At 56.3% G+C, this 109,388-nt stretch carries 145 protein-coding genes and 1 pseudogene (1 of these 146 only partly in view); 45 read left to right on the forward strand and 101 right to left on the reverse strand.

Annotated features, from left to right (window positions below):
* Nucleotides 1–376: 376 nt before the first annotated feature.
* The 5 genes from ACEWFR_RS13145 to ACEWFR_RS13165 all read left to right on the forward strand — a co-directional run bounded on the left by ACEWFR_RS13145 (nt 377) and on the right by ACEWFR_RS13165 (nt 4,077).
* The gene (locus ACEWFR_RS13145) at nt 377–1,138 is read left to right on the forward strand and encodes an HD domain-containing protein (RefSeq protein WP_374061470.1); all 762 of its coding nucleotides are present in this window, start codon (nt 377–379) and stop codon (nt 1,136–1,138) included.
* Nucleotides 1,135–1,917: a hypothetical protein gene (locus tag ACEWFR_RS13150; RefSeq protein WP_374061471.1), complete on the forward strand. Its 783-nt coding sequence runs from the start codon at nt 1,135–1,137 to the stop codon at nt 1,915–1,917. Before ACEWFR_RS13145 ends, ACEWFR_RS13150 begins: the two co-directional genes overlap by 4 nt.
* 204 nt (nt 1,918–2,121) lie before the next feature.
* The gene (locus tag ACEWFR_RS13155) at nt 2,122–2,895 is read left to right on the forward strand and encodes a hypothetical protein (RefSeq protein WP_374061472.1); all 774 of its coding nucleotides are present in this window, start codon (nt 2,122–2,124) and stop codon (nt 2,893–2,895) included.
* Nucleotides 2,896–3,045: 150 nt separating this feature from the next.
* Nucleotides 3,046–3,429: a hypothetical protein gene (locus tag ACEWFR_RS13160; protein WP_374061473.1), complete on the forward strand. Its 384-nt coding sequence runs from the start codon at nt 3,046–3,048 to the stop codon at nt 3,427–3,429.
* A gap of 9 nt (nt 3,430–3,438) precedes the next feature.
* Entirely contained in the window at nt 3,439–4,077 is a 639-nt protein-coding gene (locus ACEWFR_RS13165; RefSeq protein WP_374061474.1) for a hypothetical protein, read from the forward strand.
* Nucleotides 4,078–4,160: 83 nt separating this feature from the next.
* Here the strand turns inward: ACEWFR_RS13165 and ACEWFR_RS13170 are convergent, their stop codons facing one another.
* Nucleotides 4,161–4,952: a hypothetical protein gene (locus ACEWFR_RS13170; RefSeq protein WP_374061475.1), complete on the reverse strand. Its 792-nt coding sequence runs from the start codon at nt 4,950–4,952 to the stop codon at nt 4,161–4,163.
* Between the two features lie 74 nt (nt 4,953–5,026).
* Nucleotides 5,027–5,308, reverse strand: coding sequence for a hypothetical protein (locus ACEWFR_RS13175; RefSeq protein ID WP_374061476.1), 282 nt, complete (start codon nt 5,306–5,308; stop codon nt 5,027–5,029).
* Between the two features lie 88 nt (nt 5,309–5,396).
* Here ACEWFR_RS13175 and ACEWFR_RS13180 point away from each other — a divergent pair, with 88 nt between their 5' ends.
* On the forward strand, nt 5,397–6,083 hold the full coding sequence (locus ACEWFR_RS13180) for a rhomboid family intramembrane serine protease (protein WP_374061477.1): 687 nt from the start codon (nt 5,397–5,399) through the stop codon (nt 6,081–6,083).
* Here ACEWFR_RS13180 and ACEWFR_RS13185 read toward each other — a convergent pair.
* The 8 genes from ACEWFR_RS13185 to ACEWFR_RS13220 all read right to left on the reverse strand — a co-directional run bounded on the left by ACEWFR_RS13185 (nt 6,050) and on the right by ACEWFR_RS13220 (nt 13,383).
* Nucleotides 6,050–6,361, reverse strand: coding sequence for a hypothetical protein (locus tag ACEWFR_RS13185; protein ID WP_374061478.1), 312 nt, complete (start codon nt 6,359–6,361; stop codon nt 6,050–6,052). The genes ACEWFR_RS13180 and ACEWFR_RS13185 overlap by 34 nt on opposite strands.
* Nucleotides 6,362–6,469: 108 nt before the next feature.
* Nucleotides 6,470–8,383, reverse strand: coding sequence for a hypothetical protein (locus ACEWFR_RS13190; RefSeq protein ID WP_374061479.1), 1,914 nt, complete (start codon nt 8,381–8,383; stop codon nt 6,470–6,472).
* A complete protein-coding gene (locus ACEWFR_RS13195) occupies nt 8,370–9,800 on the reverse strand; it encodes a hypothetical protein (RefSeq protein WP_374061480.1) in 1,431 nt (476 codons plus the stop codon). Before ACEWFR_RS13195 ends, ACEWFR_RS13190 begins: the two co-directional genes overlap by 14 nt.
* 392 nt (nt 9,801–10,192) lie before the next feature.
* On the reverse strand, nt 10,193–10,540 hold the full coding sequence (locus ACEWFR_RS13200; RefSeq protein WP_374061481.1) for a hypothetical protein: 348 nt from the start codon (nt 10,538–10,540) through the stop codon (nt 10,193–10,195).
* 101 nt (nt 10,541–10,641) lie between these two features.
* Entirely contained in the window at nt 10,642–11,898 is a 1,257-nt protein-coding gene (locus ACEWFR_RS13205) for an RNA-guided endonuclease InsQ/TnpB family protein (RefSeq protein ID WP_374061482.1), read from the reverse strand.
* 278 nt (nt 11,899–12,176) lie between these two features.
* Nucleotides 12,177–12,857 carry a hypothetical protein gene (locus ACEWFR_RS13210; protein WP_374061483.1) on the reverse strand — a complete coding sequence of 227 codons (681 nt, stop codon included), beginning with the start codon at nt 12,855–12,857 and terminating at the stop codon, nt 12,177–12,179.
* Nucleotides 12,841–13,143 carry a hypothetical protein gene (locus ACEWFR_RS13215; protein WP_374061484.1) on the reverse strand — a complete coding sequence of 101 codons (303 nt, stop codon included), beginning with the start codon at nt 13,141–13,143 and terminating at the stop codon, nt 12,841–12,843. Before ACEWFR_RS13215 ends, ACEWFR_RS13210 begins: the two co-directional genes overlap by 17 nt.
* 3 nt (nt 13,144–13,146) lie before the next feature.
* Nucleotides 13,147–13,383 (reverse strand): hypothetical protein, encoded by a 237-nt coding sequence (locus tag ACEWFR_RS13220; RefSeq protein WP_374061485.1) that lies wholly within the window; start codon nt 13,381–13,383, stop codon nt 13,147–13,149.
* Between the two features lie 493 nt (nt 13,384–13,876).
* Between ACEWFR_RS13220 and ACEWFR_RS13225 the strand changes: the two genes are divergently transcribed.
* The 5 genes from ACEWFR_RS13225 to ACEWFR_RS13245 all read left to right on the forward strand — a co-directional run bounded on the left by ACEWFR_RS13225 (nt 13,877) and on the right by ACEWFR_RS13245 (nt 22,073).
* Nucleotides 13,877–14,470 carry a hypothetical protein gene (locus tag ACEWFR_RS13225; protein ID WP_374061486.1) on the forward strand — a complete coding sequence of 198 codons (594 nt, stop codon included), beginning with the start codon at nt 13,877–13,879 and terminating at the stop codon, nt 14,468–14,470.
* A 577-nt stretch (nt 14,471–15,047) separates the two neighbouring features.
* Nucleotides 15,048–16,157, forward strand: coding sequence for a hypothetical protein (locus tag ACEWFR_RS13230; RefSeq protein WP_374061487.1), 1,110 nt, complete (start codon nt 15,048–15,050; stop codon nt 16,155–16,157).
* Complete coding sequence (locus tag ACEWFR_RS13235) at nt 16,157–18,124, forward strand: hypothetical protein (RefSeq protein ID WP_374061488.1); 1,968 nt, start codon at nt 16,157–16,159, stop codon at nt 18,122–18,124. The genes ACEWFR_RS13230 and ACEWFR_RS13235 overlap by 1 nt, the downstream gene beginning before the upstream one ends.
* 69 nt (nt 18,125–18,193) lie before the next feature.
* Complete coding sequence (locus ACEWFR_RS13240; protein WP_374061489.1) at nt 18,194–20,719, forward strand: AAA family ATPase; 2,526 nt, start codon at nt 18,194–18,196, stop codon at nt 20,717–20,719.
* Nucleotides 20,712–22,073 carry a hypothetical protein gene (locus ACEWFR_RS13245; RefSeq protein ID WP_374061618.1) on the forward strand — a complete coding sequence of 454 codons (1,362 nt, stop codon included), beginning with the start codon at nt 20,712–20,714 and terminating at the stop codon, nt 22,071–22,073. Before ACEWFR_RS13240 ends, ACEWFR_RS13245 begins: the two co-directional genes overlap by 8 nt.
* 20 nt (nt 22,074–22,093) lie before the next feature.
* On the opposite strand, the gene ACEWFR_RS13250 is transcribed toward ACEWFR_RS13245, so the two are convergent.
* The 22 genes from ACEWFR_RS13250 to ACEWFR_RS13355 form a co-directional block, all read right to left on the reverse strand.
* Complete coding sequence (locus ACEWFR_RS13250) at nt 22,094–22,948, reverse strand: DNA adenine methylase (protein ID WP_374061490.1); 855 nt, start codon at nt 22,946–22,948, stop codon at nt 22,094–22,096.
* 55 nt (nt 22,949–23,003) lie between these two features.
* Complete coding sequence (locus ACEWFR_RS13255) at nt 23,004–23,402, reverse strand: hypothetical protein (RefSeq protein ID WP_374061491.1); 399 nt, start codon at nt 23,400–23,402, stop codon at nt 23,004–23,006.
* Nucleotides 23,403–23,479: 77 nt separating this feature from the next.
* Complete coding sequence (locus tag ACEWFR_RS13260) at nt 23,480–26,116, reverse strand: DUF1156 domain-containing protein (RefSeq protein WP_374061492.1); 2,637 nt, start codon at nt 26,114–26,116, stop codon at nt 23,480–23,482.
* Nucleotides 26,117–26,128: 12 nt separating this feature from the next.
* Entirely contained in the window at nt 26,129–27,019 is an 891-nt protein-coding gene (locus ACEWFR_RS13265; protein WP_374061493.1) for an alkaline phosphatase, read from the reverse strand.
* Nucleotides 27,003–29,507: a DUF499 domain-containing protein gene (locus ACEWFR_RS13270; protein WP_374061494.1), complete on the reverse strand. Its 2,505-nt coding sequence runs from the start codon at nt 29,505–29,507 to the stop codon at nt 27,003–27,005. The genes ACEWFR_RS13265 and ACEWFR_RS13270 overlap by 17 nt, the downstream gene beginning before the upstream one ends.
* 95 nt (nt 29,508–29,602) lie before the next feature.
* Complete coding sequence (locus ACEWFR_RS13275) at nt 29,603–30,523, reverse strand: DUF6884 domain-containing protein (RefSeq protein ID WP_374061495.1); 921 nt, start codon at nt 30,521–30,523, stop codon at nt 29,603–29,605.
* A 164-nt stretch (nt 30,524–30,687) separates the two neighbouring features.
* Nucleotides 30,688–30,900, reverse strand: a complete 213-nt coding sequence (locus ACEWFR_RS13280) for a hypothetical protein (protein ID WP_374061496.1) — start codon at nt 30,898–30,900, stop codon at nt 30,688–30,690.
* On the reverse strand, nt 30,901–31,071 hold the full coding sequence (locus ACEWFR_RS13285) for a hypothetical protein (protein ID WP_374061497.1): 171 nt from the start codon (nt 31,069–31,071) through the stop codon (nt 30,901–30,903). It lies immediately after the preceding gene.
* Entirely contained in the window at nt 31,064–31,267 is a 204-nt protein-coding gene (locus ACEWFR_RS13290; RefSeq protein ID WP_374061498.1) for a hypothetical protein, read from the reverse strand. Before ACEWFR_RS13290 ends, ACEWFR_RS13285 begins: the two co-directional genes overlap by 8 nt.
* A 242-nt stretch (nt 31,268–31,509) precedes the next feature.
* Complete coding sequence (locus ACEWFR_RS13295; protein ID WP_374061499.1) at nt 31,510–31,989, reverse strand: hypothetical protein; 480 nt, start codon at nt 31,987–31,989, stop codon at nt 31,510–31,512.
* Entirely contained in the window at nt 31,983–32,249 is a 267-nt protein-coding gene (locus ACEWFR_RS13300) for a hypothetical protein (RefSeq protein WP_374061500.1), read from the reverse strand. The genes ACEWFR_RS13295 and ACEWFR_RS13300 overlap by 7 nt, the downstream gene beginning before the upstream one ends.
* The gene (locus tag ACEWFR_RS13305; RefSeq protein WP_374061501.1) at nt 32,246–32,905 is read right to left on the reverse strand and encodes an N-6 DNA methylase; all 660 of its coding nucleotides are present in this window, start codon (nt 32,903–32,905) and stop codon (nt 32,246–32,248) included. Before ACEWFR_RS13305 ends, ACEWFR_RS13300 begins: the two co-directional genes overlap by 4 nt.
* Nucleotides 32,906–33,063: 158 nt before the next feature.
* The gene (locus ACEWFR_RS13310; RefSeq protein ID WP_374061502.1) at nt 33,064–33,261 is read right to left on the reverse strand and encodes a hypothetical protein; all 198 of its coding nucleotides are present in this window, start codon (nt 33,259–33,261) and stop codon (nt 33,064–33,066) included.
* Nucleotides 33,262–33,311: 50 nt separating this feature from the next.
* Nucleotides 33,312–33,671, reverse strand: a complete 360-nt coding sequence (locus ACEWFR_RS13315; protein WP_374061503.1) for a hypothetical protein — start codon at nt 33,669–33,671, stop codon at nt 33,312–33,314.
* Nucleotides 33,672–33,947, reverse strand: coding sequence for a hypothetical protein (locus ACEWFR_RS13320; protein WP_374061504.1), 276 nt, complete (start codon nt 33,945–33,947; stop codon nt 33,672–33,674).
* A 73-nt stretch (nt 33,948–34,020) separates the two neighbouring features.
* Nucleotides 34,021–34,308 (reverse strand): hypothetical protein, encoded by a 288-nt coding sequence (locus tag ACEWFR_RS13325; RefSeq protein ID WP_374061505.1) that lies wholly within the window; start codon nt 34,306–34,308, stop codon nt 34,021–34,023.
* Between the two features lie 364 nt (nt 34,309–34,672).
* Complete coding sequence (locus ACEWFR_RS13330) at nt 34,673–35,044, reverse strand: hypothetical protein (protein ID WP_374061506.1); 372 nt, start codon at nt 35,042–35,044, stop codon at nt 34,673–34,675.
* Nucleotides 35,041–35,592 (reverse strand): hypothetical protein, encoded by a 552-nt coding sequence (locus ACEWFR_RS13335; RefSeq protein WP_374061507.1) that lies wholly within the window; start codon nt 35,590–35,592, stop codon nt 35,041–35,043. The genes ACEWFR_RS13330 and ACEWFR_RS13335 overlap by 4 nt, the downstream gene beginning before the upstream one ends.
* A complete protein-coding gene (locus ACEWFR_RS13340; RefSeq protein WP_374061508.1) occupies nt 35,592–36,083 on the reverse strand; it encodes a hypothetical protein in 492 nt (163 codons plus the stop codon). Before ACEWFR_RS13340 ends, ACEWFR_RS13335 begins: the two co-directional genes overlap by 1 nt.
* Nucleotides 36,083–36,322, reverse strand: a complete 240-nt coding sequence (locus ACEWFR_RS13345) for a hypothetical protein (protein ID WP_374061509.1) — start codon at nt 36,320–36,322, stop codon at nt 36,083–36,085. Before ACEWFR_RS13345 ends, ACEWFR_RS13340 begins: the two co-directional genes overlap by 1 nt.
* Nucleotides 36,319–36,528: a hypothetical protein gene (locus ACEWFR_RS13350; RefSeq protein ID WP_374061510.1), complete on the reverse strand. Its 210-nt coding sequence runs from the start codon at nt 36,526–36,528 to the stop codon at nt 36,319–36,321. The genes ACEWFR_RS13345 and ACEWFR_RS13350 overlap by 4 nt, the downstream gene beginning before the upstream one ends.
* Nucleotides 36,525–36,773, reverse strand: a complete 249-nt coding sequence (locus tag ACEWFR_RS13355; protein ID WP_374061511.1) for a hypothetical protein — start codon at nt 36,771–36,773, stop codon at nt 36,525–36,527. The genes ACEWFR_RS13350 and ACEWFR_RS13355 overlap by 4 nt, the downstream gene beginning before the upstream one ends.
* A 930-nt stretch (nt 36,774–37,703) precedes the next feature.
* Between ACEWFR_RS13355 and ACEWFR_RS13360 the strand changes: the two genes are divergently transcribed.
* Nucleotides 37,704–38,153 carry a hypothetical protein gene (locus ACEWFR_RS13360; protein WP_374061512.1) on the forward strand — a complete coding sequence of 150 codons (450 nt, stop codon included), beginning with the start codon at nt 37,704–37,706 and terminating at the stop codon, nt 38,151–38,153.
* A 9-nt stretch (nt 38,154–38,162) separates the two neighbouring features.
* Here ACEWFR_RS13360 and ACEWFR_RS13365 read toward each other — a convergent pair whose 3' ends face one another.
* The 24 genes from ACEWFR_RS13365 to ACEWFR_RS13480 all read right to left on the reverse strand — a co-directional run bounded on the left by ACEWFR_RS13365 (nt 38,163) and on the right by ACEWFR_RS13480 (nt 51,889).
* Entirely contained in the window at nt 38,163–38,480 is a 318-nt protein-coding gene (locus tag ACEWFR_RS13365; protein WP_374061513.1) for a hypothetical protein, read from the reverse strand.
* A gap of 107 nt (nt 38,481–38,587) precedes the next feature.
* The gene (locus tag ACEWFR_RS13370; protein ID WP_374061514.1) at nt 38,588–38,908 is read right to left on the reverse strand and encodes a hypothetical protein; all 321 of its coding nucleotides are present in this window, start codon (nt 38,906–38,908) and stop codon (nt 38,588–38,590) included.
* A 69-nt stretch (nt 38,909–38,977) separates the two neighbouring features.
* Nucleotides 38,978–39,385: a hypothetical protein gene (locus tag ACEWFR_RS13375; protein WP_374061515.1), complete on the reverse strand. Its 408-nt coding sequence runs from the start codon at nt 39,383–39,385 to the stop codon at nt 38,978–38,980.
* Nucleotides 39,386–39,587: 202 nt separating this feature from the next.
* Nucleotides 39,588–40,586 (reverse strand): hypothetical protein, encoded by a 999-nt coding sequence (locus ACEWFR_RS13380; RefSeq protein WP_374061516.1) that lies wholly within the window; start codon nt 40,584–40,586, stop codon nt 39,588–39,590.
* A 73-nt stretch (nt 40,587–40,659) separates the two neighbouring features.
* A complete protein-coding gene (locus ACEWFR_RS13385; protein ID WP_374061517.1) occupies nt 40,660–40,872 on the reverse strand; it encodes a hypothetical protein in 213 nt (70 codons plus the stop codon).
* 95 nt (nt 40,873–40,967) lie between these two features.
* A complete protein-coding gene (locus ACEWFR_RS13390) occupies nt 40,968–41,402 on the reverse strand; it encodes a hypothetical protein (RefSeq protein ID WP_374061518.1) in 435 nt (144 codons plus the stop codon).
* Nucleotides 41,403–41,525: 123 nt separating this feature from the next.
* Entirely contained in the window at nt 41,526–42,281 is a 756-nt protein-coding gene (locus ACEWFR_RS13395) for a DUF932 domain-containing protein (RefSeq protein WP_374061519.1), read from the reverse strand.
* Nucleotides 42,282–42,759: 478 nt separating this feature from the next.
* Nucleotides 42,760–43,329, reverse strand: a complete 570-nt coding sequence (locus ACEWFR_RS13400) for a hypothetical protein (protein ID WP_374061520.1) — start codon at nt 43,327–43,329, stop codon at nt 42,760–42,762.
* A 29-nt stretch (nt 43,330–43,358) separates the two neighbouring features.
* Nucleotides 43,359–43,967 (reverse strand): hypothetical protein, encoded by a 609-nt coding sequence (locus ACEWFR_RS13405; RefSeq protein WP_374061521.1) that lies wholly within the window; start codon nt 43,965–43,967, stop codon nt 43,359–43,361.
* Between the two features lie 44 nt (nt 43,968–44,011).
* Entirely contained in the window at nt 44,012–44,524 is a 513-nt protein-coding gene (locus tag ACEWFR_RS13410) for an HNH endonuclease (RefSeq protein ID WP_374061522.1), read from the reverse strand.
* A 14-nt stretch (nt 44,525–44,538) separates the two neighbouring features.
* Entirely contained in the window at nt 44,539–44,715 is a 177-nt protein-coding gene (locus tag ACEWFR_RS13415; RefSeq protein ID WP_374061523.1) for a hypothetical protein, read from the reverse strand.
* Nucleotides 44,716–44,774: 59 nt separating this feature from the next.
* Entirely contained in the window at nt 44,775–45,083 is a 309-nt protein-coding gene (locus ACEWFR_RS13420; protein WP_374061524.1) for a hypothetical protein, read from the reverse strand.
* A complete protein-coding gene (locus ACEWFR_RS13425) occupies nt 45,076–45,483 on the reverse strand; it encodes a hypothetical protein (RefSeq protein ID WP_374061525.1) in 408 nt (135 codons plus the stop codon). The genes ACEWFR_RS13420 and ACEWFR_RS13425 overlap by 8 nt, the downstream gene beginning before the upstream one ends.
* A 63-nt stretch (nt 45,484–45,546) precedes the next feature.
* Complete coding sequence (locus ACEWFR_RS13430; RefSeq protein ID WP_374061526.1) at nt 45,547–45,783, reverse strand: hypothetical protein; 237 nt, start codon at nt 45,781–45,783, stop codon at nt 45,547–45,549.
* Nucleotides 45,784–45,914: 131 nt separating this feature from the next.
* A complete protein-coding gene (locus tag ACEWFR_RS13435) occupies nt 45,915–46,241 on the reverse strand; it encodes a hypothetical protein (protein ID WP_374061527.1) in 327 nt (108 codons plus the stop codon).
* A gap of 92 nt (nt 46,242–46,333) precedes the next feature.
* Nucleotides 46,334–46,837 (reverse strand): DUF2283 domain-containing protein, encoded by a 504-nt coding sequence (locus tag ACEWFR_RS13440; protein ID WP_374061528.1) that lies wholly within the window; start codon nt 46,835–46,837, stop codon nt 46,334–46,336.
* Nucleotides 46,834–48,591 (reverse strand): hypothetical protein, encoded by a 1,758-nt coding sequence (locus ACEWFR_RS13445; RefSeq protein WP_374061529.1) that lies wholly within the window; start codon nt 48,589–48,591, stop codon nt 46,834–46,836. The genes ACEWFR_RS13440 and ACEWFR_RS13445 overlap by 4 nt, the downstream gene beginning before the upstream one ends.
* A gap of 181 nt (nt 48,592–48,772) precedes the next feature.
* Entirely contained in the window at nt 48,773–48,967 is a 195-nt protein-coding gene (locus ACEWFR_RS13450) for a hypothetical protein (protein WP_374061530.1), read from the reverse strand.
* A gap of 5 nt (nt 48,968–48,972) precedes the next feature.
* Nucleotides 48,973–49,242: a hypothetical protein gene (locus ACEWFR_RS13455; RefSeq protein ID WP_374061531.1), complete on the reverse strand. Its 270-nt coding sequence runs from the start codon at nt 49,240–49,242 to the stop codon at nt 48,973–48,975.
* Complete coding sequence (locus ACEWFR_RS13460) at nt 49,239–49,589, reverse strand: hypothetical protein (RefSeq protein WP_374061532.1); 351 nt, start codon at nt 49,587–49,589, stop codon at nt 49,239–49,241. The genes ACEWFR_RS13455 and ACEWFR_RS13460 overlap by 4 nt, the downstream gene beginning before the upstream one ends.
* On the reverse strand, nt 49,586–50,362 hold the full coding sequence (locus ACEWFR_RS13465; protein WP_374061533.1) for a hypothetical protein: 777 nt from the start codon (nt 50,360–50,362) through the stop codon (nt 49,586–49,588). Before ACEWFR_RS13465 ends, ACEWFR_RS13460 begins: the two co-directional genes overlap by 4 nt.
* Nucleotides 50,363–50,367: 5 nt before the next feature.
* Nucleotides 50,368–50,979, reverse strand: a complete 612-nt coding sequence (locus ACEWFR_RS13470) for a hypothetical protein (RefSeq protein WP_374061534.1) — start codon at nt 50,977–50,979, stop codon at nt 50,368–50,370.
* Complete coding sequence (locus ACEWFR_RS13475; RefSeq protein ID WP_374061535.1) at nt 50,976–51,584, reverse strand: hypothetical protein; 609 nt, start codon at nt 51,582–51,584, stop codon at nt 50,976–50,978. Before ACEWFR_RS13475 ends, ACEWFR_RS13470 begins: the two co-directional genes overlap by 4 nt.
* On the reverse strand, nt 51,581–51,889 hold the full coding sequence (locus ACEWFR_RS13480; RefSeq protein ID WP_374061536.1) for a hypothetical protein: 309 nt from the start codon (nt 51,887–51,889) through the stop codon (nt 51,581–51,583). Before ACEWFR_RS13480 ends, ACEWFR_RS13475 begins: the two co-directional genes overlap by 4 nt.
* Before the next feature lie 100 nt (nt 51,890–51,989).
* Between ACEWFR_RS13480 and ACEWFR_RS13485 the strand changes: the two genes are divergently transcribed.
* Both ACEWFR_RS13485 and ACEWFR_RS13490 read left to right on the forward strand, forming a co-directional pair.
* Nucleotides 51,990–52,769 (forward strand): hypothetical protein, encoded by a 780-nt coding sequence (locus ACEWFR_RS13485; protein ID WP_374061537.1) that lies wholly within the window; start codon nt 51,990–51,992, stop codon nt 52,767–52,769.
* Between the two features lie 319 nt (nt 52,770–53,088).
* On the forward strand, nt 53,089–53,421 hold the full coding sequence (locus tag ACEWFR_RS13490; protein ID WP_374061538.1) for a hypothetical protein: 333 nt from the start codon (nt 53,089–53,091) through the stop codon (nt 53,419–53,421).
* Here ACEWFR_RS13490 and ACEWFR_RS13495 read toward each other — a convergent pair.
* Nucleotides 53,418–53,804 carry a hypothetical protein gene (locus ACEWFR_RS13495; protein ID WP_374061539.1) on the reverse strand — a complete coding sequence of 129 codons (387 nt, stop codon included), beginning with the start codon at nt 53,802–53,804 and terminating at the stop codon, nt 53,418–53,420. The genes ACEWFR_RS13490 and ACEWFR_RS13495 overlap by 4 nt on opposite strands.
* Before the next feature lie 105 nt (nt 53,805–53,909).
* On the opposite strand from ACEWFR_RS13495, the gene ACEWFR_RS13500 reads away from it, so the two are divergent.
* Entirely contained in the window at nt 53,910–54,257 is a 348-nt protein-coding gene (locus ACEWFR_RS13500) for a hypothetical protein (protein ID WP_374061540.1), read from the forward strand.
* A gap of 32 nt (nt 54,258–54,289) precedes the next feature.
* Complete coding sequence (locus tag ACEWFR_RS13505; protein ID WP_374061541.1) at nt 54,290–55,057, forward strand: hypothetical protein; 768 nt, start codon at nt 54,290–54,292, stop codon at nt 55,055–55,057.
* A gap of 21 nt (nt 55,058–55,078) precedes the next feature.
* On the opposite strand, the gene ACEWFR_RS13510 is transcribed toward ACEWFR_RS13505, so the two are convergent.
* The 4 genes from ACEWFR_RS13510 to ACEWFR_RS13525 are packed head-to-tail and all read right to left on the reverse strand — an operon-like array spanning nt 55,079 to nt 56,820.
* Complete coding sequence (locus tag ACEWFR_RS13510) at nt 55,079–55,921, reverse strand: DNA cytosine methyltransferase (protein WP_374061542.1); 843 nt, start codon at nt 55,919–55,921, stop codon at nt 55,079–55,081.
* Nucleotides 55,914–56,147, reverse strand: coding sequence for a hypothetical protein (locus ACEWFR_RS13515; RefSeq protein WP_374061543.1), 234 nt, complete (start codon nt 56,145–56,147; stop codon nt 55,914–55,916). The genes ACEWFR_RS13510 and ACEWFR_RS13515 overlap by 8 nt, the downstream gene beginning before the upstream one ends.
* Entirely contained in the window at nt 56,144–56,419 is a 276-nt protein-coding gene (locus ACEWFR_RS13520) for a hypothetical protein (protein WP_374061544.1), read from the reverse strand. The genes ACEWFR_RS13515 and ACEWFR_RS13520 overlap by 4 nt, the downstream gene beginning before the upstream one ends.
* Nucleotides 56,416–56,820 carry a hypothetical protein gene (locus tag ACEWFR_RS13525; RefSeq protein WP_374061545.1) on the reverse strand — a complete coding sequence of 135 codons (405 nt, stop codon included), beginning with the start codon at nt 56,818–56,820 and terminating at the stop codon, nt 56,416–56,418. Before ACEWFR_RS13525 ends, ACEWFR_RS13520 begins: the two co-directional genes overlap by 4 nt.
* A gap of 186 nt (nt 56,821–57,006) precedes the next feature.
* Between ACEWFR_RS13525 and ACEWFR_RS13530 the strand changes: the two genes are divergently transcribed.
* The gene (locus ACEWFR_RS13530; protein WP_374061546.1) at nt 57,007–57,144 is read left to right on the forward strand and encodes a hypothetical protein; all 138 of its coding nucleotides are present in this window, start codon (nt 57,007–57,009) and stop codon (nt 57,142–57,144) included.
* Here the strand turns inward: ACEWFR_RS13530 and ACEWFR_RS13535 are convergent.
* From ACEWFR_RS13535 to ACEWFR_RS13600, 14 genes are all read right to left on the reverse strand, one after another.
* On the reverse strand, nt 57,135–57,497 hold the full coding sequence (locus ACEWFR_RS13535; protein WP_374061547.1) for a hypothetical protein: 363 nt from the start codon (nt 57,495–57,497) through the stop codon (nt 57,135–57,137). The genes ACEWFR_RS13530 and ACEWFR_RS13535 overlap by 10 nt on opposite strands.
* Entirely contained in the window at nt 57,494–57,634 is a 141-nt protein-coding gene (locus tag ACEWFR_RS13540; RefSeq protein WP_374061548.1) for a hypothetical protein, read from the reverse strand. Before ACEWFR_RS13540 ends, ACEWFR_RS13535 begins: the two co-directional genes overlap by 4 nt.
* A complete protein-coding gene (locus tag ACEWFR_RS13545; RefSeq protein WP_374061549.1) occupies nt 57,631–58,068 on the reverse strand; it encodes a hypothetical protein in 438 nt (145 codons plus the stop codon). Before ACEWFR_RS13545 ends, ACEWFR_RS13540 begins: the two co-directional genes overlap by 4 nt.
* Entirely contained in the window at nt 58,065–58,652 is a 588-nt protein-coding gene (locus ACEWFR_RS13550; RefSeq protein WP_374061550.1) for a hypothetical protein, read from the reverse strand. Before ACEWFR_RS13550 ends, ACEWFR_RS13545 begins: the two co-directional genes overlap by 4 nt.
* The gene (locus ACEWFR_RS13555; RefSeq protein ID WP_374061551.1) at nt 58,649–58,846 is read right to left on the reverse strand and encodes a hypothetical protein; all 198 of its coding nucleotides are present in this window, start codon (nt 58,844–58,846) and stop codon (nt 58,649–58,651) included. Before ACEWFR_RS13555 ends, ACEWFR_RS13550 begins: the two co-directional genes overlap by 4 nt.
* Entirely contained in the window at nt 58,836–59,432 is a 597-nt protein-coding gene (locus ACEWFR_RS13560; protein ID WP_374061552.1) for a hypothetical protein, read from the reverse strand. Before ACEWFR_RS13560 ends, ACEWFR_RS13555 begins: the two co-directional genes overlap by 11 nt.
* A complete protein-coding gene (locus ACEWFR_RS13565) occupies nt 59,432–59,653 on the reverse strand; it encodes a hypothetical protein (RefSeq protein WP_374061553.1) in 222 nt (73 codons plus the stop codon). The genes ACEWFR_RS13560 and ACEWFR_RS13565 overlap by 1 nt, the downstream gene beginning before the upstream one ends.
* Nucleotides 59,650–59,850: a hypothetical protein gene (locus ACEWFR_RS13570; RefSeq protein ID WP_374061554.1), complete on the reverse strand. Its 201-nt coding sequence runs from the start codon at nt 59,848–59,850 to the stop codon at nt 59,650–59,652. The genes ACEWFR_RS13565 and ACEWFR_RS13570 overlap by 4 nt, the downstream gene beginning before the upstream one ends.
* Nucleotides 59,851–59,855: 5 nt before the next feature.
* Entirely contained in the window at nt 59,856–60,296 is a 441-nt protein-coding gene (locus ACEWFR_RS13575; RefSeq protein WP_374061555.1) for an HNH endonuclease signature motif containing protein, read from the reverse strand.
* A 47-nt stretch (nt 60,297–60,343) separates the two neighbouring features.
* Complete coding sequence (locus ACEWFR_RS13580) at nt 60,344–60,925, reverse strand: hypothetical protein (RefSeq protein WP_374061556.1); 582 nt, start codon at nt 60,923–60,925, stop codon at nt 60,344–60,346.
* A gap of 6 nt (nt 60,926–60,931) precedes the next feature.
* Nucleotides 60,932–61,573 (reverse strand): hypothetical protein, encoded by a 642-nt coding sequence (locus ACEWFR_RS13585; protein ID WP_374061557.1) that lies wholly within the window; start codon nt 61,571–61,573, stop codon nt 60,932–60,934.
* A gap of 13 nt (nt 61,574–61,586) precedes the next feature.
* Nucleotides 61,587–62,336, reverse strand: a complete 750-nt coding sequence (locus ACEWFR_RS13590) for a zinc ribbon domain-containing protein (RefSeq protein WP_374061558.1) — start codon at nt 62,334–62,336, stop codon at nt 61,587–61,589.
* A gap of 83 nt (nt 62,337–62,419) precedes the next feature.
* Nucleotides 62,420–62,626: a hypothetical protein gene (locus ACEWFR_RS13595; RefSeq protein ID WP_374061559.1), complete on the reverse strand. Its 207-nt coding sequence runs from the start codon at nt 62,624–62,626 to the stop codon at nt 62,420–62,422.
* 51 nt (nt 62,627–62,677) lie between these two features.
* On the reverse strand, nt 62,678–63,205 hold the full coding sequence (locus tag ACEWFR_RS13600; protein WP_374061560.1) for a hypothetical protein: 528 nt from the start codon (nt 63,203–63,205) through the stop codon (nt 62,678–62,680).
* Between the two features lie 298 nt (nt 63,206–63,503).
* On the opposite strand from ACEWFR_RS13600, the gene ACEWFR_RS13605 reads away from it, so the two are divergent.
* Nucleotides 63,504–63,653 carry a hypothetical protein gene (locus ACEWFR_RS13605; RefSeq protein ID WP_374061561.1) on the forward strand — a complete coding sequence of 50 codons (150 nt, stop codon included), beginning with the start codon at nt 63,504–63,506 and terminating at the stop codon, nt 63,651–63,653.
* A 143-nt stretch (nt 63,654–63,796) separates the two neighbouring features.
* Here the strand turns inward: ACEWFR_RS13605 and ACEWFR_RS13610 are convergent, their stop codons facing one another.
* Genes ACEWFR_RS13610 through ACEWFR_RS13640 form a run of 7 tightly spaced genes read right to left on the reverse strand, consistent with a single transcriptional unit; the run spans nt 63,797 to nt 67,021 of the window.
* The gene (locus tag ACEWFR_RS13610; RefSeq protein WP_374061562.1) at nt 63,797–64,054 is read right to left on the reverse strand and encodes a hypothetical protein; all 258 of its coding nucleotides are present in this window, start codon (nt 64,052–64,054) and stop codon (nt 63,797–63,799) included.
* Nucleotides 64,051–64,458 carry a hypothetical protein gene (locus tag ACEWFR_RS13615; protein ID WP_374061563.1) on the reverse strand — a complete coding sequence of 136 codons (408 nt, stop codon included), beginning with the start codon at nt 64,456–64,458 and terminating at the stop codon, nt 64,051–64,053. Before ACEWFR_RS13615 ends, ACEWFR_RS13610 begins: the two co-directional genes overlap by 4 nt.
* A gap of 8 nt (nt 64,459–64,466) precedes the next feature.
* Complete coding sequence (locus tag ACEWFR_RS13620) at nt 64,467–64,937, reverse strand: hypothetical protein (RefSeq protein WP_374061564.1); 471 nt, start codon at nt 64,935–64,937, stop codon at nt 64,467–64,469.
* 39 nt (nt 64,938–64,976) lie between these two features.
* Nucleotides 64,977–65,405, reverse strand: coding sequence for a hypothetical protein (locus tag ACEWFR_RS13625; RefSeq protein ID WP_374061565.1), 429 nt, complete (start codon nt 65,403–65,405; stop codon nt 64,977–64,979).
* Between the two features lie 5 nt (nt 65,406–65,410).
* A complete protein-coding gene (locus tag ACEWFR_RS13630) occupies nt 65,411–65,956 on the reverse strand; it encodes a hypothetical protein (RefSeq protein WP_374061566.1) in 546 nt (181 codons plus the stop codon).
* 25 nt (nt 65,957–65,981) lie between these two features.
* Nucleotides 65,982–66,539 carry a hypothetical protein gene (locus ACEWFR_RS13635; RefSeq protein ID WP_374061567.1) on the reverse strand — a complete coding sequence of 186 codons (558 nt, stop codon included), beginning with the start codon at nt 66,537–66,539 and terminating at the stop codon, nt 65,982–65,984.
* On the reverse strand, nt 66,539–67,021 hold the full coding sequence (locus tag ACEWFR_RS13640; RefSeq protein ID WP_374061568.1) for a hypothetical protein: 483 nt from the start codon (nt 67,019–67,021) through the stop codon (nt 66,539–66,541). Before ACEWFR_RS13640 ends, ACEWFR_RS13635 begins: the two co-directional genes overlap by 1 nt.
* 404 nt (nt 67,022–67,425) lie before the next feature.
* On the opposite strand from ACEWFR_RS13640, the gene ACEWFR_RS13645 reads away from it, so the two are divergent.
* A complete protein-coding gene (locus ACEWFR_RS13645) occupies nt 67,426–67,896 on the forward strand; it encodes a hypothetical protein (RefSeq protein WP_374061569.1) in 471 nt (156 codons plus the stop codon).
* Nucleotides 67,897–68,160: 264 nt separating this feature from the next.
* Here the strand turns inward: ACEWFR_RS13645 and ACEWFR_RS13650 are convergent, their stop codons facing one another.
* Nucleotides 68,161–68,385: a hypothetical protein gene (locus ACEWFR_RS13650; protein ID WP_374061570.1), complete on the reverse strand. Its 225-nt coding sequence runs from the start codon at nt 68,383–68,385 to the stop codon at nt 68,161–68,163.
* A gap of 284 nt (nt 68,386–68,669) precedes the next feature.
* On the opposite strand from ACEWFR_RS13650, the gene ACEWFR_RS13655 reads away from it, so the two are divergent.
* A complete protein-coding gene (locus tag ACEWFR_RS13655; RefSeq protein WP_374061571.1) occupies nt 68,670–69,350 on the forward strand; it encodes a glycosyltransferase family 2 protein in 681 nt (226 codons plus the stop codon).
* A 277-nt stretch (nt 69,351–69,627) separates the two neighbouring features.
* Here the strand turns inward: ACEWFR_RS13655 and ACEWFR_RS13660 are convergent, their stop codons facing one another.
* Nucleotides 69,628–71,931, reverse strand: coding sequence for a PAS domain S-box protein (locus tag ACEWFR_RS13660; protein WP_374061572.1), 2,304 nt, complete (start codon nt 71,929–71,931; stop codon nt 69,628–69,630).
* Between the two features lie 70 nt (nt 71,932–72,001).
* Nucleotides 72,002–72,637: an IS6 family transposase gene (locus ACEWFR_RS13665; RefSeq protein ID WP_374061573.1), complete on the reverse strand. Its 636-nt coding sequence runs from the start codon at nt 72,635–72,637 to the stop codon at nt 72,002–72,004.
* Between the two features lie 90 nt (nt 72,638–72,727).
* Between ACEWFR_RS13665 and ACEWFR_RS13670 the strand changes: the two genes are divergently transcribed.
* A complete protein-coding gene (locus tag ACEWFR_RS13670; RefSeq protein ID WP_374061574.1) occupies nt 72,728–73,153 on the forward strand; it encodes a pyridoxamine 5'-phosphate oxidase family protein in 426 nt (141 codons plus the stop codon).
* A gap of 49 nt (nt 73,154–73,202) precedes the next feature.
* On the opposite strand, the gene ACEWFR_RS13675 is transcribed toward ACEWFR_RS13670, so the two are convergent.
* The 5 genes from ACEWFR_RS13675 to ACEWFR_RS13695 form a co-directional block, all read right to left on the reverse strand.
* The gene (locus ACEWFR_RS13675) at nt 73,203–74,270 is read right to left on the reverse strand and encodes a deoxyhypusine synthase (protein WP_374061575.1); all 1,068 of its coding nucleotides are present in this window, start codon (nt 74,268–74,270) and stop codon (nt 73,203–73,205) included.
* An 87-nt stretch (nt 74,271–74,357) separates the two neighbouring features.
* Entirely contained in the window at nt 74,358–74,642 is a 285-nt protein-coding gene (locus tag ACEWFR_RS13680; protein ID WP_374061576.1) for a hypothetical protein, read from the reverse strand.
* Nucleotides 74,643–74,751: 109 nt separating this feature from the next.
* Nucleotides 74,752–75,519, reverse strand: a complete 768-nt coding sequence (locus ACEWFR_RS13685) for a Nif3-like dinuclear metal center hexameric protein (RefSeq protein WP_374061577.1) — start codon at nt 75,517–75,519, stop codon at nt 74,752–74,754.
* Nucleotides 75,520–75,628: 109 nt separating this feature from the next.
* A complete protein-coding gene (locus tag ACEWFR_RS13690) occupies nt 75,629–78,097 on the reverse strand; it encodes a cbb3-type cytochrome c oxidase subunit I (RefSeq protein WP_374061578.1) in 2,469 nt (822 codons plus the stop codon).
* Nucleotides 78,098–78,333: 236 nt separating this feature from the next.
* Nucleotides 78,334–79,164, reverse strand: a complete 831-nt coding sequence (locus ACEWFR_RS13695) for a glycerophosphodiester phosphodiesterase (protein ID WP_374061579.1) — start codon at nt 79,162–79,164, stop codon at nt 78,334–78,336.
* Nucleotides 79,165–79,272: 108 nt separating this feature from the next.
* Between ACEWFR_RS13695 and ACEWFR_RS13700 the strand changes: the two genes are divergently transcribed.
* Nucleotides 79,273–79,530, forward strand: coding sequence for a hypothetical protein (locus ACEWFR_RS13700; RefSeq protein WP_374061580.1), 258 nt, complete (start codon nt 79,273–79,275; stop codon nt 79,528–79,530).
* Nucleotides 79,531–79,710: 180 nt separating this feature from the next.
* Nucleotides 79,711–80,379 (forward strand): NADPH-dependent F420 reductase, encoded by a 669-nt coding sequence (npdG, locus tag ACEWFR_RS13705; protein ID WP_374061581.1) that lies wholly within the window; start codon nt 79,711–79,713, stop codon nt 80,377–80,379.
* A gap of 157 nt (nt 80,380–80,536) precedes the next feature.
* Here npdG and ACEWFR_RS13710 read toward each other — a convergent pair whose 3' ends face one another.
* Nucleotides 80,537–80,806: a co-chaperone YbbN gene (locus ACEWFR_RS13710; protein ID WP_098725315.1), complete on the reverse strand. Its 270-nt coding sequence runs from the start codon at nt 80,804–80,806 to the stop codon at nt 80,537–80,539.
* Between the two features lie 209 nt (nt 80,807–81,015).
* On the opposite strand from ACEWFR_RS13710, the gene ACEWFR_RS13715 reads away from it, so the two are divergent.
* The gene (locus tag ACEWFR_RS13715) at nt 81,016–81,213 is read left to right on the forward strand and encodes a hypothetical protein (protein ID WP_374061582.1); all 198 of its coding nucleotides are present in this window, start codon (nt 81,016–81,018) and stop codon (nt 81,211–81,213) included.
* A 554-nt stretch (nt 81,214–81,767) separates the two neighbouring features.
* On the opposite strand, the gene ACEWFR_RS13720 is transcribed toward ACEWFR_RS13715, so the two are convergent.
* The gene (locus ACEWFR_RS13720; protein WP_374061583.1) at nt 81,768–81,971 is read right to left on the reverse strand and encodes a hypothetical protein; all 204 of its coding nucleotides are present in this window, start codon (nt 81,969–81,971) and stop codon (nt 81,768–81,770) included.
* Nucleotides 81,972–82,049: 78 nt separating this feature from the next.
* On the opposite strand from ACEWFR_RS13720, the pseudogene ACEWFR_RS13725 reads away from it, so the two are divergent.
* Nucleotides 82,050–82,616: pseudogene (locus ACEWFR_RS13725) on the forward strand (IS6 family transposase); the annotation flags it as partial.
* A gap of 56 nt (nt 82,617–82,672) precedes the next feature.
* A complete protein-coding gene (locus ACEWFR_RS13730; RefSeq protein ID WP_097379553.1) occupies nt 82,673–82,834 on the forward strand; it encodes a preprotein translocase subunit Sec61beta in 162 nt (53 codons plus the stop codon).
* Nucleotides 82,835–82,963: 129 nt separating this feature from the next.
* On the opposite strand, the gene ACEWFR_RS13735 is transcribed toward ACEWFR_RS13730, so the two are convergent.
* Both ACEWFR_RS13735 and ACEWFR_RS13740 read right to left on the reverse strand, forming a co-directional pair.
* Nucleotides 82,964–84,034: a hypothetical protein gene (locus ACEWFR_RS13735; RefSeq protein WP_374061584.1), complete on the reverse strand. Its 1,071-nt coding sequence runs from the start codon at nt 84,032–84,034 to the stop codon at nt 82,964–82,966.
* Between the two features lie 6 nt (nt 84,035–84,040).
* The gene (locus tag ACEWFR_RS13740; RefSeq protein WP_374061619.1) at nt 84,041–84,256 is read right to left on the reverse strand and encodes a DUF4177 domain-containing protein; all 216 of its coding nucleotides are present in this window, start codon (nt 84,254–84,256) and stop codon (nt 84,041–84,043) included.
* Between the two features lie 127 nt (nt 84,257–84,383).
* On the opposite strand from ACEWFR_RS13740, the gene pdxT reads away from it, so the two are divergent.
* The 4 genes from pdxT (at nt 84,384) to ACEWFR_RS13760 (ending at nt 86,334) form a co-directional block, all read left to right on the forward strand.
* Nucleotides 84,384–85,001: a pyridoxal 5'-phosphate synthase glutaminase subunit PdxT gene (gene pdxT, locus ACEWFR_RS13745; RefSeq protein WP_374061585.1), complete on the forward strand. Its 618-nt coding sequence runs from the start codon at nt 84,384–84,386 to the stop codon at nt 84,999–85,001.
* Nucleotides 85,002–85,112: 111 nt separating this feature from the next.
* Nucleotides 85,113–85,580: a bifunctional nuclease family protein gene (locus ACEWFR_RS13750; RefSeq protein ID WP_098725312.1), complete on the forward strand. Its 468-nt coding sequence runs from the start codon at nt 85,113–85,115 to the stop codon at nt 85,578–85,580.
* A complete protein-coding gene (gene hisE, locus ACEWFR_RS13755; RefSeq protein WP_374061586.1) occupies nt 85,581–85,865 on the forward strand; it encodes a phosphoribosyl-ATP diphosphatase in 285 nt (94 codons plus the stop codon). It abuts the gene before it with no gap.
* 115 nt (nt 85,866–85,980) lie between these two features.
* The gene (locus tag ACEWFR_RS13760) at nt 85,981–86,334 is read left to right on the forward strand and encodes a four-helix bundle copper-binding protein (RefSeq protein WP_374061587.1); all 354 of its coding nucleotides are present in this window, start codon (nt 85,981–85,983) and stop codon (nt 86,332–86,334) included.
* Between the two features lie 36 nt (nt 86,335–86,370).
* Here ACEWFR_RS13760 and ACEWFR_RS13765 read toward each other — a convergent pair whose 3' ends face one another.
* The 3 genes from ACEWFR_RS13765 to ACEWFR_RS13775 form a co-directional block, all read right to left on the reverse strand.
* A complete protein-coding gene (locus ACEWFR_RS13765) occupies nt 86,371–87,498 on the reverse strand; it encodes a citrate synthase (protein WP_374061588.1) in 1,128 nt (375 codons plus the stop codon).
* Between the two features lie 240 nt (nt 87,499–87,738).
* Nucleotides 87,739–89,193 carry a citrate/2-methylcitrate synthase gene (locus tag ACEWFR_RS13770; RefSeq protein WP_374061590.1) on the reverse strand — a complete coding sequence of 485 codons (1,455 nt, stop codon included), beginning with the start codon at nt 89,191–89,193 and terminating at the stop codon, nt 87,739–87,741.
* A gap of 119 nt (nt 89,194–89,312) precedes the next feature.
* Nucleotides 89,313–89,684, reverse strand: coding sequence for a DUF5518 domain-containing protein (locus tag ACEWFR_RS13775; protein WP_374061591.1), 372 nt, complete (start codon nt 89,682–89,684; stop codon nt 89,313–89,315).
* An 82-nt stretch (nt 89,685–89,766) separates the two neighbouring features.
* Here ACEWFR_RS13775 and ACEWFR_RS13780 point away from each other — a divergent pair, with 82 nt between their 5' ends.
* Both ACEWFR_RS13780 and ACEWFR_RS13785 read left to right on the forward strand, forming a co-directional pair.
* On the forward strand, nt 89,767–90,756 hold the full coding sequence (locus tag ACEWFR_RS13780; RefSeq protein ID WP_374061592.1) for an NOG1 family protein: 990 nt from the start codon (nt 89,767–89,769) through the stop codon (nt 90,754–90,756).
* A gap of 77 nt (nt 90,757–90,833) precedes the next feature.
* The gene (locus ACEWFR_RS13785) at nt 90,834–91,160 is read left to right on the forward strand and encodes a hypothetical protein (RefSeq protein WP_374061593.1); all 327 of its coding nucleotides are present in this window, start codon (nt 90,834–90,836) and stop codon (nt 91,158–91,160) included.
* A 98-nt stretch (nt 91,161–91,258) separates the two neighbouring features.
* Here the strand turns inward: ACEWFR_RS13785 and ACEWFR_RS13790 are convergent, their stop codons facing one another.
* On the reverse strand, nt 91,259–92,551 hold the full coding sequence (locus tag ACEWFR_RS13790; protein ID WP_374061594.1) for a TIGR00341 family protein: 1,293 nt from the start codon (nt 92,549–92,551) through the stop codon (nt 91,259–91,261).
* 126 nt (nt 92,552–92,677) lie between these two features.
* Here ACEWFR_RS13790 and ACEWFR_RS13795 point away from each other — a divergent pair, with 126 nt between their 5' ends.
* Nucleotides 92,678–93,151: a hypothetical protein gene (locus ACEWFR_RS13795; protein WP_374061595.1), complete on the forward strand. Its 474-nt coding sequence runs from the start codon at nt 92,678–92,680 to the stop codon at nt 93,149–93,151.
* 88 nt (nt 93,152–93,239) lie between these two features.
* Nucleotides 93,240–93,857, forward strand: coding sequence for a GTP-binding protein EngB (gene engB, locus ACEWFR_RS13800; RefSeq protein WP_374061596.1), 618 nt, complete (start codon nt 93,240–93,242; stop codon nt 93,855–93,857).
* A 286-nt stretch (nt 93,858–94,143) separates the two neighbouring features.
* Here the strand turns inward: engB and ddh are convergent, their stop codons facing one another.
* Nucleotides 94,144–95,085 (reverse strand): D-2-hydroxyacid dehydrogenase, encoded by a 942-nt coding sequence (gene ddh, locus ACEWFR_RS13805; protein ID WP_374061597.1) that lies wholly within the window; start codon nt 95,083–95,085, stop codon nt 94,144–94,146.
* A 131-nt stretch (nt 95,086–95,216) separates the two neighbouring features.
* On the opposite strand from ddh, the gene ACEWFR_RS13810 reads away from it, so the two are divergent.
* Nucleotides 95,217–95,720 carry a hypothetical protein gene (locus ACEWFR_RS13810; RefSeq protein ID WP_374061598.1) on the forward strand — a complete coding sequence of 168 codons (504 nt, stop codon included), beginning with the start codon at nt 95,217–95,219 and terminating at the stop codon, nt 95,718–95,720.
* 253 nt (nt 95,721–95,973) lie between these two features.
* Here the strand turns inward: ACEWFR_RS13810 and ACEWFR_RS13815 are convergent, their stop codons facing one another.
* Nucleotides 95,974–97,314 carry an NUDIX domain-containing protein gene (locus ACEWFR_RS13815; RefSeq protein ID WP_374061599.1) on the reverse strand — a complete coding sequence of 447 codons (1,341 nt, stop codon included), beginning with the start codon at nt 97,312–97,314 and terminating at the stop codon, nt 95,974–95,976.
* Between the two features lie 157 nt (nt 97,315–97,471).
* Here ACEWFR_RS13815 and ACEWFR_RS13820 point away from each other — a divergent pair, with 157 nt between their 5' ends.
* From ACEWFR_RS13820 to ACEWFR_RS13840, 5 genes are all read left to right on the forward strand, one after another.
* Complete coding sequence (locus ACEWFR_RS13820) at nt 97,472–98,023, forward strand: metallophosphoesterase family protein (protein ID WP_374061601.1); 552 nt, start codon at nt 97,472–97,474, stop codon at nt 98,021–98,023.
* Nucleotides 98,024–98,175: 152 nt separating this feature from the next.
* Nucleotides 98,176–100,233: a hydantoinase/oxoprolinase family protein gene (locus ACEWFR_RS13825; protein WP_374061602.1), complete on the forward strand. Its 2,058-nt coding sequence runs from the start codon at nt 98,176–98,178 to the stop codon at nt 100,231–100,233.
* On the forward strand, nt 100,230–101,885 hold the full coding sequence (locus ACEWFR_RS13830) for a hydantoinase B/oxoprolinase family protein (RefSeq protein WP_374061603.1): 1,656 nt from the start codon (nt 100,230–100,232) through the stop codon (nt 101,883–101,885). Before ACEWFR_RS13825 ends, ACEWFR_RS13830 begins: the two co-directional genes overlap by 4 nt.
* Before the next feature lie 70 nt (nt 101,886–101,955).
* Complete coding sequence (locus ACEWFR_RS13835) at nt 101,956–102,726, forward strand: coenzyme F420-0:L-glutamate ligase (RefSeq protein WP_374061604.1); 771 nt, start codon at nt 101,956–101,958, stop codon at nt 102,724–102,726.
* A complete protein-coding gene (locus tag ACEWFR_RS13840; RefSeq protein ID WP_374061605.1) occupies nt 102,723–103,751 on the forward strand; it encodes a 5,10-methylenetetrahydromethanopterin reductase in 1,029 nt (342 codons plus the stop codon). Before ACEWFR_RS13835 ends, ACEWFR_RS13840 begins: the two co-directional genes overlap by 4 nt.
* Before the next feature lie 17 nt (nt 103,752–103,768).
* Here ACEWFR_RS13840 and ACEWFR_RS13845 read toward each other — a convergent pair whose 3' ends face one another.
* Nucleotides 103,769–103,963: a hypothetical protein gene (locus tag ACEWFR_RS13845; protein ID WP_374061606.1), complete on the reverse strand. Its 195-nt coding sequence runs from the start codon at nt 103,961–103,963 to the stop codon at nt 103,769–103,771.
* A gap of 119 nt (nt 103,964–104,082) precedes the next feature.
* On the opposite strand from ACEWFR_RS13845, the gene ACEWFR_RS13850 reads away from it, so the two are divergent.
* The 5 genes from ACEWFR_RS13850 to ACEWFR_RS13870 all read left to right on the forward strand — a co-directional run.
* Nucleotides 104,083–104,469, forward strand: coding sequence for a hypothetical protein (locus ACEWFR_RS13850; RefSeq protein WP_374061607.1), 387 nt, complete (start codon nt 104,083–104,085; stop codon nt 104,467–104,469).
* Between the two features lie 96 nt (nt 104,470–104,565).
* A complete protein-coding gene (locus ACEWFR_RS13855; RefSeq protein ID WP_098725289.1) occupies nt 104,566–104,760 on the forward strand; it encodes a cold-shock protein in 195 nt (64 codons plus the stop codon).
* Nucleotides 104,761–105,025: 265 nt separating this feature from the next.
* Complete coding sequence (locus ACEWFR_RS13860) at nt 105,026–106,006, forward strand: AAA family ATPase (protein ID WP_374061608.1); 981 nt, start codon at nt 105,026–105,028, stop codon at nt 106,004–106,006.
* 14 nt (nt 106,007–106,020) lie between these two features.
* Nucleotides 106,021–107,163: a DUF58 domain-containing protein gene (locus tag ACEWFR_RS13865; RefSeq protein WP_374061620.1), complete on the forward strand. Its 1,143-nt coding sequence runs from the start codon at nt 106,021–106,023 to the stop codon at nt 107,161–107,163.
* Nucleotides 107,160–109,388: the 5' portion of a transglutaminaseTgpA domain-containing protein gene (locus ACEWFR_RS13870; protein WP_374061609.1), read on the forward strand. Its footprint extends 75 nt past the window's final position; the window shows 2,229 of its 2,304 coding nt (coding positions 1–2,229); the start codon lies at nt 107,160–107,162; its stop codon lies off the right edge, out of view. Before ACEWFR_RS13865 ends, ACEWFR_RS13870 begins: the two co-directional genes overlap by 4 nt.

Genomic DNA, 109,388 nt, shown 5'->3' on the forward strand with positions numbered 1-109,388 from the left:
CTTGGACGAAAAACCCAGTTAGCTACTATGGACTCCTAAGTTGCTGTGAAGGCGGATCGGTCAGGCAATACTAACGTGGTGTTGCTGCGAGCTTATCATGCCCTCGGAGTGACCTGGGTTCGAATCCCGGCGGGCGCATTCCAATATGAGGTGCAGAAAGTAGAATCTATGCCGCCGACAACACGAGCAGGACTGGCAGTACTAACAGTAGTAGGTCTTCAAGGCTTAGCGCTAAACTCGTTGATTCAGAGCCTGGGCCTCGGACAACTGGCTTACTCACTGCTTCCTGGCGTCCTGCTCGCGTGGTTGATCGGCCTGTTCTATCTCATTTCTGTCCTCGGATTATACGACGATACCCCTGAAGGTGAAACCGTAATTGACTGACGAACTACCAGATCTAGACCGTGAGGAGCTGCTTCGACGGCTCCCAGAAATCCGCAAAATCGAAGACGAAAAACTGAGAGAACAGGTTATCGATATCTTCCTGCATCACTGCCCAGATTATTTCTGGTGGTGCCCTGCTTCTTCCTCCGGAAATCATCATCCACCGGATACCCGAGGCAGACACGGACTTTGGCTACATAGTCGTAGAGCGTTCTCTGCTTTCGAGGACTTGGCTCGGACAGAGGTAGAGATGGAACACATCGACGAAGATGAGGTTGACTATGGCCGTGCCGCGATCCTACTTCACGACCTGTTCAAACAGGGCCTCCCACCGCGAGATGAACATCATACACAAGGCGATCACGACAGGGTTGCCTCCCGATTCTCAGGTAGGAAGACCGAGTTACCGGACGAAATACTTGGATTGATCGACAGCCACAACGGGGCATGGAACGAGGGAAAAACTCCGGAGAACGAGTTAGAACTTCTTCACCACCGGGCGGACTACATCGTTTCCAGGAGGGATTGTCATTACGAGATTTCGGATCCGTGTGAGGAACTGCAGCAGGTTATCCGCGGTCGGAAGACTGAGGAAGAACACGATATCCTCAGCAGGGTTTCAGCCCTGAGTACAGCAGCGGAGGGCTCTAACTTCGTCGACAATTACACGCTTCCTGGTCAGGGTGATGTGGATCCTGGTGGCCTGTCGAAGGTAGTCGACTACATCGCCAACGGAGGTGAGAAGTCGCAGTGAGTGTTCAGATGAATAGTATCAATGCTTACTACGAGTTGAAGGAGGAAGGTAAGATTTCCGAGAGACAGGAACTGGCGTTCATGGCGGTGCGGAATTTCTATGATGAGAAAGGTTATTGGCCTACTTCGAAAGAGGTCCACGCCTTTCTCGCCGTCGAGCAAGGCAACGAATTGGCGCAGTTTGAAGGCCCGAACTTGGTCAAACCACGCATCACGGAACTCTTGGAGGATCCTGAGGACGATTATCCGGATCTCCTGGAGAAAAAAGATGTGAGCCGTAGTCAGGACTATATCGAGGAATTGCTTGAGGACTACGAGTCTAAGATGGCGACTCCTGTGAAGATTGCAGAGAAGCATTTAGATCGACAGGATATCGAGGGCTCTGAGGGAGATGAAGACTCAGAGGAGGCCGAGGAACAGCAGGAAGAGAACGAGGTCGACGACGAAAACGAGGATGATGAGGACTTGGATACTGGCGATGTGATCTTCGGCAGTGAAGACGAGGACTCCGGTACCGATTCCGAAGACTCCGGAGACGATTCAGAAGAGGATGAATCAATGGAATCGATGACCATGGACGGCGTCGAATACACGAAGAACGAGGACGGTGTCTGGGTCAGTGAGGACGGACAGGAGTATCTCTTCCCTCCTGGCATCGATGAAGAGGAGTACCTAGAGGATCAGGAAGACACCCAGCAGGAGGAGAGCTCGGACGACGTCGACGAACAGAACAAGGATAGGGAAAAAGAAGAAAAGCAGCCCACGGTAAACCAATTCTAAGGTGGACAAAGAATCTCTTTCTACGTTAAGGATTTAGACAAGATAGCCAATTCGAAAATCTGTACAGACGCCGGCAAAGGTGCATTCTGAAGCTATGGAAGAAACCGGATCTAGTTCTGTATTCGGTCCTCGTGTAAACAGGAATCACTCGAGGAGAGTTTCCCTGGCCGAGCTTGAAGAGGCCTTCCGTGAGGTAGTATCGAAGTGAAGGACGTATTCGTGCAGGAAAACCGGGAAGATATCAAAAGCAAACTGTCCCCGAATTTCGACGGCCGTTTCTGCTACTACAGAGACCTCGATGGGAAGCCTGAGAAGACGAAGGCGGGGAAGAAGATCTTGTTCTCCACAGGCCAGCGAGTCATAGCTGAATCGACGATCATCGAGATTGAGGAGGACTACATCAGGTTTGACCCGTTGACACCGGTCTCGAAGCCGAATCCTGCAAGTCCCTCCAAGAGAGGTCTCAAGTACGTCAACGCCGAGGACTGCGGAAAGTACGATATCCGGATCATGGGTATCGAACACAGCTACAAGAACACGCACAAATTGGTTCGTGGAATCCTCGAGAACAGGATGGAGGCTCGGAACGACCGGGATCTTCTCAAGCATATTATCTGGACTAAGGCCCAGGACTTGGATCTCAGCGATTACGATGATTTTCAGGAACGGATCGAACCAGGGTATATCGACAAGGTTGTGAACGAGATCCAGCTGCAGAACTGCGCCTACCCACCTACCGATCCCGACGTACTGAAGTCGATGTTCAAGCACTCGAAGAAGGTGAATCGGCATTTCGATAGCTTAGAAGAATTTGTTAATTCTGCAGTGAAGTTCTATGATCGGGATGGTAGTAAGTCGGAGGCGAAAAAGATCAATTCCAGTTTTTCTTTCCAGGGGTCCGGTACTGTCTCAACTGGGGCAGGGGATCAGATGGATTCGGTCAAAGAGAAGGTTAAGCAGGTCGTGGCTCAGGATTAACCCGGTTTCTTCCTTCCATACCCTACCCCTGTCTGGAGGTGAACGTGGACCGATTTTTCCCTGATGTTTTACCTGTGGATAGTTTTTCAGATGTGTCTGTAGATTCCCGGTAGATTCTTTGTAAGCCCCAGTTCTAGTTTCTATCTGAACATGGGATTTGAACGCTTCGAGGATACGGGTTCGATGGAGGCAAGCAGTGAGCCCAGGATCTCGCTTAGGAAAAGCGGCAGTATCGGTATCAGCAAAGCCGCGATGAACGAATGGTTCGAAGATGCTGATGCCGTGGTCCTGCACTACGATGAAGACAACGACAGGATCGGGTTGGAGCCAGTCGAGGCAGGAGAGGACCACAGCTACACGATCACCGAGAGCGAAGGGGGCGGCTCCGTCACACCATCTGCCTTCATGAACCGATATGATCTCGTTCCTGAAGTTACGACTCGGTATGCAGCTGAGTGGGACGATGACAACGAACTGGTCGTCGCGGATCTCTCAGAATCGGTGGGAACTTACGGATCTGCCGACGACGAGTAACTCCAGAAGATGGCCCAGGTTGAAGAGGTTCTCGACGACGCAATCGATATGACAGCAGCTTCCTTCCTGGACCACCCGGCGAACATCAGCGACGAAAGAAGCCTCGCAGAAGAAGTCAGACTGCGGCTGTGCACTGTCCTGTCACAGGTATCCGTGGAAGAGGTTCTGGTCAAGGAGTCTTCCAAGGCGCAGGGTTCAATCACTGACCACGAGGACTATACCTCACATTACAGGAAGACAGAGGAGATCGACCGTGCCCAGTGTGAGATTGGAGGCCCTGCGTTCCCCTTCGGTGGATCTGAACGACTGGATTTGGGAGTTTTCTCTGACGGACTTACGATCACTGTAGACAACGGGACGCAGGAATTTGACCCAGCGGATCTAGCTGCTGCAGTTGAGTTCAAATACGTGAAGAACATCAACTACCTTCGGTACAGGCCGGACGACGACAAGAGCAAGTACCGTGATATCGCCGACGATATCTCTCGATTAGGAGAACTACCTGAGAGAGTCGATCGCCGCTGTATCGTCTTCTCTAATTACGATCTGCTTCGACGTGACTCAGATAGAGTTGCTGAGGAGAACTTGAGGGAGCTGGCCGGTGAGAACGGTGTGGATCTCCGGTTTGTTCTTCCCGGGCCAGTGTAGTAGATTTCACTTCGATGGAGGGGTGTTCCTGTGATACTGTTTTTTCGCCAGTGGCCTCTCAAGCGTGGAGCCCTCGACGACCGTCACTCCTCTGCGAAATCTTGGAGGATGGCGTATAGGAATCCTGCAGGGGTAACGCTCTCAATATATCCGTGCTTGGCAGATGAGACGTAGATCATCAGTGCGACGGTCAAACAGATTCCTACCCGCTGGTTTTCCGATAGATCGCGTACACCGGATGATTCTATGGCCTGGTCAAGGAGGGCCGCAGAAAGGCTGTAGTAGATCTGCAGCCAGTTGTAGGTCGTCCACTCTACAGTAGTGTCTGCTCCATCTTCTACTGGGTATACCTCCTTGGAAGCGGGTTGTGAGGTTTCAGGGGCTTCGTCAATAGGATGGGGGACTGAGGTCGAGGCAGCGGCAAACTCGCTGACAGCATAGTCGACCGTTTGCATCTCATCCAGAGCGGCAGCCATCTGGATGGTTGGTATACGGATCTCTTCTAAGGCCTGTAACGCCGGCATCACGGACTGGATCTTCATTTCTTGGAGAGCAGGGGCTGTGCTGGCGGCGAGAGCAGGGGCAAGTGATTGCTGCAACTGCAACGTTTGAGATTCGAGCAAGGGCTGTAGACTGGTCTCAAATTCTCTCTGCAGATCCAGCAGCGGTTGCTGGGCCAAGGATTTCTGAGCAGCTAAGATCGGAGCCATCTGTTGCTGGAGGACAGCGTCGAACGGGAAGTCCTGTAGCGGTCTAACTGCCTCTTCCAGCACGGAGGAAAAATCAAGATCAGCTAAGACGGCTTGGTCAAGTTCACTGAACGGGGATGTGATTTCTTCCTCGCCGGTATCGGAGTTTTCCTCGTCGTCAGGCATTACGGGATCTCTTTGATCAGGTTTTCAAGCCAGTGTTTCATCAACCTACCGCCAGGAAGCCGTGGGCCAGGGGTTCAGTGGGTGTAGAAGATGATTTTGTCCGGGCTCTCTCCCATGCTGAGGCCTGTGCCTACACAGTACTCATTGGCGTCTTCGACGGCTTCGATGATAGGTAGGAGTTCTTCGGTCCCGTTCTTTGCCTCGACGTGCTCCTTGACCTCTTCTGCGTATTGGTCCAGCTGGGTGACTTTGGACTTTGACTTGTCGACCTTCCGGGATCCGTGTTCAAGCACTGTTTCAGGTACATCGAGGTCTACTGATTCGTCGACTGGCTCACCGCATTCCGGGCAGTCCATGGTAGATTCCACGCACCCTGTTTTTCTAAGACTTTGCCTGTTCCATACAGGTAACTTACTTTTCAGTGGGGATCGCAGGCTTCCAGTGATGGAGGAGAATACTGCTGTCTCCGGCCTGAAGAAGGCCTTCCAACAGTACCAGGAAGCAGATTCTACGGTCACGTACCTGTTGATGACGGTTGTGGCGGCGGTGTTCCTTCTTGAGATCTTCGTGACTGCCGTGAGATCTCTGTCGAGTATCCGGATTTTTGCTACTGGAGTCTTCGGGGTGTACCCGTGGATTGCGTGGCCTTTGTCCCCGGTACTGCACCGTGGCTTCCTGCATTTCTCCGCCAGTATCGTCGGACTGATCGTGGTCGGGATCCCGATCGAGAGGCACTGGTCCCGGAGAAGGTACTTGGCTTTCCTCGTACTAACCGGGTACACGACTATAGTGTTCGGAGCTGCGTTCCTCTCAGTTTTCTCGGACCAGCAACTGGCCTTCTATGGAACCAGTGGGATAATCTACGCTCTCGCGGGGTACTCACTGACCCATCTCCCTCGAAGGCATAATGATTTGGATCTGATTGAGAAGTTTGCTGTTTTCATCGGTGTCGCCGCCCTGCTTTCAGTGCTTATCGATCCGTTCACCGGGCCGTATTTCGAACCCAGATGGATCAATGGAGGCCACGCCTCCGGTTTCTTGATAGGAGCTGTAGCTGGATGGTTCCAGTTGAGTAGCTGTGACCTGAAATCGTTCCTCTACTCGGAGAGAGATGTAACTGGTTCTTCGTAGTCTGATTCTCCGCACCAGCGGCAACTGTCTAACTGGCATTCTTCCATGACTAGGGCCTCGCAGTTCCTGCACTGATCCATGTCCTCGTCGAGCCCGGTGTGGTCTTCTGGGATATCTTTTTCCGGGATAACGGTGGCTACAGTACCGTCGTTTGAGACGAGGAAGATAGCTTCTCTTTCCTGGTTCCAGAGCCCTCGGTTGTAGCTTAGTGGAAGGTTGACCCGGACAGTGTTCTCGACGTGTTTCTGCTTCAGTTTTTCAGAAGAGTTGACTCGCATTGTCCACCGGAGCTTGACGTGCTCGGTGATTCTGCACCTGTTTCCGTTCTTTTCGACGTATTCGATCAGCTACCAGTCCTCTTCTACGAAATAATGCGAAAACCGTGTTTATAAAATGAATCGTAGGATCTTCCTCGCAATCCAGATCCCTGAGACTGCGAAGAAGAACAAGGCGAATCCGTGGATCATGTTCCTGTTCTGCTGGTAGTAAATCTGCAGCCATTCAGGGAGGCTGCGTTCGATCGGTACAGGCTTGATGATGGTTATGGGGTCGTCGCCTCCGATAACTCCGGTCCCTCCGCCGGGCTGTTGCTGGGTCTGGTTTCCTGTGATGTCCTGGTAGCACGGTGCTCCGGCCCAGCAGATCTCCTCGATGTCGACCACTGAGGAGAGGTAGTCTGTTACCAGTACACCTGTCTCGAGGGTGGTGGACAATCCGATGTCAGTGGATAACTGGGTTGAGGCGGTTCCCTGTGAGTCGGTCTTGGTTGCTACGTTTACCGGGATGAGTAGTTCTCCGAATTTCTCTGCGTATGTGGAGACTTCTTCGTTGACTTGTATACTGGCGGTGCTGCTGTCGGAGGCGTTGACTTGGCCCTGTTTTTGGTCGTTGACGTTGACTTCGGTGGTTATCGGGGTGTGTTCTGATACTGCTTCGGTGATATCGTTGACTGTGACTGATATCGTGGAGGAGAGTTTTTCGTTGACGATTCCCTGGCCGATGGTATCTGTGTTCAGGCTGATTGTAGAGTTGAGGGTTTCACTAGTTGAGATACCGAGGACCTTCACCTCTGTACTGACGTTGATGATGTCTAAAGCCTTGTCTGATACCGTGGCCTGGGAGTCTAGGGAACCGGTGACAGGGACTGTATCGGTTTGGTTGTCTTCGGTGTACCCAAGGGAAGAGATCTCGAGTGATACCGTGACCGGTGTGGTTACTTGATCGAATGCGGTGACGTTGTCCTCGACGTCGGCGGAGACTCCCAAAGTATCCTCAAAAATTTCTGTGGTGGAGGCCAGTGAGGAAACAGCTTCAGATAGGGAAACCGCTGCACTACTGCTTCCGAAGAACTCTCCGTAGCTACTGGTTGACCCGGATAGATTGACGGAGTCATTAACTTCCTCTGACAATGAAAGATAGACATCTATCTCCCGGGTTTCTGTACTATTCCAGTTACCAGCTGCATCACCAGTAAAAGCCTTGACACCCAGTGTCCCGTTGAAAGACTCGTTGCTCCAAATGAATGAGGCCTCCACTTTCTCCCCAGTGACATCGTCGAACAGAGCCGGGCTACCGTACCGACCTGTGTAGTTTTTCCATGTCCCGGATTCGTTCGTCGCCAAGGTGATGTTAGAGACACCTGATTCGTTGTCCCTTGCCTCTACAGAGATATTCAATTCTTCTCCTTGGTAGATCGATGAAGCGTTGGTTTGGAAGTTGAACCAGTTAGGAGATTCTTCACCAACGTCTTCTTGAATCTTTACTGTTATCTTAGTGGAAGTCTCTTCGGAAACATGATCATTAGTAGAGTTAGATATGAAAAATATAGTATAATTACCATTTGCACCTGAAGCATTGATATCTGCTGAGAACCTGCAAGAGCTAGAATCAATAAAACTGCCAGTACACCGTGCAGGATTACTGCTCCCATTTTGCACCCAGAAAGGATGACCAACAGTTTCAGTATTCGGTATGATATTCTTCTGCTGAATCTCCACCGATTGATCTCCTGAAACACTGTTGTCCACGTTTGGGTTTGTAGACTGAGATAGTAGTCTGACATCCCATTCCCCCCGGCTACCTGTAGCATTAACCATCCAAGAAGCCGTAAAAGAATCATCTAAAATGAACTGGCCTGTCCAGGCCTGAGGTTGATTGTATTGAGTTGTGTTAATACAGAATGGAGTAGCTGAGCAGCTCTCAATTATGCTCCACTGGGAATCAAGGAACCCCGTTGCAGGACTAAGAATGCTTACAAATAATAGGAGAAATATGAATACACGGAATTTAGAAAAAGTCATACAGAAATCTTTCTAATCTTCTAATTAAATTCTTCTTACTGTTTTTGCCGTCAGATTTTTCACCGAAATCTAGTTTCTCTCCTGCACTCAGTCTACCCCGTTGATTGACTACTTTGGTTTTCTGACCGTCTGAAGGTTTTGGGTCAGCCCAAACCTCTACTTTTTCAGGCCCCCCGCCGTTACCATCTGTTTCTGAGGCACATTCACCGCTTAGACAAGTTACTGTTCCGGTCAAATTGAATGTTTTACCTTTCTTCACCTGGATATCTGAATATGGCCTGTCCAAGCTCATCTGCAGTTCTCCCCATGGAACAAACCATGACCTGTTCATAGAAGAGGTCTCAGATGAGACATTATCTTTGGCAGTTACTGAGGCAGTCCAATTTCCGCTATCATTTATTTCCTGAACCTCATTGATGTATACGTATGTTGCCTCATTCTCGTTGGCATCTGTTTTACTGGTGAAGTTCCTATTTTTGAACCTATAATTAGAGTCGTATTCATCGATCAAGGTGAAATTGGCATATACTATCTTGTCCGGATCAACAATCTCGCTCCTGATACTGGTTATATTATTGCTAAATCCAGTAGACTGATTACAATTCTGCCACTCATCATTATTTATCTGGCACTCTATCGAAGCAATCTGGGGTTTCTCTGGTATAGTCCTGTTCACCCACTCAGTAGTGGAAGCGCCTGCATCATCAGTAACCGTGAACCTGGCATCCAGATCTCCTTCTGTAGGCTGGTAAACATCGCTCCATGTATAATTCACTGAGTAACTGGAGAAGCTCTGACTATCTTGGTAGACCTGAGTGCCGTCATCAAAAACAGTCAAATTCAACTCAGTGACGTTACCATCACTATCCGAGGCCTCAGCACTGTAACTACAATTCTCACCGATCAAGCATTGGTTTGAGGAAGTGGAATTGAACTGCGGATCTGAATTTACATAGGAAACACTGATTTGATACCAGTTATAAGCATTAGAATCTATAGTACTGCCACATCCGGTGCTTGAACAACTATAAACTCCATTAGTAATGTTTAACTTCTCATAGGTATATGGATAGCCAGAAACGCCATAATACACACTGTTTTTAGCCATGAAGATAACATAATCTGTGTTTGCCTGCAATCTTACATTTGAAAAACTTACAACATCGCTGCCAGGAGTATTTTCGGCTACAATGGTATCCGTGGAAGGATTGACAATCTTCATTTTAATCCCAGAATTTTCGTAGTAGTTTACAACATCGACACTGTTCAGCATAATATCTTTTCCGTTAACGAGGATTTCTACCCCTCTTTGCACATCTGCTGTATAAACTCCTCCAACATCTTCTTGCCCTTCAGGAATACTATACGTATCAGCTGCTCCCATCGAAGCCATAAACACAGCTAGAAGGCCTACCACCGCCAATTTCGAAATAGAAGGCCTCATTGTTGCCTCACCTTATCACTTTGCTCCATGCTTAGTGGAAGTTTCTGCTGAGCTTTCGAGTTCTTTGTAGTCATTTTCACCTATCACCTATACATACATCACCAAATGTCTCTGTCAGGAAGTAATAAATCTAAGATGCTTATCAATATAAAACGGGGAATGGTAATTAATAAAGCTATCCCGGAGTCCGGTCACTGGTTTTCCCCGCTTCTACGTCCAATCCCTCGACTTCCAGGCTTTGAGATGCTGCTGAAGGAACACAGAAAACAAACAGTAAGGCGAGTGCCGCAGCTACAGGAAAAAATCTCTCACCAAGGAGCCTCATACAAGATAATTGTCAGAGTATAATTAAAAAGCCTTCAGCATCAGTCAAAGGTGACTGATTCCAAGTTCCGGAGATAGCGCTTTTTATTCGGCTCTTCAAACTCCTTCCCCTCAGCAGATAGATGATAATCGAATAGCCTGTCTATATCCTCTTTGCTCACGTCAGTTACTTTATCCAGATCCTCGAGTTCCTCCGGCTCGTGGACATGATTTGAGGCACGGGAGATCAGTCTATGGAGATGTTTTCGGAACGAGTTCTCCTTGCTCTTCACATCTTGATGGTTCTGATCCATCAGCTCGTGTAAGTACAGTAGAGATCTCATCGGAAAATGGCATACCGTCCCAATCTGGGCTTTCTCCCAGTTGTCCACGAACTTTGCATCCCACACGTGAACTACCCGCTTCCTTCATTCCTAACGGAATCGAGGAAACGAGCTTCTCCCAGATTAAGATTATACACATCCTGCACACCATCGACTGTGATCGGTCTTCAAGTGGTGGTACGAGGACTGGGATCGGCCTGTTCACTGAGGCCCGCTGCCGTCAGCCTCACCCGCCTGAAAGACGGGAAGTTCTTGGGAGACGGCACAACTGAATCTGTGTCGTGACTGGTTTCGAAGGTTGCAGCAGCTCGGAAGGCGATATTGATGCTGGCGTTTCTATCTGCGTGATCCTGATGACTACAGTTAGGGCATTTGAAGCGGTGGCTTCTCCGAGTCGTGTTGTCTGAGTCTCCGCAAAGAGGGCATCTTTGCGACGTATACTCAGCATCCACATACTCAACAGGTACACCACTCCACTCAGATTTGTACTTCAGAAACTGCTGTAACTTACGGAACGGCAATCGGTGGAGCCGCTTATTCATCTTCGCACCGTACTCAATGTCCTCTGTCATCCCAGTCAGGTCTTCCATCACTACGACCGGGTTATCGAACTGTTTGATCCACCGAACGGCGTACCGAGTCAGTTTGTGGCAGAAATCCTGTGTCGCAGCCTCTTCCTTGGCACTCAATTTTTCCAAGATACTCCACTTCCCGGCCTTTTTGAGCCGTTTCTTCTTGGTGAAGTACTCGTTGCGTTTGTCTTTGAGCTTGTTGTAGTCAAGGTATAGTGTGTCGAGGATTTCACCGTCTTCTTTTGCTGCGGTCAGCATCACATTGGATTCATTGATGTCTACACCGATGAACGTATTATCCTGCTCTACCTGGATCTCTGGAACTTCCTCAGTCCGGATAGTTATATGAAGATAGTGGTCACCGTTCTTTTTGAGCACGTCTGCTGTCCCAAACTGGAATTGGCCGTTCAAGGCCTTTCTGAGGAAGATCTGGTCTTCTCTTCTACCTGTGATTGAGGCCTTGACTCGGTTGTACGGTATTGTTGATATCTTAACTGTTGATGGGTCTTCGACTGTGTATCCATCTCTGTGGTTTAGTGTAGCTGTCATCGGCGTATCCTTCTGACGCGGGTAGGAAGCGTTCTTTTGCACATCTCTCAATTCGAAGTAATTCTCTACCGCCTTTGCGGCTGTTTCTAAGGCTATCTGCCGGGTGTTCTCCACCAAGTCTGTCTCTACTTCCTGCTGTTCCAGAGTGCGTCGATCGGTTGTCTCCAGGTCTCTGGTTAGTTTGATGTATTGGTTGTAGCAGCTGCGGAACTCTTCTCGCAGTAGGTCAAGTGATTCAGTGTCTTCTGGCTCAAGTTTGAACTTGAGCGTTCTCACTAACTCTTCGTTGCAGCTCCAACCCATTGTTTAGAATATGTTTAGACAACTTTTTTATGTTTAATCTGATGGACATATTCACCACCTACTAACCCCGGCATTTGGAAAGAAGGAGATCTGGATCGAAGTCTGGGGCCTCGAAAACCCATCCGAAGAATACCGAGAAAGGATGAAAAGAAAGAAAAAGCACTATGAGGAGAAAGGCATCAACCTATTGGAGATACACCTACGGGACGACTGGCGTAACAAGCTCCGCCAACGCCTATCCTCTTACAACAGTAATCAAGCAATCTTACAGCTTTAGTTCAGTTGAAGCAGACGCTCCATGACTGCTTATATTTATAAGAATCTTGTAGGACCTTGGTCGGAGAGAGCGAGGCTTCTGCGACTTCAACTACGTTGCTATCGACCTGTGTATCTCCGGTTTCATCGGCTACGAACAAGCCAGTGCCTTTGATCCCGTCAACGTACTCGTCAGCGATCCATGTTGCTTCGATTTCAAAGCATCCAGTACCGGTTTTCTGTCTAACATAATCGGCGTCTCCACGAGTCAGGTTCGTTGAATCAGCTTCGATCTCACCTTTCAGATAACCTCTTGATGCGGAGGCTGAGAAACTGGAAGCGTTACTGAGACCGATGTGGCTGATAGTTGGTTCTGAGGCCTGGCCCAGAGAACGATCTGCAAGATAGTCACGTCCCTCATCCGTCACCAAGTTCTCCTGGAACGAGGAGTGAACGAGTTCGCCTTCAGTGTTGTAGATCTCCGTGGTTACGTTTCCGTCCCACTGTAGCGTGTCAACTGCTTCTACGGGTTCTTGTGTACCCTGATCTGGTAGTTGAGGTGCTGAAACTACTGCTACTGCGAGAACAAAACTGAGAGCCAGGGAGTATTTATCTACTTTAATTGGTTCGGTCACCTGAAGAGCTTCTGTAAATGAAACCGAATCTACTGCTTTTAAAACATGCAGGTCAACGGAGAAAGACATACAGAACTGCCGCAGCCCAGGTAAAGAAGAAGGCGTAATGCAGTTGTGCAACATTCATTCCCCACTTGTAGACCGGCAGCCAGACAGCGTCGAAGAACTTTTTCTCAACCTCTGACGTGACCTCGGTACAGATCTCTATCGACTCAGAGACACCTTCGACATCCCCGACCTTGTTACGAGAATCCTGGCTGTTACAGGAGTCACCGAACTGGGGAGCTGACGTCATCACGAACACGTAGCCGGGAAGAACCGCCAGTATCAAAGCCAGATTCAGCAATTTACCCATCTGCTACATCCCCTGCATTACTCTGTGGAATCCTGTCCGTCCAAGCTCATGGATGAACAACCCTAAAAACAGGATTACGCCGTGATCATTGAGGAACGTCTGCATGTCGAACTGAAGATACGGGACTTCACCGAGAACCCAGAACACCGCCAGCAGTACGCCGAACGAGATGAAAGTAATCGCTACCTCAAACAGTATTAGGTAGGTGATCTGGTTGTCAAACCAATCCAGTGCTCCCATGATACCTGTTTACTGAAAAGTATTTTTAAAACAAGAGGGAGGGGCGTTCACTTGTTCTCCTGGCGAGACCTTTTGAAATCACTCGGATCAACATCAGAATACCTGTCAAGCCCTTTCTTCCTGCGAAAACCACTGCTTCTGAACACCTGCTCTACAATCCAAGTATCTCTCCGAGGACTGTAATCTGTAACCACCACCGTCTTCTGATGGATGAACAGTAACTGTTTGTCTATGGAATCATAGAGCTGGATCCCTTTACCCCGGTAAATCCATTTCTCAACGATTTCCTCGGGCAACTCGCATTCTGATTTATCATTGTCGTCAGCTACGTCAAAAGCACCGTCTTCAAACTCTACATCAGTGATACCGGCTTCACCATAGAATACTACTTGTCAGAAACTATTGATAAATGCATCCTCGCCGAATAGGAAACCACCAAATTTAGGCAATTTCATAAAAGGTATACGTCAGGCCTTGGACGGAATCACAACGTATGGCTACGGTTGACAGGCCTTCAAGTCACCGAGAGGAACTGGGTATCGTAATCAATTCTGCCGGTTCACGGTTTGCGGGTGTGGCTGCCGTGCTCTTCTTGGGTGTTCCTATCGTTGCGTATCTCTCTGGAGATCCCCGAGCTATGTTCTACGTACATCTCGGGCTGGGTGCATTCTGGTTCGGCCTTGACTTCTTCTTCAAGTTCGTTCTCGGTCCTGCCCTCGACGAGGTCCCGGATGAGGCAGCTGGTATGATCAATCAAAAGTTGGTGCCGAAGATGGCGGTCGTCGCTGAACCCTTGAGTGTCGGTGTGATCGGCTCGGGTATCGCACTGGCGGAGATGATGGGTTACTGGGACTCTCCCAGTCTCTGGCTGTGGGGAGCTCTCGGAATCGGTGTCGCGATGTTGTTAATCGGGTTCGGTCCACTCCACTACTTGACGACGAAGATGGGTGTGGAGCTTTCGAGGCCAGAACCTGATGGAGAACGTCTCGACGAATTATTCGGAGCTACGATGAAGTGGGGACTGGTTCAAACCGTGCTGATGCTGGTGATAATTGCGATGATGACCGGGATTCGCTGGCAAATCTAAAGACCTGTCACAGATCAGAACTCGTATTCAGAGATCTCTCCACTGCCACAGCTGGAACACTTTTCAGCATCTTGATCGAGAGTCTTGCCGCACCGCCGGCACTCAAACAAACTCCTGTTTGAGGGCTTCAGAAACTGTTTCACTTCCCTCAGTAAACTGGAGCTCATTCTGGGTGGACTACCTCGTTGCAGCTTGGACACTCTGTCCAGGCCTCTTCTTCCCCTGCACCAGTTTCGTACCTGATCAGGGTGTGACGGCGGTAGATCTCTTCGCGGCAGAACGGGCAGACTCCGAGACGCTGTGGTTCCTGAGCAGCCATATATCGTAGCCTCCAAAGAGTGGGGGGACGGGATTGGGGGGTGCGTGTGACTGAGGGCCAGGAACGCCCTCTAACAATACCTGAACACTGCCAAGGGCATATAGGTCAGGTAACCACAGTGAAAGTAGAGAAAACATAGCCCCCCTCCTGTCCGGACAGGCTAACCAGAGAGACGAGAAGACGGAACACACCATGCTTTAACCAGTGGATTAATTAATTCCTCAAAAGAGAATGGCCTCCCGAAGACAAATATCCGCTATGAACACGCGATCACTGGGAACCTCAGTGATCCGCTTCGGAGCCATCGCTGTAATCGTATCTGCCCTGTTCGTCTTCCTAAACCAAGTTTTGGATGTGAGCTGGCAGATCCTAACGTCTGCCGTCATCGCAGTAATCCTCTTGATCTTAGGATGGATGTGGAAACGAGGTTTCTTCCTATCCCCTTGGTCACTGCAGCTACGATCACTTTACCGGAAATACAGCTACTCAGGCTTTGTACCGCTTCTAAGAGTGTTCAAATCGCGGGAACGCCGGAGAGTGGAAGTTCTGAAAGGGCTTTTCTTAGTTGCTGCAGCAGTGATTGTAGGAGTTTCAATCTATCTCCTTCATTCAACTCTACTAAACGACTTCACGCTCAACGTCCAGAGCAGTGTCCTCGGAAGAGCCTGGCAGGTACACGCAGTCATCATCGGTTTCAGCTTCGTTGCCTTGACTTTTGTCTGGGAAGAGATCTACAGTAACTCTCTCAGCGACGAATTAACAAGGTTGTTCGTCGAGGACATAGGTTCAATCTGGACAGTTACCTTTGTCTTTGGCTCTAACCTGCTTCTTGGAGTGATCGCCTTCACACAATCTTCAGTACAGAACGTAGGGCTTCTACCAGTCTATGTAACCGCTGTACTATTCGTATCGTCTATCGTGTCTGTAGCTGGGCGATTCTTGGATGCATTAGATCTCTTGTTCTACACAGATCTCGATGAAGAGGTTAAAGAATACGCAAAAGCCGATTTAGAGAAGGACCTCATAAGAGAAAGTTCTACTCCGAACCAAGTGCTCTCAGAGACAATACACAACTTTGAACAGATATCGATAGGTATGCCAAACTTCGGATTAGAACAGACCACAATCTCTTCGAGAGACCTCGATAAAACAGGAGTCATCACAGATATCAACTTGAAAAGGATGGAAAATGTTTCAGAGATCGTTGACCGGGAGCCTGCCACGAGTATAAGGAAGAACCCAACCGTTGGCATGTCTCTCGCTGAAGATACCACAGTTCTCTCTTTAGAAGGAGATATCGATGACGAGACAGTAGAAGAGCTCACGGAACAACTGCGTCGTGGACTGCGGCCACGTAGGGAAAACTGATGCCTAACTACGAGGACTATCTGGAGCACTTCTTTGACAACGCAGAGACCTCTATCCGAGAAGGAAAGGGCCAGGAGCTCTCGGACAATCTTTCTCACATCGCAGAGCTGATTCAGGAACTGATCGACAGAGAAACCGACTCAAATGGTCAGTTCCGGTCGAACTACGCTTTCTGCAGACGCCAGTACATCCAGCTGTACGATACAGTACTTGAGAACGGTGCTGACATAGATCTAAGAACAAGCATTATCGACTCGATATCAGCGATCGCCAATTACTCCCGCCAAGCAAATGATCTAGAGGCCTTCGATCAACTGCTTAACTCCATCACCAGGTGCTATGTACAGTCCTACCCGAAACCCGGGTTTGACGACGCTGTAGGAAATATTTTCGAGAGGTACAGCCATATCCAGCACGGAGTAACACAGAACTTCGAAGACGTAGACAGCGTCGAGAGATTAGCTAAAAGCCAGGAAATCATTGACACCCTTCTCCAGTACTACCGTGAACTCTGGCGATGCTCTATTGAAAACGGATGTAAGGAGTCTATCAAACGACTTCACCATAATCTGGAGGACGTAAGAGCATTTGAACAAGCCCAGTACCTGCCGCTCGGAACCCCGGAAAGCGAGTACAACGAAGACTTCCTTGATCAAAAGCAGGAGATCGCTAACACCTTCCGGAAGCGAATCCAGATACAGAAATTCGCCGGCTACTCCTGGGGATACAACCTCTACGTAAAGGGGGTAATTTCTGAGGAAGAGTTTATCGAGGAACTGCTTCAGAAATACGCCGAGCAGAACTTTTCCTCCATTAGCTCTCTTACAGAGTCCTACTTCGAGATTCAATCCATTCTCGGTGAGGTACCTTACTGGGAAGATTGGGAGACAAACAGACAACTGCAGCAGACCCTCGGTCCAGTCATGACCTCTATGGGGACAAACAGTTGGATACCCTCTTTCTACCTGGCGTTTTCGCTGTATCTGTTCGGCGAAGACACTCAAGAGAACTTCTCGAGCTCTACTCCTGAAGAACTGCCTTTCCCTACGGGAAGCAGGGAACGTATTGAGATCAACAGCCTGCTGGATGCAATTGAAGGGTTTGAAGACGACTATCCCCTGGACTTCCTTCTAGATGACCAGGTCGATATAAACGAGAGAATAGAGAAACTGTCTGAAACCCTGGATACAGCACTTTCACACGCTGAGAAACAGAATATAATGCGGATGCGAAATCATCCTATCGAATCAGAGTACGTCGACTCTTGGGAAAAAGAGGTGAACGACCAATTCGATAGCTCGTGTCTGTTGAGGCAAGCACTGAAAGAAATTGGGTTGCTGAAGCAGAAACCGTTCCCCCCGGATCTTGACGGTATCAAGGTCTCAGTAGGACATCCGCTTAAGCGAAGATTCGTGCCTGAGGAAGCAGTACACAAATCTCCAACAGGCAACTTCCGGAGTATCTTAGATAATTATCGAGAGTATGTTTTGAGGCGGCTGATCTTAGAAGAGCACACCGTAGATACTGTCGACGAGTTACTCGATGAAATCGAGGATCAAGTGGAGAGACGAAATCCTTCAGTAATCCTCTTTAGGATTGGAGAGCACCGCAGAAAACTTTTAGAAGATGACCGGTTCACACATGGAAGCGATTTCCCAAACTCCCATCACACGTTCCTGGATGTTCCTGTCCTCACTGAAGCCACGGAAACGTATTCTGCCCTCCTGCTTTTGGAGAACGAAAGTCACGGTGTGGAGTTCGTAGAGGACGATATAGTATTCAATCTGGAAGCTACGCCAGGAGAGGAAGCCGAGGTAATTGATATGCCGAACAAGCCGTTGGAATCAATTCCCTATACTAACGCACCTCATGACTTTGTAGAGATGGAAGTCCGGCTCCGGGGATACATAGAGAGTGAGGAGCTCAATGGAGTGCTGTTCCAAATGGATTCTGAGGATCCAGAATAGGATTCAGCTGGGTTTTGAGGGCGGGGAGTGGCATACACTTATTCCATGTGAGTCAGAACCCCCGGGTAAATGTCTGGAGTTGAGATGACTGGAAGCGATATGGATCTATCTGAAATAGGGGAGCTACTGGTTGAATCTCTTGGCGACTCTGTCAAGTGGCACAGCGATGTCGGGAACAAGCCTCTTGAATTGCATCTAAAGGATCCGCTCCCGTCAAAGGTCAGGCTGTATCTGGTGAATCTCGTTCCCTCTGGACGTGAGGACGAGTTTAAAATCAATGTGAGGCTTCCTGAGCATGAGGGTGGAGAAGAAGACCATGCTACACCTGACCGTTCAGGTGGTTATCTGACTATACTGGGCGGGTATCACGAAAACCACGAAGTCTTCGCTTTTTGGGACGATGATCTTCACGAAGAGTACGGTTCGGTCTCACCGCTCCAGGTCCAGGCGGAGACTATAGGTAAGGCCGTTTCAGAAGGCTTGGTGACACAGCAACGTTCTACTGCAGGATATGGCGGTGAGACCGTCATCGTGGCCGAACCTGCTCGTGTCGATGAGGCACTTCGAATGCGAGACCGGTTGGTCCAGATCCGTAGCCTTCTGAACGAGTTCCTCCCGGAAGGGTGGCGGGATAACGGGTCAAGAGCCCAGACTATCGAACGGGTTGTGGACGTCTTTCTCGAAGAAACGCGAACGGACTTGCCGACAGCTGAGCGGCGAGAAAATGCTCAGGAAATCGTAGCGGATGAGTTAGATATCAACCTAAGCACTGTCCAGAACAAATTCCGTGGGGATCTCTGGGTGGATCGAGATGCACCCAGTGAAGGGTACCAGAAAGGGTATCTCGACCCGATTCTGGAGGAGATCGAAGCAGTCTGGAGAGATGAGGAAACCAAGGTAGAGGAGTTTATAGAAGAAGACGATGGAACCGACCATCCTCTCTTAACGCACCTTGAGGAAAACCCGTCCACCTCCGTATACACGTTCTCTGCTCCTCCCGACCAGTGGCTGACTTCCGTTAAGTACAACGCTATCCCGTTTCCGGAGGACGAGAGAGAACACTGGAACGATCTTTCGACAGGCGATATAGTACTCTTCTACGCGGAGAGCGAACCGGCGAATACAGAGCTCCCAGAGCAATCAGAAGGCCTAGTCGGTGCAGCTATACTCGGTGACAAATATACGAAGGAAGACGACTGGTGGTGGACAGAGCACGAAGAAGACGAAGAGCTACCTTTGGTTGCAGCATTTGACCGAGTGTTCTATACAGGCAGTATCACAGACCTCAACTTTGGCCTTGAGACAGCGATCGACGAACAGGACACCTCGGTCCTTGAGGAAGGGATTGAATCACTAACAGCAGATCTTCTTGATGTCTCTACAGCGAACAGTATTTGTCACGACGTTTTCGACGATCGGATGCCTGTCGACGATTCCTTAGCCCTCTTCAGCGATGATAGCGGTTCACCTGAGACACTCCGTCCTAGAGCACTGATCGCGGAGATGGCCTCTGACCTGCCTGAAGCACCGGCAGTTAATATCTACACAGGTTTCGCTGGTACAGTTGATGACGATTTGCTGGAGGGGCTGCATTTCCCCGATGGAGAGCAGGAGATCCTCGATCAGATTCAGGCAGCATTGTACGCAGGTAAGCATATTATCCTTACAGGGCCACCAGGGACAGGGAAGACCGAGATCGCAAGGCGCGTAACCAATCATCTGGCCCAGGAGTATCCATGGCTGTACTCGGGTTCTCAGATGACGACGGCAACCTCTGACTGGTCAACCTTCGACACGGTCGGCGGCTACATGCCCGACGAAGATCAGGAAACAGATGGAAGCCTATCGTTCTCCTCTGGAATCATCCTCAACCGTTACAAGAACAGATCCACTGGCAAACCGTTGAACGAGCCGATTGTGATTGACGAGCTTAACCGGGCTGACATCGACAAAGCATTCGGACAACTGTTTACAGTCCTTTCCGGTCAATCCGTACAGCTGCCATACACGAAGGACAATAAAGAGGTGGAAATCGCCTCTGCGGACGTACTTGGTGAACCTCCACAGTCCCATCAATACGCCGTGCCAGAGTCCTGGGTCATCTTTGCCACCATGAACACCTACGACAAGACCTCGCTCTACGAGATGAGTTACGCCTTCATGCGGCGGTTCTCGTTCATCCCTATCGAGGTTCCCGATCTACCTGACTCGGACGCCTCAGATGAGGAGGAACAGCTCCAGAAGCTCCTGTCGAAGTACGTGGATTCGTGGGATGATATCGAAGCTGATGATGACGTACTACTGGCTGTAGGCAGGGTGTGGCGGAACACCAACAACCCTGTTGATGCCCGGGCAATCGGACCTGCCATCGTTCAGGATATCCTCAGCACCATAACGCAGTACCCCGATGCTGATTCTGATCTGAAGCCTCGTCTCACTAACGCTGTTATCAGCTACATATTCCCTCAGCTGGAGGGAGTTCCTGAACGTAAGAAGATAGTCAAGAGTATCATGGGCTCTCCTGATGTCAACGAAGGGAAGATCAAGGAGGCAGCCAAGGAGATTCTCCAAGTCTCGTTCGACGACGATGAATAGAGAAGCACTTATCGACCAGCTCAGTCAGGACATCGTGTCCTATGTAATGGCTGGGTCGTTCGAGGAGCAGCAGATTGCCCGAGAGATCAAGCCTGAGGGCTTGGACGAACGATTTGAAGACTACCGTCTCTTGCTCGATCTCCATTTTATCTTGAAGGAGGACGTCGTCAACTTCGTCAGAAAGCTTCCGAAGCGGCTTCGAAGCATCAGCACCGAAACCAAGACCGTTTCACGGACACGTAGAGGGACGGTTGACGGCCACATCAATTGGGGTTCCACAGTCAAGAAGCGGTATTCTCAGAACCCCTCTGATCCTTCGCTGTTCGTCTGCGACAACCGTTCTGAGGATTACGATACACCTGAGAACATAGTCCTGAAACGCTTGATATCGGTGATATACGAGACAATAGACCAAGCTGAGGATTACATCAAGAAGAAATACGACTGGGCTCAGGAGACGTGGCAAGGCGAAGATGAGCTAATTGAGGAGTTGAAACAGATTGTCGAACGGAACGTCCACGTCCGCCGGATCCGCAAGCCCGAGACCTACGAACCGACTGAGCGGATGATGATAGCTGCAGAAAGCTCTCGCCAACCGATCTACCAGGAGGCAGCTGATCTCCTACGTACCCGGTCCAACCTGTTATCAGGGGATCGCAGTGAAATCAGGGATTTGCTGAATAACACGGCAATCACTCCTGATGATGACGAGACGCTCTTCGAGCTCTATGTTCTCTTCCGGTTTGTCTCTGTCTTGGAGTCTGTCCGGGATCAGCAGGCTCAGTTTAAGCCGATACAGTCTGGGCGAAAGGAGGTTGCAAAGTTCGATGGTGAGCCAGAGCTGGTGCTGTACTACGACCAAGCAGGTACCGACCGCGATCTCTCGTTCGTTGTTGAAGAGGACATCACCGAACGTGATCTCTCCCGCAGTGAGAAGGTACAAGAAGTCGCATACGAGGTCTCAAACGACTACTTCAAGAAAAAGTTCCAGAACTACACCAATCGACCGGACGTCATCGTACTCGAAATACGGGATAGAGCCAGTGATAGCTACGAGTACCTCATCACTGAGGTTAAGAACAGTACAAACACAGGTACGATCAGGACGGGGATCAAGGAGACCCTCGAATACCTGGCTTTCCTCCGAGTCAATGATGATTTCGTGTTTGGAGATGAGGACGGCGAGGATTATTTCGGAGGCGGGTGGAACGGTCTTCTCGTAGTTCAGGATCTCGACCGAGAGACTACCGCTCTTGGGGAACAGGATGACTCTGAGATCAAAATCCTACAGGCCTCTGAATTAGAGGATGGGCTGGAGAGAGTCCTTGATAGAACTGATTTGAACGTAGAATAGCAGCTAAAGAAGAGTAGGGGTTATTCCTCGGTTCCAAGTCCCTCTAGGGTTGTTTGCTCAGTATCGTCAAACTCGAAGTTGCCTGCCTCGTCCATGTCGTAGTTGAGGATGAGCCGTTCGGTTACCTCGGTAGACCGGGTGTCGTTATCGTGTTGCTTGTTCATGAACTGGGACCGGCCTTTCTCGACGACAGTGTAATCTTGTAGGCCTTCAGGGATCCTCTGGTACGATACTGCCCATTTGCCCTCCGTCTTGCTTAGAGTATCCACGAATCGTTCGTGGTCGAAATCACCGTCGTGACGGTACAGAGCGTCTCCCTCGTCGACGTAGGGGGGGTCGCAGTAGAAGAATGTGTCTTCACTATCGTAGCGGTCGATCAGATCTGCATAGTCAAGATTCTCGATTTGGACGTTTTTGAACCGGTCTGCGAACTCGTGGAGCTTCTCCGTGGCGTTTCTCAGCTTACGTGCCTTGTTCCGTTGGTGGGCTGAGGCGAATCCTGATGCTGTCCTGTACTTTGCAGCGTACTGTGAGTATCTGAGGTAGAAGAACCGCCCTGCCCGCTCAATGGGGTCATCTGGTCTTTCGCCGGAATAGAAGTCCTCTTTCCATTCTTGATGCTGCTCCCGTGCATATGGAGTTTTATTGAGCCAGTCGACCAGTTCGTCTTCTCTCTCGCGCAGAACCTTGAAAAACTGGACCAAATCCCCGTCCAGGTCATTGTAGACCTCGGTATGGCTCTCAGGCTTATTTACTAAGACAGCACCGCTACCGCCAAAGACCTCGACATAGCACTTGTGCTCCGGGAAGTGCTCGATGATCCAGGGAGCTAGATAGGATTTCCCTCCCGGAAATGGAAATACAGACTTTGTCACGACCGGAGCGTAGACGATGATTCACTATAATACTTCCTTCATCTCTATCCCAGGGCTACGAGGTGACGTTGAGATTGCTCGAATACCATCCCGGCCCTACCTGCTCAAGGCTTCCACGGAAAATCGTATTCAACCCTATTCTTTCGTCGCCGTCAGGTAGTACGGGCTCATCCCAGTACTCCACGTTGTCAACTACGAACTGCACCCGTGGATTATTCGCCAGTAGAAAGTTCACGCGCTCAGACAGAATGTCGTGGATGAACTCGCTGATCTCTTCAGGATCTGCCGCACCTCGAAGATAGCTGTCGAGACCGAATACCGCGATATCGTAAGGGAGATCGCCCATATCGTCGACACGGCGGAGAAACTCGACTACACTCATCTCTTCATCAAACTCATCACCGTCGTCTAAGGCCTCCTCACCGACGACGTGATAGCCGATATCGAAGTTCATCAGGTTCTAGCAGCCTGTAATCTGCCAAATGGTATAAAAGTAATCTCAAATCCCGGTTCCAGCGGGGTGATCCAGAGTTAGCTGAAGTCCTCGATCTCCAGCTGGGTGTCAGATTGTTCCTTCACGTACTCCGCGATGTCATCGTAGTCGTCATCTCCTTCGATTTCCGAGAGCCTGCGGAGCGCGTTGATCGCTCCTTCATCAGTCCACTTCCCGAACTCCTTAGATAACTGGTCGGTCTCGAAGAGGTAGTACAGGTAGTGGGCCTTGTCAATCGACAGTGGATCGTTCTTGTTCTCAAGGCGGTCAGCCCGTTCAAGCGGATCTAGGATGACCAAGTCGTCTCCTTGCTGTTCCACCAAGTCTTCGTGAACCAGTTCAGCCACGTCGACACCTCTCTGCCGAAGATCCTTGTTGAGGGCGTTGAACGACAACTCCTCACCTCGACCCAGTACGTGGGTTAGATAGACCGCGCTGAGAGGGTCCATCTCCTCACTTAGGATCTGGAATCGTTCCTCAAGCAGTTGTTCGTCGACGATCTCTTTGATGGCGTCGACAGCCTCAACCACATCCATCTGTTCTCCGTCACGGGTGACATTCGGGTAGTGTTTCGAGAAGATCTCTAAGCACTTCCCCATCGCAACCACGAAGATATCTCCTCCACTAAGACGGCGACCTGCTTGTTCTAAGCGTTCAATCTCATCTTCTGCCCGGAAGTAGATATCATCCTCAAGAGACTTCCAAGAGACCTCCTCGGGATCCTCTTGGCGTTTCCTGCAGACGATGATGGTGTCATAGTCGACAGTTGCTCTTCCATGCCGGGTTCCTCCACGAGTCTCACTGTTGACAGGGTAGAGAGCGCTGATGTAGAAGTCAGCATCAAGGACAGATTGGAGCGTTGAACCCCAGGCCTCAGTCTCCTTATGGTGGAAGGTGAAGGCCATAATGCCGTCATCAGCCAGTTTTCGACGGGATTCGTTGAAGACGTTCGTCAGGGTCTCAATGTAGTGCTCCTCGGTTCTCTGGTCCTCAACATCTTTCGCCGGGTCGACAACGGCCTCGCTCTTCTTCGGAGTCCGCTCCCCTTGGAAGTGCTCATAGGTGTCGCCGAGAACCTCGTGCAGCCAGACGTAGTAGAAGTCTGAGAGCTCCGCATACATCTCGTTGTCATAGTACGGAGGATCTGTGATGATCGCATCCACGGATTTGTCTTCGATAGGCAGGTACTCAGAAGTCCCACAGCGTAGGAAGGCATTCCCCTCTTCTCCGAGGTCAGAGGCATCGTCCACAAGGACGCCCTCAACCGGGGTCTGCATCTGCTTATCCTGAGAGTTTCCATCCTCGTCGATGTATTTCTCGACCGGACTCTGACACCACTCCTTCGCGGCCTTCGTCTTATCGAACATCCCTTTGAAGGTGCCACGACCGTAGTCACTACCCCAGATATTCCCTTCAACAGGTGTGTGCCGGGCGATAATGGTGTTGTAGTTGTAAATGGGTTCAAGCTTGTTCGCCACCCGGTTGTACATGCAGAACATGTTGTTCGACTCCAGCATGGCGGAGAACGTGGTGAGCAGGAACTCCTTCACGTTCTGATCCTCGATGTCGTCGATCTCATTGAGGAGTCGGCCCAGCAGCAACAGCTGCCGATCGTTGAACATCTCGTGATACTTGTGATAGCCGTGGTTCCAGGCACGGTCACTGCTGCCCTGATACCGGTCCTGCTCTGGGATAGGGAGCTCGTCCCATTCTTCCTCCAACTCCTTGCTAGCGCTCTCGTAGAGCTCTAAATCGTGATCTGTAGGGTCTTTGTATCCTTTATCGTCACAGGAATCGCAGTAGTACTCCACCGCATACATCTGGGAGTCAGGCTTCCCGAAGCGTTTCGTGGCGTCGATAATCTTACTTCGGACACCGCAATCAGGACAGGTATAATTCTGACCTGAAGCGGTTCCCTCCTTGGGCATGAACTTGTTCCCGCAGCTGTCGTCCACGCATGTTGTCTCCGTAGTGTGGTCGTCTGTCTGCTGGACAGTCCAACAGTCCGGGCAGAGAACGTTCTTGTAGCTGTCGTTGGAGGAACGAGAATTAGCGAAGTAGTAGCCCTTGAACAAGGGGACGTCGTGGCCGCAGTTCAGGCACTCAATCTCCTTCACCCAGAAATAGTACATCGCATCCGCCATGTTATCGCAGTCAGGGCACGGTGTCTGGTAGTACTCGAGAATTTCCTCCCCGACAGATTCGTAGATCTCGTCGTAGGCCTCCTGCAGATCGTCGATATCGACTTGTTCAATCTCCTTCTTCACCGTGAACCAGGCGACAGGATTCAGATCACTGCCGATGACGTTGCAGCCCATTCGCAGGGATTCAACGATCGTGGTTCCGCCGCCCATGAATGGGTCGAGAACAGTTTTATCGCCGAAGTCGACGTCTTCCAGGTAGTAGTCCCACAACGCCTCTGGATTATCCCAGTCGACATCTGGCAGCTCCTCGAAGCTTTCCTGACCGTTCTCCTTGATATGGATCTCATCCTCCGCAAGAGAATATAGGAGCATGGTGCGGAAGACCGAGCCTAGCCGCCTGGCCCAGTACTTGTGCATCGTGTACACAGGCCTGTAGTACCGTTTAGCGTGGCCCTCCTTCGACGCAATTTCGTTTACTTCCTCGATCGGGAACGAGATCTCGATAGGTCGACGACTATTATCCTTACTCATGGTTTGCTTTGGTTAGAGGCTGACGTTGATTCGGGGAGTAACGCATTCAGAGACGCTGAGACCACCGTGCTGGAAGTTGGAGTACTTTCCTCCTGCGGGCCAAGTGTAGCGTCCGAGAGGCATGTAGTATCCATCTGCCTCCACGACAAGGCCTTCTTCTACGAGGTCGTCGGCGTTGACCTCTCCAACACTTTCGAACCTGCCGCTGAATGTGTCCTGAAGACGGGTCTTCTGCCGATCTGAAATCTGGAAGGTGTGGCCGGAGTCCAGCCTGGCGTACCCGTGGTCCGAGGTGATCACCAAGGAGTCTGTATCCAATTGATCGATGATGTTGCGGAGTGCTGTTTCTGACTTCTCGTACATTTCCTCGATAGAGGACAGCTTTGTCCGTCCTTCTTGAATATTCTCGAGAAGGGCGTCAGGGTACCGGCTCCAGATGATTTGCTCGTCACCGTCCAGGGATGGTTCTTGGCTCTGCACGCTCGCCGTTTTGTACTCCTTCTTTAGATCGGAGTACCCCACTCGGTCCCGGAAAGGCATAGTCTCCGAAGGAACTGTAGAATACGAGTAACCGACCGACAGCTCACTGGCTTCGTCCTCCAACAACTGTACGAAGAGTGAGGCCTCTCGGACGCTCATCGAGTCCATCATAATCAGTGCTCCATCCTCGGGAACGTTCATGGAGGCCTGGTTTACACACCTGTCTGCCAGTACTTCTGTATAGAACTCGCTGTAGACATCGAGAAGCAGGCGTTCATACTCCACCATTTGCGGCTCCCGACTATAGTGCGAGGCGATATCATCTCCGGCTGGAGCCCAGATGTTCCAGACTGCCTCCCAGACCGGATCAACTGGGTCCTCGGCTTCTACTAAGCTGGTGAGGACCTCAGTCTTGAACTTCACTTTCGATCACCACCTGAGCGTTGATATGGGTCGCACTTGGCAGTTCTTCCAGGAACTCGATCAGCTCCTCCTTCGACAGATCGTCTAAATCGTAGGAGAGATCGATATGTGTTGCAGTGTCCGCGTCTCCGTTGACTCGGGACTCCGCTACGCTTCGGAGAACTCGGGCGCTGTTACCCTCCAACTGGACCGTCTTGGTCTCGGTTGGTTTACTAACCGTTTCTCCTTCCTCTCCAGTCCCTGACTCTGTGCGACCGACAGTCGTCATGGTTCCATCGCCTGCACCGATACTGCTTCCAGTCGTAGTTCCTCCTGACCCAGTAGTTCCTGTGTCCGGTTCGGGATCTGGCTCCGTCTCAGTGTAAACCGACTCATCAAGATTGTCTGGGTGATGGATGGTCAGCTCATCATTGAGATCCGGTAATGGATCGCCCTTCTGAGTCGCGTAGAACTTCGCTCGGTCGCTTTCCAAGATAATCTTCCCATCTCGGTAGAGCTGGCCGAGAGCAGAGTAAAACGCACTGTCCTCCAGGATCACCGGCATCCGGCGGAACTGCCGGAAATCATTGAGCATCGAACCTACGTTAACCCCGTTCTCTGCATCCTGGACCTCCTCGACGATCTTCTCCCCGATGTAGGTCTTATCACGGCCGACCTTGCTCTTCACATCCTCGACGTCGGGACTGACCGATTTCTTCCTCATCCGTAGACCTCCACCGGAATCAGTCCACTTGACCCAGCTACCGTAGTTGTCCTCAAGCTCGTTCCGGAGCTCACGGCGTTCGTCCCGGATTATCTTCTCCAGTTCACCCTGGTCGTCGTCGACCTTCCCTCTCAGGTTCTCAGCACCAAGCACACGAGCTGCCTTGCTGATCAGGTCATCATCCTGGCGGATCTTCTGGCTAGGAGTGACGAAGAGTACCGTGTTCTGGTAGGTCCGGCCCTCGAAGAAACTGTCCAGCTTTTTCTCCAAGGCCCCGTTCGACAAGTAATCCAGCATCACGACGACCGAGATATCCCGTGAATCCGAGACATCGTCCTCCGGATAGACCACTACATCTCCGTTCCAAACATCGTCCCGGACAACCTCAGCCAGTTTCTCCTCGATAGCGTCTCTTTCTCCCTCTAACACTCGTTCCTGTTCACGGGTTACGAGAGCGGTGAGCTTGGGATCCTCGGTGATGTAGTAATTGTCTTTCTGGCCGTCTCGATCCAGGTAGTGAGCTGTACCATACAGGTTCTGCAGGGACATATCCAGCTTCGACACCGAGTTCTTCCCCGGTTTGTACGTCCCCACCAAGCACTCAGTGACAGAGGCCATCTGAGACCGCTCGTCAAGAGTGTATAGAAGGATCGTTTTGAGCAACTCCTGACCATAATCGATACTCTCGACAGAATCCAAGTCGGAGACGTATCGATTGAACAGTGTCTGATTGATCCCACGGAACGCAGCTACTTCGATATCGCTGGTAATGATGAGATCCGTTTCCTCGTAGAGCCTACGCACAGTGTCAGCGAGAACGTTCATCGCACCCCGGACGTTCTGCCGTTCCTTCCCGCCCTCGTACAAGTTGTCGAGCAGGTCAAGCAGTTCAGGATGGAATGGGTAGGTCTCTACCATCCTGTTCTCGTACCGTTTCTCCTCCTCGATCTCGATAGGGTAGGAGTAGTTCTCGACATAGTTCTGGACGACATCCCTGACCCTGCTTTCATCCAGGTCGTCCTGTCGAGTTTCGAAGAGGCGGTGGAGGATAATCCTCTCTCGGTCTCCTGTGGCGTTCAGGTCAACAGCGTAGGGATTCGTCCGGTTGAGGATCCGCTTGAAGTCATCGCTCTTATCGAGGAGCGTTATGAACACGAACAGATCTTCCTCAGGGTCGTTCGCTACTTCCAGCAGGTTCTGGATGAAGAACTCGTTGCGTTCCACCAGTTCCTCGTCTTCTGAGTCGCTGAAAGACTCCCACCATGTTTCGATCTCGTCGAAAAAGATAGCGACCGGCTCATCGGAGCAGAGCTCTTCGATGTGTTCGGTTGTAACGTACCGCTTGACGTCATCGGAGATATCTTCCCTACCAAGGTCTTCGAAAATCGGTTCCCAGATGTGATCTGCATCCGTCTCGCTGGTAGAGAGAATAGTTGCATCCGAGGACTCGGGCAGATCCAGAGGGATATCCCAGTCCTCCAGCCATTCCTGGCCGACATCGGGGCTATTGAACAGGTGGTAGAGGGTGAGTAGGCCGTGTGACTTACCAGCGCCGTAAGGACCTGTAAGTGTGATTCCTCCCTGGCTGTCCCTGCCTCGTAGTTTGTTGTCGACGTGGTCGAACGCGGTTTCCAAGGCGTTCGACGGGTATGTCATAGAAAGCAGACGAGAAGGATTGTTTTCAAGTCGGTCCTCGGAGCCGCCTACTTTGTGAGCTTGTAGGACTCCCTGAAATCGTCCTTTTTGGACTTCCTCACGGGGAGTCAGAAGCTCGGAGATTGACATGCTCTTATATTCTAACCGTGGCCTACTTGATGCTTTTCCAAATAGTGGAGCTAGACCATTACACAAAGAATCTGTCAGGACTGCTTTTCATATTATCAGAAGCTGCTGAGAGTGCTCTGTCCAGTGTCCCAGAGTTCGTAGGGCATCAAGGGTTCGTCCTCTTCGACTACCTCGTCAAGGTACTGCTGCTGTTTCCCGATGCCTGAAGTCTGACTGAACGGGTAGCGAATGTCTGGTGGGCTTTCGTTCAGCAATCCGCGGAGAGATCTACCTGAGTGGTCCTCGGCGTCAAGGTATTTCTTCCCGACAAGTACGTAGACCTCGTCGCCCTCGGTCCAGTCCAGTTTCTCGTCTAGGTTTTTCTCGACGACGTCCAGCCACTCATCCGTGTAGACATCTTCAACTGTGGCGTCGTAGTTCCAGATTGAGGTTTCGCTGTGGATCACGCCGAACTTCGCGGATACTACGTACATCTCGTCTCCGAACTCCTCCGCGAAATTCTGCTTCTTGTCGAAATACGATGAGGTGTAGAGCTCCCCGGCAGGGTGCATACCTGGTTCGTCGGTCTTCTTGCTGCCGCAGCCTACCAGGACATACCGGTTTTCCTGGTCGAAGAAGTCTGAGAAACTGCCTTGGTCTTCGAGGCCGGCGTCGTCGATGCAGGGACGGCATACGGTCAGGTCTTCTACTCCGGAGAGTGAGAACTGTAGGCTGTCACAGTAGTCGCAGATCAGTTCCTCGACGTCCCCGGTTTTTCTAATGGGATCTCGGTCGACTACCCTGACCTTTTCATCGTATTTTTGTTGGTCGACTTCCCGGGCGATGAAATCCTCCCTCTTGTCATGTTCCTTATCGATCAGCTCGAAAAAGTAGTCATTGAACTGGAAGACGTCAGGATGCTCAGAACTCAAGCTGTAGGCTTGGTCCAGGAAGTCGTCGACCTGCTCCCCGATATTCCTCTCCCACTGATCTGCTGCGTTGCTACGCCACTGCTGTTCTAACTCCAGCCTTGCCACTGCTCATCTCTCACCTCCGAGTTTTCGGTACATCTCTACTAAGAACAGCAGATAACCGAATACTATGGAGAAAATACCTAACACAGGATTGCCTCTTACGATTGCGTAGATCCCGACCAGCTTCCACAGAAACAGATACTCTATGTGGAAGATGGAATCCGGACTCAGTTGGTATCACCGTCTGACTCGCTTCCTGGAAGATCAACGCCTTTCGCCTTCTCCTTCTTCTGGGCTAAGCGGACCATAGAAATATCGTTGATCTCTCCGCACTTGCTGCAGACACATTTGACCCAGTCGACGTGAGGCCTCTCAACAGCGTTGATATACAGGTTCTTACCGCAGTTCTGGCAGTCCGGAGAATAATCCTCTCTTCTCACTCAGTTGTTCACCTGCTCTGCATTTCCACGGTTTTCCAAGATCTCGGCATTATCCTTCGGAACCTCGGCCTCATCTCCTTCCTCGAAGGGACCATAGACTTCCAAGTCTGTCCCCCTGAACTCTGGGACGCTTGACGTGATCCGGACTTTCCGGTACTCTGTCTCAGCCATAGATATCGACCTCGTCAGGACCAGATTCGTTGTACTGGACTACGGCCCCTGCAGTATACGTGTAGTTCCCCTGGGTCTGTGAGCACTCAAACTTGTAGTAGTCGCCGTAAGTATCGTTGACTGTGCTCTCGCACGGTACTCCGTAGAAGTCTTCCACGGCCTGCTTCGACTCAGAATAGTTGAAATCCTCCGGCATCCGGTCCTCAGGCCCTGGCTGTAACATAAACCATGATGCGGAAATGATCAAGAGAGCTTCAAAAACTAAAAAGCAGTAAAGCCAGCCGTCATCTCTGAACCAGTCTACGACATCTTCAAATCGTTCTCCGATAACGAGATCACCGTCGTCTATGGGGATTTTTCGTAGTCGCCTTTTTATAACATGTACCCGAGCAGTATTTGTCTCTGTGGTCTGGAACCGAGTTTCTGCATTTGTTTCTCTTACACTGCATCCTGTTCACCTCTTACCCAAGCTTTCCAGGACTTCAGAGTTTTATAATTCTCAATCAGCTCGTCGCGTGTAGGCGACCACTCGAACCAGATCGGTCGAAAGCCTCTACTGATGTACAGTGCCGGGATCAGCAGCATAGCTCCAACATTCCAAAGACTGCCGACCAACGGAGCAACCAAGAGAATCAGGTTACCGACCGTGATCGCCGGGATAAACAAGAGAGTACCCTCCGCAACAACAGGCGTCCACCTGTAAGCCAGGTAGCCTGTAGCCACCATCACACCTACAGTAATCCAGGAAACAGAGACGTGACCAAACTGAGGACCAAGCTGGCCGATCATCGTAAACCCGACTTCTGCCCTCCATCCGTACTTCTCTGCTACGAGGAAGGTGCTGTGGATATCCGCCAGCTTCCAGACAAAGAGATAAGCCAAGTACCGAGTCTTAGACTTTACAAACCAGCCTAACACTGAGATGTGTCACCTCGCTGGATCTGTGTTTCGTAGCTGTAGATCAAGACTGCAGCTGTAAGCATAGTTAGGACGAGATGGGTCCAGAACCACTCTCCAGCGGTCATGTACCAGTCGAACGGTATCCAGCCAAGCATCTCACCGCTGCCTCCCATAACTAGGGCGTTGTAGCAGGTCTCCATCCAAGCAACGTTCAGGCCTAAGAAAAAGATCAGAACCGACCTGACGCCGGCGACACGACTCCTCAAATCCACGTTCACTGCCTATCACCGTTCTCTGTAAAGTCGGAGAGCGTGGTTTCTCGGACCTCGTCGAAATCAATATCCGGTGTATCAACCTGGCTCTGACCTCGATCTCTCGCTTCCTGCTTCTCCTGTTGTTCGTCGACATCACCCTCTGTCTCAGAAACTTCCTGCTCGTAGGGGTTCGTCCACTGATCTTCATCTAATTCTTGAACTGATCCGCCGAGGGCACTGCCTTTCGTGGCCCAAACCGTGTGGTAGTCCTGAGTCAGGGAATCACCGTGGACCACGTACCCATCCATGTTGAAGAACGTAAAGTTGAGAGCAGCCATCTTCGCACAAGTACTGTCCTTGTCGACAGCGTAGAACTCCGCCTCAACCTCGTCCGATAGCTGCTTGGCTGCTGATATCGGGAGGCGTCCACTGCCCGCCGCCGGATCCATGATACTATATGGTTCCTCTCTGTCCGGGTCGGGATCTTCGTCGATAACCATCTCCGCATTCATGTTGGAAAGATTGTGAGGTGTGAAATGCTGGCCGAAGTGATCGCTACTGTTGCCGAGCTCCTCGTAGACGACACCGAGGATGTCGTGATTGGCCTCTCTACTGGCGTTCATCAGTTCTCCAAAGGCCTCACTGTACAGCTCAGCCTCTTCCTCACCATACGAGTCCATTACGTCAAGATAGGATTCGTCGTCTCTCTGCAGTGCGTACAGCGACAGATCGAGAAAGTCATCGAAGACCTGGTGCCTGCTGTACCCGCCGACGAACTGGATCTGCTCCAGCTTGTCGACGACAGACTGTGCTGCATCCTTATATTCAGCACCCGATGCTATTGCTGATTCTCACCTCCGTCAGAATACTCTGTGAAGAACATCCATCCATTCCCGATTTCGGCTACCTTTTCCACTTCATCATGCTCGGCTAGATCCCCGAAGAGATCCTGCCATTCCTCGACTCTGCTCTCTGATTCGTTTCCATCGTAACTCGGAGTAAGAGAGATGAAATAGCCGAAATTTTTTTCTTCCACAGTCAGTATGAAGTCAAAGTCTTTGCTTCGGATTTCCTCAATGACGGTCTCTACAATCGAGTATCACCCTTTTCGGATTCTACTTCCTCAAATTCTCCTGGTATTTCGTCATTGTAGCCCATAGCCTGCTTTATGTCTATCATTGCAGTCATGTAGCCCTTCATCCAGTGCTTCATCTTGGATTTTGACACGTTATCAGGAGCTTCAACTTTCTTGTCCCAGAGTTCTATAACCTTCTCTGCTACCCTGCTTTTTGGTACAAGCTCGTGTGCCATATCGTGTTCTCTCCATGACTCAGCAAAGCTGCTGTCAGGTCCTGCGACACTTGCGTAGTCATCGAGTGCCGTATCCCAATGGCCTACCAATGTCGTATCAATCTCCTGTACGGTAAAGTCACTCCAGTCGCTCATCTAAAGCTCCTCACCTCTGCTGGTCCAGTCTTCCAGGTTTTCCGGGCCGTAGTCCGCGATCTCATCCAAGAAGTCCTGGAGGTCGTCAACGTCGTCATAGGCTGAGACAGTGATGGACTCTACCTTCTCGTTGTCCTCGTTGAATACTGCGTACTCTGTGTGTTCTGGATGCGTCCAGTCCACCTTCTCCAACGTGAGATCTCTGTACTCCAGAGACTCGCCGTTCGCCATCATCAAGGCGTTCTCATACAGCTCGTCAAGAGAGTCGAGCTCCACTACCGGGATTCACCTGCAAAACTGCTACTGAGATTTTGAATACCGTCGTAGAAATTCCGTAGTCCGTGTTCTATCATTCGTATCCTCCTTTCTTCTCCTGTTTCTGCATTTCGAGATCCATTATATCGTATTTCTCCTGTCCAAGATCCTCATCCAGGACTTCTCCATCAACCTCTAAGTAGTACTCGGGGTGTCCCTTGGGGTCGATCTCGCTGTCCAGCGCTACCTCTGTCCCGTACTCTTCGTGCTCCATCGACAAGGATTGGAAACGGCCATTTGACCAGGGAGAGACCGGAGAATAGTATTCCTCCTCAAGAACATCCCACCCCGACTTCTCCTTGACATCTTCCAGCGTCGTCACTACCGAGATTCACCTCGGTCATCCTCTATCGGAATGTGACGGTATCCTTCAGAGCCATTACAGGCCACTTCATCCAATTCTGTTGTTTCTCCGAACGCTGCACCAACAGGATCTGTGTAGGCGTAGCTGTAATTCGGTCCAAAGGATCTCTCGCATAGCTCTTGAACTACTCTGGGGTAGTTATCGAGGGTCATGTTCCAAGTTTCACCCTGATACTTGTCCAGCTTGTCCTCCCGTTCCTCAAGGGATTGAATGCCTTGTATTGCAGCGATTCCAAAAATGCAGGTCACAATCATTCCGAAGATTGCAGTGATTAGTGCGATTTTGCCGATTGTCGCATATGTCTGTTGTTCTAATAGAGTAATCAGATATCACCCTCTCCGTCGAGCATTTCTGAGACGGGTTCCATGTCGTAGTCTTCCCGGGCACGGTCCACGGTTTCCAAACTGGTGGAAGGCCCTGCACCGAGGAAAACCGCTTTCTTAGCCTCGAACACGTCGTAGTCATCTTCAATCCCGTAGTCCTCAAGCACGTCTTCGATCAATTCCTCCTGTGTATCTGCGTCGAGGAAGTGTTCAAGGTAGATCGGTGGGCCTTCTTCCGGCTGATCTGCCTCTTCGACCATGTCTTCCAAGGAGTCCAGTTCCACGCCGGGAACCGCCTCACTGTAGAGGCCGGTCATAATATCCGTGTAAGCCTGTTCCCAGGTCTCTCCATAGCGGTCCTCGAGACTCACTGGGAGACACCTCGCTGCAGGAAGTCGATCACCAATTTCAGGAAGAACTCTGACTGCCCGGTAGCGATGAGGTATACTGCTACTGCAGTTGCCACCGCAAAGATCCTCCAAGGCCTAAGAGGCCAGTAGAAGAGGATATCTTGGATAGTCCTGAGATCGTTGAAATACCAGTCGATCAATGCGAACGTCAGGAATGCCAACGTGAGACCTCTGAACGGCAGAGATGGCGTGACAACGACAAAGGCAATGAGTCCGAGGAACATCGCTCCCAACACGTAATTCCCGTACCAGAACAGGAAGTCGGACAGCTTCTTCCCGAAGACCACTGACTTCTCGTACAAGATCTCGAGTTTCTCTCTGACTCTGTCACCGTACCTCTCAGCCATTTGCTCGAAAAGACCGTGTTGTCGAGCTACCGCCGCCATCGCAAGGATCATCACCAGGGCAAATCCGTAGGCGCTACCTGCATCGCCTGTGATTACTGTCGCTGCCCAAGCTCCCATGCCTGCTGCTGCAAGTTTGTCATCGAGATCATCATCCTCGGCCACTACTGGCTCTCACCTCCTACAGAGATTTCTTCGAAGCCGAGGCCTCGAACCTGATACGGAGTATCCTCGATCTCTACGATGTCGCCCACGCTCATTGAGCGGATGCCGTGAACGTACTCCGGCTCCCCAAACTCTTCCTCAGGACTGTAGCCGTGATTCTGGACGGCGTGAGTTAGTGCTTCGTCGCTGCCTTCGATGTAGCTGTCACAACCTTCGCAGTACCGGGCATTCAGGAACTCGTCCCACTCCGTGAATCCGGTGCCTTGGAATCCTTTGTAGATCTCTTCCAGATCGTCTTCTGAGAAGTCTCCCTGCAGTACGGCTACTTCATCGTACAGTTCGTCGAACTCGTTCTGTGTGAAGGCCTGAGGCGGTTGCTCGTCTTCCTCAAGCTGACCGGTGACATGGTACTTGTGAAAAAGTTCGGAGGCAGGGCCGTGCCCTTCGTCTTCCAGATGCCAACCCAAGTAATGAATCGACGCATCCTCCACTACTCATTCTCACCTCCTGTGTTGTCAGATCCTATCTCTATCATTTCATCACCAGGAAAATCATTCCTCCACATTATTATGGCTAATACTACGACAGCGGCGAAACCTGCAGCGATTAACCCTGAAACTATTGACCGTGAACGGACAGCTGCGTGGGAGAATACGCCGATTACTATACCGTAGAGAAGCGAGGCCACCATCGATTCCGTAGCGTAGGTCCGCTCATCCACCTTTCTCACTGCTGGTTCTCAACCTCCTTTGCTTTGTACGTGTAGAGAATTTCCAGTGGATCCGGAAGATTGTCGTCCTCAGCGATGTGGTTCCAGAGCTGTTCCTGTCGATAGGATTCTCTGAGGCTCAGGTAGGCAAAGTACAGACCAATTGCTGCGAGACAAAGAAGCAGAATTGCTGCTCCTACTGGATCTGTTTGTGCTGCCGCCGTCATTCAGAATCACCGTCCTCCGCATCTTCTATGGCCTGACTGATATTGGAGAAATCATCCCTAAACAGATGCCAAATTCCAACCACACCTATCAGGTAGAGTATAGCCAAAAAGAAAGCAACTTCCGTGCCAGTAAAAATCCCGATCGCGAACGAGACTGCAGAGGCACCGAGGAGAGTACATAAAAGGGCAACGTAGTTCCTGAATCTCTGCAGTTGGTTCTTTTCGACAACCGTGTAGTCGCTCACTGCTGGTTGTCACCTTCTGCTTCAAGGAAATCAACCAAGGCCTCTGCTTTCTGCTGGCCTTCTCCCGTGATTTTATAATTTCTTTTCCGGCCTTCTTTCTTGCTCTCAACCAGACCTGATTCTTCAAATCTCTGTAGAAGTCTTACTGCGTGTGAATATGCTGTATCTACTTCTTTTGATACCTCTCTTGCGTATTTATTCTCTCCAGTAAGTAGTATCAGCGATTTTGCTGCTTTCGAGTTTACAAATAGTTTATCTTCCTCATCTATTTCTGGAATGTTGTGATTGTCGCGTTTCGAAAATCGGTTTTCGATTCTATATCACCTTACGTAACTGTTGTAAAACGTCTTTTTTATAAGTTGTGTAGAAGAACATTATTGACCTGGGCCTCCAACAGCCTGAATTATTTAAAAACTATTCGCTGATTGTTCCACTGTAAGCGGTGAGACCTTTATCGAAGATCTAGCAGAACCACCAGAGACAATCACAGTCGACGACAGAGAATACGATTTTATCGGAGTCGACGCAGCTGTAGGCCATACGCACTTCGCCCGGTACACTCCTGAACACGCGGAAGTAATTCTCGCCAGCTACAACGCTTCTGAAGACAGGTTCAGAGAGGACGACCGATGGAGACTCCAAAACGGCGACCCGGAACAAGCACTGCGAGAATACGCCTACCAGAGGCCTTGGGAAATAGAGGACGAAATCCCCGGCCACGACTTCCATTCGGTAGCGGATCCAGAGTACAACCCGGAGCTGAACGAAGCGCTCGGCGGAAGCATCGAACTCGAAGACGGAGAATACGTCATACCGTTCAGATCAGAGTTCGGAACTATAGCTGACATCCTCGAGGCCGAGTCACAGGATTCTAACGATATTTTTGTAAACTACCGTCCTGACTACTTGGAACTATCTCCGAAGGACGCTATGGAAAAGTACCAGTTAGAGCCTACGCTGAGAGGCCACAACGAAATCACTGGAACGAAGATCTTGGACGAGATCCACGTACTTGACCGGGGAAGCGAGGAGGTTTACACCAGTTTCCAGGTCGACGAACTCGCAGAAGACCACTTCATCGAACAGCTTCTTGAGGTCGAAGACGTGAATCGGGATGAGGCCGAGTTCTTCGTCGACACCTACACCAATATCAGAGGTACGATATGGGCCTTAACCAGCGACACAGAATATGTAGAAGAGAATCTGGATAAGGACGCCCACGAACTATTCAAAGCCCTTGGAGACACCGACGTATACCGCAACGAAAACAGTCCCGACGCTGGAAAGCTGCACGTCCCAGATCACCGAGACGACATGGAAGAAGAACTGCAAGAAGAGGAAGAGGACGACACAGTTCAAGCCGGATTCGACGACTTCTAACCGGCAACCTCACAACGAGTATTCTGGTTCCTCAGCTATTGAAAGAAAACCGGCTTCTTCACCATACTTCTCCTCAAAAAATTCTGTAAGCTCAGGCCAAACACCCTCCAGGAACTCATCCGAGTCAGTATTTTCGAAGGTGTACTGTATCATTTTCTCCGGGTGCTCGCCTTTGTCAGAGTCCTCGATCCATTCCTTGTTAGAGGCGTAGACTGTGACTTCCCAGTACTCGTCTTCTGGGATGAATCGGTCAGTTCGGTCCTCCCCCTGCAGATAGACAGGATCGACCATTACTGCTAGATCGTCATAGTCGAGGCTGTGAGCCATTCGGAAATGCTCGATGTGGTTCGAGATCTCTGATTTGTGTCGTTCGTCAAAACTCAATCCAGTACAACCTCCATCTTCCAGCTATTACCGCGTTCACCGCTACCCAGTTAGACGTACTCATCTGGGACCTCTGGGTAGCCAAGGAAATCAACTTCCCCGCCGTACTCTTCCTCAAACATTTCTACTGCAGCGGGATAGACTACACCCAGAAACTCTTCAGCATCCATCTCCGGGTAATCCATCGTCAACGTCATATTCGCAGTAGCATCCATCTCAGGATCTCTCAACCACTCAGCGTTAGTAGCATAGATCAAGAGTTCCCACTGCTCATCCTCCTCCAATAGTTGTTCGTCACTGGCGATATCCTCAAACTCGCGGTACCAGGGATCCAACAGCACTCCCATCTGCTCGTCGTCGACACCGAACAAGTCTTGGTAATGCTCGATCCTGTCGAACGCATAAGCCGCTGAATCTCGTTCTAAACTAACTGCTGATTCTCACCTCTGTGTCGAGTTAGTGCCGTTCACAGGTGGCTCACTCTGCTCAAGTCCTGGTATGGCTGGAAGGTTCTCTGAGAGGAAAGAACCGATTCCATCTACCGCACTTCCTGCTGCAGAACCCAATGCGTCTGAAACAGTGTTGACCGCTGACTTCGCTACGGCTGAGGCATTATCTGGGAGAACCGGGCCGTCAATTGTCATCGGCAAGGTGTTGTTGTTCAGGCCTGGTATCTGAGAAAGAGGATTCTGACCTGTAGTATTTGAAATGTTCTCGGGTATTTGCTCACCAATGTTTTCTGGAGCTACATCGTTCGGTGTTTCACCCGGTTGTGCAGCTGCTGATGATACAGACAGCAGGAAAAACAGTACACCCGTAGCTACGGCGAAGCGCTTAGTTCGGCTCATAAACACTGTAATGTGAAATACTTCTTATAAAACAACAGGCAGAGGATTTCACTCTACACAGTCGACCACACACATCGCGGCTTCCTGCTCAGAATCATGCTCGTCACCACAGATCTCACAGACAAACTTCTTCGAAACCAGGTCAAGAGCTTCCACAACCTCCTTACCGCTACTCAACTCTGGATCACACCTCTCTGGTTCATCATGAGAAGAGGCCGGTAAACCAGTTCCAGAAACTCTCTATCGGGTTCGGCTTTGGATCAGTTACTGGTTTTGGATCGGTTACTGGTTCCTGAGTGTCGTCTTCTGGTTCTTCGACTTTCACACGGACTGTTGAACTGACCGTGTTCCCATCTCCGTCGGAGACCTCGACATCAAGTTCTTTGACGCCGGTTTCACCGTAATTCAAGACGATCTTGTCTCCCGTCTTCCCGTTACTCCATTCGTAGGAAAGACCGGTACTGTCAGGATCCGAGGCCTCAACACTCACCGTGAATGGTTCAGAGACGTTGACTACAAGAGGTGCGTCTACTGACTCGATTTCAGGCGGTTCGCTTGTCTCCCCACCGTCGTCACCCGAACCATCGTCTGAACTTCCGTCGTCACCGCCGCCGCTACTTCCATCATCTCCACTACTGCTTTCACCTACAAGGAAGACGTGGCGTGGAGTATCAGTTAGGACGTTTCCGCTGCCATCGCTCATGTAGCCAGTTGCAGCGTAGTAACCATCATTTGTTGAAGGAGTCGAATAGCTCACACTCCAGCCGTATTCAGTTCCCTGGCTGATATCTACATCAAAACCGGTGTAGCTTGACTTTGATTCGACAAATTCGCCGTTTTCACAGCTGGAGTCATGACACCGGTATATCTCTACAACCTTGACCTTGCCACCGAGGTTGAAATCCTGCTGTGCCTCTGCACTTACATCAAAAGAAATCGTTTCACCAGGACTCACCTGATCTGGAGCTGAAACACTGGAGAGCGGTCCAAAACTGATGTAGTCATCTAGGAAGCCCAGAAATCCTTCCTTGCTTCCCTCACTCATATTGATGTCGTCGTTCTCAGTAGAGACCTGCTCCGGGTATGGAATGAAGCTGTCAGAACTGTTTTCTGCACTGCCGGAAACAAAAACCGCTGATACTGCTAAAAGTAGTATTAAACCAGCTGCTGCACCTTTCCCGCTTATCACCTTATCGAACATCGAAAAAATCGAGGCCTCCTATATCTGAATTGAAATCTACTACTTATAAAACAAGAGGCCGGTCCTCCCGGAACTACTCAAAGTACTCCAGTAAGGCCTCATAGCTGTCGTCCAAGAGCTCTATCGCTTTATCCCGGTGCCACGGAGCCCTGTACGGCTCCTCAATCTGGAACTGAGGCCCACCATCCTCAAAAGTCAGATACATGCCGAAAGGGACATCCCCGTCCTGAAACTCGCCGTCAGAAACATACTCCTCGTGGATACTGTGCTGATCCCTGTCGATCATGTACCCCCATTCGATGTTATCCTGCAGCTGCTCCTCAAGAGTCCTGCCGAACTCGTCGACATACTCCTCTCCCTGCTGTTCTGCAATCTCTCAGATCACCATTCAACCTGGTCGGCAGATTCCGCAAGTTCCAGGGGAGAACTATCATAGCCTTCAGCCAATACACGGCCTCCATCAGCGAAGTACTCATCAAGACCCTGCTGCTCCGTCAATACATCAGTAGATTCCTTGACCTTCTGATTCCCGCTCTTCCGAAGGACAAGGCCTGTGTAAGGCTCTTTGCCGTGTTTATCGGCCTGTCTCTCAAGATACTGTTCAGCTTCCGGTACAGACCCGAAGAACGGGTTGACCATATCCTCGCCAACCTCAGTGTGGTATACGATTCCGTCTTCCCCGCTCCAGAAGTACTCTGTCCGGCTACCACCGTCAGGCAGGATATCTTCGCCCTCAAAGCCGGCATCCTCACTTAATTCTTCAATCCGCTTGTCGTAGTGGGCGACAGGTGCGTAATTGAACAAGCCCCATTTCATTTCACGGTCGCGTGGAGCCTTGAGGTATAGCCAATGCGGTTTCTCGTTCTCGACAAAATCTTCTAACTCGTCTCTCTCCGACTTCAACTGCTGTGCTGCATCAGAAATCCTGTATCACCTCCTTTAGGCCTCAATTCCGTAGGTTTCCATCAATTCGCCCAGCTGCTCTTCTTCGCCTTCCCAGTACTCCTCGGCATCATCGTAGTTGGTCAGTTCGTAGGCACGGTCCTCGATAGTACCTCTCGCCATTTCCTCGTAGTCAGGAAGCTCGCCGTGGAAATCAACAAGATCTGAGGCCTTTTCCTGGGCTGTATTGATGACGTGCTGCGGAAGATCGTCACGAGCGTTGTGAGTCAACTGATTTGTAGCGACCTGCAGGGTTTCGTAAACGGTCGGGTTGCTCGGATCCTCGACAACCTCGTCATATGTACGGGCGATATCGGCATGGTCTCCTTCGATGTAAAACGGAAGATCTAGGCGATGCTCGAGAAACTCGAACGCAGTCCACTCACTGTCTAACTCGATCTCCTTCATCTGGTCGTAACGATCCTCCACCATTTCCGCGTTCTCAACGACTGACCGGGCCAGTTGATGGAACATTGTAGGATCCAATTCATCGTGATGGGTCTGGCGGACGCTCATCACGTCTACAGGCAGGGTCATCCCGTTACTGCAGACCAAACGTTCCTCGAAGTACTGGCCTTCAGTAGCCTTTCTACCGTCGTTACCTGAAGTGATCTTCAATCCGATAGTGGAGGGGTCATCTGTCTCTCCAGGGTTGATCTCGATCCCGTCGAAGACTCCTTCGTTGGTGTATCTGTGGAAGGTATCCGAGGTCTTGACTTCGCCTTGGAAGTTGAAGTCGTGGTCTTCTTTCAAGGCCTCGACAGCGTCAGCTGTGTACTCTGTGATGTCCCCGAAGTCGTGGAGAACGAATCTGTTGTCGTTGGAGGAGACTACCCCTGTTAGTATGTCTTCACCGCCGTCCTGAGTCCACAGAGATCTCTTATATCCTGCTTGGCTCCATTCGTCTCCGTCTTCGCCTTCAAGAAGTGCTAAAACCTTGCCGTCCGTTGTTTCTGGGAACTGTTCACCGATTTCACGTAATTCGTCGACGTCGTCGTACTGCAGTTTTTCTCCTACTACGATAGAGGAATCACCATAGAACGGGTTCAGGAAATAGAACTTATAAAATGTCAGGTGGGTTCAGCTGTTCCACTGGAAACCACGGGGTCTTGAGTGCTGTTCTCAACCCTGACTCTCTTCCTCAAACTCCTGAGACCCGCACTTCGGACAGATATCCATCGCGTCCACCAGCTTGTCACCACAGTTCGCACAATGCTTAGCCATACATCATTCACCGTAGATCGGAGAGTTTTGTTTGCTCGGTTTCGTCCGGCAGATCCCCAGATCCGAGTTCCGTGTTTTCCCGTATCTCGCTGTAGTCCGGCTCCCTGAGGATATCCCACTCTCTGTCCTTGATGTACCTCTGCAAGTAGTGCGTTCGTAGATGTGTGAACCGGTCTGTGTCGTCCTCTACTTGTTCGAGCTCGCCCTCTAACGTGTGCTCAAAACGTTTGACTTCGAGGAATTGATCTACGTCTCTCCAGTAATGCGCTAAATCGTCGGTTGTCTTCCCCAGTAATTCGTACTCCTCGTCCTCCCTGTCTGGATACGAGAATCGGAGGCCGTCGCTTGGAGGGGGCTGAGTCGCCTCCCGGTACACCTCCTTTCCGGTGTAGTAGTTGATTCCGGCCTGGATCATTTCTCTGTGCAGCTGGGTGACGTCGTCCACAGGAAGATCCGGATAACTTCGATCCTCAGTAGCAGTGCTGAAATGGAGGTCGGTAAAGATCTCACCAGGATAATCGTAGTCCTCAAGAAGATCTTCCGCAGTCGCTTCGTCAACGCCCTGGACCTCGGTCAACTGCTGGATATGCTGGTCAAGAGGTTCATCTAAACTGATTCAGACATCACCCTCTGCCACCAGATCTTAGAAAAGGAGTTTCTGACAGCGGTGGAAATCCGCACTCTCTCCATCCAGAACTCCTCAACCAGGCTCAAGATTTTGAATGGAGTGGCAGCGAGGGCTACAGGATATGTTGCCAAGTTCTTGAACGAGAGATCTCTATCCTCGAAGACCGTACCCTGGTCTGCCTTGTTCTCATCCACCACGAACAGGTGATACAATGGATAGAGAATGAGAACCGTCGATCCTACGCTTGACAAAACATATCCTAGAAGGCCGGACAGATGCACTGACCAAAATGTAACGACGAAAGCAGGGATGACTATAGCTGCGAACCTGATATCGTACTTATCCGGTTCTGACCTCGCCCGGTCAAGATGATGGTTGACCTCGTGCTTGACAACATCGTCTTTAATCTCTTCGTCAAGTTCCTTACTGACTCTAATCTTGGGGAAAGGCAAAGCAGTATACTCTGCACCGCCTTCCTGACCGAAAACCAACTCTCTGAACTTGACCAACATCCTGTTTCCGTAGCCCAGTTGCTCCGTGGGCACCTCATAGATCGGGATAGGGTCACAGTCCTGGAACTTCTCCAAGTGCTCCTCCGTGATTTCAACACACTCAGGATTGTCCTCTTCTCTTACTCTGATGCCGTATCACCGTTTTCTGTTCTTGCGGTTTTGTCGGTGTCGTCGAAGAAGTCGAAGACGTTGGGCTCGCCTCGCCACTTGTCGGATTTCTCTCGGTTGCAGGGAGCGCAGGTGATCTGCAGGTTGTCTTCATCGAACATTGCACCGCCCTTCGACACAGGGTGGATATGGTCCAGCTCCATCTTCCGGTGCTCTATGTCGTATTTCTCTTCGACTCTCTGGATTACGTGGTGTCGATGTGAGATGTCCTCTTCTTCTCTGACCTTCTCGCAGAGTTCATCGAATCGTTCCTTGTCGTAACCGCAGACTTTGCATACGTGGTCTCGTTTCTCCATCACTCGTTCACGAACCTTCTTCCAAGTGTAGAGCTTCTGGGTGGCGTAGGCAACCTCCTTGCATCGGTCGCTACAGTAACGTCTCTTCCTGCTATCCTCTGGGATCTCGTTAGGACAGACCGCGCACTTGCCCTCTTCTACCTGTGGGAACAGTTCTCCGACTTTCACCACTTCTCGACGCCCTATACAGCATCACCTCTCTCCTCAGCTGGATCTAGAGTTTCTTCTGCCTCTTTGAGCGTGGTTGGGAAGATCATCTTGTCCGGGTTCTGCTCCAAGGCTTCGTCAATTGCGTCTTCGTGTTCCTCGATGTAGTCTGGGACGCCGGCGGAAGCGTAGAAAATCTCTGGCTCTTCCAAGTCTGTGCCGTCGTAGGCCTTAGCGATATAATAGCCGTCAACCTCTCTACCGTCGACAATTACTGGTGATTCTCACCTCTCTCAGGGTATCTAACCGGCAAATCAGGGTTTAAGGGATTTAGCATCAAGGGGTCAATCTGGTGCCTCCAGTGCTCCCGCTTCATACGAGGATCAAACGTCATCGCCTCACTGCAGAACCAGCATCTGTACACCGGAGAGTACCAGTTAGCGTAACCCTCCAGTTCGACATCTCCGATACCGCAGTAAGTACAGATCTTACTCCACTCCTCAGGAACCTCAGGATACCTGTCCGGAATCTCCTCAATCTCATCAATAGAAGTATTAGAGATCTGCTTATGTTCAAACATCTAAATCTTCACCTCTCCGGGGTATCCAGTACGGCTCATTATTAGAGAACTTCTCCACTCGTTCAAGCTCGACGTCGTCCAGGTACTCGTCGACGACGTCTTCCGCAAGATCCACAGTGACTGCTCCTGTACCGGTGCTGTTGAACCGTACATCCATGCAGGGGCCATAACCGGCCTTGTTCATGACTCCGGCACGGCTGCTCCAAGGCCCCTTCAACGTGACTTCCTCACCGTCTACAGTCGTGATATCGTAGTGTCGGCCTCCGTACCCGTCCTGCTGCCCGCCGTCCCAGGCAAAGTAAGAAGCAAATCCGTCGTCACTCTCAGCGTACCAGAGCCCTTCTTCTACAGAACCCTCGTACTCGAGCTCATCTATCGTAGGAATATCATCAGCTTCCAAGTGTAGCCTTGGATCGTTACCGAGATCTTCCTTCCAGTCAACGTCACCGTCGTAGATGTCGATTCAGACACCACCTTTCGCTGCTATTTCTTTAGCTACATCCATCGATTTTCCATGCCTACCATTGATATGGGAGATCAGGCCTGAACGATTCGAAATACCTTGTCCGCATACCTTGCAGGAGAACTGTTTCTCACCGGTCAATTCCTCCAAGGCCTTTCTCCGGCACTTCCCAGCCCACTTTCCGAGGCCAGGAGATTCATTATTTCTAAGCAGTTTAACCAGTTTTTCCTCGTTCACCTTCTTCTTCGGCGTGTTCCGATTCAGACCGATATGTGAATGGGTCCTGCAGATACACTCTTCCTCACCTTTTCTAAAAATATGCCAAGTGGACCCGCTCGCACCGGCATTCGTCACCAACAGAAACCGTTTCAAGAGCCATCACCTCCTACGCTTTCTCGTTCAATATCTGCTGTTGCTTCCAACGAGACCTTATCTCTCGGTCTGCGAGCACTCGAACCGCTCCCCCTCTTCAACAAGGTGAACCGGTCATTCTCCTCTCGGTAACCGTCCTGAGGAGGCAGCGCTGACTCAGCTTTTGCCAAGAGACCTGGCCGGTCATCATGCAGTTCCAAGGAAAACGGGAACACCACTTCCTCGAAAACAGCCTGGTAGTTCTCGTACTCACTATCCCAGTAAAAGTCGGGTTCCTGCTCAACGATCTTTTCCTCGTACTCTTTCGGCGTCCACGGATTCAACCCGACACGATGCTTTGCCCGGTTCTTCGCGTGAATGTTGAAGTAGACGCCTTCTATGTTCTCAATACGCCGGATCTTCTCATCGTCAGAAATCAGTTCTTATCACCCTCTGCATCCTCGTCTTCCAGTTCATCTTTGAGGATCTGAATACCGTGAGTGCCAAGCTGAAAGCCTGCCTGCTCTACAAGTTTACGAGCTCCTTCGGCCTCTTCCCTGGAGTCGAAGTCCATCGCCTTCTTCAGGTCAGCCAGCCAGAGATGTATATTATCTTTCCGGGCAAGCTCTATTTCCTCTACAGAGTCATGCTCATAGTTGACTAAATCGAGTTGTTCAGATTCGAGAGAGACAGCTTCTGGTGTTCCGTGAAGTAGGGCAAGGTACGCCGCCGATTCAAGGCCCTCAACACCGACTTCCTCAGTCTGGAAGAACTGTTCAGGTATCCGGTCTGAGGCCCAGATCTCCACGGACACCAACTTCCCATCCTCATCGAAATCAAGGTTCACACCGGTCTCCGTATCTACTGTCTCAACTGCCTCATACTCATCTACTAAATCCAAGACTGCAGTGCCGTGCTCCGGATCATAGAAACGCCTCACTCACTATCACCTCCTTCGTTGATCTTCTGCAGAAGCTGCTTCTTCACATCTTCAACGTCGCTGTCCTCAGGATCGTAAGGCCTCAACTCGTCTCTGACTTTCTGCTCCGTAGCAGGTTTGATACTACCGTCCGCATTCTTCTGGACGAAGCCTCGGTCTTCTAAATCGCTCATATCGTTGTATACATCGCCGTTCTTGAACCCGAGAGCTCCGTTGGCCCAATCCTTCTTCGAAGACAAGGTCTTGCCCTTCGCCTCTATGAACAGCAGCAGCTTCTTCTGCCGCTGACCCAGCTCCTCAACCTCGTCCATCAGGCTGTTCACTGCGTCTTCCTGGAAGTCGGAAAGCACAAGATCCTCGATATCAGAGACAGACTCTCCCGTCGAAGCAGTGTCGACTTGACTGATTTTGTCGTCAACGATGCTCTCGACATCGTCCTCAGATAATCCTCCTTCGACCGTGACTTCTCCTTCAGAGGCAAGGCCCAACTGCTGGAACGCAGAACGCAGAGAGTTCAAACCCTGAAGCCTGGACTCAAATTTCTCCTCTAAGCCGTCGTACTCATCCTTCAAATTCTCGTATTCTTGCTTCAGCATCTCCAGGCTCTCTTCTTTCTCATCGAGCTTCCTCCGGAGCTTTTCGTTCTCTTCCTCCAATTCCTCAGCTCTCTCAGAGATCTCTTTTACATCACTACTTGAAGAAGAATCAGGTTCGTCAAGGCCTTTCAACGCCTTCCGTAGCTCTTCACGATTCTCCAAGGCCTCCTGCAGCTCCTCATTCTCATCCTGGAGCTGCTCGACCTTTTTCTCAAGCTGCTCTACCCGGCTTTTCTTCTCTTCACGTTCCTCTACTCGTTCCTCGATCGAGTCCTGGATCTCGCTGAGAACCTCCTGCTTTTCTGCACTGGTCTCAGGGATCTCGAACTCTTCCTCACGAGGATCAGGACTGCGTCTTTTCCGGACCTTCGTAGGCCCGACCAAGTCTCCACCAGTCAGGTTATCGCCACGGGCCAAGATCTCTCCGACACCGAGTTGGTCAATAAGATCTCTGTCGATATTCAGCTTCTTCGCTACCTTCTGGGCGTCCTCATTCGCTAATCCGTGGACAATCCAGTCCTTACACAGGGAGATGACGCCGTTGTGGAGGAAGGCCCTTCTCTGGTACGAGACAATCGCTGAGATTCCTTTGTTCCCTCCCTCAGTACAGGCCTTGATGATCTGGCCTCTACACATCTTCACGTTGTCATCCAGATCCGGCTCGGGAGCGTTATCCTTCGGAGCCATGTAATGCGCCTCATCGATAACAAGCAGCGACTTCGTCCTGCTCCCTGCTCTGTACTTCTCATGGGCGCGGTCATTCAAGGAGCGGACGGCTTTCCCAGCTGCAAGGTGGACCCTGCTCTCCTCCTGGCTGTAGTCTGAGTAGGTGGAGACATCGAGAAGGATCTTCATTCCCTTGTCGAGAATCCAGTTACCGATCTGGTCCAGCTCCTGAAGAGGGACTACAAGATCGACTGCCACCTCTTCCTTCCCACCGACTACAACGATATCATCGTCCTCATGCCTGACCGTGGAGAGAGCGCCGACACGCTCCACAATCAACGTCGGAATATTGACCTCAGCCAGATCCTCGAGGATTACTGCTAGCGAATTAGTCTTACCTGTATCTGAGGTTCCTTCGACAGAGAGCCTGAAATCCTGAATCTCCGCAGGATTAAACGAGATCTCTCCCAGCTCTATCTGTCCATTGCTCACTCCATATCACCTGTAGACATCTCTGGGGTTGGGTGACGTTTTCCACATCTGTCGCATTTCCACCCTAGAATAGTCTCTCCAGTTTTGGATACATCGAAAATCCAGGCATCCATTTCTTCTCGAAGATTTTCATGAACATATGAATCAGTGTGGTTTCGGCCACACCTTTGGCACGTCCACGTCACTCTATACCACCTTCTTCGTCAAAGATCTCGTCTTCGTGAAATTCAAGTTCGCCTTCCAGATCTTCCAAGGCCTCAATCGCCGTTTCTCTATTCAGATTTTCCTCTATTTTCCAACGCTTCAGAAGCTCTTCGAGTTCATCTCGGAGCCCTTCCACGTTACCGTGTTGAACATTCGTTGGATCGTCTACCATAGCATCTATACACCTTCTGTAGTATTGATTTCTGTATCTGAGTCTCTGATTAGCAGGAAGCTCCAGGCCTCACCATCATCTACACACTGGACTACTAACCCAGATTCTGTAGCCTTGACAGAGTTGTTGTACTCAAGGTCGATATCCTGGGACTTACAGTACAGATCTAGCTCAGAGGCCTCAGCATTAGTTACACTTGAACCGATCACAGCGGAGAAAAACGCTACAAGGACGAAGGCAACTCCAAGCAAGGTCCGTTTCTTCGTCTTGTTCACTGCTGGCTCTCACCTCCTTCGTCGTCAGCGCTGTCGTACGACATCATTTGGAGAATCTGTTCTGCCTCTTTCAGGTTGTCGAGAGTTCCGTACAGGTCGTCTTCCGAGACATCCTCGTTCCTTGCTAATTCCTCAAGGTCCAGTTCGATCTCTCCCTCAACCCAGGCCTTCCCTGTCTCGGACAGATACCAAGTTTGCTCTCCGTCCTCCGGTTCCCCGTTCTTCAGAATGCCGATTTCCCGAAGATCATACATCGACGTCAAGGTGATCACTCCATCGGAGGCCTCCTCTGGGTCATACTCGTCCTTCGGAGGAAGCTTTTCAGAAATATCCTCTACCTCACTCACTGCGGGTTCTCACCTTCTGCGTTTTCCTCGTCACTGATTTCGTCAAGGCTCTTATCGGTGCCAGCTGCAATCATCACTGCCTTAATCCGGTCTTCTACGTCCTCAAGAGACTCGAAGTAGTTCTCCGAGCCGATACTCGGCTTACCTCCATACTGGTTGGCAACCCAGGAGGCCTCCTCAGGTATCTCTTCCTCACTCCAATCAGATTCAAAATGTCTGTATGCCGGATTATCGATCTTCATCACACGGAAGTCAAAACTCCGCTGGTCTTCGCCCTCGCCTATACCGAACTGGTAAACGTAGAAGTCAGTATCCTCTACATCAGGGCCGGTCGGCGGGTTAAACTCCCTCTTGAACTGCTCAATATCGATATCCTCTTTGGTCAACTCGCCGTCGTCGGACTGCTGCTTCTCGTTTCCAGCCTCAAGGCGGTCCTTTTGATTCTGAGCTCTGATCTCGCTTTCCTTCTCTATTTTGCCGAGAACTGCGTTAATCTGCTGCTTCTCCTCTTTGTCAGGGAGAATCTGAAGGAGAGCCTTGAGAATCTTGTTAGCGGTTTCAGCTGTAGAACCTGCCTCGTTGATAGCTAAGTCTTGGTACCTGAAGGCGGCAGCTGCCTGTTCCCAGTCTTCGTTTTCTTTCGCCTGCTCCATATGGTAGCCGGCGAGGTCCTGAAGCTGTCTACGGCTAAGAGCCATAACATCCTCAGATTTTAACGCTTTTACATACTCGTCGAAATCTTCAAAATCTTCTCTGCGTACTTCGTTTTCCATAGCATCTATACACCTTCTTCTGAGTCTTTCTCTGTTTTTTCTGCGTAGCTGGAGTCAAGGAACTTGCTGAACTTGTCTCGGGCGGAGGAAGTGAGCTCGTCCTCGTGAGTATACTGCTTCGCGGGGTAGTCGTCAGGGTTTAATCCGAGCTGGTAGTCCATCTCCCGGACGTAGTCAACGGTATCGCCGGGAGACAATCCGGTCTCGTTGGTCAAGTACAGGTGGAACCGTCCCAACAGCTCCTCACCCGATTCAAAATCAATGTCTTCCAACTGTTCCTGCACTTCTTCGGGAAGGCCTCCGAGATCAATGTCGTCTTTCTCTGTAGATCTAGCTTCCAAATCTTGGGCTGTTCTCAGGTTTTCCCTGGCAGTGTTGATCCTGGTCTCAGCCTTCTCTAACGTCCTCTCTACTTCCTCTAAGTATTCAGGAGCGCCGTTACTGCCCTGGATGAAGTCCTGAGCGATTTCCTGTATCTGGAAAGCACAGTCCTCGCAGAGATCTCCAAGTTGCTGCACTATCTCGGCTTCATTGGTCCACGTTACACCGTGGGAATCGCCGGGCTTCAAAGGTTCACCACATGAACGGCACTCGTCTCTACTGTCACCCTCACTCACTGCTGGTTCTCACCTCCTTCATCTTCGTCCTCGTCGAGCTGCTCTTCTACATCGGCGTGGACCGCGTCAACCATCATATTTAGATCAACTACATCGGTAGCATCAACGGTCTCAATACACCAGTCCCGGAACTCCTCGATCTCGGGAACAGTACTGTCGCCCTGAATGTGGTCCCAGATCACGTTGAGAAATTGCCTATTCCTCTGACTCATTTCCTCGAATAACTCAGTCTCAACTACCTTCTCGTAGCACCGAGCTCTAACTTCCTCGCCGTCATCGTACAGGTTTCGTGCGTTGTCAAGAAGGTACAACGCGGCCTTGATTTCGTTTGGTACAGGCCTTTCTTCCATGTTCCCGATACTGTCTTCTCGACTGTTGATGATCGGACACGCCGAGTGAACCACTACTGGGAAATTCTCCTGGTCGTAAAGACAGTACCCGAGGCCTGTAACCTCTAAACGGTACTTTTCGTTTTCAGCAACCGACTCATCTTTAGAATCGTGTTCAAGTACTTCTTTGATCGATAACTCAGGAAGGCCTCTGACAAATTCAGTTACTTCCTCTATATCAGCATATTCTATACTTTTAAAATCGTCTTCATTCACTGGTGGCTCTCACCTCGAAGATCTTGATAAAGCAGTGAACCGAGGTTATCCGCGATACTGGAGTCGGAGTTGAGCTGCCAGTGCTGGGTCTTTGATTCCACATCTGCCTCCTCAACGAGGCCTGCTTCTTTGAAATCCTCCCATCGCCGGTACAGCGCATCTGGAGAGACATCGGCTGCTTCCGCGAGAGACGTCTTGCTGTAAGGCATCTTCGGGTTTTCAAGCAGTACTTCTACAATCTCCTTCGTCACTGAGTCAAGGAAATGATGAGGGTTCACAACGTAATCATCCATCGTTTCTGACATAATAACCGACTGTGTAGACGAGCTTTTTATACCTAATCCTGACTGGTCCGATGCCTTCAGGTTACCAACTACTCTACAACCGATTATGTCTCAGAATCCTATGGAGGCTCTTATCGGTCAGTTCTCCCGGTTTGCCGTTAGTACAGACTTAGATACCAACGACTGGGTAATGGCCGCTACAGAGTTCGGTGTAAACGAAACCCTGAAAGATATCGACCGGTTCCACGCCAGTTGGAACCACAGAGATAACGACCAACAAGCCAATACAACCCAGTTTCTCAGAGAAGTAGCCGAGGAAGACGAAGAGAAAGCAGTCGGGGTTATGAAACGGATCTACACATTGGCAGACACCGACTCAGATACCCTGGAGAAATACCCGGCTCTAGAGATCTTGGAAAACCAGGATCCCGGTACAGGAGTTCTCCACACCGCATTCCGCTCCGAACAGTTTATCGACATTGACAACGTCCCAGGTACATTCTATCCAGATCTCGTCGACGACATCAACCAGTGCTACAGCCTCGGTGTTAACGACGCCACGCTCGTCTTGACACGGAAACTTCTGGAAAACCTGATCATCGATATTCTCCGGAAGGAGTACGGGAAACAAGAGATAGATCTGTACTACCTCCCGGACAACAGACGGTTTCAGAATTTCAGCACACTCCTCAGCAACTTCGAGAAAAACTTAGGCGACTTCGAACATCTGTCTTCAGGCCTTGACAGCGATTTCATCGACGAACTGGATTCTTTCCGACAGGATGCCAACGCAGAGGCCCACTCTATAGAAACCAGTATCACCGAGGAAGAGATGGATAACTACCGAGAACAAGCCCAACACTCTGCTCAAGTCCTTTTCCGAATCCAAGAGAACATGTGATAGAGACCGGCTATTCCAGGGAAATCGCAGTAGACCGCTGTCATAATGACTGGCGGTAAATTAGTATTTTAAAAAAGGCCTATGGGAAGCACTTACTCTGTCTACCGATAGTTCTCTAAGAATCTTTCAGCTTTCTGTTGAATCAAATCGATGATACTCAAACCCCGAATTTATGCAAAATCATAAAGATTGAGAAAGCCTAAAACACTTCTATGCCTTACTGTCCGTGGTGCCGGGAAGAGTTTGACCACGACGTGTTCTGCACAGACTGCGGGAAAGCCGTCGCACTCAAAACCGAACCCGGAAGCCGAAATCAAGCATGAATGAAGAACTGTACGACGACCATGATATTCCCAAGGCCTACACCATAATCGAACGCCTGGAAAAAGTCGAGGACGATATGAACGCCAGTACAGACAAAGGAGAATCCGGGGCAACTCCGTACTTCAACATCACCGCGAACATCCGAGAAGAGCTCGCAGTATACCTCGGTATCAACCAAGCCAGGATCATTCAGGACCTGCTTCTGAACAAAGAGTTCGAACAGGTATACGACCTCCTCAACCAGTACTGGGAAACCTCAGTGAGAAACACCGTACCCGCCGAAGAACTCGACGACTGGACACCAGACAAAGACAAACCCTCAAACTAAACCCTGGTAACTATGCCTGGATGGAACTCGTCCTGAAGACGGTTATCCCATTCTCGCATCTGCTCCAACGTCGCGTCCAGCAATTCTTCGTCCTCATCAATATCGTACACACTGCCGTCCTCCGTTTTCAATTGATACGGCGTCCAACTCTCTAGATCCTCTGAAATATAGAAACGGGTTTTCACCACGTAATCCCGGCCCAATGCTTCTTCGTGGTACTCGCCTACTGCCAATTCATCGCCGTAGAAATACTGGATCTCCAAACGAGTACTGCCAAGACCCGTATAGAAACGGCGCTCACTGACATCAAGATCGTTGGTGCTGTAGACGTCTTCAGACTCGAGAATCCTTCTTGCCGCATCGAAAGAGAAATCGTCAGTCACTGCTTCAGTATTTCCTCGCCGTCTTTTTAATTGTATTTCAGAGGCCCGGATTCGCTGTTGAGGAAACCTCAGAATTTATGCGTCTGCCTAAACGTACTGGTAGGTATGGAAGACGAAGTCGCTGACGTCAGAGACCTCTCACAACTACTTGCCGTCGAGGAGAAGTACGGGTACGTCGACGAGGAAGAGACCTGGCTCACCGCACAGTTCAACGAAGACGAACAAAAACACGAGGACGCGGTCAAATTCTTCTTCGTAGCCACGCCCGTCGACGGAACTCCCTACGTCCTCACCCACAAACAGTTCCAAGACCTGGCAGAGAAAGGAGCACAACTCCACCACGAACTACCCAGTGACATCGAGAGAAAGGCCTACACACCGGAAAACAGGCAGGAACCCGATGAAGGCGGAAGGTACGTCCTCGCCCTCTCCCAGAAAACCATCCAAAAATGACGGGTGAACCTTCGTGGTCTCCCAGTGTCTCCGTGATCGGAGTAGGAGAGACAGGGGCGAAAACAGTCCGTAACATCGACACAGAGACCAAGGCCAATTGCTACACTGTACGAACAGAGCCACAGCTCGCAGCCTGCTTCAAAGACGTCCAGGAAAACGACTTCCTCTTCCTATCCGCCGACCTATCCGAACCCGACGTAGAGAACCAGGTCCGGGAACTTCTCCACCACAACCAGGGAATCTCCATCCTCTTCGCTGAAGGCCTTACACAATTACCCGAGCTTATCGACGAGGTGAACCTGTTAATCCCCGTCCAAGTAGATTACCTGTTCCAGGGATTCATCTCAGCTGCTATAGCCGATGTCTTCGAGTCAATGATGCCGATGACAGTCCACGATCTCGGCCACGGCGACATCAAAATCTTCGCCGGCAAAGGCCTGGTTGCGGAGCTGTTCATCGACACCCCTCGAAACAAGAAACCATTCCCTCTTACCTCGCTCAGAAACTGCGAAAACCCTGAATCCGTCCTACTGTTCCTGTGCAGCGGAGAAAAACAGTCCGTGGAGAAAATTTACTCCAAGATCGAGGAATACAACTTTCCTGACGACGGCAACGTGCTCTGGGATCAAAGAATCCACCCCCGATACACAGGAACCCCTCACTTCAAACACTTCGTCACATACGAAGGCCTCGAAGAAAACCTGGACTGGAAAGAAACAGAGGACCAAAACCTCGGACAAGATAGCGAGAGTGTGAACATACGAGAGAGCAGCTTCTTCTCCCGGAAAAAAGAAGATTAGAGGGAGAGGTCGGCGGCGACATCAGCTGCCAAAATCTCCCTGGAGATCTCCCTGAATCGCTTTCTCTACTAATTCATCAACAGAATCTGGCTCATCGGTGAAAGCGTCAAGACCAGTCTGCTCCGGATCCTCCAACTCGTGCTTCTCTCTGAAAAACTCGGGATGATGGACTTGACCTGGCTTTGCAGCGATATGCATCTGAGGCCTGCCGTTACCCTTCATACCCATTACGTCGACTCGCTTCCCGATTATGAACACACGTTTCCGGCGCTGAGGCACCCCGTAATCGGCAGCGTTCAATACATCCCACTTCACGTCGTAACCGCACTGCTGGAACTCCTCACAGACGTTTTTGATAACCTCACCGTCCGCCATTGAGGCAAGGCCTTTCACGTTCTCCATAACGAAGTAGACCGGCTTCGCCTCGTCGACTACCCTGACCATCTCCTGGTACAATTCGTTCCTGTCGTCCTCCGGACTCCTGTTCGGATTCGCGCGGCTGAATCCCTGGCAAGGAGGCCCACCGAAAACGACTGTGACACCACCGACTCCTACACCAGCCGCCTTCAGAATCTGCTTCGTAGAAACTTCGTAGATATCTTCGTTGATTATCTCCGGCTCGGTGTACTCGTCGAAGCTGTCCATATTCAACTCAAGTGTTTCACAGGCCTGCTCATCTTTCTCTACCATAACCCGGACGTCGAACCCCGCCTGAGCCATACCGAGGTCAAATCCTCCAGCACCGGAAAACAAGGAGACGCCGATAGGTGGATCGCGCTTCCCGACCCTCTTCTTCATCTTCTCTATAACGTCATCCGTATCCTCTCCATAGAGTGTACCCATATAATCAGAGTCCTCAAGCACTGGAGGTGTCCACCTGCTGGTCAAGGTATTTCTGCAGATTTTGTTGGCCCTGGTTTTCCGCCCACTCCTTGACAGCGTCCTCAACCTTGTCGCTACAAGTCTTCTCACCGTCAGATCTAGAGTAGCACAGGGAAAGTCCGACAGTGGTCTTATATCCGACTCTGACATCGTTATCGCTCGTAGACTGGATGCCGCAGGCACTGCACTTCTCATAATACTTCGTCACCGCTGTCTCACCTCGTCTCTTTTTTGCTCAAGCCACTTCTCCGCATACTCGGCCTTCAAGGCCTTGAGAACCGCTTTCTCGTCATCCGAAAGCTTCCGGTTCTCCACTATCTCCCTGTAGATCTTGTATGGATGAGTCGGGACGTCTTCCTCGTGGTTTTGCTGGAACTGAGGCCTGAACTTGCCACCGTGCTCCTCCATCAACTCCGGAGTAGCATCTTCTGCAGTTACGGGATCTTTGTCAAGAGCCCACAGGCCTGACCTATCACTCACTCTCGGACCACCTCGTCACCGGGGGTGTGGTAGAATGGTTCCAAGACGTCGTGGATCTGTGAGAAGTCCTCTGGTTCGACGATGAAACTGCCCCACGCCACGGAGTGACTGCCGAGATCTTCTTCCTGCAGTTTGTCTCCGATCAGCTGGTCGGCGTGGCTGTGGAACAACCGAGGTACGCCGTAGAATCCCTGTGGGAATTGGTCGACCTCGAACATGCGAGGCCTCCGAGTTCCTGTGGCGTAACTCGCTAAACTATCTTTGTCCCACGCTGATTTCAAAGCGCCGTACAAGGCCTCGTACTCCCTGACCGTGTCACTGTTCTCTTCGAGTTCCCGGAAGCTGTCGTACTGGCCGATCTCTTCCTCGAGGCCTGGAATCTTATGGAACTGTTCAAGCAAGTCCTCGATTCGTTCAGCGTCCTCAGGATGCTCTTCCCGGTCAACCTGTATGTCGAAGACCTTGTACTCCGACCGGCTCCTCCCGTCGTAGTAACCGGTGAACTTGGAGACGTCGTAATGATCTCTGCTTCTCGGATACTCGACCTCCGGCGCACCGACCTTTGACGAGGTCTCCTGCAGATCTAGATGCGAATCCTCGCCTGGGAGCTCATCGATGACTTGGCGATGACCGCCATCCCAATACTTCTCAACAACGAGTTCCTCGTCGAGGACTGGACTGTCGCCTACGAGCGTTTGCTGGTATCCGTCCTCAGTCAGTGCTGATTCTCACCTCGGCGGATGACGTTGTCCACGTCAAATCTATTCTCCAAGCGGAAACACTCATTATGTGTCTCCAAATCATCTTCAGGGAAGAGGCGTCGATGGATTTCTTCGCTGTACTTCTCACTACTTGTTCCGTGAAACACAACATCGGCTTCTTCCTTATCTTCCTCTTCGTAGACGCCGACCAAGACGAAATCCTTGTAGTCGTCATTCTCGCGGTTGATCCATCCATAGATGTTCAGGCATTTTCGACCCTCATACGTCCACTCAGTGCCTCGGCCCCATTCTACAAACGGCAGATCCGTCATTACGTCCTTCACTATAGAGTAAAACTGCTCCTCAGTCAGTGTCACTCGGAGTTCTCACCTCTTCCCATCATTTCGCCTAGCGTGACAGGTATGCAGACTTCGCTGTTTCCGTCGTACTGTGATTCGCGTTTTTCCTCGGCGGTCTGTGCTGCGGCTTCGAAAAATCCGTCCCAGTCGGTCACTCCGGGTTCTCACCTCTTTCTGCAAAGCTGTCAAGGCCCTCTTGACGGTCTTCCTGGCCTTCGGAATCTTCTCCTCTCTCGTCGAAAGGGTTCAGTTCTCCTTTGATCGCCTTCTCAGCCTGCTCCAAGTGCTCCTGAATAAACTCGGGGGCGTGTTCCTCAACAGTATCGGTAAGAAGTCTATCGTACGCTCCTTCCAAACTGTCTTCCTTCCGGTTTCTCGCCCTGACTGCTTTTCCTAAGGCCCTCGAATACACTCTCACAGGGTGAACCGGCAATTCCTTTCTTTTCCGGATAGGGCCTCTTGTCTCCTGCAGTAGCTTCGACGCCAAGAAGCAATAACCGCAGAAATTGTTTTTCCCGCTGCGTTCTCTCTTCCGGATCAGTTCTGACTCGCTGAACGATGCCTCGCATCTACTACAGTCATGGCTCACTCTGGCTTGTCACCTCGTGCAGCGGCTACTGGATGCAACGGGTAGGCCTCGTTACTATCCTCCAGTAGATCGTTCAGGTTTGCCAGCTTGGTGCTACACCTGTACCGCCGGTTGAGAGTTTTTGGACCAGCAAGCGTCAGATGGGCCTCTGACTGTAGATGCTCCCAATTTCTCGTGCCGATAGTCGGTGCGCCATACCCGATCAGGATTTCGATAATTCCTTCCGGGATCTCGAGCTCAGAGACAGTGATCTCAAGGCCTCCGCCCAACCAGTCTACGCTGATTTCATCGCTCAACTCTGGCTTCTTTTCCAGGTCTCGTTCGTCGATGAACCCTTCTTGTATATCCGGGTCCTCGACCTTCTCCTTGATATTCTCTAACTTGATGTAATCATAGAAATCATCGGTCTTCCGGATCTTGACCGCGTTCGTATCTGGGTCAGCGGCTACGAAGAAGGCCTCCATCTCCTTCCCATCCTTCTCGTAACGGATGACATCGCCCTTCTCCAGTTCCACCATGTCTTGGTTTTCCGGATCACCGATATACGTGAACAGAGACTCCTGAGTAAACCGGGAATCACTCACTGAGGATTCTCACCTCCGTCGTTGAGATATTCGGCGTTCCCACGGTTCACCAAGATCTCCGCATTATCCTTTGGGACTTCTACTTCATCGCCTTCTTCGAAAGGTCCGTAGACATCTAGGTCAGTACCTCTAAACTCCGGAGTCTCATTCAGAATCTTGACCGTATCGTATTCTGTTTCGTCGTCAGTTGTCAAACCAGACCACCAGTCTCACGTTTTCTGAACCGAATTTTTCTGCGAGAATGTCCATTAACTCGAATATCAGCCACTCCCAAGCACCAGAAAGACAGTCTCTACGCTTCTCCCTTTCAACCTTATATTCTACAATGGTGCCGTCATCCTGCTGTTCCTTCAGGTTCTCTCCTTCTCTAATCTGCTCGGCCTGTTCAGTCGAGAGATTCCCCCAGATTGATGCTTTACCGACTAAATCACCGTCAACGTACTTCCTGATCCGTGAGTCATCTCGACGACCTTCTTCTTCCCAGTCCACTTTCTGCAGTTCCTCGTAAGTAACGTAGCTGAAGGAGTGACACCAGTCTCTATTATCGTCTACTCTCTCCTCAGCACGGCTAGAAAGACTGTCAGGGACTCCTTTGCCCTCGGCTACTGGTTCCATCCCTACGTAGTTTCTAACTCCGAAAAGACAGCCGAAGCTATCGTATGATCTTCCAACGAGGTATCCAAGATTATCTACCGCTGTTCTCCAGTCGTTTTCTTCTTTTTCGCCAGGAAATGTAGCGTACCAATCGACCTCAATCAGTCCATGGATATCGCATCCCACTACTGGTTCTCACCTTCTGCTTCTTCGAGGGCTTCGATGAAATCCAGATTTTCAGCACTGCCGTGGTAAACCTCCTCGACAAGTCCATCTACTACACTCCGGGCCTCTTTCCTACTGCCGATCTCCTCGGCCAACTTCTCCATCAACTCCCGGAAAGCATTAACAGGCTCATCGCCGGGATGCTGAACCGTGATACGGCCTCTACACTCCTCACAACTCATTCTTGGTTCACTCCGTGGTGTTCTTCAAAGATTTCTCGGCATTCTCTTTGACCAAAAACAAAGCTATCCTTGTGCGTTCCTTCAGGAGTTATCTCATCATATTCCTTTACTATATCATCTCCATGACCCAGAGTCTGCCCACAACCATCGCAGTGACTTTGTCCTTGGCTCGGGACCTCACGTTTTCCATCACTCACCAGTATCAGGCCTCTGCCTGTGTTTCTGCTGTGTTCGGGGTTTTGCGACTACAGTTGGGACATGTCACTCTATCCACTACGGATTCTGTTTCCCACTCATATCCACAGTGATCGCAAGTTACAGTCTCCGGGTCTACCGATGGCAACTTTTGCTTGAGCTCGTGTATTCTGTCGTCTTTCAAGTGTGAAAGTTGGGAGTCTGAGTGAACCTCTCTATGGCAAGAAGCACAGAGGGTAATCAAATTATCAGGCGAATTGTTATCCCTATCTCCATCGATATGATGACTGTGAATATTCTCTTCTGACCCGCAAACTGCACATTCCTTCTCTAGTTCGTCTGCTGCTTTTTCCAGGAACTCAGGCCAAGTCAAATCCTGATCTTCCTTGACCTGGTCAGCTTTATCGAAAACGTCGTCGTCTACGTGAAAGTTAATCTGCTTTACCATATATCCATAGATGGATAAATGACTTTTTTATACCTAACCCGGATCACCTATCGCCCCTTGTCGAAACACGCGTCGATAAAAAACGCGACCTCATCATCACCGATAACCTGCTTCACGCCCTCTACGTCGTGATCAGTTGCCTCCACTAAGGTATTGAAGACATCCCGCAGCGAACGATCGGACCAGACGTCCCTACGAGATAACTCTGCTACAGAACCCGCTTCCTCCGATTTCTCCACCAACTCACCGAACCCATGTTCTAAGGCCTCGCCCAGGACAGGTACAACCTTCTCTGTAGCACCGGGATCGAGCTGTAAAATCATTCTCAAACCATCCACCACAGCAAAACGAGTCTCCTCGCCCCTGGACTCGAGTGCCCGCCTGTAAACCTGTAGAACCTCATCCAGCCTATCCTCTCCACCGCTCGCTCCGTAGTAGGCCAGGGCCTGACTGCTCTTCAACGAAACATCCAGACCACCCTCCATCAAGGCCTCTACAAGCACGTTCCACGCCCGGCTGCTTTCCTCGGTATCGGTCGCAGCGATAGCCTGAAGACTATTCGCCGCTGGAAAACTTTCCTCACTCCATAGCTGCTCCGCAAGCTCAGAAACAACAAGATCCAAACTCATCCTGAATCAGTCCCCCAACCTGCTCATCCGCATCAATTCGATCTCCGAAGAGAACGCCACTCCCAGCAATTCTCTACCGCCTTCAACCGCAAGATTCAACGAATACAGAAGATCAAAACCCTGGTCCGAGGCCCTCTCTCTGAAACAGTGAAGATCCTCCACATTGGAAAAGACAGAGTCAGGCCTATTCTCAAGGAGGACTGTACCCGTGAAGTCCACCGGCTCCTCAACTTCCTCAATCATTTCCTGCACCGCCCGCAACTGCTCGACAGTATCCTCAACAGACGCTTCCCCTCCAACACCTTGGTTTAACGGAGCCACAACGATGACGTACTCCGGCTCAACACCCTTCCTGACACCCTCATCCCCGTCTTTCTGCCTTTGGAGCTGCGCCGCCCGATTGAAAACGTCCTCCGAACCAGTAGGAAACCTGCCCAGAAGCCGGGACTCCACCCGCAAAGCCTTGACACGGGAAGGGGACAAACTGTTCTCTTCCAAGTGTTGAAACAGTTCACCGGTTTTCCGGGGCGAGAAATACTGAAGACCCACCTCCAATAATAAACTACGGGCATCCTCCGGTAGATTTCTTGACTCTATCCTATCCACAGGAACCTCGTGAAGAATCTCAGGCTCACCCTTCATTTTCACCTAAAAGAAGACCTCAGGCTTCGGCAGCTTCTTTCCCCTCTTCGATCCGCTGGTAATGAGAGAAGTTGAGGTAACTGAAAGAAGCCTTCAATACACGATAAAGGACGAGATCTCGGGGCATCCCGGTCTCAGAAACACACTCGTCGACATCCTCCAGACTCGTTGAACTCGACGGCAATGTATCGTTCAAGATCTTCGCAATACTACCGTACTTTACTCCCTCTCTATCATTATACCTGCCAAGCACTCCGTATCCAATCAGTTCCTCCAACTGGTCCTGAACCCATTTCTCACTGACCTCCTCAGACTCGTCGACGTCCTCGTTAAACTCACGAGTAACTCTGTCAACACTCTTCTTCAAGCCCGTATCCTCAATAAGGTCGTACAATGTGTGTAGGTGCTCCGGCGCGTCCTCAGGGATACCGTACCCCGGCTCCTCCAGTTGCAGAAAATAACAGTAGGCCTTGAACAGATCCGGATCACGAGCCAACAACTCCCGGATGATCTCTTGAGTATCGTCGTCGACACTCTGGACGGCCTCCACAACATCCCCGGTTTCAGGGCCTCGGAAAGGCCCTTCCTCCACATCGTCTGCCGTGACCACAAGCTGATACCCACACTCAGGACACGAATCCGCATCCTCAGAAAGCGCGCTTTCACAGTTGGGACAGAGAGTGTAGTCAAGTCTGTCTCCGCACTCCGGGCAGTAACTGCTTGGATCCTCTACCTCAGCACTACAACTGCTACAGGTAACACTCACCATACACTGCCCAGGAAGAACTCCAGCTCAATAACTCTTTAGGTAAATACCTAAATTAGGAAAACAGGAAAAGAAGAGGGTGAGGCTTATCCTGCGAAACTATTGAGACCCTCCTGTCGGCTTTCCAGTTCTTCAGGCGCGTCGATCTCCTCAGTTAACCACCGCCACGTCTTGACGATATTCGGAACGGACTCACTGGCAGTGCTAAGATCTCCCTCGTATACTGCATCTACGAAGGCCTCGTCAGAGTCAAAATCGTGGTAGTGCTTCCAGAAAACCAGCTCTGCCTCCATGATCTCCCGAAGAAGATAATCGAAGTGATGGGTGGAGGCCGCTTCAAGATTCTATGCTAACTGGAGAATTTGGCCCAGTTCTATCTCTTGCCTTTCCTTAGTGAAGTCAGAGATATACAATTTCCATTTGATCAAACCCTCTAATCCCGACTTTGTCTTGAGATATACAGTTTCTTCCTCAGATGCCGCTTCTTTCAACTCTTGCCAAGTGTAGGAATTAACTGATTCATAGTTTTCATCTCCTGTTGTTGTAGTCGCACAAAACTGGATGAGAGTTGGATCCAGGTCAACTCCTTCCTGTTGATCTTGAATCTCCTTCTTTTCAGCAGTGTAGTCTATACTGATATTTTCTCCATCATCAAGATTAGAATTTGTGGCCCAAAGCCTTTCTCCCTGTTCACAGCCTGCAGACGCATCAACAATGTACAAAACAGACAATGGCTGAGGATCTAATGTCGAACTCCCTTCCTCTAACTCACCTTCCAAACCAATCGAAAAGGTATCTGGTTGCGATATCTGCTGATAACCACCAACAGTCAAGATACCCACTAAAATAGAAACTATCCCTATGGCTGACATAGTCGAAAAATTCAGTCCAAAATTCAAGAATAAATCCACCTAAGGACTAATGGCCCAATGGTCCTTTTAAAACTAATCTTAATCCCTGTTATAAATTTCTGACAATTATGCGAACCCCTAAAGAAGTTCTGCGAAAGCGGCAGCGACCGCCTCCTCAGCAAAATCGACCTCACTCACTCCCAGCTTCCACCTCGATCTCTTCCTCGTCCGTACCCAAGTCAGAGTAGTAGACGGCCTCTGGTGTCGCCCTGAACTGGTAGGCGCAAAGAGGGAACCGAGTTTTCTCGTTGCCGATTCCTTGGATGATCAGCTCCTCCCCTTCCTCGAAGTATTCTTTGAGTTCGTGGAGAAGGCCTTCTACTCCGTGATACCGGCCTATCTCTTCTCTATCTTCTCTGTAGACTCTGAAACCGTCGTAACCGTGGAAATACAGCTTGCCATCTTCTAAATGGAATTTACAGGAGAGACTTCGTCCGTCCGTAAGCAGATTTTCAACCTTTTTATGGTCTGTAACCTTGACCGTGTTCGACGCTGTAACCTCGTGTAGCGTAGCGATAAGAGCATCACCTGAAAAAAGAGGAGATGAGGATTCTACTCCTCGTCCTCATCGCTGTTTTGCTCTGATTTTCCTGCGTCGTCGGTGGCTATCTCTATTTCCACCTTCTGCGGCTCCTGATCCTGATCCGGCGAACGTAGCTCTTTGAAACTCCCTGTCTTGTTGAAATGGGCGACATCCTCAGTCAATTCCTTGTACTGCTGTTTCTCTTCGTCGGTGAGAGGGCCTTGACCATGGAATATCTCGGCCACGGCCTTTGCCGCGCTCTGTCGCTCAATCGTCTTATTCGTCATTTTATAATCACCCGCTCATCCTCGTCTTCGTCCGAATCATCTGCCTCTTCGTCTTCGTCTGAGGAGTTCGAGTGTTCTTCTGAGGCCTCTTCCTGCTCCTCGTTACCGCTTTCCTTCTTCCCGTTCTCGTCTTCGGAGTTTTCAGGTTCGACGTCGTCACCCGCTTGTTCGCTGAAAAAAGATTCAAGAACGGAGGCGATTCCCTCCGACTGCTTCCAGTCACCGTCCGTGACCAGGAACAGGAGTTTTGCGGTGAAGGCCGCGGCCTCAGCCTCAATATCTTCGTCCTCCACCTCAGCCATATCCTTCAACGCCGATTTCGTGTCTTTCGCTAACTCGTCCTCCCACTGCTGGACCTGAAACTCGGTGTCTCCACGTTCCAGATCTAGTGCTTCTACACTCACCGACGAAGTCACTGCTCCACCGTGAGAGCTGTTTCCTTCTCTGCTTTTTCTAAGGCCTTAGACAGTCTCTGGTCTTCGCCGCTTCCCATCATCATTTGCTGGACGACTCCTTCCTTGCCTCGGACTGCTGCCGACAGGTAAAGCGCGTAGTTATCCGTAAGTTCCTCTGTCTCTCGGTCTTCTATCTGCTGGAGTTTGATGGCGAGTCGTGTTGCTGAGGACTCGAATACGTTGAACCACTGGAATAGACGTGCGACCTGCTCGATAAACTCAGGCCTGCCGGTTACACGGACCTGGCTGATTGGTGTCGGGAACGCTGAACCACTGTGGTCCTGAGGCTTCGGAACGACCGACTGGATCAACTCGTCCTCTAAGGCTTCGGGTATTTCGGGGTTTTCAAGGCTTTCGAGCCACTGCATTGCGTCCTTTTTCTGGACGCTTCCGCTATCCGTAGTCTCAAGATTGTCTAAACTCGTCATAGGTAGGTTCTCACCCAAAAATAGGAGAAGGGGGATTGGCTATCCCTCCTGCTCCTCTTCGCTCCGGAGTTCCTCCCTCCGGCTTTTGCTGAGAAGATTTTCTTCGATGAAGTCCCTCACTCGTTCAAGGTACTCGCCTACAGTTAGATGTTCAAAGGCCTCTAATTCTTCTACTATCTGACCGTGAACTTGGTCTCTGAAAACAGAGTCCTCACCGGCCTCTACCTGTATATGGATGTATCCTGTTCTCGGGTCGTTAGGTACAGCGTAGATTCTTAGGTCAAGTTCCTCGTGATGGAATACCGGATGTACTCCATGACTCTCCAGATCTGCGAAGTTGAAGCCGTGTATTCCGACTCCCTGTAATTGTTCGTAGGCCTTCTCAATGTGGAGTCCTCCGGTCTCTCCAGTAAGCTGCTCATCTGGATTGAATCCATCAGGTGTGATTATTCTCTCTATCGTAATCACCCTATTCAGAAGTGAACATCAGCTGGGACTATCCAGATTTTCTGATTTTCACTGTTCGGTGCTTCAAGAGCTGAATCAAGGTCGTCTCTCGTTGTAAGGCCTGAACAATAGTGGTCGTAGAAGAAGACGGGATAACCTCTGTAACGGCCTAACTTCATCATTTGATGCCGGATCAATCCATCCTGCGTTGTTTCTACAATATCCATCGCGTCATCCGTGGACTCAAAGAAATTCTCGATCTTCTCTAAGGCTTTCTCGTAGGCCTCTTTCTGGCTTTCCCAGCCCTCTTCTACAAGCTCTTGACCTTTCTCTGAGTCTGCTTCTACTGCTGGGGGACGATCGCCGAACCTGTCTTTTCCTGCCACTCCATTAGTTGGCTCGTCCTCCTCAAAGGTGACAAAGTAGTCGTATGGCTCTCCGCTGCTCGTTAATTCCTGCAGATTGCTTCTGGCCTGAGTTATCGCAGTTTGCTTGTTTTTAGCGTAGACTATGCATCTGATAAGCTGGTGAATTAAGCACCACCCTTCTGCTGTGTTTCGCTGATTTCGCACCGGTCGATAAGAACAGAAGTGGGCATCAGGCCATCACCCTGCTGATTCTGTTAAATACTTTGACCTGTGCGCTGTCGCTTTCATCAATAAGCAGTGTGTGGCTGTCCCTGCGAAACTCGGATACTGTTGTCCTGACTCCCTCTCTTATCGTGTCTTCCTCAAGGCCTTGCTTTGCTGCGGTCTTGATGTAGTGCTGAACCCTTTTCCGCATCCCTTTGAGGCGGTGAAGGTCGTTAATCTCCTTGAGAGGCCTTGTGACGGCGACGTTGACCTCGCTGGTGATAGTAGGGATAACTATGTGGATCTCCCCGTCCTTGTCTTCGATGATGTAGGCCTCTATTCCGATGTCTTCCACGTCTACGATGTCGTCAAGAGAAGAACCCGACTTGATCTCCTCGCCTCTATCGTCTGATTGTTCCCAGATTTCTTGGAAACGTTGGCTGATGTCTTCGTCGCTGATGTCCTTCTCGCTATAATAATATTCGTCTGTAAGGCGTTTGAACTTGTTCGCTCCCCAGTGTGAGTAGACGTATCGGAAACTGTCTTCTGAATCCTGCTTTATCAGGAGGGCTCTATGTCCCACTACTGGGCCACCTCTTCGGCAGGAAAGTTTGAGTCTTCAGGGATTTCAAGGGCCTCCTTAACATCCTGTTCTATGTCTTTCCACTCGTGAGGGTGTATCTCCTTGTAGAGCCAGCAAATTGTTTCACGAAGCTCCCTTGAGGCGTTAGTCTTGAGGTGTTCAGGAAAGCTGGAGGGCTTATTCTCCACGTCCTCGTTCAAAAGATACTCTCTAAGGACACCTTCGTTCATAAAGTAGACGAGAACGGTGCGTTCGGCTATCTCCCTTGCGTTCTCTTCGTTAAAATCGAGGCCGTAACACTCTGAGATTTCGTCTATTTCTACAGGAAGTGCGATTGCTTCCCCGGGTAACATGTAGTGGTCCTTTTCGGCGATTTCTTTGTAGTCCTCGGCTTTCTCTGGGGCTATGTCTTTGATCTCGTCGTAGATTTTTTCGAGCAGTTGTTTTCGACTTGTGCTGTCGTCGTCTGAAATTGTTTTCACCTATCATATACACAGGCCTCAACTCTTTTAAAGGTGACAGTATACTGTCACTATTATAAAGAGGAGAGAGGAGGCACACCCAACAGCCCCGAAAAACAGCCCCTCAAACAGGCCAGAACAAAATCACCAGGCCCGAAAACCAGCCCAGAAACAGGCCACACACAAAACAACAGCCCAGAACAAAGGCCTTGAAACAGGTCTCAAACCCCTAACAACTATATTATAGGGTACTACCGAAAAGAGAAAAGAGCGAGAAGCGAGAGAGCGGACAAAGGGCGAGGCCTTCACACTGCCGGACAGGATTAGCGATACGGGTCGTCCTTTACAGGACGCTTCGCACCCTGTTTATATTACAGTCCTGACAATACAGTATTAGAGGCCTTTAGATAACCATGCTGGCTGTAATGACTGGAGAACACTACGCAAACAGAATCATCTACGGCAAAATCATCGAAGGAGAAACACGGAGGTTCGTACTAAATTCCTGCACCGTCTGCGGAGACATCTACCACACACGACTCGACAACCTCAAAAATGGCAGTGGGAAAACGTGCGGCCTCTCCTGCGCCGGAACACTGGGAGCAAGGAAACGAAACCAGAAACACGGTCTCGAAGGAGAGAACAACCCGAACTGGAAAGGTGGCATCTCCCAGAATCACTACCGCTACAAGAAGCGGATGCAGGAGAAGTACCCTCACAAAGTCGCTGCGAGGAAGAAAGTTTTCGAGGCACTGCGAACCGGAAAACTCGAAAAAGAACCGTGCGAGAAGTGCGGCTCAACTGAAAATGTGGAAGCTCACCACGAGGACTACAGCAGGCCTCTGGATGTGACTTGGCTATGCGGTAGCTGCCACCGAGATCTCCACAACAACTAACCTACCAACCCCCTATCTCGCTCTTCCCTTGACGACAAAATCAGCTTTCAAATGTCCAGTTCTCCACGGAGCTTGCGTTAAATTCTAGTAGACGTGTGCTAAACTCCTATGTAGGAGAAGAGGCCTCGGCACTCATAGGGCTCGTCACCACCGGATGCCGAGTCCGGCTCGGAGCGGGTGCATCGTCATCGGCCACACAGTCCTACCGCCGTCGCTCCAAAGACGGTTTGGATTCGGCAGCGAAAACTACATCGAGCCTCGGCCTTACCGGCCGCGTCCCGCGTTCTCGTTCGCAAAAGCCGCGTTCCACTCGTCGATCAGGTTCTCGAGTCGCCCCGTACTCTGCTGCGAGAACGTCCGGGGAGCGCGGTCGGTGGCCGTTCGCGGATCCTCGGTAACGGCGCTCGAGGGAGCCGGTTGTGTTCGGGTCGCGGTTCGATTCGATGTCGGTTCGGCGTCGGTCGTGGACTGCAGGTGTTGTGTGCTCATGTCGGTCGGGTGTGGGATATCGTCGAAAATCGGTACTCGTCGGCAACGAATTCAGGCTGCTACGTGTACGACCGACATCTGTACTCACCCCTACTGAGTCCATGGTTATAAAAGTTCATGATAGATATCGTCTCTGTGGGCAGCTGTCTGAAAACAAATATCATGGGAGCTGTTCGCACGATCTGTCGCGCCCACCGACTCGCTCAAACCGCGTGTGGACGCTCGTTTCAGGCCGCACAGGTCCGATAGCTTGAGAACCCGTCCCCGTAATCACTCGAGTACTGATGACTGGCGACGAGCGTGACGGCGACGCAGACGTCAGTTTCGTGGTGCCGGCACGAAACGAGGCGGAGTACCTCCGGGGAACCCTCGCGAGTCTGACCGCGCTGGATACGGCCTACGCGTACGAGGTGCTCGTCGTCGACGGCGACTCGAGCGACGCGACCCGAGAGATCGCCCGCGAATACGACGCGACGATCGTTCCCGAGGGCGGCGAGAGCATCGCTACGGCGCGGAATCTCGGGGCCGAGCGAGCGTCCGGCGAGTGGCTGGCCTTCGTTGATGCGGACACGCGGGTGCGGGCGAACTACCTCACCGAACTGCTCGGCTTCGTCGAGGCCAACGGGCTCGCGGCCGCCAGTTCCTACTGTCGAATCACCGGTCCCCGCCGAGCGAAGCTCATGGAGGTGACGATCAACCACGTCTTCTCGCGGCTCGAGCGGCCGATCCTGCCGGGGTTCAACTGCTTCGTCCACCGGCGGGCCTTCGAGGAAATCGGCGGCTTTCCCGAGGTGTCGAACGAGGACACGGCATTCAGCCGACGGCTCGCTCGCCGCTACCCGACGGCCTACTGCCCGACCGTGCTGGTCGAGAGTTCGGGCCGGCGGATCACCGAGGACGGGTTGACAGGGACGCTCTGGCACTACGCGCGACTCGACCTCGAGCGGCTCCGGGCGGAGTACTGAGCGGGTGTCGGTCGTCGGTGACGTTCTGTGGGCAAGTACGTACCCGAACGTGAGAGTGGACAGTACAGGCGAAGGACTTACCGTTGCCAGCATCCGCGAGCGAAGCGAGCGGTTCACCGCCGGAACGGGCGAAGCCCGTGAAGGCGGCCTTTTTAGCGTAGATTTTTGCGCCGAGAGGTGAGCGAGCACCGCGAGCGAACCCGAGGCGGAAAAAGGTACTTGCGCACGGTTACTGAACGGCTCTCGCGCTCGAGGTCGCCACGAACGCGCGGACGGATCACCGCGAGTCGCGCGGTCGAGCGACGCCGGTCACCTCGAAGCGAGCGCCGCCGGAGTCGCCGGCCGTCACCGCGAGGCCCCAGTCGTGGGCCTCGGCGACCCGTTTCACGATTCCGAGTCCGAACCCGGTGCCGTCCTCGGCAGTCGTAAAGCCGATATCGAAGACCTCGTCGCGGTCGGATTCAGGAATCCCCCGCCCGGTGTCGGCCACGTAGAACCCGTCCACACAGTCGCCGACGGAAACGGTCAGGTCGGCAGTCGACCCTCCCTCGGGGACCCCGTGATCGAGCGCGTTCCGAAACAGGTTCTCGAGCAGTTGCTGGAGCCGGTCGGGGTCGGCCCGGACCCAGAACTCTCCCTCGACCGCGAGGGCGGCGTCCCCGGTGTCGACCATCGACCAGGCCCTCGTCGCGCAGTCTTGCACTGACACCGGCTCCAGCTCGGCCGTCGTCGCCCCCTGCTCGGCCAACGAGAGCAGGTCTTCGATCAGTTGCGCCATCCGATCGAGGGCCTCCCGACAGGCCTCGAGTTGGGATCGATCGCCCGCTTCGGCGAGTTCGAGCGCACCCTGTGCGACGTTCAGGGGGTTCCGCAGGTCGTGGCTGACAACGCTCGTGAATTCCTGCAGACGGTCGTTCTGCCGTTCGAGCGTCTCACGAGATCGTTCGCGTTCGGTCTCGTAGCTGACCCACTTCGCCATCAGCTTGACCAGCGATCGCTCGGCTTCCGAGAAGCCGTCGCCGTCGCGGGGCTCGCTCGAGGCAAAACAGAGGGTGCCCCAGATGTCGCCGTCAACGGTCACCTTCGCGCCGACGTAGCTACCGAGTTCGAACAGTTCGTAGGCCGGGTCGCCGATCCAGCCCTCGTCGGGCGCGTTCGCGACGGTGACGAGCTCGTGGGTCTTGATCGTCTTCCGGCAGTACGCCTCCGAAAGCGGGCAGGACTCGCCCGCCTGCAAGAGCGCGTGATCGCCCCGGGACTTGACGATAGTCTGGGTCCGCTCGTCGAGGTCGATCTGCGTGAGAAACCCGTGCGGTAACCCGAGATACTCACAGCCGAGTTCCAGCAACTCCGGGAGCTTCTTGTCGAGCGACGTGTCCGGCTTCGTCGAGATATCGTACAGCGTCTGCAGCGCCGTGACGTTCGCCTCGAGTTCCTGCTCGGCACGAATGCGATCGGTGACATCGGTGAAGAAAATCGAGAGGCCATCCTCGGAGGGATGAGCGCGGATCTCGAACCATCGTCCGAGGGACGCAAAGTACTCCGTGAAACTCACGATCGTCTGCTCTGTGAACGCGCGCTCGAGTTGCCGTTCGAGTTCGGTTCCGTCGACGGTCTCGAACGCCGTCTCGAGCGGCTCGCCGAGCAGTTCCTCGTCGGGCCGCTGGAGGAGGTCGACGGCCTGCTCGTTGACGTAGGTGTACTCCCAGTCGGCGTCGATCGAGACGAAGGCGTCGCCGATCCGTTCGAGGGTGGCTTCGCGTTCGCGCTCTAAGCGCCTGCGATCGCGGAGGTCTCGGATCACGGCGGTGAAGAGGTGCTCGCCGTCGACGAACGCCTCGCCGAATGAGATGCCCACTGGGACCTCGTGACCGTCCGCGTGGAGGGCGTCGAATTCCACCCAGTCCCAGTCGAGGTTCTGCTCCCCAGTCCGCAGGTAGCGGGCGATCGTATCCCGGTGGCTGTTCTGATACCTCGCCGGGACGATCGTCGAGATCCGCTCGCCGACCAGTTCCTCGGGCGCATAGCCCACGATCGATTCGACGGCGTCGTTGGCGTACTGGATTCTCCCGTCGTCGCTCGCCGTAACCACGGCGAAGGTAGCGTTCTCAGTGAGGGCGCGAAACCGGGCGGTCGACGCTTCGAGGTTGCGCCGCTCGCTCGCCCGCTCGACTGCACGCTCGATACGCGTCGCGAGCCGTTCCCCGTGGCGAGCCGCCGATTCGGACAGACAGCCGGTCGCACCGGCCGCGAGAGCGGCGCTGGCGGTGGCCTCGTCTCTGTCGTCGGTGATGACGAACACGGGCAGGTTCGGACTGTCCTCGCGGACCTGTTCGAGCAGCGACCCGGGATCAGTAGCCGCCGGCCGGACGACGAGACACCCAACGCGGCCGGTCCTGGCGAACTCGAGCGCTGCGGCCTCGTCGTCGATCGTCTCGACCGTCAGCCGGTCGCTCGCGGACTCGAGTGCGGCGGCGAGCTCCGCCGCGACGGTCGGGTCATCGGCGACGTAGAGCACGCCGATCTCGCCGCTCCCGCCCCCGATCTCGTCGCTCGTGGGGCCTCCGGTCGACTCGCTCATAGGATCGATTGAATATGCCCGTAAATGGACGACGACGTAATAAGCCGTGTGGCAGTTCGGACGGTCGTGTTTAGTTTGTAGCATTGTGCCAGACGGCGAAGGCTTGGAGCCACGATTCGGCTGTTGACGGTTTTGCGTGACTAAAACAGTTTGAGAACGAAGAAGTACGTCGTTTTATCTCACGAAAGACACGTTCGACACTGTTTCGATTTCCATGTTTTTCGTATCGAAATCGGAGTCCTGATCGGCGGAGTGCAGTCTGGAGATGTTTTGCTCCATCGACGAGAAACACGGCATCGTCGAGGTCATGTTTCTCCGTGAGCTCCTGCAAGAACCGTTCTGTCAACGCAGTCGTAGTCGTCGAGTACAGCCGAATATGGAGAATTTTGTTCGTTTCTGGATCGACAGCAGTGTACAGCCAATAGCGATGTTTGTCGAGTTGAATCACTGTCTCGTCGAGCGCGACGTGATTCGGCTTCTCGTCATCCGCCGGCTGTAGATCGCACTTGTGAACCCAATCGTGGACTGCCTTGCGACTTCGTTCGACACCGAACTTCTCTAATTCTCGAACGGTATTCGAAAGCGAGAGACCAGCGAGATGGAGTCGAATACCGAGCTCCATCAGTTGACGCGGTGTCCGCTCTCGCTCCACAAAACTCAAATCGATCCAGTCGCTACATCCACTGAGGCGGCGGATTTTTGGCATAGAGCACCACAAAATCGTGCCGCCTCACTTTTCACGCTTAACGAAACAGCGCCGTTCGGACGCGGTGGCGACCGACGCGCCGGCATCGGCATGGCAACCCTTTTTTCGCTGCCCGTCGCCGGGACGACCGTGTCGACGGTCTCACCGGAGGCGGAACGACTGCTCGAGAGCGAGCCGTTGATGGCCCATCTGGGAACCTGTGCCGAGGGACGGCCCCACGTCGCGCCGGTCTGGTACCGGTACGCCGACGGGGTCGTCGAGATCGTAACAACCGGCCGGAAGCTGGCGAATATCAGGGAGAATCCGCGGGTCGCCATCTCGGTACAGAGCGACGAGGCGGGGCACACGCAATGGATGGTCTCGCTACTCGGCACGGCGACGGTCGTCGACGACGAAAGCGAGACCGCCGCGGCTCGCCGCCGGATCAACGAGAAGTACGACGCGGAGTCCGACGCGTACGCCGAAAACACGCTGGTCCGGATCGAGGTCGGCTCGGCGACGTACCAGACGTACTGATGAGCGCTCGAACGAGGGAGGCGCTATCGCTCCCTCGAGCGCCGTAATATCAGTTTTCGAGTCGCTCGCGAGCCGCCGCGACCACCAGCGGGAGCGTGATCGTCGCGTCGGCGTAGACCGAGACGTTCTCGGCGTCCGTCTCGAGTTTGCCCCACGAGCGGGCTTCGTCTAGCGTCGCGCCGGAGAGGCCGCCGGTCTGTTGTGGGTCCATCGTCAACTGGACGGCGTAATCGTAGGCGTCGGGCGAGACGAGCATCGTCTGGAGGGTGAAGTTCTTGGGGACGCCGCCGCCGACGACGAACGCACCGGCTTCCTCCGCGTGGTAGGCGATATCGGTCAGCGGCGTCATGTCCGCCAGCGCGTCCAGCGAGAAGGCCGACGTCTGGGAGTACATCCACGCCTGCAGGCCGAGCACGGAGTCCTGGACGGCGGGACAGTAGATCGGCACGTCGTTCTCGTACGCCGCGGCGGCGATACCCGCGTCCTCCGCGATATCGTCGCGCTCGTTCACCTCGGCGTTCGCCCGGCCGAGTTCCTCCGTGAGCCGCTGGATCGAGACGAGGTCCCCGTCTTCGCATTCAGTCTCGAGCACCGGAAACACCTCCTCGCGCAGGTGGCTCTCGAAGTCGGCGAAGAACTCCTGTGGGAGATAGACGTTGTAGATGCGGTCGACGCCCTCGTCGCGCAGCGTTTCGTCGTGTTCGCGCTCGGTCTTGCCCTCGGCGTGGACCGCGCCGTGGTGGTGTTTCCCGCCGATGGCCTCGATGGAATCGTGGGTGAGATTCGCGCCCGTCGTGACGAGGACGTCGATGTAGCCGTCGCGGATCAGGTCAGCAACGATCGCTCGCATCCCCGTCGGGACCATCGCGCCCGCGAGGCCGAAGAAGACGGTCACGTCGTCGTCGAACATCGCTTCGGTGACGTCGACGGCCTCGTGGAGGTCCGCCGCGCCGACGCCCGCGTTACCGTACTCGTCCGCGAGTTCGCCGACCGTCATTCCGGCGCGGACCTCGGCGTGGCCGATCGGGTCGTGCGAGAACGTCTCCCGCTCGGGCTCGTGGTGACCGTCCGCCTCGCCGTCGGCGTCGTCGCTCCCGTTGTCGTGCTCGTCGCTCATGTCCTCGAGTGGGCGGGCGAGCGGTTTGAACGTCGCGGTCCCGATCCGTCTCGGTGGTCCGCCGATGATCGGTTTCGACCCCGTGAATCACCCCTCGGGCTCGAGCGCTCCCGTCACGCTCCGTCGCCAGTAATCGACGGTGCGATACAGGAGATAGAGGATCGCGTTGAGCAGTCCGGTCAGTGCGAAGAGCGCGCCGAGTTGCGGGCCGATCGTTTTGAAGAGGCTCCCCGGCCCGCCGATCTCGGCGATGCCGTAGGTGAAAAACGCGGCGATAACGCCCCAGACGAGCAAGATTGCGGCGATACGAGCGCCCTCCTCGACGTAGGTCGATACTGAGAGAGCCGTCGGCAGTGTCGATGATGAAGCCACGACGCCTCGTTTCGACGCGTCTAACATAATGGACGGGATACCTGAAAGAGGGATTTTACCCATCCCCGCAACCGGTGTCAGCTCCCTCGAGCCGGATCCAGGGCCGGTGCTACAGTCCCGTCGGCGCGTCGAGGAAGGTCGTCTTGAGGCCCCACTCCTCGACCAGATCCCGCAGCGCTCGGACGCCGAACGTCTCCGTCGCGTAGTGACCCGCGAGGAAGACGTGGATTCCCGCCTCCTGCGCTTCGTGGTAGGCCTTTCCTTTCCCCTCGCCGGTCACCAGCGCGTCCGCGCCCGCGTCGACGGCCTCGTCGAGCCAGTCGACCCCGCTGCCGGTAACGACCGCGACGTCTTCGATCTCGTCCGGCCCGAACGCGAGGTGCTGGACGGGCTGGCCGCCGATATCCAGATTCGTCTCGAGGTGCTCGCGGAGTTCATCGGGGGTGTAAGAACCAGCTACCGTTCCCCGCTGGCCGATGTGTTCGGGGCCGTGTTCGCCGAACGGGGCGCGGTCCTCGAGTCCGAGCAGGTCGGCGACGCCGGCGGCGTTGCCCAGTTCCTGATGGCCGTCGAGCGGGAGATGGGAGACGTACAGCGCGAGGTCGTTCTCGATCAGTGGGGCGATCCGGTCGTAGGTCCGGCCGGTCACGCGGTCGAAGCCGCCCCACGAGAGCCCGTGGTGGACGACCAGCAGGTCCGCGTCGGCCTCGATCGCCGCCTCGAACGTCTCGCGGACCCCATCGACGGCGACCGCGATGCGTTCGATCTCGGCCACCTCCGGGCCGACCTGGAGCCCGTTCGCGCTGGCGTCGAGGTCGGCGTACTCGTCGGTTCGCAACTCCTCGTCGAGTCTGTCGACGATGCTCGAGAGTTCCATACGCCTCGTTCGGCAGGGATCTCCTTGTATTGGGTTGATCTCCTCCGATCGGAGGACGGCCTCGAGGCTCCCTCGCCCGTCGCGTGTAGAAAAACGGCCCCCCACCGCGCTACATGAGGTAGAACAGCGGGAAGAGAATTACCCAGACGATGTCGACGAAGTGCCAGTAGAGGCCGAAGTACTCGACCGGACGGTCGTCCGTGAGGTAGGCATCGACGCTCACGATCCGGTAGATCAGAAACGCCGCGATGAGCAGGCCGAGGATGACGTGCAGCGCGTGGAGGCCGGTCGTCACGAAGTACATCGAGTACTCGAGGTCGGTGAACCAGTAGATGTCGTGGGCGAACTCCTGGCTCCACTCGTAGCCCTTGATGCCGAGGAACGTGAGTCCGAGTAGCAGCGTGGCTCCCATCGACGACAGCAGCCCGCGCTTGTTCCCGCGTTCGGCCATCACCAGCGCGAGGACGACCGTGAAACTCGAGGTGAGCAGGACGTAGGTGTTGATCAGTCCGATCGTCGCCGAGGGCGGCACGGGATCGAAATTGCCCCAGCCGCCGTGGATCCGCATGAACACGTACGCCCCGATGACGGCACCGAAGACGACGACGTCCGAGGCCAGGAAGAACCAGACGCCGGTCTTGGTCGTGCCGACCCCCTCGAACGGCCACCGTTCGGCGATGGCCATCTCGGGTGCGTTGAATTCCTCGCGTCCGTACTGGAACAGCGCGACCCCCAGGATGCCGACGCCGACGAGCGAGAGCACGGGGTAGAGAACGTTCTCCGATCCGGCGGTGCTCCCGGCGAGTTCCGCGCCGCGTGCGGTCGCGAAGTTGGCGACGTACGGCGTTAGTCCCGATAATCCGAGGAACATAACGAACATGCCAACCCCGATTCCGAACGGCCAGATGCTCGCGTGGTCCTCGTGGTCGGCCTCGAGCGACTCGGCCGCTCCGGTGCGCTCGTGGGCGACCGCGCCGCCGTCGGCCGCCGTCGCGTCGTCGACGAACTCGAGGCGACCGTTCGCGTAGCTGGGTCGGTTCGGCCAGTTCTCGAGCGGCGGGGGTGAGGTCGTCGCCCACTCGGCGGTTCGCGAGTACGCCCACGGGTTGTCCGGCGCGTCGGGCCCGGAGACGAAACTCTTCGCGAGCGTGATGAAGACGAGCAGAACTCCCGTCCCGATGACGAAGGCTCCGACGGTCGCCAGCTGGTGGTAGAGCTCGGTCCCCTCGGGATAGTGGAAGACGCGCCGCGGCGTCTCCCACGCGAGGAACATTGGGAAGTACAGCAGGTTGAAACCGACGAAGTAGACCGCGAAGCTGAGCTTCCCGAGCCGTTCGGAGTACATCTTGCCGGAGATCTTCGGCCACCAGTAGTAGAGGCCGCCGATCAGCGCGGTGACCCCCGCAACCATGACGTAGTGGAAGTGCGCGACGACCCAGTAGGTGCCTCGGAACTCGTAGTCGAGGACGACGGCACCGAGGAAGACGCCGGTGATCCCGCCGAGGATGAACAACACGAGCGCACCCAGCGAGAACAGAAACGGCGTCGTGAATCGGACGCGACCCTTGATCATCGTGTAGATCAGCGCGAAGACCATCAGGTCGAAGGGCAGCGAAATCCCAATCGTCGTCGCCATGAACAGCGTCTTGATCGGGAGGTTGATCGTCGTCAGAAACATGTGGTGCATCCAGACCAGGAAGGACTGAACGGCCACCAGGACCATCGCGATGATGACCCACTTCCGGCCGACGATTCGGCGGCCAGTGAACGTCTGGAACGTCTCGAACATGATCCCCAGGGCAGGGAAGAAGACGATATACACCTCCGGATGGCCGAAGAACCAGAAGAGGTGTCCCCACAGCAGACTCGAGCCCTGGGCGGTCGCGAAGTACTGCGTGAGCAGGAGGCGGTCGGTCAACATGAGAATGAGTGCGGCCAGCAGCGCCGCGAACGCGAACAGCATCATCCAGACGGTCAGGAGGATCCCCCACGTGACCAGCGGCATGTTCCATAGGCCGAGACCCTCGGCACGACAGCGGTGGATCGTCGTCAGGAAATTCACCGTACTGAGGGTGGTCGACAGGACGAACAGAGTCAACGCGAGGATCGTCGTATTGCCGCCCATCGTCAGCGTGTAGCCGGGGTTGTAGATCGGCACGTTCAGCGGCGCGTACATGTACCACCCGTTGGCCCACGTCGTCCCCTGGAAGAACGAGAAGATGACGAGAAGACCCGAAAACAGGTAGAACCAGTAACTCAGCGCGTTCAGGCGCGGAAATGCCATGTCCTTCGCCCCGATCTGGAGCGGAACGATATAGTTCCCGAAGCCGAATCCGAGCGGTGAGATAAACCAGAACACCATCAGCAATCCGTGGATCGAGACCGACTGATTGTACTCGGTGTTCGTGAGGAGTCCGGTGCCGCCGAACTCCCAGAGGTGAGCGCGAAACAGCAATGCGAGGACGCCGCCGGCGACGAGGAAGAATAGCGCCGTCGCCAGATAGAGAATGCCGACATCCTTGTGATTGGTCGTCACCAGCCACCGCTTGATGGTCGTCTGCGGCGGAAGCTCGCTCATGGGCCGCCACCTCCCGACCAGTGCCTCGAGTCGACACCACGCCGGACCGCGGCGACGCCGGGTTCGTTCGCAAGCCCGCGGTCGAACCGACACCTCGAACGCGAGACGAGATACATAGTCAACACTTCCTTTGCACGATTTGTCGTATCAAGGTATCCGGCGCAGTTGCAGGCAGTACTTGCCATCCGGTGACGCGGCTGGGATCGAATCGCGCGGCATCGCGCCGACTGCTGTCGTTATCGACCGCTCGAGCCCCTATCAAGCCCGGGATAGTCAGTGATGATTCCGTCGACATCCGCTGCCGCGAGTGCGTCGAACTGGACCCAGTTGGTCGCCGTCCAGACGTTAACCGCTCGGCCCGCCGCGTGGGCCGCCTCGAGCACGTCGATCTCGGGTTCCCTCATCGAAAAACCGGCGTAGGCCGTCCCGGCCAGCTCCGTCCCGGCGATCGCGTTCCGCGGCGGGTGGATCGCCTCGCAATCGTACCGGCGCGCGATCTCGAGGCCGGCCTCGAGGTCGTCCCACACCAGCGGTGCCGCGGCGTCGTCGGCGACCTCGCGCAGCGCCGCGATCGCCCCCTCGCAAAAGGACGAGAAGAGCAGTTCGCCGTCGAAGGCGACACAATCGGCGACGACGCGCTCGACGAACGGCCGCCACGCCTCGCGGCGCTCGTCGCGTTCGGCCGGCGAGAGCGACTCGCCGACGCGCAGATCCGATCGGCCTGGGTTCTTCAGTTCGACGTTGAGACCCACCGTCTTGGGGACGGCCTCGAGTACGTCCGCGAGCGTCGGCACCGCCGCGTCGGTACCCAGCACCCGCGTCTCTCGAAGCTCCGCGAGCGGCGTCTCCCACACGAACCCCCCGGCGTCGGTCAGTGGCCGGCCGTCACGGATCCCCCCGAGGCGCTCGTCGTGGATCACGACCGGGGTCCCGCAGGCGGCCGGCTGGACATCGATCTCGAGCATCGCGGTCTCGTCGCGATCGGCCGCTCGAGTCACCGCCTCGATCGTGTTTTCGGGTGCGACGCCGGCGTAGCCGCGGTGAGCGATGACGGCTGGGCGTGCCATACCGGATCGACGGGGGGCCGGGTAATGGAAGCTGTGGGGTCGGCCGCGAGTCGCCGACGTGGCGCTTCCCGGCCGGTCTTTGATGCGTGTCCCCCACGAACCGCCGCCATGACCGAGACCACCCTCGCGGACGTCGAGCGCGCACTCGACCGCGCGGACGACCTCGAGACCGAGGAGGCCGTCTCCGTCCTGCGAACGGCACGACACGACCTGCGGGATCTGGGGACCAACGCCGACGTGGACGAGCAGCGGCGGCAGGAACTCGAGGGGCGACTCGAGCAGCGGATCCACGAGGTGACCGAGCGCGACGCCTACGACGGCGGGCTGGGCGCGGCGATGAACCCGAGCGAGGACGACGCGCCGTAGTCACATCCGTCGCAGTCGGACGTGTGGTGGCCCGCTCGGACTCGTTACCCGAGGACCGATGTCGGTCCACTCGAGGGCGGGCGACGTTTCCATCACTTTCGTTCGGTCTCCCGTCCGAGAACCCGGCGATATCGGCCGATCCCCGGCCCTTTTATTCGGGTGCCCTCCCGAGAGGTGCGTATGCGAATTGCACTGCTCGGCGGCACCGGCGACATCGGCGAAGGGCTCGCACTGCGGTTTGCCCGGGACACGGACCACGAGATCCTCATCGGCTCGAGGGATCCCGAGAAGGCTCGCGACGCGGTCGCGGAATACGAAGACGAACTCGAGGCGCGCGGGGCCGACGCCGACATCAAAGGCTTCGGCAACGAGATGGCGGCCGATCGAGCCGACGTCGTCATTCTCAGCGTCCCGCCGTACTACGTCGGCGACACCGTCGAAGCGGTCGCCGACAGTCTCGACGCGGAGACCGTTCTCGTAACCCCCGCGGTCGGCATGCAGGGCGACGAAGATGGTCTGCACTACCACCCGCCGTCGGCGGGCAGCGTCACCGAGCTCGTCGCCGGGCGGGCCCCCGACGAAGTGCCGGTCGTCGGCGCGTTCCACAACCTCGCGGCCGACGCGCTGTCGAACCTCGACAACGACCTCGGGCTCGACACGCTCGTCGTCGCCGATGACTCGGACGCCGCGGCAACCGTCCTGTCGATCGCGAACGAGATCGACGGCCTGCGCGCGCTCGAGGCCGGGCCGCTGGCCAACGCGGCCGAAGTCGAGAGCGTCACGCCGCTGGTCATCAACATCGCGAAGTACAACGAGGAGATGCACGACGTCGGCGTGAAGTGGCTCTAGACGGCGTCGGCTGAGGCGACGCGAGCGAAGTCGACCGGCGTCGTTCCGATCGGCGTCCTCGAGGAGCACCTGCGCCTCGAGCGAGTGCGTCAAACGAAACCGCGGGCGCGGTCGCTCGTCGATCGCGAAAACCGAAGAGAACGCCGGTGTTCGTCGTCTATGCGCCGGCCGACTCGAGGGCGTCCTCGATGTCGTTGCGCTGGGTGACGCCGACGAAGCGCTCGACGATGCCGTCGTCGTTCTCGATGATCAGCGTCGGCAGCGACCGAACCTGGTACTCGTTCGCGATATCCTGTTGCTCGTCGACGTTTACTTTCTCGACTTCGAATCGGCCCTCCCAGTCGTCCTCGAGGTCCTCGAGGATCGGATCCTGGGTTTTGCAGGGGCCACACCAGTCTGCGTAGAAGTCCTTGAGTGTGACAGTCATGCGGTCAACGCTAGTTGCCTCGCGCTGCGCATAAGGGTTTCCCACTGCCAACCGATTGCCGTGATCGACGACGGACTCATGGTGAAGTTTTATCACCATCGCACCCTGTTCTACAGGTAGACGACCGCATATGCCGTGTAGCGCATCCCATTATGGGACGCGTAACAAACACTGGAGGCGGAATACGGGTACTCAATCCCGGGGTGTGTATGACGTTGACTGAAAAAGAGAAAGAACGATCGGACGTCAGCCAGGATAAATCGAGAGACGAAATCCCAGTTGACCAGTGGGAACGACCAGACGATTGGGATCCAATCTCGTCCGACGATCTCCCGGAACCCGACTACGAGGAGTACCCGATGCCAGATCCAGAGGACCTTACCGAAGTTCCGGTAGACCAGAGTTAGCGGTAGTAGCTGTTTTGAACTGGTACGCCGACAATCGGCTCAAATCGACCGAGATAATAAGCCCGGTGTTCTTCTAAAAACTCTCGACAGAATTGTGGAGCCTGCCGTAATGGATACGGTGGAAAGTCCCACACCTTTCGCTCGTGGTCTGTTCTCGGGAAGAGATCCATGTGGATCCCTTCTTCGCGGATATCGTGACCTCGGTTTGGGGCGACATTGTGGTCAAGTCGTGCGACTTCGTGATATGCCGCCTCTTCCATTTCGTAGTGGACTGACCTGTTATACTCGAGTTGAATGCAAAACTCGGTAACGATAGACCCATTCCAAAAAACCCGTTTCCGGATTCGAGCAGTAGGTTCGACCGTCCCATGGGACCAATCCTCCCAGACGGTAGTTAGATCATCACTCACGGTTACGTCTTATCAGCCGGTTGATCCGCGTCGAGTATAAACCCCCGTAACGCGGGGTGAAAGTGATTGGCCGACCGAGTCCTTTCCTATTTCGAAGCGTAGCCACTGTTAGTAGTCCGTCCCTGCCACGGCCACGGGCTCGGCTTACTCCCAGTTTTTAACGACGGTGTATTCGTCGGCTTCGTCGAGTTCGATCTGTGTCCAGATCGCGCGTTTGATCGCGTCCTGATTGTCTTCCGCGACTGGACTGTTCTCGAGTAATCGATCGAGCGTTTCGTCCGGCAGCGCGAGACTCAAACGCGTCGTCGCCGACTCATCATCACCGTCGGGCTCGTCGCCCATGTCCATATCGTGACGCGGCCAATTCAATAATCTATAGCATTTCAGTAATCAAACTGAACGCACAGTAGGTCGCGAATACTCGCGGCGACACCGCGGGTGCTGATACAATTGAGTATCCAGCTCCATCTGTCCGAATTATCACTTTAGAATTCTGTTTCTGTTCTGGAGAGGTTTGGTGTCGAACGGGCGAGATCGACGGTCCATAATTGGGTGCAGAAAGCCGATTTATAGCCGACAGCGGGAAAAAGCCGGATCACATCGCGCTTGACGAAACCTTGATCCACTTACTGATCAGCGCTACTGGCTGTACGCTGCCGTCGATCCTGAGACGAACGAGTTCCTCCACTTCAGACCCTATTAGACGCGTAGAACCGCACTAACTGAGATATTTCTCCGCGAACTCAGAGAGAAACACGCCGTCGAAGACGCCGTGTTTCTCGTCGATTCAGCTCATGGCTTAAAGCTGCACTTCATCACCTCGGGCTCCGATTTCGATACGAAAAACATGGAAATCGAAACACTGTCGAACATCTCTTTCAAGAGATAAAGCGACGTACCTCCCAGTTTGGGAACTGTTTTAGAAACGCCGATCCAGCAACTGTTGAAACATGGTTGCAGAGCTACGCATACTGCTGGAACCAGCTAATCTGAACAATGCGACGGGCTCCGGTCGAAAGGTTTAGTTTCAGGGGCCCATAGGGACGGGTATGGACAAAGGACAGAACACTGGCGGGCTGATGTCCAGTGCCGGACTCGTCCGGTACTTCGACTCCGAGGACTCGAACGCCATCCGTATCGACCCCAAGACGGTCATCGCGTTCGGCGTCATGCTGGGCGTGCTGGTCCAGTTGCTGACGTTCGTCTCGTAACGCATCGGCTCCCTTCTTTCAACGTCGCCTCGAGTAGCCACAGCACTGTCAGACCCCCGTCGCGGAAGGGGAGCGGTCGGTCCGGGTCGGTTACGGTGGCCGAACCGGGATCGGCAATCCGAATCGCCACTACCGCTGGGAGTCGCGAAGGATCAGCGGTTCGATGGCGAGCGTTCGCTTGGCAACCGTCACGATCCGGAGGACGTAGGACGCGAACAGCAGAAACGGCAGGAGCGTCACTGTAAACGCCACCCCGATCGCCCACGTGATGTTCGCCACGCCGAGGGTTCTCCCGGGGAACGTGCCTGCATCGACGACCGTGAGCATGACGCCGGCGAGGACCAGCGCCGGAATCGCCGCGTAAATGATCATCTGCGAGAGCGTGACGAGTTCCCACTCGAAGTACAGCGTCTTGACGTGCTCTCGCGCCGGCCCGAACAGGCTGAGCGACGTCTTCAGTTCGTCCAGAGTGGACAGCTCTTCGGCGCTCAGGCTGTCTTCGAACTCGTTGGCGATCCGCTCGACCTGGAAGATCTTCCAGCCGTAGTTGAAGTTCAGCGCGGCGAACAGGACGCTGAAGTTCCCGAACGTCGCGTCCTCGAGCTGGTCGATAACCAGTTCGGCGTTGCCCACGAGGCTGTCGGTGAACTCGTCGACCTCCGCGCGGAGCTGGTCGTTATCGTTGTCAGCGACACCGTCGCGAAGCGCCTTCGCTCGCAGTTCGGCCACGAAGACGAGTTGGCGGAGGAACTCCGACGGATCCGCCGGACTGGGCGACCCGATGAGCTCCTCGGTGTAATCGCGGAAGTCCATCGCGTTCTCCATCCGGTCTCGCTGGTCGCCGAGCGGACCGTTCTCCTGGGAGAGCACCAGCTGGCCGATGGTAACGACGAGCGTAGCGCCGGTGATGATCGCCCCGATCATCGTCGAGAACATCGTCTCGATGGTGTCGCCGGTCTGGAGTTGCGCATGCAGGGGCGACGGCGTGAGGGTGACGAACACCACGAACGTGACGAACACGCCGAGCGCCAAGACGGCGGTCACCTGCAGCCGAGAGGCGGCGAGCAGGAGCCAGATTTTGAGCCGACTTTCACCGGCGCGTTCGCGCATCGTGTTCGCCGTGCTGATGTCGGAGTCGCCGGCCGTCTCGATGTCGGAGTCGCCGGCTATCTCACTATCGAGGTCGTCGGTGTCGTTCACAGCGTTTCACCCGTCATCGGCACCGGCACTCGTCTCGGCGGGGCGTTTGAATACCAGATACTTGGTCCCGCCGCCCGTGTAGTCGATCGTCTCGACGAGTTCCCAGCCGTCAGCGCCGTGCTCGTTCAGCGCCGCTTGGGGGTCCTCGGCCTCTTTTTTCGTTTCACCGCGAACCGGTCTGAGCGTCCTATACTCCCATCGACGCGCGTCAGTTCGGCTCATCTCCGGTTCGGCAAACGTGACCGAGGGCAGTAAGGATGCGGCAGACATGTCACGGTCGATCGAACTGGACGCAACAGCCGGTTCGGATGGCGCGATGTTTTTGACGCCCCCATCCGTAGCCGGGGCTATGTCACTGACTGCGGGCGTCGTCGCGGTTCAGGGCGACGTCGAGGAACACGCAGCGGCCATCGAGCGCGCCGCTGCGGTTCGCGACCGCGAAGTCACCGTCCGCGAGATCCGCGAGTCGGGGATCGTCCCCGACTGCGATCTGCTGGCGATGCCCGGCGGCGAGTCGACGACCATCTCCCGACTGATCCACAGCGAGGGGATCGCCCCCGAAATCCGAGCGCACGTCGCCGCCGGGAAGCCCCTGCTCGCGACGTGTGCCGGCCTGATCGTCGCCTCGAGCGACGCCGGCGACGACCGGGTCAAGGAACTCGGCGTCCTCGACGTGAGCGTCGAGCGAAACGCGTTCGGCCGGCAGAAAGACAGCTTCGAAGCGCCGCTCGCCGTCGCGGGCCTCGACGAGCCGTATCCGGCGGTGTTCATTCGCGCACCCGCCATCGATTCGGTCGGCGGCGCTGATGTCCTCGCGTCGTGGGACGACCGCCCGGTCGCCGTCCGGGACGGGCCGGTCGTCGGGACCTCCTTTCATCCGGAACTGACGCTGGACAGCCGGATTCACGGGCTGGCCTTCTTCGAGAACGACGCGGCGACGACGCCGGCGCTCGAGGAGCCCCGATAACGCCGCGCCTCGAGGACGACGTCACGGCACTGCGTTCGATGGCGTCCCGGGGCCTCCGTGCATGCATTCGCGACCGGACCTGTTTTCTCCCTCCTTCCCCACGGTACGGGTATGCAGGCATCCATCGACGCGGTTCGCGTCGCGGGGACCCCCCAGGGACCGGTCCCGGTCGTCGTCCTCGCCGTCGACGGCGAGGACGATGTCGTGCCGATCTTCATCGGCTTCAGCGAGGCCACAAGCATCGCCCGCGGGCTCGAGGCCGAGGACATCGGACGGCCGCTGACGCACGATCTCTTGTTGGACGTCATGGAGGAGTTGGGCAGTCGGATCGACCGCGTCGTCGTCAACGAAATCAAGGAGCGCGGAGACGGACAGGGCGGGACCTACATCGCCGATCTCCACCTCGAGACGGCCCGCGGCGAGACGGTCGTCGACGCCCGGCCGAGCGATTCGCTCGCGCTGGCAGCCCGGACGAACGCGCCGATCGAGGTCTCCGAGTCGGTCTTCGAGGACGGCCGAGACGACAGCGAGAAGTTCGATGAACTCGAAGACATCCGCAACGTGTCGGGTGAAATGTAGATGGACGAGACGCTCGAGGAACTGTTCACCGTGATCGAAGACCGGAAAGAAACGCTGCCCGAGGACTCCTACACCGCGTCGCTGTTTACCCACGAGAAAGGGGAGAACGAAGTGTTAGAGAAACTCGGCGAGGAGACAACCGAACTCGTGTTGGCCGCAAAGGACGACGACCGCGAGGAGATCGCCCACGAGGGTGCCGACATCGTCTACCACCTGCTCGTCCTGCTCTCCATGAAGGACATGGAGCTCTCGGATCTCGAGGCGGAACTCGAGGCGCGGCGCTAGCCGCCGCAATCGATCGTCGCTCCGCCGCTCGCATTCGTTGCTCCGTCACACACATCACCGCCGCTTGCATTCGCCGCGAGCATCTTGAACCGGCTGGGCAGTAGAGACACAGGCGATGGCACTACAACAACTCGAAAACGCGCATTCTGACGAGCAGATGCAGGAGTGTATCGACAACTGCCTCGAGGCCGCCCAGGTCTGTGAGTGGTGTGCCGACGCCTGTGCGGGCGAGGGCGAGGACATGGCCCGCTGTATCCGGCTCTGCCGGGACGTAGCCGACATCGCGTCGCTGCACGCGCGATTCATGGCCCGCAACTCGGGGTATCACCAGGAACTGGGCGAACTCTGTGCGGACCTCTGCGAGGAGTGTGCCGAGGAGTGCGAACAGCACGATCACGACCACTGTCAGGCCTGTGCAGAAGTCCTGCCGAAGTGCGCCGAGAGCTGTCGGGAGATGGCCGGGGCCTGAGTCGCGTCCCGACTGCGGTCGGAACCCGAGTTCCACTCACCGCTCGTCGACTGGCGTCCACGTCCGATCGGTCTCGCCCACGTACCGGGAGACCGGTCGGATCAATCGGTTGTCTGCCCGCTGCTCGAGGCAGTGGGCCATCCACCCGGCGACTCGCGAGACCGCGAACGTCGTCGTGAACAGTTCCATCGGAATCCCGACGCCCTCGAGCAATGCGGCGGTGTAGAACTCGACGTTGGTGTCGAGGCGGCGGTCGCCGCCCCGCGCCGCGAGGGCGTCGACGGCGACCGTCTCGAACGCCCGGACCGCCTCGAAGAAGTCGTCGTCCCTCCCCTGATAGAGGCGGTCCGCCGCCGACGAGAGGACCGCCGCTCGCGGGTCTCGGACCCGGTAGACGCGGTGGCCAAAGCCCATCAGCCGCTCGCCGGCGTCGAGTTTCTCGCGGACGTAGGCGTCGGGATCCCCGCGCTCGTGGACGGTCCGGAGCATGTCGAGAACGGGACCGGGCGCGCCGCCGTGGAGCGGTCCCTTGAGCGAACCGACCGCGGCGGTCGCCGCCGAGATGAGATCCGACTGCGTCGAGACGACGGTCCGCGCGGTAAACGTCGAAGCGTTGACGCCGTGGTCGACGACGGTATTGAGGTAGGTCTCGAGCCCGCGGACGGCGGCCTCGTCCGGCTCTGTACCGGTGAGCATGTACAGGTAGTTCGCGGCGTGGCCGAGGTCCTCGCGCGGGGGGACGGGCTCGTTACCCCGTCGGTATCGCCAGTAGGTCGCGACGATGGTCGGGACAACGGCGACGACTCGCCGTGCGGCCTCCTCCGACGCGGACTCCGCGGTTCCGAGCGTCGACGCGGCCAGCCCCATCCGGAGCGCGTCCATCGCCGGCCGGTCCTCGGCGGCGGCCCGTCGAAGGACGGCACGGACCTCCTCGGGGATCTCGCGTCGGCTCGCGAGGTCCGCACGGAAGCCGGCGAGTTCCGCGGCCGTCGGCAGTCGATCCTCGAACAGGAGAAAGACGCTTTCCTCGTAGGTTGCATTCGTCGCGAGTTCCACCACCGGAAACCCGCCGATGGTCAGCGCTCCCGACTCCCCGTCGATGTCGCTCAGTCTCGTCTCCGCGACGGTGATACCCTCGAGTCCCCGATTGACGGTCTCGCTCATGTCTCTCCGGAGGGCCGACACCACCGTAAGCGCTCGGAGCAGCGTCGTTCTCCCGATTCGCGGTCGGCGGCGACCGCTTCCGGGATCAGTCGGTCATACGGTGTTTCCAGTAGCGTTCGAATCCAGCCACCCACGCCCGATACCGGGCAAAACGGCCGAATCCGTCGAACGGTGACGCACTGTCGTTTCATCGGAGCCGGAGAACCTCGCTTCCCCTCGAGCGACGACCGGCCGACGGGCCTACTTGCGGAGGTCGTCGGCGAGTCGGCCCTCGGTCAGGACGCTCCGGACGACCGTTCGACCGGCGTCGGTCAGTTCGTACCCCGCCTCGCGCTTCGCGACGAAGTACTCCCGGAGCTGGCGCAGGTGGTAGTTGAACCGCCCCTTGTCCTCGATCGACGACGACTCGCGCAGCGCCGAGTACGAAACCACGTCGTCGCGGTCGGACAACAGCAAGAGGAGTTCGAGCCGACTCGGCTCCGAGAGGACCGCGAGCGTCTCCGAAACGGGCTCGAGCGACGAGGACTCGACCGGGTGTCGCACCACCGAATCACCCGCGACGTATCGGTTCTCGACGGGGAGCCACGCCTGCTCCGTCGCGCCGACGTACCGGCCGGTGGGCCGAACGAGGTCGTTGTCGGACAACTGCTCGAGACAGTGGGCCGTCCAGCCGCCGACCCGCGAGACGCCGAACGTCGCCGTAAACAGCTCCCGCGGGAGACCGATCGCCCGGAGCACGGCGGCGGCGTAGAACTCGACGTTCGGCTCCGTCCCCCGCTCGGGAACGCGCTCGGCCAACACGTCGCCGGCGACCGCCTCGAACTCCCGGACGGTCTCGAGGAAGTCATCATCGCCCGACTCGGTGGCGAGGCGCTCGGCGACCGCCGAAAGCACCGGCGCACGCGGGTCCCGTCCCTCGTAGATCGGATGGCCGAACCCCTTCACGCGCTCGCCGGCGTCCAGCTTCTCGCGGACGTACGCCTCGCCGCCGCCGGACTCGTGGACCGTCTGCAGGGCGTCCGCGACCAGTTCGATCCCGCCGCCGTGGCGCGATCCCTTGAACGTCCCGACGGCGGCCGTCGCCGCGGAAACGACATCGGACTCCGTCGACAGCACGGTTCGGGCGGTAAACGTCGACGGGTTGAGGCCGTGTTCGATCAGGGTCGTCAGGAACGCCTCGAGGCCGCGAACGTCGGCGTCGGCCGGCCGCTCGCCCGTGAGCATGTACAGGTAGTTCGCGGCGTGGCCAAGCTCCTCGTCGGGCGCAACCGGCTCCGCGCCGCGTCGATACCGCCAGTACGCGGCAGCGATCGTGGGGAAGACGGCAACGACTCGCTCGGCGGCCGCCCGCGGCTCCGTCGCGTCGGTCTCGAGGGTCGCCGCCGCGATACCCATCCGGATCGCATCCATCACGGGTTCGTCGGCCGCGGCGGCCTCCCGAAGTACCACTCGGACCGCCGAAGGGAGGTCGCGGCGACTCACGAGAGCGCCGCGAAAGTCCGCGAGTTCCTCGGCGGTCGGCAGTCGACCCTCGAACAGGAGAAAGACCGTTTCCTCGTAGGTCGCGTTGGTCGCGAGTTCCGCGACGGGAAAGCCACCGACCAGGAGGTCGCCGTTCTCGCCGTCGATATCGCTGAGCGACGTTTCCGCGACGGTGACCGACTCGAGTCGCGGATCGTAGACCGAAGGTGACACGTCGGGTAAACGATCGGACCCGCCCGTTGTAATGGTTGCGCAGGGACAGATCATCTGGGATCGGGATCTCCCACATATCGGTCCGTCACCGACGGCTCGAGAGACCGACCAGCAGTCCGTCAGTTGCTGACCGCGGCACCGACGGCACCGGCGACCGCGCTCTCGAAGGCCATCACGATAGAGATCATGACGGCGAGCAGGAAGATACCGATCCCGGCAGCGCCGGAAATCGCTCCGCCGAGCGGTCCGAGCGCGAGACCCGCGAGACCGACGGCGACGGCGAGGAGCAAGCCGCCGATGATCCCGCCGAGCGAGCCAGCGAGCAGCCCGTGCCAGACGCCGCGTCCGATACCGCCGCCGGCCATGTAGCCGGCGACGAAACCGCCGACCAGCCCCGCAACGAGCTGGCCGACGCCCGGGACGACGAGGCCGACGATTCCGAAGACGGTCGCGACGACGAACCCGACGAAGACGGCGCGCCAGTTTGTCATGCCAGATCGAAGGACGGCGACGGGGATAAGCTCGCGGCGGACAACGAACGACCTTTTATGACCGCGCGTTCTACTCTTACCCATGATTTTCGAAGACCTTCCGACAACGCCCACGTCGGAAGAGCTGATCGACAAGGCGTTTTCGCGGGCGGCGCGGGCCGGCAAGGCAAAGGGCGGTCTCGAGGCCCAGCAGTCGATGCTCCAGACGGCGGCGAACATCATCTCGGACAACCTCGAGAACGTCGTCACGGCGTGGCCGGACTTCGAGTACGAGGACGACGTCCATCCCTTCTATTACGAGTTGGCCGACGCGATCGTCGACGTCGACAAACTCCGACAGGCGCTGTCGGAAGTGATGTGGGCCAGCCGAAAGGCTCGCGAGATCCACGAGGAGTACCAGCCCCGACTCCGGAAGACCGACGTGGACACGGCGCGCAAGCACCGCAAGCAGGCCTTCGCTCGCCTCGCCGACATCGTCGAGCAGGTCGACGACCACCTGCTGTACATCAACAAATCGCGTAACGACCTGCGCGACCTGCCGGAGATCAACCCCGACGAGCCGACGATCGTCGTCGCCGGCTACCCCAACGTCGGCAAGTCCTCGTTCGTCAACGACATCACGAACGCCCGCGGCGAGACCGCCTCCTACCCCTTCACGACGAAGGGGATCGGCGTCGGCCACTTCGAGCGCGACCATCTCCGCTACCAGATCGTCGACACCCCCGGGCTGCTCGACCGACCGCCGCAGGATCGCAACGAGATCGAGTCACAGGCGGTCAGCGCCATCGAGCACCTCGCCGACTGCATGCTCGTCATGGTCGATCCCACCGGCGACTGTGGCTATCCGATCGGCCCGCAACTCGAGCTTCGGGACGCGATCTCGGCCCGGTTCGAGGACATCCCCGTGTTCACGATCGCGAACAAGGAAGACCGGTTCGAGGAGGGAGACCTGACCGAAGCCGTCGCGGCCGATTTCACCATGAGCATCGAGACCGGCGCGAACGTCGAGACAGTCGTGGATGCCACCGTCGAGGCGATCGATTACGAGCCGGAGCTGCCGTTCGACGGATAGGAGATCACACACCTACGCTGCGGGCGAAATAGAAGAACCACACTACCCATGGTCGCGATCGAACCCGAGACCCCGCGATGAAGGGACCGGGTATTCTCTGGCTGCTCCAGACTGCCGCTGGAATCTCGATGGCAGGACCGATGTTCGTCGTCGGCGTCGGATTCCTTCGGAGCGGACAGTTCGTCGGAGGGATCGGATTTCTGGCGCTCGGCGCGGCGACGCTCTACTTTCCGACGTATCTCGTCAACCGGATCGGCGGGCCGAGGACGTGGCTTCGGCGACGGATCGACCATACCGGCTGTACCGACCGTGACAGTACCGCTACCGGTTCTGACGCCGATTCCGAGTCCGATCCCGGCTCCGAATCCAGCCACTCGAGGATCCTCGAGCGGCTTCGACGATAGCGGGCGACGAACTGTCGGTCTCGTCGGTGTCAAGTCACGGACTGAGGGCGGCTCCCGAACGGGGTACTGACCGCAGGCGAGTCGTGAATCCACAGGGGCTACCGCCTGAGGATTTCGACGTACCTGATCTCGACCGAGACCGACTGATCGGCGTGATCGTTGATTCGGTCGTGGAGGATATCGGCCAGCTCGGGTGCCGACTCGTCCGGCGGGCCGCCGATCGTCACGACCACCTGCTCCGGATTCCGGAACGGATAGTTGTCGTCCATCACGACCTCGAACTCGAGCAGTTCGTAGCTCTCGTATTCACCGTCTGTGAGGACCGTCTCGACTTCGTCGCGGGCGTCCTGTTCGAAGTTCCCCGCCTCGTAGGAGGTGTAGGTGATCGCGCCGAGGAACACCGCGAAGACGAGGACGATGACGATGAGTCCGACGATCCGATGGCGAACGCGCTGTTCCGTCTCGCCCATCTGGAACAGGTTCTCCGGGCGGTAGCCGGCGTACCACAGCGTCAACAGGCCGGCGAGATTCACCGATAGCAGGTTGACGAGGACGAGGACCGTCGCCCCGATTGCGGCCGTCGGTTGTCCCCACGCGAGCGTGATCCCCGCGACGCCCGCGGGCGGAATCAACGCCGCCGCGATCATCACGCCGACCAGAGCGACGGAGGTTCCCGTCGCGATGCTGACGACGCCCGCGACGCCCGCGCCGAGCGCGATCGCGAGCGACAGTAAGTCGGGCGCGAGCCGTTCGGAGATCTCGCCGACGCTCGAGAGGACGAGGTCGGGCGGGACGATGTTCATCGACCGAACCAGAACCGCGAAGATCGCCGCCGCCCCGATCGCGACCACGACGCCGAGGATCTGGTAGGTGATGCTCTCGATAAATAGTTCCTCGTCGTCGATCACCGTGCCGACGCTGGCCCCCAGTGCCGGCCCGATCAGCGGCGCGATCACCATCGATCCGACGACGACCGCGGGCGAGTCCAACAGCAGTCCGGCGGTCGCGACGACGGCGCTGATGACCGTCATCACCACGTAGACGGGAAAGCTCGGCGTCAGATCGTCGGCCTCCGCCTGCAGCTCCTGGCGCGAGATGCGATCCGAGCCGACGTCGCCGTCCTCGTACTCCTCACGCAACGCCTCAAATCGGCGAGAGACGACCGTCTCCGCGTCGACGACAACCGTGTAGGCGTCCTCGTCGACGCCGGCCGCCTGAATCTCGTCGAGTACCGGTTCGACGGCAGCGTCCGGCAACGGAAAATAGATGACCGCCGTGTACTCCCGGCTGCCGGTCTCGTCCGTCACGACGTAGTCGATCTCCCGCTCGTCAAGGGTCTCGAGGATCGTCTCTCGCTTCCCCGTCGGTACCGTCAACTGTACGAGCCGCACGTGTCCGTTTGAGACCGCGGGGGGTCATAACTCCGGGGCATTCCGTCCCACCGCGGCGGACGGTTCCGCCTCGAGGGGATCGAATCGTTTCGTCGTTTTCTTATAGTAATTTCTGGGAGTGTGCGTATGATACGACGTCTCGCCTCGGTAGCCGGTGCGGTGATACTGGTGTTCGCCGGTGGCCTGCTCGCAGTCGTCGGGCGCGACGTTCTCATCGACCCCGTCACCGCGACGGTCGTCGTCGGTCTCGTCCTTACATCGGTCCTGTGGATCACCGGCAGCCTCGCGGACTCCGTCTCGATCGGCCGAGGAGCCGTGCCGTGGAACGTCTTCGTCGGCGCCGGGAACGTCGTCCTCTCGGTCGCCGTCGTTCTCCTGACGGTTCGGTCCGCCATCGCCACCGGTACCGAAAGCGCCTGGCTCATCGCCGCGGCGATGCTCGCCGGCGGCACCTCGCTATCCTGGCAGGGCGTCCAGATCGCCGTCGATAGCCGCCACGTCGACCTCGAGGCGACGCCCTCGAGCGGACGGGTTCTCGCCGTCGCGCTGCTCGTCGCCGGAGCGTTCGGCGTCGGATTGCTCGCGGGGACGGTGGTGTAGCGGTCCGCCCGCGCGGCGTGGACGAGTGTGATCCAGCGCTCGGCTCCCGTTCCGTGTATATAAAGGGACGAGACGCCTACACCGGTGTATGTTCGATACTCGCCCCAATCGAGAGGCCGAAATCGCCCTCGTCGGCCGCTCGAACGTGGGCAAATCGACGCTCATGCGCGAGTTGACCGGCCACAGCTTCGACACCGGGGGCAAACCCGGCGTCACCCGCTCGCCCAACCACTACGACTGGGCACCCGAGGACTTCGTCATCACCGACCTCCCCGGCTTCGGCTTCATGAGCGGCGTCGACGAGGACCACCGCGAGCAGATCAAGACCGAGATCGTCCACTATCTCGAGGAGTACGCCGACAACGTCCTCGTCGCGATTTTGGTCGTCGACGGCAAGAGCGTCATCGACATCATCGACCGCCACTCCGGCCCCGACGAAATTCCCTACGACGTCGAGATGTTCCACTTCCTGCGTGATCTCGACATCCCGACGATCGTCGCCGTCAACAAGATGGACAAGGTCGACGACGAGGACGAGCGACTCGACGCGCTCTGTGACCGCCTCGGTCTCTACCCACCCTGGAAGCAGTGGCAAGAGACCATCGCGCCGATCAGCGCGAAGAAGGGGCAACTCGAGCCGCTGAACGAGGCCGTTCGGAGCCACCTGCACGAGCAGAACAGGGACGATCTGTTCAAGTTCTTCTAACGACCTTTTGCTCTGCGGTCTGTCGCGCGTGCGGCAGCGTCGCTGCCGCACGCGCGACGTCCCTCGGCAAAAGGTCGATCAAAAGCACTCCTCCCTCCTCTCTACTCACTTCGTTCGTTCCGAGTCACTCGTCGGCCCGCTCGCTCACCCTTCGGGTTCGCTCGCGGTCGAAACAGGGGAAGCGCCTGCCCTTCCCCGAGTTGCACGACTCTCGTAGTACTCGAGTCGTGCGCCCGGCCAGTGGTTCGAGACCAGTGCCGTCTTGGACTCCAAATCGGGACCGTCCTCAGACGACTTGGTTGTGAAGCGCCTCGCCGTCCTCGATTCGGTGGACGTTCTCGCGGACGATATCGCCCACGTCCCGGAAGTAGTCCCGTGTGTAGGCGGCACAGTGGGGTGAGATGATCACCTCGTCCATCCCCCACAGCGGCGACGACTCGGGCAGCGGCTCCTCCTCGAAGACGTCCAGCGCCGCTCCCGCGAGCGAATCCGCCTCGAGGGCGTCGATCAGCGCCGGTTCGTCGACGACCGGCCCTCGAGCGACGTTCACGAAGTACGCGTCGTCGCGCATGGCCTCGAACGACTCGGCGTCGAAGAGATGGTGCGTCTCATCGGTCAATGGGACCGTGACGATGACGAACTCGGCGCTGGAGATCCCCTCGAGCAGCCGCTCGGTCGCGTAGATCTCGTCGAACCCGGGAACCGGATCGCCGGAGCGGCGGACCCCCGTCACGCGGACCCCGAGTGCACCCAGCGTTTCCGCGACGCCGCGACCGAGCGTGCCGGTGCCGACGACGCAGGCCGTCGACCCCGGGAGCGTGAACGCTTCATCCCATTCCGGTCGGTTCCACCGGCGTTCCTGCTGGTTCGCAACGTGGTCGTGGAGCCGCCGAGCGAACATGAGCAGGTAGCCCGCGACCGTCTCGCCGACGGTCCGGTCGTGAATGCCCGTGCTATTCGTCAGGACGACGCCGCGTTCCGTGAGGTCGTCGAACGGAAATCGGTCGACCCCGGCCTGAATCGAGTGGACCCACTCCAGGTCGAGGAACGCCTCCCGGTACTCGAGGGTGACGGCCGCGTCGCAGGCCGCGATCCCGTCGTCGTCGATGACCTCGACCTCGATCGGGAGATCGGCGAGGGACGTCGCGAGCTCCCCCGGCGGAAAGACGTCGTCGACCGACTCGTGGATGCCCAGACTGTCGACCGACGACTCGAGTTGGGTACGCATACGCACCGCTACGAACGAGTCGAGATTGAACCTTTGGTCGATTTCGATCCGGAAGCTGACCGCGTTGGCGGGTTTTCTGACCCAGATACTACCCTTTCATATTGATATACTACCGGTCGTAACGTCCCGCTATGCAACAACGAATTGACACCGGTTCGAACAGCGAGCACGGGATCGAAACGAGTCGCGTCACTCGACGAAGCACCCTGATCGGGGTCGGGACGATGGCCGTTACCGGGTTGGCCGGGTGTTCGGCCAGGGCGAACGAGAGACTCGAGGACGTGAGCGTCTTCAACGGGACCGACGAGCCGATCGACGGGACGATCGAAATCATCGGTCCGGACGATGAGATCGCGCTCTCGGACGCGTTCGACGTTGCATCGCACGACGAGGAAGACGACGGGAACTCGAACGCGTCGGCAGCGTACGAGCAGGTTTGGGGAACCATCGGCGACTACGAGGTTTCCGTCGAACTGGCTGACGGGTTCGACATCGCCGGGAAAACACGTGCGGACGAAACGGTGACGATCACGGACACGGATAGCGAACTGCTCGCCGTCGTTCTCGGTTCGGATGACCACGAGGACGAGATCAGTTTTGCCGTGGGAGAACGCTGGAGTGACTTCGATCGGTAGTTGCGGTCGGTCACCGCGGGACCCATCCATCGCGTCACCTCGGATTCCACAGGAATGCACGAAGATGCGTCTCCGGGACGCTGAGACGGTGGCTCAGTGAAAGCTATCATCACAAGGGGCTAAGCGGGGGTAACTCTCGTCATCGCCACCGATCGATGATACCCCCGTCGGACGCAAAAGCCTCACGGACATCCGTTCACGTCGAAAATCCGCTGCGTCACGAGCCCCGACGGGCAGCCGCGTCCAAATATCACTACCACTCCTCGAGCCCGCGCAATTCCGCGGCCACGTCTCCCACAGCATCGGGCTCGAGCGCGCCGCGTTCGGTCACGATCTCGGAGACGCAGTCGGCGGGCGTCACATCGAACGTCGGGTTCAGCACGTCGATCCCGGCGTCGCCGTCGTACACCGCGGCCCGGTCGCCGGACTCGAGGTTCACGGCCTCACGGGTTGAGACCTTGTCCGTCGCCGCGACGACGGACACCGGAATCCCTTCCCGGTCGGCGGCAACCGCCAGCGCTCGCGTCCCGGTCTTGTTCACCACGGCACCGTCGGGCAGGACGGTGTCGGCACCGACCGCGACGCGGTCGACATCTTCACTGGCGAGCACGTGCGCGGCCGCCGCGTCGGTGTGAACCGTCACGGTGCTCGCCGTCGTTTCGGCCAGCCGTTCCGCGACGGCGATCCCCTCGCGAGCCGGCCGCGATTCGGCGACGAAGACCCGCGACGGCTCGGCCGTCCGGAGCGCCTCGAGGACGGTCCCCGATCGCGAGAGGGTCGCGACGCTGCCTTCGAGGCGCTCACTCGCATTTCTCGCGGCGTCTTCGTCGACCGTCAGCGCGCGGTCGACGTTCGACAGCGCGGACTCGAGCACCGCGGCGGCACCCGTCTCCGCACTCTCACCGCCGTCCGCACCGGCAATCGTCCGGTTCACTCGATTCCGGAGGACGGCCATCGATGGCCGGGCCTCGAGCAACCGACCCGCGAGTTCGGCGAGTTCGTCCCATTCACCCTCGGAATCGCTACCGGACGAGTCGCGTTCGGCCACGAGCAGCCCCGCTCGATCGCGCAGCACCTCAAGCGCGCGGATCGAGAGGAACGCAGCGCCGTGTTCGTCGTCGGCCGCGATCGATCGAACGGTGGGTGCCACGCGCTCGTAGGCGGTCCACAGTTCGGGGACCGTCTCGCCGTCGAGTCCCTCGCGGTCGTCGCCGACGGCCTCGAGGATCGCGGTCGGCGGAACCCACTCGACGGCGTCGTGTTCCTCGCTCAGTTCGATCTCGCGGGTTTCGCAGTCGAACAGGTACGGGTGGACGACCCACTCGCGTGCGAGGTCGGGGTCCTCGAACGCGACCGGCCGCCCGGAGCGGACCAGCGAGACGGCGTCGGTCTCGAGGTCCGTCTCCTCGCGGATCTCGATGAGAACCTGTTCGTCGGGATCGCCCTCCGCAAACCCGGAGACGCCGCCCCACCGGCCCCGGTAGGTACCGACGGCGTCACTGCGGCGCAAGCAGAGAACGTCACTCCGATGGCGGAGGAACGCGGTGACGACGTGAGCCGACTTGTCGCACGTGGTGTCGGTGTCCGGGCACATACGATGGCCCACGGCGACCGGGAACGTGTCGCTTTCGAACGCGCCGTTACGGACCACGAAGCGCTCGACCCGAGACCGTTATCGAGTGAGCGAAACGGACGACCGGGGATCGTCCGCTGACGAACGCTTTTCTGAACTGGCGGACGAACGCACGGCTATGACACGTATCGCGATCGTTTCCGATACCCACGTGCCCACTCGAGAGCCGAAGCTTCCCGCGTGGGTCGTCACCGAGATCAAGGCGGCCGACCACACCATACACGCCGGCGATTTCGAGTCGTTCGGGGCGTACGAGCGGATCGTCGACCGCACGGGTGGCGAGTTGACGGCCGTTCGAGGCAACGTGGATCCGGCGACGCTCGACGTGCCGACGACGGCCACCCTCGAGATCGACGGCGTGACGTTCGTCGTCACCCACGGCGACGGATCGTCGGGCGACTGGCGGGAACGAGTCGTCGAAACGGCCCGTGCGGAAGCGGGCGCGGACGCCGAAGCGACGCTCGTCGCCGTCGCCGGTCACACCCACGAGGTGGTCGACGAGACCGTCGCGTTCGACGAGGTCCGCCCGGCAGACGAGGGCCACGCAGCCGGTCGCGTCCGGGTACTCAATCCGGGGAGCGCCACCGGCGCTGCACCCACGACTCGCGTGACGATGTACGTCGCGACCGTCGACGACGGCGATCTCACCGTCGAGTTACGGACCGACTGACCGTCGGCGCGCGGCCGCGACGGGGCGAATATACTCGCGAGGCGAGTGCGTGAACTATACCTACCTCGGCTCCCCCTGTCTGTCCATGACACAGCACGTGACGGGATCGCTCGACGGCGAATCGGCCGCGGGCCACGAGAGGAGAAGGATCGATGACGGGAGGTGAGCCGAGAGCGGACGGAGGCGCGACCGGCGACGGCGAGACGCGGATCGGCGTCGACGTCGGCGGCACGTTCACCGACGTGGCGCTCTCCGTCGACGACCGGCTCGTCACCGCGAAGGTGCCGACGACCGACGACCAGCACGTCGGCGTCCTCGAGGGGATCGACAAGGCCTGCGACCGCGCCGGGATCACGCCGAGCGAGATCGACGGCTTCGCACACGCGATGACCGTCTCGGTCAACGCCCTGCTCGAGCGCGATGGCGCGAAGACGGCGCTCGTGACGACCGAGGGCTTTCGCGACGTCCTCGAGATCGGCCGCCAGGACCGACCCGATCTCTACGATCTCGAGGCCGAGAAGCCCGACCCGCTGGTCCCTCGCGAGCTGCGGTTCGAAGTCGACGAACGGGCGACAACCGAGGGAGTCGAACGGCCGGTCGACGCCGACGCGGTCCGCGACATCGCGGCGACCCTGCGCGAGCGCGAGGTCGAAGCGGTCGCGGTCTGCCTGCTACACGCGTACGCGGCTCCCGACAACGAGCGGGTCGTCGCCGAGACGCTCCGTGAGGAACTCGCGGTTCCGATCTCCGCGTCCCACGAGGTGCTCGCCGAGTTCCGCGAGTTCGAGCGGACGTCCACGACGGCCGCTGACGCCTACCTCCGACCGGCGATCGACGGCTACGTCGGCCGACTGGTCGAGGAAGCCGACGCGGCGGGGATCCCGGCACCGTGGATCATGCAGGCCAACGGCGGCATCGCCGACCCGGAGACGGTCCGCGAGCGCGCCGTGACGACGACACTCTCGGGGCCGGCCGCCGGCGTCGTCGGCGCTGGGGCGCCCGTCGACGACGCCGACGTCGAGGGGCTCGTCACCTTCGACATGGGCGGCACCTCGAGCGACGTGAGTCTCGTCCGGGACGGGCGAGCGGAGCGGACGACCGACGCCGAGATCGACGGCCTGCCGATCCGGACGCCGATGGTCGACGTGAACACCGTCGGCGCGGGCGGCGGCTCCGTCGCCTGGGTCGACCCCGGCGGGGCGCTCCGGGTCGGTCCGGAGTCCGCAGGCGCCGATCCCGGCCCCGCCTGCTACGGTCGCGGGGGAACCGAGCCGACCGTTACCGACGCCGCCGTCGTGCTCGGCTACATCGGTCCCGACACCGCGCTGGGCGGGGAACTGACGCTCGATGTCGACGCCGCCCGCGACGCGCTCGAGGGATTGGCGGACGAGACCGGCCTCGAGGACGGGCTCGAGGCCGCTCGCGGGGTCTACCGCGTGGCGAACGCGACGATGACGCGAACGATCCGGTCCGTCACCGTCGAGCGCGGGCACGATCCCCGAGAGTTCGCGCTCGTGGCCTTCGGGGGCGCGGGGCCGATGCACGCCGCGGCGCTGGCGGACTCGCTGTCCGTCGATCAGGTCGTCGTCCCGCGACCGAGCGGGGTCCTGTCGGCCTTCGGCCTCCTCGCGGCCGACGAGAGCTACGACGCGGCCCGGACCGTCGGCGCGGATCTCCGGGCGGTCGATCCGGCCGATCTCGAGGGGGTCTACGACGACCTCGTGGCGGACGTCCTCGCGGACGCGTCCGATCCGGACGCGGCGCGGCTCGAGCGCGCCGCCGACTGCCGGTACGCGGGCCAGAGCTTCGAGCTGACAGTTCCCGTCGACGACGAGTTCGACGCGGCCGGGGTCGCGGAACGCTTCCACGACGCCCACGAGCGGGCCCACGGCTACGCGATGGACGAATCGATCGAGATCGTCACCCTCCGCGCGACGGCGACAGTTCCCGGCTCGGAGCCGACCGTCCGGTACGACGGCGCGGGCGACGATATCATCGGCACCCGGCGAGTGCACTTCGCCGGCGGTGCGCGGTCAGCAACCGTCTTCGATCGGGATCGGCTCGCGCCCGGCGCGACGGTGTCCGGGCCGGCGATCCTGGAACAGGCCGAGAGTACGACCGTCGTCCCGCCCGCGTGGGCCGGCAACGTGCTCGCTGACGGCACCCTGGTACTGACTCGAGCGAGCGACACGGCGGAGGGACACCGATGACTGTGAATACTGACGACTCGGACGGCGGCGACGGCGACGGAAGCATCGATCCGGTCACCCTCGAGGTGGTCCGCAACCAGTTGGAGAGCGTCGCCGAAGAGATGGGACAGACCCTGATCCGGGGGGCGTATTCGCCGAACATCAAGGAGCGCCGGGATTGCTCGACGGCGTTGTTCGACGCTGACGGGCGGCTGATCGCGCAGGCCGAACACATCCCGGTCCACCTCGGCGCGATGCCGGCGGCCGTCGCGGCTGTCCGGGAGCGCGACCCGAAGCCGGGCGACGTGTTCGTGCTCAACGACCCCTTCACCGGCGGGACGCACCTGCCGGACGTGACGATGGTGTCACCGCTCGCGCCCGGCCGCGACGGGAGCGATGACGACGACGGTGAGAGCGATCTCGACGGCGGTACCGAGGGCCGAAACGGCGACGATATCGTCGGCTACGCCGTCTCGCGCGCCCACCACGCCGACGTGGGCGGGATGACCCCCGGGAGCATGCCGGCCAACTCGAGGGAGATCTACCAGGAGGGACTCCGGCTCCCACCGACCCGGCTCGTCGCGGGCGGGCAAGTCAGGGAGGAAGTCCGCTCGCTCGTCCTCGCGAACGTGCGCAACCCTCGCGAGCGCCGGGCCGACCTCCGGGCACAGCGGGCGGCCAACGAACGCGCCGAGGCCCGGCTCGAGTCGCTGTTCGACGAGCACGGCCGCGAGACCGTCCTCGATGGGTTCGACGCGGTGATCGACTACTCTCGCGAGCGCGTCGAACGCGAGATCGCGGCGCTCCCCGACGGCACCTACGAGGCGACCGACGTACTCGAGGGCGACGGCGTGACCGACGAAGATATCGAGATCAGCGTCGCGGTGACGGTCGACGGCGAGCGCATCGACGTGGACTTCTCGGGAACCGACGACCAGCTCGCGGGGAACCTGAACGCGCCGCTCGCGGTCGCGAAGAGCGCCGTCTACTTCGTCGTGCGCTGTCTCACCGACCCCGAGATTCCGCCGAACCACGGCTGCTACGAACCGGTCGAGATCAGCGCACCCGAAAGGTCGCTGCTCGATCCGGAGCCGCCCGCGGCGGTCGTCGGCGGCAACGTCGAGACCAGCCAGCGGGTCACCGACGCCGTCTTCACCGCGCTCGCGCGGGCCGCACCGGATCGCGTGCCGGCACAGGGTCAGGGCACCATGAACAACCTCACTATCGGCGCGCGGGACGGCTCCGTCACCTACTACGAGACGATCGGCGGCGGCTTCGGCGCGCGTCCGGACCGCGACGGGATGGACGGCGTCCAGGTCGGTATGACGAACACGCTCAACACGCCCGTCGAGGCCCTCGAGACCGAGTACCCCCTCCGGGTCGAGCGCTACGCGCTCCGGGAGGAAAGCGGCGGTCGCGGACGATATCGTGGTGGGGAAGGGCTCGAGCGCTCGGTCACCGTCGAGACCGACGCGACAGTGTCGTTGCTGACCGAGCGCCGACGCCACGCGCCGAAGGGAGTCGACGACGGCGAGGACGGCGCAACCGGCGAGAACCTGATCGACGGCGAGGCGGTGCCGGCGAAGACGACCGTCGATGTCGATGCCGGGACGACCGTTACCGTGCGGACCCCCGGCGGCGGCGGACACGGGAAGCCCGAGGAGGAGGAGTAGGCGCTCGCGGTCGTCCACGCCTATTATCCGGTGACGGTGGCCTTTTGACGGCGCTTCCCCACCCACCGGTATGGAACTCAACGGCGTGGCGGACCTGCCCGAAATCCGCCCCGGCGACGACATCGCCGACCTCGTCGCGGATCGGGCCGCCCTCGAGCCCGGCGACGTACTCACCGTCGCCAGCACCATCGTCTCGAAGGCCGAGGGCCGGACGGCGAATCTCGAGGACTACCCGGTCAGTGGCCGGGCAGAAGAGATTGCCGACCGGGTTGCGGAGCTGGCCGACGAGGAGAAGGACCCGCGATTCGCGCAGGCGGTCCTCGAGGAGAGCACGGAACTGCTGATCGACGCCCCATTCTTGCTGACCGAGACCCGGTTCGGCCACATCTGCGTCAATGCGGGGATCGACCGCTCGAACGTGCCGGATCACGACCTGTTGCTCCTGCCGAAGCGACCGACCGAGAGCGCCGAGCGGATTCGAGCGGGGCTCGAACGGCGGGGCCTCGAGGACGTCGCAGTGATCGTCACGGACACCTGCGGCCGGCCGTTCCGGCATGGCCAGCGCGGCGTTGCGCTCGGCTGGGCCGGGATGCCCGCGAGCAGAGACTGGCGGGGCGAACTCGACCGGGATGGCCACGAGCTGGGCGTCACCGTCCAGTCGGTCGTCGACGAACTCGCCGCCGCCGCGAACCTCGTCACCGGCGAGGGAGCCGGCGGCACGCCCGCCGTCGTCGTCCGGGGCTGGGACTTCGGCAATCACGAGGGGAGCGACGAACTCTTTCGATCCGTCGAGAGCGACTTCGTTCGGCAGTCGCTTCGAGAGTGGAGGTTCAGTGAATGAGTGAGAACACCAACTCGAGCGACGATCCGACCTGGGGCATCGAACTCACGCCCGAACACCCGCCCGAACGAGTGGCCGACCTGGCCGCGCTCGCGGAGGACAAGGGGTTCGACATCGCGTTCGCGAGCAGCCACTACTTCAATCGGGATCCGTTCGTGGTGCTCTCCCGGATGGCCGACGCCACGGACGAAATCCGGCTCGGACCGGGCGTCGTCAATCCCTACGAAACGCACCCCGTAAAACTGGCCGCACAGACGGCGACGATCGACGAGATCAGCGACGGCAGAGGCGTCTTCGGCGTCGGCGCGGGCGACCGTTCCTCCCTGTCGAACCTCGGTCTCGAACGCGATAGCCCGCTCCGGCGCGTCCTCGAGACGTTCGACCTCGCTCGAGAGCTCTGGGACGGCCGGACGGTCACCCACGAGGGAACGTTCACCGCGCGGGACGCGTCGCTCAACCTCGAGCCACCGTCCGAGGAGATTCCGGTTTACGTCGGCGCGCAGGGCCCGCACATGCTTCGGATGAGCGCAAAACACGCCGACGGCGTGCTGGTCAATGCAGCCCACCCGCGAGATCTCGAGTGGGCTGCAGGTCAACTCGAGCAGGGGAGGGAGGAACGACCGGACGAGCGCGGCGAGTTCGAGTCGCTCGCGTTCGCGAGCGTCAGCGTCGCCGGCGACGAAGCCGCGGCGCGCGAGGCCGCCCGACCGCCCGTCGCCTTCATCGTCGGCGGGGCCGCCGAGCCGGTCCTCGAGCGCCACGATATCGACCGCGACGCCGCGACCGCGGTGAGCGAGGCGCTCGAGCGGGGAGCGCTTCCCGAGGCCTTCGATCGCGTTACCCCGGCGATGATCGACGCGTTCTGTATCGCGGGAACGACGGAGACGGTCGCCGACCGATTCGCCGCGGCGCTCGAGCACGTCGACGGGATCGTCGTCGGCTCACCGCTGGGTCCGGATCTCGAGGACGCGATCGATCGGGCGAGCGAGGCGCTCGCTCGGGCGAGCGAGATGAGCGGCGAGTAAAGCGTCGGCCGCCGCGGTCAGTTCGCGGTGAAGAGGTTGCCCACCGCGCCGAGGGTGAGGATGCCGAAGACGCCCATCGAGACGGCGACGAGAAGCGCGCCGATCAGAATGAGGAGGGGGGCGAGTCCTGCACCCATCGCGACGTCACTGAAGAGTTCGATCATCTCGGTAAGGTTGTCAACGACGACGTTCAGCGGTGTGACGGTGTCCATATTCGGGCGTTGTGACCCGTGCTACTTGGCCGTACCGGTCCCGTTCAACGCTGCTCGCTGTGCATCGTCCTCGAGAGCGGAGGCGAGCGATTAAGCCGCCGGCGCTCGTACTCCTGTCCGTGACCGACGACGCGACGCTCTCGGATTTCGCGTCCGCCACTACCGACGAGTCGAACGACGACTCGAGTACCGGCGGAGACGGCGACGACAACTCGACAGCGGAAGCCGACGACGAGCCAGCGCCGGAAGCCGACGCCGATCCAACGCCGGAAGCCGACGCCGATCCAACGCCGGAAACCGCTGCCGACCCCGCGGAAGCCGACGCTGACTCGGCATCGGGTGTCGACTCCGACGCTCCGTCAGCGGACGCGGACGACTCGACTGGCGAAGTCGGACTCTCCACGTACGCCTGGGGCGAGTTCGACTGCAGTCAGTGCGACGGCGCGACCGATCGCGTCTGGCGTTCGGACGGCGATTTAGTCTGTCGCAACTGCAAGGAGTGGTAACGGATGACTGGTCGGGGTAACGGCGTACTTCTCGAGGGGAGCCTGCGAATGTGCTCCCGAAGATTTATATCTTCGTCGCGGTTCTATTGAGATGCAATGGCGAAAGGTACGGTCGACTTCTTCAACGACACAGGCGGCTACGGATTCATCGAAACTGACGACGCGGACGACGACGTGTTCTTCCACATGGAAGACGTCGGCGGCCCGGACCTCGAAGAGGGGCAGGAGGTCGAGTTCGATATCGAGGAGGCCGAAAAAGGGCCACGCGCGACGAACCTCGAGCGAGTCTAAGCTGTTCCGTCGAGTGGTATCGTTTTCTGATTGCTACTTGGGTAGCGACGGCGCTCGGGGGTGAGTAGAACGGGCCTCGTGTGAGATCGTTCGCGACTTACTCGAGGACCGCGCTCGTCCCGAGCGGAGCGTCATGACAGGGACGACAGCGGCAGCGTTTTCTCACATAACTGGTAGTTCATGTGACACAAAGCATATGTTCCGGAGCCACGGATGTCGTCGTAATGACCGGGTCGTCCGGGTCCCCGCGGACACCTTCGACACTATGACTGATGCAAACCCGACAGTAGACGCAGGCACCGAGTCGACGGTCGACGGCGACGCCCTCAGAATTTCGACGGTCGAACGACTGTGTGCCGACATCGAGGCGAACGTCTCGCGCGTAATCGTCGGCCACGACGACGTCATCGAACACGTCGTCACCGCCATCCTCGGGCGCGGACACGTCCTGCTCGACGACGTTCCCGGCGTCGGCAAGACCATGCTGGCGCGCTCGATCGCCAAATCCGTCGACTGCACGTTCAGTCGCGTCCAGTTCACGCCGGATCTCCTCCCCGCCGACGTCACCGGCGTCAACGTCTTCAACCAGAAGACCCGCGAGTTCGAGTTCCAGTCCGGCCCCGTCTTCGGTAACATCGTGCTGGGCGACGAGATCAACCGCGCGCCGCCCAAGACCCAGGCCGCCCTGCTCGAGGCGATGGAGGAGGGGCAGGTCACCACCGACGGTCGGACGCGCGAGCTACCGACGCCGTTTACCGTGATCGCGACCCAGAACGCCGTCGAACCGAATCGGACCTACGACCTGCCCTTCGCCGAACTCGATCGATTCATGAAAAAGCTCCATCTCGGCTATCCGGAGCCCGAAGAGGAAGCGGAGCTACTCGGCCGAACCGTCGGCGACCACCCGATCGAATCGCTCGAGCCGGTGACCGACCGCGAGACGCTCGTCGCCGCCCGCGAAACCGTCTCGACGGTGCGGGTCGCGGAGCCGGTTCGAGCGTACGTGACGCGGCTCGCGGCGTACACCCGCGAGCACGCGCACATCGGCGTCAGTCCCCGCGGGACGATCTCGTTGCTCCGGGCGGCACAAGCCCGCGCCGTCACAAACGGCCGGGAGTACGTGACTCCCGACGACGTGCAGGCCGAGGCCCCCGTCGTCATGGCCCACCGGATCAAGACGGACGGTCGCGACCGCACCGGCGACGCGATCGTCGAGGACGCACTCGAGCGCGTCTCCGTCGAATGAGGCGCCCTCGTCGACTGCGATTGACGCTCCGCGGCTGGACCGTCGTTGTCGCCGTAGTCGTGGCCGTCGCGCTGAGCTGGGGGTTCGGTCCTCGCGCGCTGAACGCGATCGTCGTCCCGCTGGTCGTCGTCTTGCTCGCCGGCCTCGTCACGGCCGTCCGAACCGACCGACCGCGCGTCGACCGCCAGCCCGTCAGTGAGGGGTTCATCGGCGAGCAGCGACGGGTCGAGGTCGCGATCGAGACCGACGGCCCGATCGCCGCGACCGTCCGCGACACCGTCGGTGACGGCCTCTCGTCGACCGCGGAACCCGTCACCGAGACGACTCTCGAGGGCGACGAAACGGTTACCAACGACGTGGGACTCGAGGCGCGAGGCCGTCACCGGGTCGGTCCGCTGTCGATCGTCGTCAGCGACATCGTCGGCCTCGTCGAGCGCCGATTCGAGTACGAGGCGAGGACGCCCGTGCTTGTCTATCCACGCGTTCACGAGCTGGACAGTGGCCCGGCCGCCGATATTCGGGCGCTCGCCGGCGTCGCCGATCGGCGCGACCGCGAGGAGTTCGACCATCTCCGGGAGTACCAACGCGGGGATCCGCTCCGTGATATCCACTGGAAGACCGCGGCCAAGCGCCCCGACGGCGAGCTGGTCGTCGCAGAGTACGCTGACGACGAGGCGATCGGAGCCGTCACGGTCGCCGCGGAATGCCGTTCGCGTCGATTCGACGAGTTCGCTGACCGCGACGATGAGTGGGCGGCGGCCACCGCAAGCGTTGTCACCGTTCTCCTCGAGCGAGGCGCGCCAGTCGGGCTCAGCCTTCCCGACGAGACGCAGCAGCCGGGAGACGGTCGAGAACACCACCGCGAACTGTTGGGACTGCTGGCCGTCGCCGGGCCCGGCGAACTGGACGACTGGACGCGGCAGGACGCCGACGTTCTGGTTCGAACCGACGCCGACGGGACGACGGTCGTCGTCGACGACCGGGAGATTCCCTTCGACCGACTCCGCGGTCGTGATCGAGGGCGACGAAACGGGAGCGACGGGCGCGATCACGACGCGCGACGCGGCCAGGGGGATCAGAACACGCAACGCGGCCGGGGCGATTACGACAGTCGACGCGAATGCGACGACGACGGACGATCGGGGGTGAGTCCATGAGTACGGACTCGTCCGGACGCGTCGGCGATCGGACGATATCGCTCGATACGAACCGAACCGTCGGCTCCGACATCGTCCGGCCCGTCGCCCTGGGCTGCGTGCTGGCCCTGACGGCGTCGTACGTGAGTGTCCTCTACGGGATAACGCAGATCGTCGGCGGCAGTCAGTCGCTGTTCGCGCTCGTCGCGGCGATGCTCGCCGCGGCGACGGTACTCGCGCGGCTGATCCGGCCGCGGACCGCTGCGGCCCTCGCACTGGCGGCGACCGGGATCGGATTCGGCTACTACCTCACGTCGGCCGGTGTCGATCCCAGTGTCGTCTTTACAGCCACCGACGCGCTCGTCTCCGACACCGTCGCACTCGCGACCGGTCTCCCCCTCCTCCGGATGCTGCAGGCGGGCATCTGGACGCTGGGATTCGCGCCCGCCCCCGTCTTCCTCTCGTGGTATCTCGCCCTTCGGGGGCGATACGCGCTCAGCGTCGTCCCCGGCGGAGCCGCACTGGGCTTTCTCGTGTTGACCGGCGACGCGGGCATGCTCGCCACCCTGTCCGGCACCCTCGCCGCCATCGGCGCCATCGCCGCCGGCGAACTCGAGAAACGGGGCGGCTCGATCCGGCAGGCGGACCTGCTCGCGGCCCTGTTCGCGCTGATCGTCGTCCTCTCGATGACGGTCACGATCGTCCCCGGCCAGCCGTCCGGGCCGACCCACCTCGTCCAGGGCGAACCCGGCACGCTCGAGGCGACGCTCGATACCGCGCCCCAGCGGTCAGGGATCTCCGGGCAGGTCGATCTCTCACCGGAAGTGCGGTTCACGGTCGAATCCGAGCGGCGATCGTACTGGCGCACGGGCGTTTACGATCGCTTTACCGGCGACGAGTGGATTCGGACCGGCCAGAGCAACCGGTACGACGGGCGGATCGGATCACCGCCGGGCGACTACGACCGGGTTGAACAGACCATCACCGCCGAGACGAAACTGGGGATCATGCCCGTCGCCCCACACCCGATCTCGCTCGGCGGCGACGTGACGCGGCGGGCGAGCGTCTCCACCCACGGCCAGCCGCGGCCCGAAACGCCGCTCGAGGCGGGCGACACCTACAGGGTCGAGAGCGCGATCGTCGACCCCAGTCCGTCCGCGCTCCGGGACGCCGGGACGAACTATCCCGACGACGTCACCGACCACTACCTGCAGACGCCCGAAGGAACCTCGAGCGAGTTCCGGGAGCGCTCCGCCGAGATCACGGCCGGCGCCGACAATCCATACGAGACCGCGGTCGCGATCGAGCGCCACCTCGAGTCCTCGAAGGAGTACTCGCTGGAGGTCTCCAAGCCCCCCGGAAACACCGCCGAGGAGTTCGTGATGGAGATGGACGAGGGCTACTGCGTCTATTTCGCGACGGCGATGACGCAGATGCTCCGCGAAGAAGGCGTCCCGGCCCGCTACGTTACCGGCTATACGAGCGGCCAGCAGGTCGACGACGATAGATACGTGGTCCGCGGGCTCGACGCCCACGCCTGGGTCGAGGTCTACTTCCCCAGCCACGGCTGGGTCAAATTCGATCCGACGCCGGGGGACGGCCGCGACGATGTCCACACCGACCGACTCGAGGAGGCCCGCGAAAACGGCAACGAGGACGCCGACACCGAAGAGAGCGCCGACGTGCCGGTTCGCGACGAATCGTCCGACGATCCCGAGGACGACCCGAACGATCCGTCCGGACCCGACCCCGACGACCCGAACGAGCCGGACACTCCGGACGACCCCAACGAACCAAGCGAGCCGAACGGTTCGCCAAACGAGCCGGCTAACGGAACGAACGAGAGCCCGACTGACCGCACCGAGGGCACCGAGTCGAACGACGGCGAGTCGCTCGTCACGGTCACGCGCGAAACGGCGGCGCTCGGGATTGTCCTCCTCTTTGGCTTCGCCGTAGGCGTGCGCCGAACGGACGCGACGACGCGCGCCCGTCGCGAACTCGGCGTCTACTGGCACGGCCGCCGGCGCGATCCCGATCGAGACGCCGAGCGCGCATTCGCCCGGCTCGAGCGGCTACTCGCACGCCAGTACCGGCCGCGCCGTCGGTCGGAATCGGCTCGAGCGTACCTGGCGGCACTGTCGGCAGCGGCGGACGACGCGACCGACGCGGAGCCGATCGACCCGCGAACCGAACTGGTCGTCGACCGCTACGAGCGAGCGACCTACGGCGGCGGTATCAGCCGGGCG

Origin of the sequence: Natrinema sp. H-ect4 (assembly GCF_041894845.1) — an archaeon.
Classification (GTDB): Archaea; Halobacteriota; Halobacteria; order Halobacteriales; family Natrialbaceae; genus Natrinema.

Coding starts and splice junctions, on each gene's coding strand:
- ACEWFR_RS13160 (WP_374061473.1), top strand. CDS start 3,046: ATGGGATTTGAACGCTTCGAGGATACGGGTTCGATGGAGGCAAGCAGT.
- ACEWFR_RS13165 (WP_374061474.1), top strand. CDS start 3,439: ATGGCCCAGGTTGAAGAGGTTCTCGACGACGCAATCGATATGACAGCA.
- ACEWFR_RS13170 (WP_374061475.1), bottom strand. CDS start 4,952: ATGCCTGACGACGAGGAAAACTCCGATACCGGCGAGGAAGAAATCACA.
- ACEWFR_RS13175 (WP_374061476.1), bottom strand. CDS start 5,308: ATGGACTGCCCGGAATGCGGTGAGCCAGTCGACGAATCAGTAGACCTC.
- ACEWFR_RS13180 (WP_374061477.1), top strand. CDS start 5,397: ATGGAGGAGAATACTGCTGTCTCCGGCCTGAAGAAGGCCTTCCAACAG.
- ACEWFR_RS13185 (WP_374061478.1), bottom strand. CDS start 6,361: ATGCGAGTCAACTCTTCTGAAAAACTGAAGCAGAAACACGTCGAGAAC.
- ACEWFR_RS13190 (WP_374061479.1), bottom strand. CDS start 8,383: ATGACTTTTTCTAAATTCCGTGTATTCATATTTCTCCTATTATTTGTA.
- ACEWFR_RS13205 (WP_374061482.1), bottom strand. CDS start 11,898: ATGGGTTGGAGCTGCAACGAAGAGTTAGTGAGAACGCTCAAGTTCAAA.
- ACEWFR_RS13210 (WP_374061483.1), bottom strand. CDS start 12,857: ATGTCTTTCTCCGTTGACCTGCATGTTTTAAAAGCAGTAGATTCGGTT.
- ACEWFR_RS13215 (WP_374061484.1), bottom strand. CDS start 13,143: ATGGGTAAATTGCTGAATCTGGCTTTGATACTGGCGGTTCTTCCCGGC.
- ACEWFR_RS13220 (WP_374061485.1), bottom strand. CDS start 13,383: ATGGGAGCACTGGATTGGTTTGACAACCAGATCACCTACCTAATACTG.
- ACEWFR_RS13225 (WP_374061486.1), top strand. CDS start 13,877: ATGGCTACGGTTGACAGGCCTTCAAGTCACCGAGAGGAACTGGGTATC.
- ACEWFR_RS13230 (WP_374061487.1), top strand. CDS start 15,048: ATGAACACGCGATCACTGGGAACCTCAGTGATCCGCTTCGGAGCCATC.
- ACEWFR_RS13235 (WP_374061488.1), top strand. CDS start 16,157: ATGCCTAACTACGAGGACTATCTGGAGCACTTCTTTGACAACGCAGAG.
- ACEWFR_RS13240 (WP_374061489.1), top strand. CDS start 18,194: ATGTCTGGAGTTGAGATGACTGGAAGCGATATGGATCTATCTGAAATA.
- ACEWFR_RS13245 (WP_374061618.1), top strand. CDS start 20,712: ATGAATAGAGAAGCACTTATCGACCAGCTCAGTCAGGACATCGTGTCC.
- ACEWFR_RS13255 (WP_374061491.1), bottom strand. CDS start 23,402: ATGAACTTCGATATCGGCTATCACGTCGTCGGTGAGGAGGCCTTAGAC.
- ACEWFR_RS13260 (WP_374061492.1), bottom strand. CDS start 26,116: ATGAGTAAGGATAATAGTCGTCGACCTATCGAGATCTCGTTCCCGATC.
- ACEWFR_RS13270 (WP_374061494.1), bottom strand. CDS start 29,507: ATGTCAATCTCCGAGCTTCTGACTCCCCGTGAGGAAGTCCAAAAAGGA.
- ACEWFR_RS13285 (WP_374061497.1), bottom strand. CDS start 31,071: ATGGCTGAGACAGAGTACCGGAAAGTCCGGATCACGTCAAGCGTCCCA.
- ACEWFR_RS13290 (WP_374061498.1), bottom strand. CDS start 31,267: ATGCCGGAGGATTTCAACTATTCTGAGTCGAAGCAGGCCGTGGAAGAC.
- ACEWFR_RS13305 (WP_374061501.1), bottom strand. CDS start 32,905: ATGGACTCGTATGGTGAGGAAGAGGCTGAGCTGTACAGTGAGGCCTTT.
- ACEWFR_RS13315 (WP_374061503.1), bottom strand. CDS start 33,671: ATGAGCGACTGGAGTGACTTTACCGTACAGGAGATTGATACGACATTG.
- ACEWFR_RS13350 (WP_374061510.1), bottom strand. CDS start 36,528: ATGACGGCGGCAGCACAAACAGATCCAGTAGGAGCAGCAATTCTGCTT.
- ACEWFR_RS13360 (WP_374061512.1), top strand. CDS start 37,704: ATGGAAAAGTACCAGTTAGAGCCTACGCTGAGAGGCCACAACGAAATC.
- ACEWFR_RS13365 (WP_374061513.1), bottom strand. CDS start 38,480: ATGGCTCACAGCCTCGACTATGACGATCTAGCAGTAATGGTCGATCCT.
- ACEWFR_RS13375 (WP_374061515.1), bottom strand. CDS start 39,385: ATGAGCCGAACTAAGCGCTTCGCCGTAGCTACGGGTGTACTGTTTTTC.
- ACEWFR_RS13380 (WP_374061516.1), bottom strand. CDS start 40,586: ATGTTCGATAAGGTGATAAGCGGGAAAGGTGCAGCAGCTGGTTTAATA.
- ACEWFR_RS13385 (WP_374061517.1), bottom strand. CDS start 40,872: ATGATCGACAGGGATCAGCACAGTATCCACGAGGAGTATGTTTCTGAC.
- ACEWFR_RS13390 (WP_374061518.1), bottom strand. CDS start 41,402: ATGAAATGGGGCTTGTTCAATTACGCACCTGTCGCCCACTACGACAAG.
- ACEWFR_RS13420 (WP_374061524.1), bottom strand. CDS start 45,083: ATGTTTGAACATAAGCAGATCTCTAATACTTCTATTGATGAGATTGAG.
- ACEWFR_RS13450 (WP_374061530.1), bottom strand. CDS start 48,967: ATGGTAGACGATCCAACGAATGTTCAACACGGTAACGTGGAAGGGCTC.
- ACEWFR_RS13465 (WP_374061533.1), bottom strand. CDS start 50,362: ATGGAAAACGAAGTACGCAGAGAAGATTTTGAAGATTTCGACGAGTAT.
- ACEWFR_RS13480 (WP_374061536.1), bottom strand. CDS start 51,889: ATGTCAGAAACGATGGATGATTACGTTGTGAACCCTCATCATTTCCTT.
- ACEWFR_RS13485 (WP_374061537.1), top strand. CDS start 51,990: ATGGAGGCTCTTATCGGTCAGTTCTCCCGGTTTGCCGTTAGTACAGAC.
- ACEWFR_RS13490 (WP_374061538.1), top strand. CDS start 53,089: ATGAATGAAGAACTGTACGACGACCATGATATTCCCAAGGCCTACACC.
- ACEWFR_RS13500 (WP_374061540.1), top strand. CDS start 53,910: ATGGAAGACGAAGTCGCTGACGTCAGAGACCTCTCACAACTACTTGCC.
- ACEWFR_RS13530 (WP_374061546.1), top strand. CDS start 57,007: ATGCGAATCCTCGCCTGGGAGCTCATCGATGACTTGGCGATGACCGCC.
- ACEWFR_RS13565 (WP_374061553.1), bottom strand. CDS start 59,653: ATGAGTTGTGAGGAGTGTAGAGGCCGTATCACGGTTCAGCATCCCGGC.
- ACEWFR_RS13575 (WP_374061555.1), bottom strand. CDS start 60,296: ATGGTAAAGCAGATTAACTTTCACGTAGACGACGACGTTTTCGATAAA.
- ACEWFR_RS13580 (WP_374061556.1), bottom strand. CDS start 60,925: ATGAGTTTGGATCTTGTTGTTTCTGAGCTTGCGGAGCAGCTATGGAGT.
- ACEWFR_RS13590 (WP_374061558.1), bottom strand. CDS start 62,336: ATGGTGAGTGTTACCTGTAGCAGTTGTAGTGCTGAGGTAGAGGATCCA.
- ACEWFR_RS13595 (WP_374061559.1), bottom strand. CDS start 62,626: ATGGAGGCAGAGCTGGTTTTCTGGAAGCACTACCACGATTTTGACTCT.
- ACEWFR_RS13600 (WP_374061560.1), bottom strand. CDS start 63,205: ATGTCAGCCATAGGGATAGTTTCTATTTTAGTGGGTATCTTGACTGTT.
- ACEWFR_RS13610 (WP_374061562.1), bottom strand. CDS start 64,054: ATGACGAATAAGACGATTGAGCGACAGAGCGCGGCAAAGGCCGTGGCC.
- ACEWFR_RS13620 (WP_374061564.1), bottom strand. CDS start 64,937: ATGACGAGTTTAGACAATCTTGAGACTACGGATAGCGGAAGCGTCCAG.
- ACEWFR_RS13645 (WP_374061569.1), top strand. CDS start 67,426: ATGACTGGAGAACACTACGCAAACAGAATCATCTACGGCAAAATCATC.
- ACEWFR_RS13650 (WP_374061570.1), bottom strand. CDS start 68,385: ATGAGCACACAACACCTGCAGTCCACGACCGACGCCGAACCGACATCG.
- ACEWFR_RS13655 (WP_374061571.1), top strand. CDS start 68,670: ATGACTGGCGACGAGCGTGACGGCGACGCAGACGTCAGTTTCGTGGTG.
- ACEWFR_RS13660 (WP_374061572.1), bottom strand. CDS start 71,931: ATGAGCGAGTCGACCGGAGGCCCCACGAGCGACGAGATCGGGGGCGGG.
- ACEWFR_RS13665 (WP_374061573.1), bottom strand. CDS start 72,637: ATGCCAAAAATCCGCCGCCTCAGTGGATGTAGCGACTGGATCGATTTG.
- ACEWFR_RS13670 (WP_374061574.1), top strand. CDS start 72,728: ATGGCAACCCTTTTTTCGCTGCCCGTCGCCGGGACGACCGTGTCGACG.
- ACEWFR_RS13675 (WP_374061575.1), bottom strand. CDS start 74,270: ATGAGCGACGAGCACGACAACGGGAGCGACGACGCCGACGGCGAGGCG.
- ACEWFR_RS13685 (WP_374061577.1), bottom strand. CDS start 75,519: ATGGAACTCTCGAGCATCGTCGACAGACTCGACGAGGAGTTGCGAACC.
- ACEWFR_RS13690 (WP_374061578.1), bottom strand. CDS start 78,097: ATGAGCGAGCTTCCGCCGCAGACGACCATCAAGCGGTGGCTGGTGACG.
- ACEWFR_RS13695 (WP_374061579.1), bottom strand. CDS start 79,164: ATGGCACGCCCAGCCGTCATCGCTCACCGCGGCTACGCCGGCGTCGCA.
- ACEWFR_RS13700 (WP_374061580.1), top strand. CDS start 79,273: ATGACCGAGACCACCCTCGCGGACGTCGAGCGCGCACTCGACCGCGCG.
- npdG (WP_374061581.1), top strand. CDS start 79,711: ATGCGAATTGCACTGCTCGGCGGCACCGGCGACATCGGCGAAGGGCTC.
- ACEWFR_RS13710 (WP_098725315.1), bottom strand. CDS start 80,806: ATGACTGTCACACTCAAGGACTTCTACGCAGACTGGTGTGGCCCCTGC.
- ACEWFR_RS13715 (WP_374061582.1), top strand. CDS start 81,016: ATGACGTTGACTGAAAAAGAGAAAGAACGATCGGACGTCAGCCAGGAT.
- ACEWFR_RS13720 (WP_374061583.1), bottom strand. CDS start 81,971: ATGGACATGGGCGACGAGCCCGACGGTGATGATGAGTCGGCGACGACG.
- ACEWFR_RS13730 (WP_097379553.1), top strand. CDS start 82,673: ATGGACAAAGGACAGAACACTGGCGGGCTGATGTCCAGTGCCGGACTC.
- ACEWFR_RS13740 (WP_374061619.1), bottom strand. CDS start 84,256: ATGAGCCGAACTGACGCGCGTCGATGGGAGTATAGGACGCTCAGACCG.
- pdxT (WP_374061585.1), top strand. CDS start 84,384: ATGTCACTGACTGCGGGCGTCGTCGCGGTTCAGGGCGACGTCGAGGAA.
- ACEWFR_RS13750 (WP_098725312.1), top strand. CDS start 85,113: ATGCAGGCATCCATCGACGCGGTTCGCGTCGCGGGGACCCCCCAGGGA.
- hisE (WP_374061586.1), top strand. CDS start 85,581: ATGGACGAGACGCTCGAGGAACTGTTCACCGTGATCGAAGACCGGAAA.
- ACEWFR_RS13760 (WP_374061587.1), top strand. CDS start 85,981: ATGGCACTACAACAACTCGAAAACGCGCATTCTGACGAGCAGATGCAG.
- ACEWFR_RS13765 (WP_374061588.1), bottom strand. CDS start 87,498: ATGAGCGAGACCGTCAATCGGGGACTCGAGGGTATCACCGTCGCGGAG.
- ACEWFR_RS13775 (WP_374061591.1), bottom strand. CDS start 89,684: ATGACAAACTGGCGCGCCGTCTTCGTCGGGTTCGTCGTCGCGACCGTC.
- ACEWFR_RS13780 (WP_374061592.1), top strand. CDS start 89,767: ATGATTTTCGAAGACCTTCCGACAACGCCCACGTCGGAAGAGCTGATC.
- ACEWFR_RS13785 (WP_374061593.1), top strand. CDS start 90,834: ATGAAGGGACCGGGTATTCTCTGGCTGCTCCAGACTGCCGCTGGAATC.
- ACEWFR_RS13795 (WP_374061595.1), top strand. CDS start 92,678: ATGATACGACGTCTCGCCTCGGTAGCCGGTGCGGTGATACTGGTGTTC.
- engB (WP_374061596.1), top strand. CDS start 93,240: ATGTTCGATACTCGCCCCAATCGAGAGGCCGAAATCGCCCTCGTCGGC.
- ddh (WP_374061597.1), bottom strand. CDS start 95,085: ATGCGTACCCAACTCGAGTCGTCGGTCGACAGTCTGGGCATCCACGAG.
- ACEWFR_RS13810 (WP_374061598.1), top strand. CDS start 95,217: ATGCAACAACGAATTGACACCGGTTCGAACAGCGAGCACGGGATCGAA.
- ACEWFR_RS13815 (WP_374061599.1), bottom strand. CDS start 97,314: ATGTGCCCGGACACCGACACCACGTGCGACAAGTCGGCTCACGTCGTC.
- ACEWFR_RS13820 (WP_374061601.1), top strand. CDS start 97,472: ATGACACGTATCGCGATCGTTTCCGATACCCACGTGCCCACTCGAGAG.
- ACEWFR_RS13825 (WP_374061602.1), top strand. CDS start 98,176: ATGACGGGAGGTGAGCCGAGAGCGGACGGAGGCGCGACCGGCGACGGC.
- ACEWFR_RS13830 (WP_374061603.1), top strand. CDS start 100,230: ATGACTGTGAATACTGACGACTCGGACGGCGGCGACGGCGACGGAAGC.
- ACEWFR_RS13835 (WP_374061604.1), top strand. CDS start 101,956: ATGGAACTCAACGGCGTGGCGGACCTGCCCGAAATCCGCCCCGGCGAC.
- ACEWFR_RS13840 (WP_374061605.1), top strand. CDS start 102,723: ATGAGTGAGAACACCAACTCGAGCGACGATCCGACCTGGGGCATCGAA.
- ACEWFR_RS13845 (WP_374061606.1), bottom strand. CDS start 103,963: ATGGACACCGTCACACCGCTGAACGTCGTCGTTGACAACCTTACCGAG.
- ACEWFR_RS13855 (WP_098725289.1), top strand. CDS start 104,566: ATGGCGAAAGGTACGGTCGACTTCTTCAACGACACAGGCGGCTACGGA.
- ACEWFR_RS13860 (WP_374061608.1), top strand. CDS start 105,026: ATGACTGATGCAAACCCGACAGTAGACGCAGGCACCGAGTCGACGGTC.